Annotated in this window: 95 protein-coding genes, 3 tRNA genes and 1 pseudogene (2 of these 99 only partly in view); 59 read left to right on the forward strand and 40 right to left on the reverse strand. The window is 71.2% G+C overall.

The genetic code is table 11. The features are described from left to right. The 9 genes from dnaA to FDO69_RS08575 all read left to right on the forward strand — a co-directional run. Positions 1 to 1,970 carry the 3' portion of a chromosomal replication initiator protein DnaA gene (dnaA, locus tag FDO69_RS08530; RefSeq protein WP_104779127.1) on the forward strand. Its footprint begins 145 nt before the window's first position, so the window shows 1,970 of its 2,115 coding nt (coding positions 146-2,115); its start codon lies beyond the left edge, outside the window; its stop codon occupies positions 1,968 to 1,970. 936 nt (positions 1,971 to 2,906) lie between these two features. Further along, entirely contained in the window at positions 2,907 to 4,037 is a 1,131-nt protein-coding gene (gene dnaN / locus FDO69_RS08540) for a DNA polymerase III subunit beta (RefSeq protein WP_104779129.1), read from the forward strand. Between the two features lie 207 nt (positions 4,038 to 4,244). Next, complete coding sequence (gnd, locus tag FDO69_RS08545) at positions 4,245 to 5,120, forward strand: phosphogluconate dehydrogenase (NAD(+)-dependent, decarboxylating) (protein ID WP_104779130.1); 876 nt, start codon at positions 4,245 to 4,247, stop codon at positions 5,118 to 5,120. Between the two features lie 73 nt (positions 5,121 to 5,193). Beyond that, the gene (gene recF / locus FDO69_RS08550; RefSeq protein WP_104779131.1) at positions 5,194 to 6,315 is read left to right on the forward strand and encodes a DNA replication/repair protein RecF; all 1,122 of its coding nucleotides are present in this window, start codon (positions 5,194 to 5,196) and stop codon (positions 6,313 to 6,315) included. Then, positions 6,312 to 6,878 (forward strand): DciA family protein, encoded by a 567-nt coding sequence (locus FDO69_RS08555; RefSeq protein WP_104779132.1) that lies wholly within the window; start codon positions 6,312 to 6,314, stop codon positions 6,876 to 6,878. Before recF ends, FDO69_RS08555 begins: the two co-directional genes overlap by 4 nt. A 432-nt stretch (positions 6,879 to 7,310) precedes the next feature. Beyond that, positions 7,311 to 9,371, forward strand: a complete 2,061-nt coding sequence (gene gyrB, locus FDO69_RS08560) for a DNA topoisomerase (ATP-hydrolyzing) subunit B (protein WP_170320855.1) — start codon at positions 7,311 to 7,313, stop codon at positions 9,369 to 9,371. Positions 9,372 to 9,413: 42 nt separating this feature from the next. Next, a complete protein-coding gene (gyrA, locus tag FDO69_RS08565) occupies positions 9,414 to 12,008 on the forward strand; it encodes a DNA gyrase subunit A (protein WP_104779134.1) in 2,595 nt (864 codons plus the stop codon). 19 nt (positions 12,009 to 12,027) lie between these two features. Further along, positions 12,028 to 12,822: a DUF3566 domain-containing protein gene (locus FDO69_RS08570; protein WP_104779135.1), complete on the forward strand. Its 795-nt coding sequence runs from the start codon at positions 12,028 to 12,030 to the stop codon at positions 12,820 to 12,822. 112 nt (positions 12,823 to 12,934) lie between these two features. Further along, a tRNA-Ile gene (locus FDO69_RS08575) sits at positions 12,935 to 13,011 on the forward strand. Positions 13,012 to 13,165: 154 nt separating this feature from the next. Here FDO69_RS08575 and FDO69_RS08580 read toward each other — a convergent pair. Next, entirely contained in the window at positions 13,166 to 13,636 is a 471-nt protein-coding gene (locus FDO69_RS08580) for an SPW repeat protein (protein WP_234387876.1), read from the reverse strand. Positions 13,637 to 14,106: 470 nt separating this feature from the next. After that, the gene (locus tag FDO69_RS08585; RefSeq protein WP_104779136.1) at positions 14,107 to 14,469 is read right to left on the reverse strand and encodes a DUF6344 domain-containing protein; all 363 of its coding nucleotides are present in this window, start codon (positions 14,467 to 14,469) and stop codon (positions 14,107 to 14,109) included. A gap of 337 nt (positions 14,470 to 14,806) precedes the next feature. Here FDO69_RS08585 and FDO69_RS41830 point away from each other — a divergent pair, with 337 nt between their 5' ends. Together FDO69_RS41830 and FDO69_RS08595 are read left to right on the forward strand one after the other, a co-directional pair. Continuing rightward, complete coding sequence (locus tag FDO69_RS41830) at positions 14,807 to 14,935, forward strand: DLW-39 family protein (RefSeq protein WP_003999697.1); 129 nt, start codon at positions 14,807 to 14,809, stop codon at positions 14,933 to 14,935. A gap of 243 nt (positions 14,936 to 15,178) precedes the next feature. Next, positions 15,179 to 16,486, forward strand: a complete 1,308-nt coding sequence (locus FDO69_RS08595) for a hypothetical protein (protein ID WP_104779137.1) — start codon at positions 15,179 to 15,181, stop codon at positions 16,484 to 16,486. A 44-nt stretch (positions 16,487 to 16,530) separates the two neighbouring features. Here FDO69_RS08595 and FDO69_RS08600 read toward each other — a convergent pair whose 3' ends face one another. After that, positions 16,531 to 18,000, reverse strand: coding sequence for a protein kinase domain-containing protein (locus FDO69_RS08600; RefSeq protein WP_104779138.1), 1,470 nt, complete (start codon positions 17,998 to 18,000; stop codon positions 16,531 to 16,533). Positions 18,001 to 18,309: 309 nt separating this feature from the next. After that, positions 18,310 to 18,858 (reverse strand): helix-turn-helix domain-containing protein, encoded by a 549-nt coding sequence (locus FDO69_RS08605; RefSeq protein ID WP_104779139.1) that lies wholly within the window; start codon positions 18,856 to 18,858, stop codon positions 18,310 to 18,312. 181 nt (positions 18,859 to 19,039) lie between these two features. Between FDO69_RS08605 and FDO69_RS08610 the strand changes: the two genes are divergently transcribed. Continuing rightward, positions 19,040 to 19,112: transfer RNA gene (locus FDO69_RS08610), tRNA-Ala, on the forward strand. A gap of 156 nt (positions 19,113 to 19,268) precedes the next feature. On the opposite strand, the gene FDO69_RS08615 is transcribed toward FDO69_RS08610, so the two are convergent. Beyond that, positions 19,269 to 19,970: a DUF5324 family protein gene (locus FDO69_RS08615; RefSeq protein WP_104779140.1), complete on the reverse strand. Its 702-nt coding sequence runs from the start codon at positions 19,968 to 19,970 to the stop codon at positions 19,269 to 19,271. Positions 19,971 to 20,308: 338 nt separating this feature from the next. On the opposite strand from FDO69_RS08615, the gene FDO69_RS08620 reads away from it, so the two are divergent. After that, the gene (locus FDO69_RS08620; RefSeq protein WP_104779141.1) at positions 20,309 to 20,836 is read left to right on the forward strand and encodes a peptidylprolyl isomerase; all 528 of its coding nucleotides are present in this window, start codon (positions 20,309 to 20,311) and stop codon (positions 20,834 to 20,836) included. Positions 20,837 to 20,948: 112 nt separating this feature from the next. Then, a complete protein-coding gene (locus tag FDO69_RS08625; protein WP_104779142.1) occupies positions 20,949 to 21,839 on the forward strand; it encodes a rhomboid family intramembrane serine protease in 891 nt (296 codons plus the stop codon). Positions 21,840 to 22,093: 254 nt separating this feature from the next. On the opposite strand, the gene crgA is transcribed toward FDO69_RS08625, so the two are convergent. Further along, on the reverse strand, positions 22,094 to 22,348 hold the full coding sequence (gene crgA / locus FDO69_RS08630; RefSeq protein ID WP_104779143.1) for a cell division protein CrgA: 255 nt from the start codon (positions 22,346 to 22,348) through the stop codon (positions 22,094 to 22,096). 139 nt (positions 22,349 to 22,487) lie between these two features. On the opposite strand from crgA, the gene FDO69_RS08635 reads away from it, so the two are divergent. The 5 genes from FDO69_RS08635 (at position 22,488) to FDO69_RS08660 (ending at position 26,750) form a co-directional block, all read left to right on the forward strand. Continuing rightward, complete coding sequence (locus FDO69_RS08635) at positions 22,488 to 23,267, forward strand: DUF881 domain-containing protein (protein WP_104779144.1); 780 nt, start codon at positions 22,488 to 22,490, stop codon at positions 23,265 to 23,267. A 23-nt stretch (positions 23,268 to 23,290) separates the two neighbouring features. Further along, the gene (locus FDO69_RS08640; RefSeq protein WP_104779145.1) at positions 23,291 to 23,968 is read left to right on the forward strand and encodes a class E sortase; all 678 of its coding nucleotides are present in this window, start codon (positions 23,291 to 23,293) and stop codon (positions 23,966 to 23,968) included. A 211-nt stretch (positions 23,969 to 24,179) separates the two neighbouring features. After that, positions 24,180 to 24,818, forward strand: coding sequence for an aminodeoxychorismate/anthranilate synthase component II (locus tag FDO69_RS08650; protein ID WP_104779146.1), 639 nt, complete (start codon positions 24,180 to 24,182; stop codon positions 24,816 to 24,818). Then, the gene (locus tag FDO69_RS08655; protein WP_104779147.1) at positions 24,815 to 25,987 is read left to right on the forward strand and encodes a class E sortase; all 1,173 of its coding nucleotides are present in this window, start codon (positions 24,815 to 24,817) and stop codon (positions 25,985 to 25,987) included. The genes FDO69_RS08650 and FDO69_RS08655 overlap by 4 nt, the downstream gene beginning before the upstream one ends. Positions 25,988 to 26,000: 13 nt before the next feature. Next, positions 26,001 to 26,750 carry a class E sortase gene (locus tag FDO69_RS08660; protein ID WP_104779148.1) on the forward strand — a complete coding sequence of 250 codons (750 nt, stop codon included), beginning with the start codon at positions 26,001 to 26,003 and terminating at the stop codon, positions 26,748 to 26,750. Between the two features lie 94 nt (positions 26,751 to 26,844). On the opposite strand, the gene FDO69_RS08665 is transcribed toward FDO69_RS08660, so the two are convergent. From FDO69_RS08665 to FDO69_RS08700, 7 genes are all read right to left on the reverse strand, one after another. Then, positions 26,845 to 27,876, reverse strand: coding sequence for a restriction endonuclease (locus tag FDO69_RS08665; protein WP_104779149.1), 1,032 nt, complete (start codon positions 27,874 to 27,876; stop codon positions 26,845 to 26,847). A gap of 191 nt (positions 27,877 to 28,067) precedes the next feature. Next, positions 28,068 to 30,101 carry a Stk1 family PASTA domain-containing Ser/Thr kinase gene (gene pknB / locus FDO69_RS08670; RefSeq protein WP_104779150.1) on the reverse strand — a complete coding sequence of 678 codons (2,034 nt, stop codon included), beginning with the start codon at positions 30,099 to 30,101 and terminating at the stop codon, positions 28,068 to 28,070. Positions 30,102 to 30,270: 169 nt separating this feature from the next. Beyond that, a complete protein-coding gene (locus FDO69_RS08680) occupies positions 30,271 to 31,749 on the reverse strand; it encodes a peptidoglycan D,D-transpeptidase FtsI family protein (RefSeq protein ID WP_104779151.1) in 1,479 nt (492 codons plus the stop codon). Continuing rightward, positions 31,746 to 33,203, reverse strand: a complete 1,458-nt coding sequence (locus FDO69_RS08685) for an FtsW/RodA/SpoVE family cell cycle protein (protein ID WP_104779152.1) — start codon at positions 33,201 to 33,203, stop codon at positions 31,746 to 31,748. The genes FDO69_RS08680 and FDO69_RS08685 overlap by 4 nt, the downstream gene beginning before the upstream one ends. A 22-nt stretch (positions 33,204 to 33,225) precedes the next feature. After that, positions 33,226 to 34,779, reverse strand: a complete 1,554-nt coding sequence (locus FDO69_RS08690) for a Stp1/IreP family PP2C-type Ser/Thr phosphatase (RefSeq protein WP_104779283.1) — start codon at positions 34,777 to 34,779, stop codon at positions 33,226 to 33,228. A 140-nt stretch (positions 34,780 to 34,919) separates the two neighbouring features. Continuing rightward, a complete protein-coding gene (locus FDO69_RS08695) occupies positions 34,920 to 35,435 on the reverse strand; it encodes an FHA domain-containing protein FhaB/FipA (protein ID WP_104779153.1) in 516 nt (171 codons plus the stop codon). A gap of 10 nt (positions 35,436 to 35,445) precedes the next feature. Then, positions 35,446 to 36,315, reverse strand: coding sequence for an FhaA domain-containing protein (locus FDO69_RS08700; protein ID WP_104779154.1), 870 nt, complete (start codon positions 36,313 to 36,315; stop codon positions 35,446 to 35,448). Between the two features lie 471 nt (positions 36,316 to 36,786). Here FDO69_RS08700 and FDO69_RS08705 point away from each other — a divergent pair. After that, positions 36,787 to 36,870 (forward strand) — tRNA-Leu (locus FDO69_RS08705). A 409-nt stretch (positions 36,871 to 37,279) separates the two neighbouring features. Here the strand turns inward: FDO69_RS08705 and FDO69_RS08710 are convergent. Further along, a complete protein-coding gene (locus tag FDO69_RS08710; RefSeq protein WP_104779155.1) occupies positions 37,280 to 39,718 on the reverse strand; it encodes an ABC transporter permease in 2,439 nt (812 codons plus the stop codon). Continuing rightward, entirely contained in the window at positions 39,712 to 40,437 is a 726-nt protein-coding gene (locus FDO69_RS08715; RefSeq protein WP_104779156.1) for an ABC transporter ATP-binding protein, read from the reverse strand. Before FDO69_RS08715 ends, FDO69_RS08710 begins: the two co-directional genes overlap by 7 nt. A 157-nt stretch (positions 40,438 to 40,594) precedes the next feature. Between FDO69_RS08715 and FDO69_RS08720 the strand changes: the two genes are divergently transcribed. From FDO69_RS08720 to FDO69_RS08740, 5 genes and pseudogenes are all read left to right on the forward strand, one after another. Beyond that, positions 40,595 to 41,866 carry a sensor histidine kinase gene (locus FDO69_RS08720; RefSeq protein WP_234387877.1) on the forward strand — a complete coding sequence of 424 codons (1,272 nt, stop codon included), beginning with the start codon at positions 40,595 to 40,597 and terminating at the stop codon, positions 41,864 to 41,866. Continuing rightward, positions 41,856 to 42,515: a response regulator gene (locus tag FDO69_RS08725; protein WP_167526553.1), complete on the forward strand. Its 660-nt coding sequence runs from the start codon at positions 41,856 to 41,858 to the stop codon at positions 42,513 to 42,515. Before FDO69_RS08720 ends, FDO69_RS08725 begins: the two co-directional genes overlap by 11 nt. Before the next feature lie 97 nt (positions 42,516 to 42,612). Beyond that, positions 42,613 to 43,122 (forward strand): annotated as a pseudogene (locus tag FDO69_RS42995) (ScbR family autoregulator-binding transcription factor); the annotation flags it as partial. Positions 43,123 to 43,309: 187 nt separating this feature from the next. Beyond that, on the forward strand, positions 43,310 to 43,513 hold the full coding sequence (locus FDO69_RS43000) for a pentapeptide repeat-containing protein (RefSeq protein ID WP_420878495.1): 204 nt from the start codon (positions 43,310 to 43,312) through the stop codon (positions 43,511 to 43,513). 90 nt (positions 43,514 to 43,603) lie between these two features. Further along, positions 43,604 to 44,896, forward strand: a complete 1,293-nt coding sequence (locus tag FDO69_RS08740; protein ID WP_167526547.1) for a cytochrome P450 family protein — start codon at positions 43,604 to 43,606, stop codon at positions 44,894 to 44,896. Here the strand turns inward: FDO69_RS08740 and FDO69_RS08745 are convergent, their stop codons facing one another. Both FDO69_RS08745 and FDO69_RS08750 read right to left on the reverse strand, forming a co-directional pair. Beyond that, a complete protein-coding gene (locus FDO69_RS08745; protein ID WP_104779157.1) occupies positions 44,897 to 45,820 on the reverse strand; it encodes an NAD-dependent epimerase/dehydratase family protein in 924 nt (307 codons plus the stop codon). It lies immediately after the preceding gene. Further along, complete coding sequence (locus FDO69_RS08750) at positions 45,817 to 46,965, reverse strand: ScbA/BarX family gamma-butyrolactone biosynthesis protein (protein WP_234387878.1); 1,149 nt, start codon at positions 46,963 to 46,965, stop codon at positions 45,817 to 45,819. Before FDO69_RS08750 ends, FDO69_RS08745 begins: the two co-directional genes overlap by 4 nt. A 302-nt stretch (positions 46,966 to 47,267) precedes the next feature. Here FDO69_RS08750 and FDO69_RS08755 point away from each other — a divergent pair, with 302 nt between their 5' ends. The 4 genes from FDO69_RS08755 (at position 47,268) to FDO69_RS08770 (ending at position 50,882) form a co-directional block, all read left to right on the forward strand. After that, positions 47,268 to 47,966, forward strand: coding sequence for a ScbR family autoregulator-binding transcription factor (locus FDO69_RS08755; protein WP_104779158.1), 699 nt, complete (start codon positions 47,268 to 47,270; stop codon positions 47,964 to 47,966). A gap of 129 nt (positions 47,967 to 48,095) precedes the next feature. Further along, complete coding sequence (locus FDO69_RS08760; protein ID WP_104779159.1) at positions 48,096 to 49,535, forward strand: DUF2252 domain-containing protein; 1,440 nt, start codon at positions 48,096 to 48,098, stop codon at positions 49,533 to 49,535. Between the two features lie 112 nt (positions 49,536 to 49,647). Then, positions 49,648 to 50,487 carry a hypothetical protein gene (locus tag FDO69_RS08765; protein ID WP_104779160.1) on the forward strand — a complete coding sequence of 280 codons (840 nt, stop codon included), beginning with the start codon at positions 49,648 to 49,650 and terminating at the stop codon, positions 50,485 to 50,487. A 65-nt stretch (positions 50,488 to 50,552) separates the two neighbouring features. Beyond that, positions 50,553 to 50,882: a rhodanese-like domain-containing protein gene (locus FDO69_RS08770; protein WP_053670196.1), complete on the forward strand. Its 330-nt coding sequence runs from the start codon at positions 50,553 to 50,555 to the stop codon at positions 50,880 to 50,882. Between the two features lie 109 nt (positions 50,883 to 50,991). On the opposite strand, the gene FDO69_RS08775 is transcribed toward FDO69_RS08770, so the two are convergent. Then, positions 50,992 to 52,125 (reverse strand): acyl-CoA dehydrogenase family protein, encoded by a 1,134-nt coding sequence (locus FDO69_RS08775; protein WP_104779161.1) that lies wholly within the window; start codon positions 52,123 to 52,125, stop codon positions 50,992 to 50,994. A gap of 296 nt (positions 52,126 to 52,421) precedes the next feature. Between FDO69_RS08775 and FDO69_RS08780 the strand changes: the two genes are divergently transcribed. From FDO69_RS08780 to FDO69_RS08790, 3 genes are read left to right on the forward strand one after another with little or no spacing between them, the layout of a single operon-like run. Beyond that, entirely contained in the window at positions 52,422 to 53,189 is a 768-nt protein-coding gene (locus tag FDO69_RS08780; RefSeq protein WP_104779162.1) for a DUF5819 family protein, read from the forward strand. After that, on the forward strand, positions 53,186 to 54,382 hold the full coding sequence (locus FDO69_RS08785; protein ID WP_104779163.1) for an HTTM domain-containing protein: 1,197 nt from the start codon (positions 53,186 to 53,188) through the stop codon (positions 54,380 to 54,382). The genes FDO69_RS08780 and FDO69_RS08785 overlap by 4 nt, the downstream gene beginning before the upstream one ends. A gap of 10 nt (positions 54,383 to 54,392) precedes the next feature. Beyond that, positions 54,393 to 55,154, forward strand: a complete 762-nt coding sequence (locus FDO69_RS08790) for a TrmH family RNA methyltransferase (RefSeq protein ID WP_104779164.1) — start codon at positions 54,393 to 54,395, stop codon at positions 55,152 to 55,154. 78 nt (positions 55,155 to 55,232) lie between these two features. Here FDO69_RS08790 and paaN read toward each other — a convergent pair whose 3' ends face one another. Continuing rightward, positions 55,233 to 56,924 (reverse strand): phenylacetic acid degradation protein PaaN, encoded by a 1,692-nt coding sequence (gene paaN / locus FDO69_RS08795; RefSeq protein ID WP_104779165.1) that lies wholly within the window; start codon positions 56,922 to 56,924, stop codon positions 55,233 to 55,235. Between the two features lie 160 nt (positions 56,925 to 57,084). On the opposite strand from paaN, the gene FDO69_RS08800 reads away from it, so the two are divergent. Together FDO69_RS08800 and FDO69_RS08805 are read left to right on the forward strand one after the other, a co-directional pair. After that, on the forward strand, positions 57,085 to 58,602 hold the full coding sequence (locus FDO69_RS08800; RefSeq protein ID WP_104779166.1) for a 3-hydroxyacyl-CoA dehydrogenase: 1,518 nt from the start codon (positions 57,085 to 57,087) through the stop codon (positions 58,600 to 58,602). Further along, positions 58,599 to 59,189 carry a TetR/AcrR family transcriptional regulator gene (locus FDO69_RS08805; protein WP_104779167.1) on the forward strand — a complete coding sequence of 197 codons (591 nt, stop codon included), beginning with the start codon at positions 58,599 to 58,601 and terminating at the stop codon, positions 59,187 to 59,189. The genes FDO69_RS08800 and FDO69_RS08805 overlap by 4 nt, the downstream gene beginning before the upstream one ends. A gap of 78 nt (positions 59,190 to 59,267) precedes the next feature. Here the strand turns inward: FDO69_RS08805 and FDO69_RS08810 are convergent, their stop codons facing one another. Further along, complete coding sequence (locus FDO69_RS08810; protein WP_104779168.1) at positions 59,268 to 59,753, reverse strand: Lrp/AsnC family transcriptional regulator; 486 nt, start codon at positions 59,751 to 59,753, stop codon at positions 59,268 to 59,270. 190 nt (positions 59,754 to 59,943) lie between these two features. Here FDO69_RS08810 and pdhA (FDO69_RS08815) point away from each other — a divergent pair, with 190 nt between their 5' ends. From pdhA (FDO69_RS08815) to FDO69_RS08840, 6 genes are all read left to right on the forward strand, one after another. Beyond that, complete coding sequence (gene pdhA / locus FDO69_RS08815; protein ID WP_104779169.1) at positions 59,944 to 61,095, forward strand: pyruvate dehydrogenase (acetyl-transferring) E1 component subunit alpha; 1,152 nt, start codon at positions 59,944 to 59,946, stop codon at positions 61,093 to 61,095. After that, on the forward strand, positions 61,092 to 62,096 hold the full coding sequence (locus FDO69_RS08820; protein WP_104779170.1) for an alpha-ketoacid dehydrogenase subunit beta: 1,005 nt from the start codon (positions 61,092 to 61,094) through the stop codon (positions 62,094 to 62,096). Before pdhA (FDO69_RS08815) ends, FDO69_RS08820 begins: the two co-directional genes overlap by 4 nt. Continuing rightward, positions 62,096 to 63,535, forward strand: coding sequence for a dihydrolipoamide acetyltransferase family protein (locus FDO69_RS08825; RefSeq protein WP_104779171.1), 1,440 nt, complete (start codon positions 62,096 to 62,098; stop codon positions 63,533 to 63,535). The genes FDO69_RS08820 and FDO69_RS08825 overlap by 1 nt, the downstream gene beginning before the upstream one ends. Before the next feature lie 86 nt (positions 63,536 to 63,621). Next, positions 63,622 to 64,605 carry an NTP transferase domain-containing protein gene (locus FDO69_RS08830; protein WP_104779172.1) on the forward strand — a complete coding sequence of 328 codons (984 nt, stop codon included), beginning with the start codon at positions 63,622 to 63,624 and terminating at the stop codon, positions 64,603 to 64,605. Then, the gene (locus FDO69_RS08835; RefSeq protein ID WP_104779173.1) at positions 64,602 to 65,990 is read left to right on the forward strand and encodes a molybdopterin molybdotransferase MoeA; all 1,389 of its coding nucleotides are present in this window, start codon (positions 64,602 to 64,604) and stop codon (positions 65,988 to 65,990) included. Before FDO69_RS08830 ends, FDO69_RS08835 begins: the two co-directional genes overlap by 4 nt. Then, positions 65,987 to 67,096: a potassium channel family protein gene (locus FDO69_RS08840; protein WP_104779174.1), complete on the forward strand. Its 1,110-nt coding sequence runs from the start codon at positions 65,987 to 65,989 to the stop codon at positions 67,094 to 67,096. Before FDO69_RS08835 ends, FDO69_RS08840 begins: the two co-directional genes overlap by 4 nt. Positions 67,097 to 67,196: 100 nt before the next feature. On the opposite strand, the gene FDO69_RS08845 is transcribed toward FDO69_RS08840, so the two are convergent. Both FDO69_RS08845 and FDO69_RS08850 read right to left on the reverse strand, forming a co-directional pair. Further along, complete coding sequence (locus FDO69_RS08845) at positions 67,197 to 68,045, reverse strand: ABC transporter permease (RefSeq protein WP_104779175.1); 849 nt, start codon at positions 68,043 to 68,045, stop codon at positions 67,197 to 67,199. Then, on the reverse strand, positions 68,042 to 69,061 hold the full coding sequence (locus tag FDO69_RS08850) for an ATP-binding cassette domain-containing protein (protein WP_104779176.1): 1,020 nt from the start codon (positions 69,059 to 69,061) through the stop codon (positions 68,042 to 68,044). Before FDO69_RS08850 ends, FDO69_RS08845 begins: the two co-directional genes overlap by 4 nt. Positions 69,062 to 69,231: 170 nt before the next feature. Between FDO69_RS08850 and FDO69_RS08855 the strand changes: the two genes are divergently transcribed. Beyond that, positions 69,232 to 70,221: an NAD(P)H-quinone oxidoreductase gene (locus FDO69_RS08855; RefSeq protein ID WP_104779177.1), complete on the forward strand. Its 990-nt coding sequence runs from the start codon at positions 69,232 to 69,234 to the stop codon at positions 70,219 to 70,221. Positions 70,222 to 70,393: 172 nt separating this feature from the next. On the opposite strand, the gene FDO69_RS08860 is transcribed toward FDO69_RS08855, so the two are convergent. Next, complete coding sequence (locus tag FDO69_RS08860) at positions 70,394 to 71,074, reverse strand: hypothetical protein (RefSeq protein ID WP_104779178.1); 681 nt, start codon at positions 71,072 to 71,074, stop codon at positions 70,394 to 70,396. Positions 71,075 to 71,211: 137 nt separating this feature from the next. Here FDO69_RS08860 and FDO69_RS08865 point away from each other — a divergent pair, with 137 nt between their 5' ends. Continuing rightward, positions 71,212 to 71,781 (forward strand): PadR family transcriptional regulator, encoded by a 570-nt coding sequence (locus FDO69_RS08865; protein ID WP_104779179.1) that lies wholly within the window; start codon positions 71,212 to 71,214, stop codon positions 71,779 to 71,781. Between the two features lie 85 nt (positions 71,782 to 71,866). Next, entirely contained in the window at positions 71,867 to 72,406 is a 540-nt protein-coding gene (locus FDO69_RS08870) for a bacterial proteasome activator family protein (protein WP_104779180.1), read from the forward strand. A 74-nt stretch (positions 72,407 to 72,480) separates the two neighbouring features. Here FDO69_RS08870 and FDO69_RS08875 read toward each other — a convergent pair whose 3' ends face one another. After that, on the reverse strand, positions 72,481 to 74,121 hold the full coding sequence (locus tag FDO69_RS08875; RefSeq protein ID WP_104779181.1) for a protein kinase domain-containing protein: 1,641 nt from the start codon (positions 74,119 to 74,121) through the stop codon (positions 72,481 to 72,483). 357 nt (positions 74,122 to 74,478) lie between these two features. Between FDO69_RS08875 and FDO69_RS08880 the strand changes: the two genes are divergently transcribed. The 6 genes from FDO69_RS08880 (at position 74,479) to FDO69_RS08905 (ending at position 83,477) form a co-directional block, all read left to right on the forward strand. Continuing rightward, positions 74,479 to 76,074 (forward strand): protein kinase domain-containing protein, encoded by a 1,596-nt coding sequence (locus FDO69_RS08880; RefSeq protein WP_104779182.1) that lies wholly within the window; start codon positions 74,479 to 74,481, stop codon positions 76,072 to 76,074. A gap of 425 nt (positions 76,075 to 76,499) precedes the next feature. Further along, positions 76,500 to 77,696 carry a pyruvate dehydrogenase (acetyl-transferring) E1 component subunit alpha gene (gene pdhA, locus FDO69_RS08885; RefSeq protein WP_104779183.1) on the forward strand — a complete coding sequence of 399 codons (1,197 nt, stop codon included), beginning with the start codon at positions 76,500 to 76,502 and terminating at the stop codon, positions 77,694 to 77,696. 1 nt (position 77,697) lies between these two features. Next, complete coding sequence (locus tag FDO69_RS08890) at positions 77,698 to 78,675, forward strand: alpha-ketoacid dehydrogenase subunit beta (protein WP_104779184.1); 978 nt, start codon at positions 77,698 to 77,700, stop codon at positions 78,673 to 78,675. A gap of 10 nt (positions 78,676 to 78,685) precedes the next feature. After that, a complete protein-coding gene (locus FDO69_RS08895; protein ID WP_104779185.1) occupies positions 78,686 to 80,143 on the forward strand; it encodes a dihydrolipoamide acetyltransferase family protein in 1,458 nt (485 codons plus the stop codon). Between the two features lie 247 nt (positions 80,144 to 80,390). After that, entirely contained in the window at positions 80,391 to 82,625 is a 2,235-nt protein-coding gene (locus FDO69_RS08900) for a glycoside hydrolase domain-containing protein (RefSeq protein WP_104779186.1), read from the forward strand. Between the two features lie 57 nt (positions 82,626 to 82,682). Continuing rightward, complete coding sequence (locus tag FDO69_RS08905; RefSeq protein WP_104779287.1) at positions 82,683 to 83,477, forward strand: hypothetical protein; 795 nt, start codon at positions 82,683 to 82,685, stop codon at positions 83,475 to 83,477. A 185-nt stretch (positions 83,478 to 83,662) separates the two neighbouring features. On the opposite strand, the gene FDO69_RS08910 is transcribed toward FDO69_RS08905, so the two are convergent. After that, on the reverse strand, positions 83,663 to 84,562 hold the full coding sequence (locus tag FDO69_RS08910) for a D-alanyl-D-alanine carboxypeptidase family protein (protein ID WP_104779187.1): 900 nt from the start codon (positions 84,560 to 84,562) through the stop codon (positions 83,663 to 83,665). 208 nt (positions 84,563 to 84,770) lie between these two features. Here FDO69_RS08910 and FDO69_RS08915 point away from each other — a divergent pair, with 208 nt between their 5' ends. Then, the gene (locus tag FDO69_RS08915) at positions 84,771 to 85,421 is read left to right on the forward strand and encodes a GntR family transcriptional regulator (RefSeq protein ID WP_104779188.1); all 651 of its coding nucleotides are present in this window, start codon (positions 84,771 to 84,773) and stop codon (positions 85,419 to 85,421) included. Then, on the forward strand, positions 85,418 to 86,713 hold the full coding sequence (locus FDO69_RS08920) for an MFS transporter (protein ID WP_104779189.1): 1,296 nt from the start codon (positions 85,418 to 85,420) through the stop codon (positions 86,711 to 86,713). The genes FDO69_RS08915 and FDO69_RS08920 overlap by 4 nt, the downstream gene beginning before the upstream one ends. A 60-nt stretch (positions 86,714 to 86,773) precedes the next feature. Here the strand turns inward: FDO69_RS08920 and FDO69_RS08925 are convergent, their stop codons facing one another. Both FDO69_RS08925 and FDO69_RS08930 read right to left on the reverse strand, forming a co-directional pair. Beyond that, a complete protein-coding gene (locus tag FDO69_RS08925) occupies positions 86,774 to 87,508 on the reverse strand; it encodes an SAM-dependent methyltransferase (RefSeq protein ID WP_104779190.1) in 735 nt (244 codons plus the stop codon). Between the two features lie 334 nt (positions 87,509 to 87,842). Further along, complete coding sequence (locus FDO69_RS08930; RefSeq protein WP_104779191.1) at positions 87,843 to 88,667, reverse strand: maleylpyruvate isomerase family mycothiol-dependent enzyme; 825 nt, start codon at positions 88,665 to 88,667, stop codon at positions 87,843 to 87,845. A gap of 181 nt (positions 88,668 to 88,848) precedes the next feature. On the opposite strand from FDO69_RS08930, the gene FDO69_RS08935 reads away from it, so the two are divergent. Then, positions 88,849 to 89,646, forward strand: coding sequence for a carbon-nitrogen family hydrolase (locus FDO69_RS08935; protein WP_104779192.1), 798 nt, complete (start codon positions 88,849 to 88,851; stop codon positions 89,644 to 89,646). Positions 89,647 to 89,691: 45 nt separating this feature from the next. Here FDO69_RS08935 and FDO69_RS08940 read toward each other — a convergent pair whose 3' ends face one another. Then, positions 89,692 to 90,183, reverse strand: a complete 492-nt coding sequence (locus FDO69_RS08940) for an LURP-one-related/scramblase family protein (protein WP_104779193.1) — start codon at positions 90,181 to 90,183, stop codon at positions 89,692 to 89,694. Between the two features lie 156 nt (positions 90,184 to 90,339). On the opposite strand from FDO69_RS08940, the gene FDO69_RS08945 reads away from it, so the two are divergent. Next, complete coding sequence (locus FDO69_RS08945; RefSeq protein WP_104779194.1) at positions 90,340 to 90,807, forward strand: HIT family protein; 468 nt, start codon at positions 90,340 to 90,342, stop codon at positions 90,805 to 90,807. 105 nt (positions 90,808 to 90,912) lie between these two features. Here the strand turns inward: FDO69_RS08945 and FDO69_RS08955 are convergent, their stop codons facing one another. The 10 genes from FDO69_RS08955 to FDO69_RS09000 all read right to left on the reverse strand — a co-directional run bounded on the left by FDO69_RS08955 (position 90,913) and on the right by FDO69_RS09000 (position 103,622). Then, complete coding sequence (locus FDO69_RS08955) at positions 90,913 to 91,332, reverse strand: hypothetical protein (RefSeq protein ID WP_104779196.1); 420 nt, start codon at positions 91,330 to 91,332, stop codon at positions 90,913 to 90,915. Further along, positions 91,329 to 92,960 carry an ATP synthase subunit B family protein gene (locus FDO69_RS08960; RefSeq protein WP_138430076.1) on the reverse strand — a complete coding sequence of 544 codons (1,632 nt, stop codon included), beginning with the start codon at positions 92,958 to 92,960 and terminating at the stop codon, positions 91,329 to 91,331. Before FDO69_RS08960 ends, FDO69_RS08955 begins: the two co-directional genes overlap by 4 nt. Further along, a complete protein-coding gene (locus FDO69_RS08965) occupies positions 92,957 to 94,282 on the reverse strand; it encodes an OmpA family protein (protein ID WP_104779198.1) in 1,326 nt (441 codons plus the stop codon). The genes FDO69_RS08960 and FDO69_RS08965 overlap by 4 nt, the downstream gene beginning before the upstream one ends. After that, a complete protein-coding gene (locus FDO69_RS08970; RefSeq protein WP_104779199.1) occupies positions 94,279 to 95,184 on the reverse strand; it encodes a hypothetical protein in 906 nt (301 codons plus the stop codon). Before FDO69_RS08970 ends, FDO69_RS08965 begins: the two co-directional genes overlap by 4 nt. 92 nt (positions 95,185 to 95,276) lie before the next feature. After that, a complete protein-coding gene (locus FDO69_RS08975) occupies positions 95,277 to 97,571 on the reverse strand; it encodes a hypothetical protein (RefSeq protein WP_104779200.1) in 2,295 nt (764 codons plus the stop codon). Further along, positions 97,558 to 98,187, reverse strand: a complete 630-nt coding sequence (locus FDO69_RS08980) for a toll/interleukin-1 receptor domain-containing protein (protein WP_104779201.1) — start codon at positions 98,185 to 98,187, stop codon at positions 97,558 to 97,560. The genes FDO69_RS08975 and FDO69_RS08980 overlap by 14 nt, the downstream gene beginning before the upstream one ends. 265 nt (positions 98,188 to 98,452) lie before the next feature. Next, positions 98,453 to 99,751 (reverse strand): helix-turn-helix domain-containing protein, encoded by a 1,299-nt coding sequence (locus FDO69_RS08985; RefSeq protein ID WP_104779202.1) that lies wholly within the window; start codon positions 99,749 to 99,751, stop codon positions 98,453 to 98,455. A gap of 278 nt (positions 99,752 to 100,029) precedes the next feature. Beyond that, positions 100,030 to 100,284, reverse strand: a complete 255-nt coding sequence (locus tag FDO69_RS08990) for a DUF6458 family protein (protein ID WP_031118113.1) — start codon at positions 100,282 to 100,284, stop codon at positions 100,030 to 100,032. A gap of 88 nt (positions 100,285 to 100,372) precedes the next feature. Continuing rightward, complete coding sequence (locus FDO69_RS08995) at positions 100,373 to 101,719, reverse strand: M18 family aminopeptidase (protein ID WP_104779203.1); 1,347 nt, start codon at positions 101,717 to 101,719, stop codon at positions 100,373 to 100,375. A 76-nt stretch (positions 101,720 to 101,795) separates the two neighbouring features. Continuing rightward, positions 101,796 to 103,622 carry an acyl-CoA dehydrogenase gene (locus FDO69_RS09000; protein WP_104779204.1) on the reverse strand — a complete coding sequence of 609 codons (1,827 nt, stop codon included), beginning with the start codon at positions 103,620 to 103,622 and terminating at the stop codon, positions 101,796 to 101,798. Between the two features lie 237 nt (positions 103,623 to 103,859). On the opposite strand from FDO69_RS09000, the gene FDO69_RS09005 reads away from it, so the two are divergent. After that, a complete protein-coding gene (locus FDO69_RS09005) occupies positions 103,860 to 104,324 on the forward strand; it encodes an SseB family protein (protein WP_031137485.1) in 465 nt (154 codons plus the stop codon). Between the two features lie 162 nt (positions 104,325 to 104,486). Here FDO69_RS09005 and FDO69_RS09010 read toward each other — a convergent pair whose 3' ends face one another. Further along, positions 104,487 to 105,218, reverse strand: coding sequence for a TetR/AcrR family transcriptional regulator C-terminal domain-containing protein (locus FDO69_RS09010; RefSeq protein ID WP_104779205.1), 732 nt, complete (start codon positions 105,216 to 105,218; stop codon positions 104,487 to 104,489). Between the two features lie 139 nt (positions 105,219 to 105,357). Here FDO69_RS09010 and FDO69_RS09015 point away from each other — a divergent pair, with 139 nt between their 5' ends. The 3 genes from FDO69_RS09015 (at position 105,358) to FDO69_RS09025 (ending at position 109,211) form a co-directional block, all read left to right on the forward strand. Continuing rightward, on the forward strand, positions 105,358 to 106,896 hold the full coding sequence (locus FDO69_RS09015; protein ID WP_104779206.1) for an MFS transporter: 1,539 nt from the start codon (positions 105,358 to 105,360) through the stop codon (positions 106,894 to 106,896). Between the two features lie 175 nt (positions 106,897 to 107,071). After that, positions 107,072 to 108,049: a pirin family protein gene (locus FDO69_RS09020; protein ID WP_104779207.1), complete on the forward strand. Its 978-nt coding sequence runs from the start codon at positions 107,072 to 107,074 to the stop codon at positions 108,047 to 108,049. Between the two features lie 85 nt (positions 108,050 to 108,134). Then, positions 108,135 to 109,211 (forward strand): AI-2E family transporter, encoded by a 1,077-nt coding sequence (locus FDO69_RS09025; RefSeq protein ID WP_167526548.1) that lies wholly within the window; start codon positions 108,135 to 108,137, stop codon positions 109,209 to 109,211. Between the two features lie 887 nt (positions 109,212 to 110,098). Here FDO69_RS09025 and FDO69_RS09030 read toward each other — a convergent pair. Then, on the reverse strand, positions 110,099 to 112,237 hold the full coding sequence (locus tag FDO69_RS09030; protein ID WP_104779208.1) for an ATP-binding SpoIIE family protein phosphatase: 2,139 nt from the start codon (positions 112,235 to 112,237) through the stop codon (positions 110,099 to 110,101). A gap of 178 nt (positions 112,238 to 112,415) precedes the next feature. On the opposite strand from FDO69_RS09030, the gene aspS reads away from it, so the two are divergent. Both aspS and FDO69_RS09040 read left to right on the forward strand, forming a co-directional pair. After that, positions 112,416 to 114,179, forward strand: coding sequence for an aspartate--tRNA ligase (gene aspS / locus FDO69_RS09035; protein WP_104779209.1), 1,764 nt, complete (start codon positions 112,416 to 112,418; stop codon positions 114,177 to 114,179). Between the two features lie 117 nt (positions 114,180 to 114,296). Continuing rightward, positions 114,297 to 115,073, forward strand: the 5' portion of a protein-coding gene (locus tag FDO69_RS09040; protein ID WP_104779210.1) for an intradiol ring-cleavage dioxygenase. 195 nt of this gene lie beyond the right edge of the window; the window shows 777 of its 972 coding nt (coding positions 1-777); the start codon lies at positions 114,297 to 114,299; its stop codon lies off the right edge, out of view.

The following is a 115,073-nucleotide window of genomic DNA, read 5'->3' on the forward strand; positions in this document are numbered from 1 at the left end:
CGCTGCTCGCCGTACCGAACGAGTTCGCGAAGGGCGTACTGGAGGGCCGGCTGGCGCCGATCGTCAGCGAGACGCTGAGCCGCGAGTGCGGACGCCCGATCCGGATCGCGATCACCGTCGACGACTCCGCGGGCGAGCCCCCCGCCACGCCGGCGCCCCCGGCCCGCCCCCAGCAGCGCTATGAGGAACCCGAACTCCCCTCCGCACGCCAGGACCGCGACGGCTACGACCGTGCGGACCGTGACGGATACGACCGCCCCGACCGCGACGCGTACGAACGTCCGGAGCGCGACGGCTACGACCGTGCGGACCGTGACGGATACGACCGCCCCGACCGCGACGGGTACGAGGGGTACGGCCGTCACCGCGCCGACCAGGCACCCGGGCCGGCCGGCGATCAGCTTCCGCCTACGCGCGCAGACCAGCTTCCGACGGCCCGTCCCGCGTACCCGTCCGAGTACCAGCGCCCCGAGCCCGGCGCCTGGCCGCGGCCGCCACAGCAGGAGGAGTACGGCTGGCAGCAGCAGCGCCTCGGCTTCCCCGAGCGTGACCCGTACGCGTCACCCGGGCAGGACTCCTACGGCTCCCAGGACGCGTACAACCCACAGGATCCCTACGGCTCCGGCTCCCAGGACACGTACGGATCCAAGAACGCGTACGGATCCAAGGGGCCCAAGGACTCCTACGGCCCGCCCTCCCAGGACTACCGCCCGCAGCCGATGGAGCGCCCCTCCTACGAGCAGCAGCGCTCCGACTACGACACGTCACGCGGCGGCGACTACGACCAGCGCGACGCGGTGCGCCGGGAGCTTCCCGAGCCGCCGGCCGGCTCGGGTCACGTGCACCGCGGCGGCCCGGTCGGCCCGAACCTGCCGACGACCGGTGCGCCCGGCCCGCTGGCCGCGCAGCCCGCACCGGCGACCGGCCCGGGTGAGCCGACCGCCCGCCTGAATCCGAAGTACCTCTTCGACACCTTCGTCATCGGTGCCTCCAACCGCTTCGCGCACGCGGCCGCGGTCGCTGTGGCCGAGGCGCCGGCGAAGGCGTACAACCCCTTGTTCATCTACGGGGAGTCCGGACTCGGCAAGACCCACCTGCTGCACGCGATCGGGCATTACGCACGCAGCCTCTACCCGGGCACGCGCGTGCGGTACGTGAGCTCGGAGGAGTTCACCAACGAGTTCATCAACTCCATCCGCGACGGCAAGGGCGACAGCTTCCGCAAGCGGTACCGGGAGATGGACATCCTGCTCGTCGACGACATCCAGTTCCTCGCGGACAAGGAGTCGACGCAGGAGGAGTTCTTCCACACCTTCAACACCCTGCACAACGCCAACAAGCAGATCGTGCTGTCCTCCGACCGGCCGCCGAAGCAGCTGGTGACGCTGGAGGACCGGCTGCGGAACCGTTTCGAGTGGGGCCTGATCACGGACGTCCAGCCGCCCGAGCTGGAGACGCGGATCGCGATCCTCCGCAAGAAGGCCGTGCAGGAGCAGCTGAACGCGCCGCCGGAGGTGCTGGAGTTCATCGCGTCCCGGATCTCGCGGAACATCCGCGAGCTGGAGGGCGCGCTGATCCGGGTCACGGCGTTCGCCTCGCTCAACCGGCAGCCGGTGGACCTGGGGCTGACGGAGATCGTCCTGAAGGACCTCATCCCCGGTGGCGAGGACTCGGCCCCCGAGATCACCTCGACGGCCATCATGGGCGCGACGGCGGACTACTTCGGGCTGACCGTCGAGGACCTGTGCGGCACCTCGCGGGGCCGCGCCCTCGTCACCGCCCGGCAGATCGCCATGTATCTGTGCCGTGAGCTCACGGACCTGTCTCTGCCCAAGATCGGCGCGCTGTTCGGCGGGCGCGACCACACCACGGTCATGCACGCGGACCGCAAGATCCGCAACCTGATGGCCGAGCGTCGCTCCATCTACAACCAGGTCACGGAGCTGACCAACCGCATCAAGAACGGCTGACGGCGACGGCGGAACGCCGCTGAGGGCGCCCTCCTGTGGTTCCGGGGGCGCCCTTCTTCATGTCTCAGCAGGGGGCCGCGAAGCCTTCCGGGCCCCGCCCAAGGCAGATCCCGGGCCCCGCCCCACGCATCCCCAGGCACCCGCTCGCAACCCACTGTTCGATTACTCGCCGGGTTACGGCCTCTCTCCACAGATTCGGGGACTTTCTGCCGTCCACATCCTGGGGACCGGGGAGTTGTCCAGATCGTGTCCACAGCGTCCACGGTTGAAAGACCATCAGACCAGCTCAGGTGCTTGTGGATTGGTGGACGAAGGATCTCCACAGACTGTGGACGACGAGATGATCCACAGGCTGTGCATCGAGTTGTCCACCGGCCACCCACAGGCTGCGAGCAGTTGTCCCCAGCGATCGGTCGCTTCTCCACATGCCTGTCCACTGTTCGGCAACACGACGCGCCGCCTCACCGGGTCGAGTGAAAGGCGTCACACGAAGGTGCCGGGTTGGGCTGTGGGAAACGTGGGTAAAGCTGGGGACGGCGCTGGGGAGAACTCGCCTCCCCCTGTGCACGGCGTGTGCAGAACTTTCTGTTCTCCACAGATACGCCCGGTTGTCCACCGCCTCCACCCACAGGGCCAGTGGACAAAATTCCCGCCCTGAGCTGGGCAAACGAGGTTATCCACGGTATCCACAGGCCCTACTACTACTCCCGACTAGAGAGAGCTGGGAATCCGTTTCGAAGGGGGCCCTGTGCACAACTCGCTCTTCGGTGCCCGACCGCCCCTCGTCACGACTTGACCCCGAGAGGCACCTACTGTCAGTGCCGTGCGTCAGACTGGTCCCCGGTGTCCTCCCCGTCCCAGGGACCGACGACACCGAGACAGACGACGAGGGCCAGGCAGAGCGAGAAGCGCCGGCAACAGCAGGAGGCGGCAACAGTGAAGATCCGGGTGGAACGCGACGTACTCGCGGAGGCAGTGGCCTGGGCGGCACGCAGCCTCCCGGCCCGTCCGCCGGCGCCTGTCCTCGCCGGCCTCCTGCTGAAGGCCGAGGAAGGCCAGCTGAGCCTGTCCGGCTTCGACTACGAGGTCTCCGCGCGGGTCTCCGTGGAGGCCGAGGTCGAGGAGGAGGGCACAGTCCTGGTCTCCGGCCGCCTGCTCGCGGACATCTGCCGCGCGCTGCCCAACCGCCCGGTGGAGATCTCCACAGACGGTGTACGGGCGACCGTGGTCTGCGGCTCCTCCCGGTTCACACTCCACACCCTGCCTGTGGAGGAGTACCCGGCCCTGCCCCAGATGCCGAACGCGACGGGCACGGTCCCCGGCGAGGTCTTCGCCTCCGCCGCCGCCCAGGTCGCCATCGCGGCCGGCCGTGACGACACGCTGCCCGTCCTCACCGGTGTGCGCATCGAGATCGAGGGCGACACCGTCACGCTGGCGTCCACCGACCGCTACCGCTTCGCGGTCCGCGAGTTCATGTGGAAGCCGGAGAACCCGGAGGCCTCCGCGGTCGCCCTGGTGCCCGCCAAGACGCTCCTGGACACCGCCAAGGCCCTCACCAGCGGCGACCAGGTGATCCTGGCGCTGTCCGGCTCGGGCTCCGGCGAGGGCCTGATCGGCTTCGAGGGCGCCGGCCGCCGTACGACGACCCGCCTGCTCGAAGGCGACCTCCCGAAGTACCGCACGCTGTTCCCGACGGAGTTCAACAGCGTCGCCGTCATCGAGACCGCCCCCTTCGTGGAGGCCGTCAAGCGGGTGGCCCTGGTCGCCGAGCGCAACACCCCGGTGCGGCTCAGCTTCGAGCAGGGCGTGCTCATCCTGGAGGCCGGTTCCAGCGACGACGCACAGGCTGTGGAAAGGGTCGACGCCCACCTCGAGGGCGACGACATCTCGATCGCCTTCAACCCGACGTTCCTGCTGGACGGCCTGAGCGCCATCGACTCCCCGGTCGCCCAGCTGTCGTTCACGACGTCCACCAAGCCCGCGCTGCTCAGTGGCAAGCCGGCGCTGGACGCCGAGGCGGACGACGCCTACAAGTACCTGATCATGCCGGTCCGCCTCAGCGGCTGAGCCGGGCCCGCGGTTCGGAGTCAGGCTGGGGATCACCAGCGGTTGTCCACAGGCTGAGGACAAACCCGCAGGTGAGGGCGTACGACTGAGCGCGTATGCCCACAGATGTGCGCGAGCGTCCGGGTTTAGGGTCGGACGCGGTACGAAAGTGCCTCGCGGCACGCACGTGCCGCCACGCCACGTCGCAGAACCTAAGGAAAACAACTGATGGAGCTCGGTCTCGTCGGCCTCGGCAAGATGGGCGGCAACATGCGCGAGCGGATCCGCCGCGCAGGTCACACCGTCCTCGGATACGACCGCAACCCGGACCTCGCCGATGTCCACAGCCTGGAAGAGCTTGTGGGCAAGCTCAGCGGACCGCGCGTGATCTGGGTGATGGTCCCGGCGGGCGAGGCCACGCAGACCACGATCGACCGGCTCGCCGAGCTGCTGGAGCCGGGCGACGTGGTCGTGGACGGCGGCAACTCCCGCTGGACCGACGACGTCAAGCACGCCGAGGAGCTGGCGGCCAAGGGCATCGGTTTCGTCGACTGCGGTGTCTCCGGCGGCGTCTGGGGCCTGGAGAACGGCTACGCGCTGATGTACGGCGGCGACAAGGAGAACGTCGCCAAGGTGCAGCCGGTCTTCGACGCCCTCAAGCCGGAGGGCGACTCCGGCTCGGTGCACGCCGGAAAGGTCGGCGCGGGCCACTTCGCGAAGATGGTCCACAACGGCATCGAGTACGCGATGATGCAGGCTTACGCCGAGGGCTGGGAGCTCCTGGAGAAGGTCGACTCCGTGACCGACGTCCGGGAGGTCTTCCGCTCCTGGCAGGAAGGCACGGTCATCCGCTCCTGGCTGCTCGACCTCGCGGTCAACGCGCTCGACGAGGACGAGCACCTGGACGAGTTGCGGGGTTATGCGCAGGACTCCGGCGAGGGACGCTGGACTGTGGAGGCCGCCATCGACAACGCGGTGCCGCTGCCGGCGATCACCGCGTCGCTGTTCGCGCGGTTCGCCTCCCGCCAGGAGGATTCGCCCCAGATGAAGATGATCGCGGCGCTCCGGAACCAGTTCGGCGGCCACGCGGTCGAGAAGAAGTAGTCCAGACGAGAAGAAGTAGTCCACAGGGCTGCACGGCAGTCCACAACCGTCCGGGGAGGTCGGCGAAACGACCATGCACGTCACGCATCTGTCGCTGGCCGACTTCCGTTCGTACCCCCGGGTCGAGGTCCCGCTCGACCCCGGGGTGACGGCCTTCGTCGGGCCGAACGGGCAGGGCAAGACCAACCTGGTCGAGGCCGTCGGCTATCTCGCCACCCTCGGCAGCCACCGGGTCTCCTCGGACGCCCCCCTGGTCCGCATGGGAGCCGAGCGCGCGATCATCCGGGCCCAGGTCCGGCAGGGCGAGCGGCAGCAGCTGATCGAGCTGGAGCTGAACCCGGGGCGCGCCAACCGGGCCCGTATCAACAGGTCCTCGCAGGTCAGGCCGCGTGATGTGCTGGGGATCGTCCGGACGGTGCTGTTCGCGCCCGAGGATCTCGCGCTGGTCAAGGGCGACCCCGGTGAGCGGCGTCGTTTTCTCGACGAGCTGATCACCGCGCGTTCCCCGCGGATGGCCGGGGTCCGTTCCGACTACGACCGGGTCCTCAAGCAGCGCAACACCCTGCTGAAGTCGGCGGCGCTGGCCCGCAGGCACGGTGGTCGCACGATGGACATGTCCACTCTGGACGTGTGGGACCAGCATCTCGCGCGCGCGGGCGCCGAGTTGCTCGCTCAGCGGCTGGACCTGATCGCGACGATCCAGCCGCTGGCCGACAAGGCCTACGAGCAACTCGCGCCCTCAGGCGGGCCGGTCGCGCTGGAGTACAAGCCGTCCGCGCCGGGCGAGGCGCACACCCGCGAGGAGCTCTTCGAGCAGCTGATGGCGGCCCTCGCCGAGGCCCGCAAGCAGGAGATCGAGCGCGGCGTCACCCTGATCGGCCCGCACCGCGACGACCTGCAGCTCAAGCTCGGCCGGCTCCCCGCCAAGGGCTACGCCTCGCACGGCGAGTCCTGGTCCTACGCGCTGGCGCTGCGCCTGGCCTCGTACGACCTGCTCAGGGCGGAGGGCAACGAGCCGGTGCTGGTGCTCGACGATGTCTTCGCCGAGCTGGACACCCGTCGCCGTGAGCGCCTGGCCGAGTTGGTCGCGCCGGGCGAGCAGGTCCTGGTGACGGCCGCGGTCGACGACGACGTACCGCATGTGCTGTCCGGGACGCGGTTCGCCGTGTCCGAGGGGGCGGTGGAGCGCGTATGACGGAGAACACACCCGGCGGGGCCTCGAGTCCCTCGCAGGGCTCGGGCGGGGCCCCGAAGCCCCCCGAGCCGTCCGGCGTCGACCTGGCGCGTGTGGCGCTGCGCGCGGCCAAGGAAGCCGCACGCGCGCGGGGGGATGCGGCGCAGCAGAAGAAGCAGGCGCGCCGCGACGGTCTGCGCTCCGGCGCGCGCGCTGACAGGCGCGATCCCATGGCGTTCGGCGCCGCGATCAACCGGCTGATCACCGAGCGCGGCTGGGAGGCGCCGGCCGCGGTGGGCGGTGTGATGGGCCGCTGGCCGCAGATCGTCGGCGAGGACGTGGCCAAGCACTGTGTGCCGGAGAAGTACGACGAGGACGAGCGTGTGCTGACCGTGCGCTGCGACTCGACGGCCTGGGCGACGAACCTCCGGCTGCTCGCGCCCACGCTGGTCGCGCGCCTGAACGAGGATCTGGGCCACGGCCGGGTGAAGCTGATCAAGGTGCAGGGCCCCGGTGGCCCGGCCCGCCGCTACGGCCCGTTGCGCGCCCCCGGCAGCACCGGTCCGGGCGACACCTACGGCTGATCGGCACCGGTTTCCCACCTGTCGACAGCACGTGACTGACATCACATCAGGGGCTTCCGGCGGCTCTTTCGGAGCGTCCGCGGCATCCCTGTCGTGTGCCCGCACACGGTTGCGAATCACGACCTGACTCCGAAGTAGCCAAGGGTTGACGGCCGGAAGCGCTGAGTGCCTCCGTGAGCCTCTTGGAGCCCCCATCCGTATATCGGGAGTCGGACAAGACCCGTCGAGGGCGGCACATGCGGACTCAGGTACCGGCAAACCCCCATCAGTGTCAGTGCTACCGGTAGACTGGAAGCAATCCCGCCCCAATCGCTGGGGACCGTCCGGGAAAAGCTGAGCAACGCTGATCAAGGCTTACCAACGCAACATGCCGCAGCCGCTCCGGCAACCCGCCGACGAGCCTGGCTCGTGCTGTGCCAGAAAGGGCGCTTCGTGGCCGATTCCGGCAACCCCAACGAGAACATCCCGTCCACCGACGAAGGCGTGAGCAGCGAGGCGATCACCTCACACGGCGAGGTCACCGCCTCGTACGACGCCAGTGCCATCACCGTCCTCGAGGGTCTGGACGCGGTCCGTAAGCGACCCGGCATGTACATCGGCTCGACCGGTGAGCGCGGCCTGCACCACCTGGTGCAGGAGGTCGTCGACAACTCCGTCGACGAGGCCCTGGCCGGGCACGCGGACACGATCGACGTCACGATCCTCGCCGACGGCGGCGTGCGCGTCGTCGACAACGGCCGTGGCATCCCGGTCGGCATCGTCCCCTCCGAGGGCAAGCCGGCCGTCGAGGTCGTGCTGACGGTGCTGCACGCGGGCGGAAAGTTCGGCGGCGGCGGCTACGCGGTCTCCGGCGGTCTGCACGGTGTGGGTGTCTCCGTCGTGAACGCCCTGTCGACCAAGGTGTCCGTCGAGATCAAGACCGACGGCTACCGCTGGACCCAGGACTACAAGCTGGGCGTCCCGACGGCCCCCCTCGCCCAGCACGAGGCCACGGACGAGCACGGCACCACGGTCGTCTTCTGGGCCGACCCGGACATCTTCGAGACCACCGACTACTCCTTCGAGACGCTGTCGCGGCGTTTCCAGGAGATGGCGTTCCTCAACAAGGGTCTGCGGATCAACCTCACCGACGAGCGCGAGTCGGCGAAGGCCACGGCCGGCGCGGACGAGGCGGGCGAGGACGAGAAGCACGAGGTCAAGAGCGTCTCGTACTACTACGAGGGCGGCATCGTCGACTTCGTGAAGTACCTCAACTCCCGTAAGGGAGACCTGGTGCACCCCACCGTCATCGACCTGGAGGCGGAGGACAAGGACCGGAACCTGTCCCTCGAACTCGCGATGCAGTGGAACGGCGGCTACAGCGAGGGCGTGTACTCGTTCGCCAACATCATCCACACGCACGAGGGCGGTACGCACGAAGAGGGCTTCCGCGCCGCGCTGACCTCGCTGATCAACAAGTACGCGCGCGACAAGCGACTGCTGCGCGAGAAGGACGACAACCTCACGGGTGACGACATCCGCGAGGGTCTGACGGCGATCATCTCGGTCAAGCTGAGCGAGCCTCAGTTCGAGGGCCAGACCAAGACCAAGCTGGGCAACACCGAGGCCAAGACCTTCGTGCAGAAGGTCGTCTACGAGCACCTCGCGGACTGGCTGGACCGGAACCCCAACGAGGCCGCGGACATCATCCGCAAGGGCATCCAGGCGGCCACCGCGCGCGTGGCGGCCCGCAAGGCCCGTGACCTCACCCGCCGCAAGGGCCTGCTGGAGACCGCGTCCCTGCCCGGCAAGCTCTCCGACTGCCAGTCGAACGATCCCACCAAGTGCGAGATCTTCATCGTCGAGGGTGACTCCGCCGGCGGCTCGGCCAAGTCCGGCCGCAACCCGCAGTACCAGGCGATCCTCCCGATCCGCGGCAAGATCCTGAACGTCGAGAAGGCCCGGATCGACAAGATCCTGCAGAACCAGGAGATCCAGGCGCTGATCTCGGCCTTCGGCACCGGAGTCCACGAGGACTTCGACATCGAGAAGCTGCGCTATCACAAGATCATCCTGATGGCGGACGCCGACGTCGACGGCCAGCACATCAACACCCTGCTGCTGACCTTCCTGTTCCGCTTCATGCGGCCCCTGGTCGAGGCCGGGCACGTGTACCTCTCCCGCCCGCCGCTCTACAAGATCAAGTGGGGCAAGGACGACTTCGAGTACGCGTACTCCGACCGTGAGCGCGACGCCCTGATCGAGATGGGCCGCAACGCGGGCAAGCGCATCAAGGACGACTCCGTGCAGCGCTTCAAGGGTCTCGGTGAGATGAACGCCGAGGAGCTGCGCATCACGACCATGGACCAGGAGCACCGTGTCCTCGGCCAGGTCACCCTGGACGACGCCGCCCAGGCCGACGACCTGTTCTCGGTCCTCATGGGTGAGGACGTCGAGGCCCGCCGCGCGTTCATCCAGCGCAACGCCAAGGACGTCCGCTTCCTCGACATCTGAGTCGGTCTCAGCTGACCGCATCAGGAAGGATTTTCACCAGCAATGACCGACGAGAACACTCCTGTGACGACGCCCGAGGGTGACGCCCTGGCCATGCGCGTCGAGCCCGTCGGGCTCGAGACGGAGATGCAGCGCTCGTATCTCGACTACGCGATGTCCGTCATCGTCTCGCGTGCGCTGCCGGACGTCCGCGACGGCCTCAAGCCCGTCCACCGCCGTGTGCTGTACGCGATGTACGACGGCGGCTACCGCCCCGAGCGCGGGTTCTACAAGTGCGCCCGCGTCGTCGGCGACGTCATGGGCAACTACCACCCGCACGGCGACTCCTCCATCTACGACGCGCTGGTCCGCCTCGCGCAGTCGTGGTCGATGCGCATGCCGCTCGTCGACTCCAACGGCAACTTCGGCTCCCCGGGCAACGACCCGGCCGCGGCCATGCGGTACACCGAGTGCAAGATGGCGCCGCTGTCGATGGAGATGGTCCGCGACATCGACGAGGAGACCGTCGACTTCACGGACAACTACGACGGCCGCTCCCAGGAGCCGACCGTCCTGCCGGCCCGCTTCCCGAACCTGCTGATCAACGGTTCGGCCGGTATCGCGGTCGGTATGGCGACCAACATCCCGCCGCACAACCTGCGCGAGGTCGCCGCCGGCGCCCAGTGGTACCTGGAGAACCCCGAGGCCTCGCACGAGGAGCTGCTCGACGCGCTCATCGAGCGCATCAAGGGCCCGGACTTCCCGACCGGCGCGCTCGTCGTCGGCCGCCGGGGCATCGAGGAGGCCTACCGCACCGGCCGCGGCTCGATCACCATGCGCGCGGTCGTAGAGGTCGAGGAGATCCAGAACCGCCAGTGCCTGGTGGTCACGGAGCTGCCCTACCAGGTCAACCCGGACAACCTCGCCCAGAAGATCGCCGACCTGGTCAAGGACGGCAAGATCGGCGGCATCGCGGACGTCCGTGACGAGACCTCCTCGCGCACCGGCCAGCGCCTGGTCATCGTGCTGAAGCGGGACGCGGTCGCCAAGGTCGTGCTGAACAACCTCTACAAGCACACCGACCTGCAGACGAACTTCGGCGCCAACATGCTGGCGCTGGTGGACGGCGTGCCGCGCACGCTCTCGCTGGACGCGTTCATCCGCCACTGGGTGACCCACCAGATCGAGGTCATCGTCCGCCGTACGCGCTTCCGGCTGCGCAAGGCCGAGGAGCGGGCGCACATCCTGCGCGGTCTGCTGAAGGCCCTGGACGCCATCGACGAGGTCATCGCGCTGATCCGGCGCAGCGACACCGTCGAGATCGCCCGCGGCGGCCTGATGGACCTGCTGACGATCGACGAGATCCAGGCCAACGCCATCCTCGAGATGCAGCTGCGCCGACTGGCCGCCCTGGAGCGCCAGAAGATCGTCCAGGAGCACGACGAGCTCCAGGCGAAGATCAACGAGTACAACGAGATCCTGGCCTCCCCGGTCCGCCAGCGCGGCATCGTCAGCGCGGAGCTGGCCGCGATCGTCGAGAAGTTCGGCGACGACCGCAAGACGACGCTGATCCCCTACGAGGGCGACATGTCCATCGAGGACCTGATCGCCGAGGAGGACATCGTCGTCACGGTCACCCGGGGCGGCTACATCAAGCGCACCAAGACCGACGACTACCGCGCCCAGAAGCGCGGCGGCAAGGGCGTGCGCGGCACGAAGCTCAAGGAAGACGACATCGTCGACCACTTCTTCGTGTCCACCACGCACCACTGGCTGCTGTTCTTCACCAACAAGGGCCGCGTCTACCGGGTCAAGGGCTACGAGCTGCCGGACGCCGGCCGGGACGCGCGCGGTCAGCACGTCGCGAACCTGCTCGCCTTCCAGCCGGACGAGGCGATCGCCGAGATCCTGGCGATCCGCGACTACGAGGCGGTTCCCTACCTCGTGCTCGCCACCAAGGCCGGACTGGTGAAGAAGACGCCTCTGAAGGATTACGATTCGCCCCGTTCCGGCGGTGTGATCGCCATCAACCTTCGCGAGGGTCAGGACGGTTCGGACGACGAACTGATCGGAGCCGAACTGGTCTCGGCGGACGACGATCTGCTTCTGATCAGCAAGAAGGCCCAATCGATCAGGTTCACCGCCTCGGACGACACCCTGCGGCCTATGGGCCGTGCCACCTCGGGTGTCAAGGGCATGAGCTTCCGCGAGGGCGACGAGCTGCTCTCGATGAATGTTGTTCGACCCGGTACGTTCGTGTTCACTGCCACAGACGGCGGGTACGCGAAGCGGACCAACGTCGACGAGTACCGCGTCCAGGGTCGCGGCGGCCTCGGCATCAAGGCCGCCAAGATCGTCGAGGACCGTGGGTCCCTCGTCGGCGCGCTGGTGGTCGAGGAGACCGACGAGATCCTCGCCATCACGCTGTCGGGCGGTGTGATTCGTACGCGGGTCAACGAGATCAGGGAAACCGGCCGTGACACCATGGGCGTCCAACTGATCAATCTGGGCAAGCGCGATGCCGTCGTGGGCATCGCTCGCAACGCCGAGGCGGGGCGCGAGGCGGAGGAGGTCGACGGCGATGTGGTCGTCGACGAGACCGCCGAGGACGCCGTGACCACCGGCACGGACGAGGGTGAGGCGCCCTCGGCCGAGTAGGCACGAGGAGTGAGTCAGCGTGAGCGGAGCCACGGGCGCCGGACCGGCCGGAACCTCGAGGGGTACGGAAGCGGACGACGGCGGCCGTGGCTCCGCCGCACGTGCGGCGGACCCGCACACGACCAACCTGAAGGCGATCAAGTCCCCGACCAAGGACGAGCCGTCGCCCGACGAGCATGGATCACAGGGGGGAACTGTGACGGACACCCGAGGTCCGCAGACCAAGCAGGCCAAGGGCGGTGCGGGTTCGTCCGACTCCGGCGCGCAGCCGCAGCCGGCCGCCCAGGAGCCGGGCACGGCCTCGCCGCTGCCCGGGGAGCGGCAGACGAAGCAGCAGGCCGGGCCGTACCACCCGCCGCAGGCCTACCCGGCGCAGCAGGCGGCGGCCGGGGCCGGCCCCGATGCCGTACGGCGTCCCCGCACGGGGGTGCGTACCACTCCGCGCGTCCGCAAGGCGCGACTGCGGGTGGCGAAGGCCGACCCGTGGTCGGTGATGAAGGTCAGCTTCCTGCTCTCCATCGCCCTGGGCATCTGCACGATCGTCGCGGCCGCCGTGCTGTGGATGGTCATGGACGCGATGGGCGTGTTCTCGACGGTCGGCGGCACGATCTCCGAGGCCACCGGCTCGAACGAGTCCAACGGCTTTGACCTGCAGGCTTTCCTGTCGCTGCCCAACGTCCTGATGTTCACGTCGGTCATCGCGGTCATCGACGTGGTCCTGGCGACCGCCCTCGCGACACTCGGCGCGTTCATCTACAACCTGTCCGCGGGCTTCGTGGGCGGCGTGGAGCTGACGCTCGCCGAGGACGAGTGACATCACCTTCGTCGTTGCCCTGACGGTGCCCCGACAACCGATTTTGGGACTTCCCATGTCGTGCGCTAATCTTCAGGAGTCAGCGCGCGGGACACACACCGCAGAGCGCGGCGGGGCTATAGCTCAGTTGGTTAGAGCGCATCCCTGATAAGGATGAGGCCACAGGTTCAAATCCTGTTAGCCCCACCAGCGAAAAGACCCCCAGTCGATACGGCTGGGGGTCTTTTGACACCTACGGTTGACACGGGCAGGGCTCTTCCGCGATCACGAGGGGCGGATCGATTCGACAGGGCTTCGACTCCTTCGAATCGGACGAGGCCGCGCCCGCTGTCGACGAGTGTGATCACCTACGCGCAGAAGAGCGGTCGCCGGACGACTGATCCACCGGGCGGGCAGCTGCGGCGGCCATGAGGGCCAGCATCAGGGCGATCACGCCGACGATGATGTTGTTGACTATGGTCCTGGTGGTGCTGACGTCACCAGCCACAACCCACGGCGCAAAGATCGTCCACACGCTCAGCACGCAAGCGCCCCACGCCATGCTGTGCGAACGCTCGTATGCCCGGCCGAAGCCACCGCTCATGAGGAGGGCGTAGGCGATACCGGTGATCAGGTTGTTGACCGCCAGGGTGGAGAAGTTGTTGAATCCCGCGATCCACGGTGAGGCTGCGAGGTAGAGCCCTGTGATCAGGGCCATGGCCTCGACGGCTTGCCCCCTCGGGGTGGTCGCGAAGCGTTCGGCCATCTCGTGCCGATTGCGCATTGCGACGATGTCGGGATGGGTTTCCATGTCTGACCGGGGTTGCGTCGCCATTGCACTTCCTCCGAATTATCCGTATCTGTCCTATCTGGGAGTGAGTACCCCTTATGGGTGAGATAACCGTCCTGAGGTGCCAAGTCCGAGGGCACCGCTGCAAGAGGTGGCCTGTCCGGCCGGGCGAGCCGCCGAGCGCCGGCCTGAGTGCAGCAGCCGCGCACCGCAACCGCTGTCGAGTCCTGGCGCCCGGCAGCGCACCCACCAGGGTCCTGAGCGCCTCGTTGTGGTGCGGGCGCTGGTGAGAGGTTCACATCCTGTTGGCCCCACAGCGAAGAGACCCTCAGTCGAATGCGACTGGGGTCTTTGGCGTCTTGCGACCTGCCCGGCATCGGGGGCGTCGCTCGTGCCCATGTCACCGTCGGGCGCGCCCCCGAGTCGGGGCCTTTCGGGCCGGGCATGCGTAAGCCCGGCCGCTCCGCAGAGCTGCCGGGCTTTGTACGCAGATCGCTTGGTGTTGTTCCGGGGGTTCAGCGCTGGAGGGGCGTGAGATGGTCCGCCTCGGGGTCGGGGTCCTCGTCGGTGCAGTGGGTGCCGGGGGAGGACGCCGTGTCCGCGGGCGAGCGGTGCCGGCAGCGAGGGGTCTTGCCGTGGGCCTCGGCGCGGATGCGCTGCTTCATCGTGGGGGGCAGGGCTCTCGGAGCGGACCGGGAAAACGTCGTCGGTGCCGCCGTCCGCTGCTGCGGGATGCTCGCGCCGTTGCTGTTGCTCTTCTGCTCGGTCTGCGGTACGGCCGCGGCGGCGGTCGTGGTGACGAGTCCGAGCGCCGTGCACAGCGCGAGGAAGGCGGTGACGATGGTGGTCCACAGCTTCATGACCTTGTTCCGGGCCATGGCCCCTCACTTTCGGGTTGGGCGATTTGCGTACTTTCCTCATCATGTGTATGGGGGTCGAGAAGTGGTGGACCTCCGCCCGTGGCGCGTCGATGTTCCGATGAACACCACCCGAATGGGCGCAAGAGGCGCGAAAAAGTGAGGAAAGCGCCGAAGGGAGGTCAAAGTGACCGTCCGTCGGGATGTGATCACCCTCCGATCGGAGCGGTGCACTCCGCTTGTATCCCGTTTCGCGGGAGGGGAGTTGAGGGCCGACTCAGGTCACCGATCGGTATCGGCCGGTGTGTATAGTCGGGCGCCAGAGGTCCCCTACGTCAAGGAAAGACGAGGTCGCGCGGTGAAGAAGCTTCTCCTGGTCGCACTGGCCGCCATCGGCGGGCTCCTCGTGTACCGCCAGATCCAGGCGGATCGCGCCGAGCAGGATCTGTGGACGGAGGCGACTGACTCCGTTCCCACGGGTTCGTGAGTCACGACATCCCAGACCGAGCACACCCCGGCCGCCTCGCGGTCGGGGTTTTGTGTGCCGAGGGCCGGTCGTGAAGCCGGCCGGCGCGGCAGGATGGGCCACGGATCACGGCTTTGCGGTCCGGAGACGGTGAGCGGTCCGGCGACGGGCCTGCGGTCCGGCGACAGTGAGGGGTGGCGCGTGAGGGGACGGTGCCGTACGGCGTGGAGGATCCGCGCGAGGGCGTGGCGCGGCCGTCCGGCCGTGGCCGTGCGCGTCGGCGCCGCGGCCGTGGTCCTCGGGACGACAGCGGCCATGGTGCCGGGACAGGCCTCCGCCACCGCGGGACAGGCCTCCGCCACCGCGGGACAGGCCTCCGCCACGCCGAGTCCGTACGCCTTCGCGCCCGGTGCCCAGCGCGTCCAGGGAGCGAGGAGCACCGGGGACGCCGACCTCCTCAAGCCCGGCCAGGCCTACAAGAGCTCCGTGCCGGGCAACGGCAAGGTCAACTACCGCCTCGACCTCGACGCCACGTCCAACGCGTACGTCTCCGTCACCGCCGTCCCATCCCCCGACAGCACCGTCTCCGTCATCGACGGGGTCAAGGTGACCGTGCAGGACGCCGAGGGCAACACCTGCTCCGACGACAACACGAGCTTCGGGGCCGCCCGCAGCCCGCACCCCGTCGCGGCGTGGGGCATGCGCGAGATCTCGCCCAACCGGCCGCTGTGCAAGAAGGCCGGCGCGTACTACGTGTCCGTCGAGCGCATCGACCCCGAGGGCGAGGGCTCCTCACCGGACGCCTGGGACCTGGAACTCCTCGCCATGACGGAACCGCGGACGGTGCGGACCGGCGCGACCAGCGCACCCGAGGCGTGGAACTCCGCCACGCCCCAGCCGCTCCAGGGCGAGCCCGAGCACCGCAAGGGCGGCGCGGGGTTCACCGGGGCGACCCCCCTCGACCAGGGAGTCTGGCGGGACGACATCCGACCCGGCCAGACCCTCTTCTACGAGGTGCCGGTCGACTGGGGACAGCAGATCTCCGTCACCGCGGACCTCGGCAGCTCGGCCACCGGCGCCACCGGCTACACGTCCGACGCGCTGAACCTGGCCCTCTACAACCCCGCGCGCGGTGACGTCGCCGACGTGGGCGTCGGCTACGACGGCGGCCAGAAGTCCGGAAGCCTGCGTCCCCTGCCACCGGTCGACCACGCCAACCGCTACGCCGCCACCGCGCAGGTGAGCGCGATGCGCTTCGCAGGCTCCTACTACCTCGTCGCCCACCTCTCGGAGGGCGTCGCCGACACCTTCGGCGACGGGCCGTTCAAGATGACGCTGCGCGTGACGGTGAGCGGGGAGCCGCAGGGCGGGCCCGAGTACGCGGGGGAGTCCGTGCCGCAGGGTGTCTTCGAGGTGTCGGACGAGGACCGGGAGGCAGCCGCGGAGGGCGTGGCCGCAGGCGACGACACCGCCATGAGAATGCTTGCCGTCGGCGGCATCGGCACCGGGAGCGCACTGCTCGTGGGGCTCGGGGTGTGGAGCCTTGTGGCCCGGCGCAGGAGCGTCGCGTAAGGGAGCGCCGACGGGCCGTATCGGGCCGTCTGCTGTTCGATCGCTCAGATGCGGGTCAGCGCCCAGAACCCCACGGCGTAGCAGGCCAGCGCGAGGAACAGCACCGGTATCGCCACCTTGGCCGGAGGCCCCGGTCGGGACGGCCGGTGCGCCCGGTGCCGTGACGGGGTCTGGCCGCTCGGCGGGGACGTCGGTGTCCGGGCGGTGTACGAGGCCGTGGAGACGTCCGTGCGGAAGTGCTCCGCAGGGGGCAGGGGAGGGCCGGAGTACACCGGGGGAAGTGGCTGCGCGGAGGCCAGCCGGTGTGTGGGGTCGTAGGGGGAAACGGGCGCCTGCTGGTGCGGGGCCTGGACCGGGGAGGGCTGGGACGGTCCGGCCGCGGGGGACGAGGTGACCGTGGGCTGCGGCGGCGGCAGATGGAAGCTGCCGGTGTCCGACATGGAGGGCGGCCGCTCCGGGCCGGCGGTGTGGCGCGGGTCGGACGGCACCGACTGTGCGCGTTGCCGGTGGGGCTCGGAGTGCTGCCCGCCCGAGGCCGACAGCCCGCCCTCGTCCCACCCGTGCCGAGGCCGCTCCCCGCTCGTCCCCGAGTGGTCGGACGACTCCTCCCTCGGGCCCAGCCCCTTCGCTCTCTCCAGCGGCCCCTCGGGCGCGAACCCCCTGGGCAGCGGGCCCAGTTGGTCGAAGATCTCGATCAGCTCGTCGTCCGGGCCGGGCTCCACAAGCAGCTCCGCGGCGGCGGCGAGTGCCTTGCGCGCCCCCGTGGCCGTACGGAACCGCGCCTCCGGATCCGGCTGCAGCAGCATGGCCACCACCTGCCACAGCGGCTCAGGAATGCCCTTGGGCGCGCCGGGCGTCCCGTGCTCGGCGAAGTACTGGATGAGCGCCTTGCTGTCCGGCTTGGCACCCTCCAGCAGGTACAGCGCGACCAGTCCCACGGCGAACAGGTCGGCGGGAAAGTCCGGTTCGGCGCCCATCATCTGCTCGGGCGCGAGATAACCGGGCGTCCCCACCACGAGGTTGGTCTCGGTCAGGCGGGGCTCGCCCAGCCGCATCGCGATGCCGAAGTCGGACAGCCGCAGCCGCGGCCGACCCGTGCCGGTGGCCTCCAGCAGCACGTTGGCGGGCTTCACGTCACGGTGGACGACGCCCTCCGCGTGCACCGCCGACAGCCCCGACAACAGCTGGTCGAGCAGGGTGCACACGAAGGCCGGTGGAAGGGGGCCGTAGTCCCCGACGAGGTGCACGAGTGATCCGCCCGCGACCAGGTCCATGGTGAACAGGACCTTGTCGTCGTCGGCGGCCCAGCTGCTCGGGGCGAGAACATGCGGGTGGTCGATCCGCAGGGCCTGTTCCCGCACGAAGCGCAGCAGTGAGTGCGCGTCGCTCTGGAGCAGGACCTTGGCGGCCACATAGCGACGGCGGCGGTGGTCCCAGGCACGCCAGACGGCACCGACCCCTCCGCGTCCGATCGGGTCGACCAGTTCGTACCGGCCGGCGAAGACCTCACCCATGGCTGTACGTCGCTCCTCCCCCTGCGGCTTCCCCCCTTGCTTCCCCCTCGGCGAGCACTACGACTCCCCGACAGGCGAAACGGCTCCCCCGAAACCTGGCTCCCCCGAGCCCCCTGACTCCCCCGAGCCCCGTTGGCCCCCCTGGCTCCCCCGAGCCCCCCGGCTCCCCCGATGAGTAATACATCCCCCTCGCGTCGACCGGTCCCCCGTACGGGACACGCCCCCTCGTGCCCGTCCGTTCCGCGACGCGTCCCCCGTCACCTCACCCTCGCCCGCTGCCGAACCCCCTTCGGCGGCCGGGCGATGGGATCAGCTCTGGTGGGACTGGTAGTGCGAGACCGCGTCCGAGGTGCGGCCGGCCCCGTAGACCCGGAGGAACTCCGACAGCTCCGGATGGGTCGGGGCGAGGGTGTCGGCCGCGTCGATGATGTCACCCGCCGCCGAGACCGACCGCAGCAGCGACTGGATCTCGCGCACGACGCGCTTGACTGTGGGCGCCCCCGAACTGCTCGTCGTCGTTGTGGTGTTGCTCAGCACCGAGCCCCCCTGTGACTTCTTGATCTCCTCCATCCGCTCCGTGGCCTCGGCCGCACTCACGCTGCCGTCCGCGACCTGCCCCGCCAGGTCCTGCAGCAGCTGAACCCGCTGCACCACAGCGGGATTGCCGATCTTCGCGCGCTGACCGCTCATCAGCTGCGACAGCATCGGCGCGGACAGTCCCAGAACCCCCGCGAGACGAGCCTGGTTGAGACCAAGATCGTCGATGAGCCTACGGAAGAGCGCCCCCAGCGGCTCCCCGTACCAGTTCCGCTGCAGTTCCCGCGCTCTTGCGGTCGCTTCCTGCTGTGCGGCGTCCATTGCGTCTCCCCATCGCTTCCCCATGTACGGCGGTTCGCGGTAGCGAACCACGCCGAGCATCTTACGGAGAGTGGTCGACGACGGGGACCCCCAATCTTTTTGCGGAACCACGGGGGTGACCCGGTACTCTGGTCTCCGACGCCCACCGGGACACGGTTTCTCCGGTCGGACGTCCCCATCCGGGGCCTTAGCTCAGTTGGTAGAGCGCTGTCTTTGCATGGCAGATGTCAGGGGTTCGACTCCCCTAGGCTCCACTCTGAAAATGCCCTCCGAACTGCGGAAACGTGGTCTCGGAGGGCACTTTTGCGTGCCGGGGCGGATACCGGGAGCGCGTGTTTCACGTGAAACAGCCCGGCGGGGCGGGAGACTCGCAAGTCTCCCGCCCCGCCGGGCTGTTGGATCCGGCGCCCTCAGGAACGGTCGTCGCCGCGGGCGGCCTCGTCCTCGGCCTGCTTCGCTTCGACCTCCGGGTCCAGGACCGACGGGCCGGTGCCGTCCACGGACGACAGGCGCCCCGACTCGGGGACCTCCGTCGCGGCCGGCGGCTCCACCAGCCAGTCCGGATTGGCCTGCTTGTCCCACCACTTCCACGCGGCGAAAGCACCGCCCGCGACCGCACCCAGGATCACCAGCGTCTTCGCGGCCTTACCGGCCTTGGCCCGCCGTTCGTGCTTGCGGACCAGCTTCTGGATCTCCTTGGGCGAGACCTGTCCGCGCAACGCGGTCATGGCGGCCACGCTCCGGGCCGCGGCCTCGGTCGTGACAGGCACGGCCGCAGCCACCGCCTGCTCGATCCTCGGTCGCGAGTACTCCGCCGCCTGGCGGGCGGCCTTGCGGGTACGTTCGGCGGCTTCCTGGGCGGCCTGGTCGACCTTCGGCGGCACATGCGTGCGGGCCTGCTCCAGATACGGCTGCACATGGGTGCCGTACTGGACGCGCGCCTGCCCTGCGGCCTGCGTCACCTTGGGCGCTAGCCGTACGCGTGCCTCGTGTGCGTAGTGCGCGGCCCTGTCCTTGGCCGTGTCGGCGTAGGGCGCCACCACTTCCGCGGCGTGCAGCACGCTGTCCTTCGCCGAACCAGTCGCGGCGCGCACGCTGTCGATGCGGGTCACGGGTTCCTCCTCCTCGGTGGCGTACGGTATTTCGACTTTCCACCCTTTTACGGATCATGCATCCCGGCGCACGACCAGGCATGCGCGGAAGGGCATCCGGGTCACGGGAACCGGCATCCGGAGCCGATCACGTGCGATAGCGGATGAATAGGGAACAACAGGAGCTTGTCGTCGACAATGCCACGGATCGCTGCCGAGCGCCCCCGCCCCGGGGCTACTCGACTGGTTTTCTGTGAACGCCCGCCGAGGGTTTCCCCCCGCTGCACCGAGGCCGGGCGACGCGGCGGCCCGTCCATGCGAGGATCAGGGAGTCACGGAAAGACAACGGAAGGCAGATCGTGGCCGAGCAGCTTTACGCCACCCTGAAGACCAATCACGGCGACATCGAAGTCCGGCTCCTGCCGAACCACGCGCCCAAGACGGTCAAGAACTTCGTCGAGCTCGCCCAGGGCGAGCGGGAGTGGACGCACCCGGAGACGGGGGCCAAGTCCACGGACAAGCTCTACGACGGCACGGTCTTCCACCGGGTGATCAGTGGATTCATGATCCAGGGCGGTGACCCGCTGGGCAACGGCACCGGCGGTCCCGGCTACCAGTTCGAGGACGAGTTCCACCCGGACCTGCGCTTCGACAAGCCCTACCTGCTGGCGATGGCCAACGCCGGCCCGGGCACCAACGGCTCGCAGTTCTTCATCACCGTCTCCCCGACGGCGTGGCTGAACCGCAAGCACACCATCTTCGGTGAGGTCACCGACGCGGCGAGCCAGAAGGTCGTGGACACCATCGCCACCGCCCAGACGAACCCGCGCACCGACCGTCCGCTCAACGACGTGGTCATCGAGTCGGTCGTCATCGAAACCCGCTGAGCGCGAAGGCTCCCACCGGGAACCGCGCGAAGGCTCCCTCAGGGAACCAATCGCCCCGCTCATCCGTAAGGATGAGCGGGGCGGGCTTTTCTCACACGACCTAGGGGAGACCATGGACGACCAGGCTGCGAGCAGCCCGCAGGACGCCCACAGCGTCCCCATGTGCTACCGCCACCCGGACCGCGAGACCGGCATCCGCTGCACGCGCTGCGAGCGCCCGATCTGCCCCGAGTGCATGGTCAACGCCTCCGTCGGCTTCCACTGCCCCGAGTGCGTCCGCACCGGCTCCGGCACGGGCCACTCGCCCACGGCCGCGGTGCCCCGCACGATCGCGGGCGGCTCGATCGCCGCCGATCCCCGGCTGCTGACCAAGATCCTCATCGGCATCAACCTGGCCGTGTTCATCGCCGTCCAGGTCCACGAGTCGCTGCTGAACGACATCGTCCTGCTCGGCGCCTGGCCGCCGGCGCCCTTCACGCCCACACAGGGCGTGGCGGGAGGCGAGTGGTACCGCATGGTGACGTCGATGTTCACGCACCAGGAGATCTGGCACATCGCGTTCAACATGCTCAGCCTCTGGTGGCTCGGCGGCCCGCTCGAGGCGGCACTCGGCCGCGCCCGCTATCTGGCGCTCTACGTCATCTCCGGCCTCGCGGGCAGCGCGCTGGCGTACCTGCTGACGTCCCCGACCACGGCGACCCTGGGCGCCTCGGGCGCCATCTTCGGCCTCTTCGGCGCGACTGCCGTGCTGATGCGCCGGCTCAACTACGACATGCGGCCGATCATCGCGCTGCTGGTGATCAACCTGATCTTCACCTTCAGCCCCGGCTTCAACATCTCCTGGCAGGCTCACATCGGAGGCCTGGTCGCCGGCGTCGTCGTCGGATACGCCATGGTCCACGCTCCGCGTGAGCGCCGCGCGATCGTGCAGTACGGCACCTGCGCCCTGGTTCTGGGAGTGGTCGTGCTCATGACCGTTCTGAGGACGACACAGCTCGCCTGAGCAGGCGTTGTCCACAGCGGGTGTCGGATCTTGTGCATACGGTGCGGGAACACATGTGCCCCCTGTCACTGACCTGGGTATCTGCAGGTCAGGCAGGGGGCGAACAAGTTTTCGAGTACCGGTACTTCCGTCATACCGGCGTCAACGTCCAACGGGTTATCCACAGATCGTCTTCATTATCCCCATGTGGAAAACTGCTGTGGATAACTCAGCGAACACCCCTGGGCAGAGCTGCGTTCAGCGTGCGGTGACCGCTACTTCCACTGGGTGGAGACACCGAATCCGGCGGCGATGAAGCCGAAGCCCACCACGATGTTCCAGTTGCCGAGCGAGTCGAGGGGCAGGGATCCGTCGGTGACGTAGAAGACGACGATCCAGGCCAGGCCGATGAGGAACATGGCCAGCATGACGGGCGCGACCCAGGCACGGTTGCTGAGCTTGATGGCGGTCGTGTGCTTCGCAGGCGGCGGCGTGTAGTCGGCCTTCTTGCGGATACGTGACTTCGGCACGAGGGTCTCTCCTGTCGATGCGCTGCGTGGCCGCGCAGGTAACTGGGTCGGTCTCGGGGCAGCGTAAGGGGACTCCGATTGCTCCCCCGGGCGTCCGTTAGCGTAGTGCTTCCGCCGCGCCGAAGGAGATAAGGGTACGTTGAGCAATTCTGCCGACTCCCCCGGGACGGGATCCACCCCTGAGCGCGCGCGGCGTTTCCGGCCTGTGCGCGTCCTCACGGCGGCGGTGTTCGCTCTCGCGGGGCTTATTTTCTTCACCAGCTTCGACACGGCCAAGGGCACCAACATCCGCACGGACACCTCGCTGCTCAAGCTGTCCGACCTCATCCACGAGCGCAGTCGTGAGAACGGCGAGCTGGACGAGACCAACGGCACCCTGCGCCAGGAGATAGAGGCCCTCGCCGAGCGAGACGACGGCAGCACCAAGGCGGAGGACGACAAGCTCACCGCGCTGGAGAAGCGCGCGGGCACGCAGAAGCTCAGGGGCGACTCGGTCTCGGTCACGCTCAACGACGCTCCGCCGGACGCCACGGCCAAGCTCCCCGGCTATCCCGAGCCGCAGCCGGACTACCTGGTCATCCACCAGCAGGACCTCCAGGCCGTGGTGAACGCGCTGTGGCAGGGCGGGGCCAAGGGCATCAAGGTCATGGACCAGCGGCTGATCTCCACCAGCGCGGTGCGCTGCGTGGGCAACACCCTGATCCTTCAGGGCCGCGTCTACTCGCCGCCGTACAAGATCACGGCGGTCGGTGACCCGGGCAAGTTGCAGAAGGCGCTCGCGGCATCGCCGGCCATCCAGAACTACATGGTCTACGTCAATGTCTACGGGCTCGGATGGAAAGTCGAGGAGAACGGCCCGGTGACTCTGCCCGGCTACTCGGGCACAGTGGATCTGCACTACGCGAAGCCCGTGGAGTAGCGGCCAGGCCGGGGGAGCTGCCGGTGCGCGTGATCGTCAGGACCATCAGCGAACTCTGCATCACCGTCGGCAGCCTGATCGTGCTGTTCGTCGTCTACGTGCTCTTCTGGACCGGTGTGAGGGCCGATGGCGTCATGGACGACCAGATCGACCTGCTCCACGAGGAGTGGTCGAAGCCCCGCCCGCCGGCCGGCGGCCTGCCCGCGGGTCCTGTGAGACCCGCGCCCTACGTCGAGGGCAGGCCTTTCGCGATCATGTACATCCCGCGGCTCGGTTTCACGTGGAACAAGCCCGTGCTCGAAGGCACCGCCACCGGCATCCTGAAGAAGGGGCTGGGTCACTATGCCGACACCGCACAGCTCGGGCAGAAGGGGAACTTCGCGGTCGCCGGCCACCGCCGTACGCACGGTGACCCCTTCAAGGACTTCCCCCAGCTCAGGCGGGGCGACGCGGTGGTGCTGACCGACGGTACGACCTGGTTCACGTATCGGATCGACAAAGGCCCGTACAAAACAGTCCCGTCCGACGTCGAGGTGATCGACCCTGTCCCACGTACTTCCGGGTATACGCGTTCGGGCCGCTATCTGACGCTGACCACGTGCGAACCGGAATGGGGACACAGTCATCGGCTGATCGTCTGGGCGCACCTGGACTCCACTCAGCCCGTGGAGGCCGGGAAACCGGAGGCGCTGCGCCGTTAGTCTGGTGGCTGTACGGCGTGGGTCTGGTGCCGTGGTACGACGGAAGGGACGGCATGTACGGCTGGATCTGGCGGCATCTGCCGGGAAACACGTGGGCTAAGGCAGTGATCTCACTCGTCCTGGTCGTGGCCGTGGTCTACGTCCTCTTCCAGTACGTCTTCCCGTGGGCGGAACCGCTGCTGCCCTTCAACGATGTGACGGTGGACAACCAGTGAGCGCGCGCATTCTCGTCGTCGACAACTACGACAGCTTCGTCTTCAACCTGGTCCAGTACCTGTACCAGCTGGGCGCCGAGTGTGAGGTTCTGCGCAACGACGAGGTGTCGACCGCGCACGCCCAGGACGGTTTCGACGGGGTCCTGCTCTCTCCGGGGCCCGGCACGCCGGAGCAGGCCGGCGTCTGCGTCGACATGGTCCGGCACTGCGCCGACACGGGCGTCCCGGTCTTCGGCGTGTGCCTCGGCATGCAGTCGATGCAGGTGGCCTACGGCGGTGTGGTGGATCGCGCGCCCGAGTTGCTGCACGGCAAGACGTCGTTGGTCGAGCATGGCGGCGGCGGTGTGTTCGCGGGTCTGCCCTCCCCCTTCACGGCGACGCGCTACCACTCGCTGGCCGCCGAGCCGGCGACGGTTCCGGCCGAGCTGGAGGTCACGGCGCGCACGCACGACGGCATCGTGATGGGCCTCAGGCACCGCGAACTGCCGGTCGAGGGAGTGCAGTTCCATCCCGAGTCGGTGCTGACCGAGCACGGGCACCGGATGCTGGCGAACTGGCTGGTGGAGTGCGGCGACCAGGGTGCGGTGGCGAGGTCGGCCGGGCTCGCCCCGGTGGTGGGCAGGGCCACGGCGTGACCGCGCTGCGCCCCGAGCGCGAGTCCGACACCTCGTACGGGCAGCAGTCGTACGGGGTGTCGGGTGCGTTCGAGGACTGGTCGGGCGGGGGGTACGGGGCGTCCTCGCGGCAGGAGCCGTATCCGCCGGGACCGGGAGCGCGGCCGCAGTCCGGGGTGCGGCATCCGGGGCAGTACGCGTCGTACGAGCCCGTCCCGGACGAGCGGTATCTGCCGCCCGTGGACGAGGAGACGGTGGCGCTGCGGATTCCGGATCCTTCTGCGGAGGGCGGTGATCCCACAGCGGGTTCTGCGGCTTCTTCCGGCGCGCGGCAGGACGGATCCGCCCCCGGTGGCCGCGCGGCCCGCAGAAAGGCCGCCAAACGCCGTCACGGGCGCCATGGGGGTGCGGCGGACAGTCCGGCGGCCGCGCAGGAGGGCAGCGACTCCGATTCCGGCAGCCCGGTGCGGTCGCCGCTGTCGCGGGTCGAGGCGCGGCGGCAGGCGCGGGCGCGCAAGCCCGGGCCGGCGGTCGTCGTGAGCCGGGCCATCGGCGAGGTGTTCATCACCACGGGCGTGCTGATGCTGCTGTTCGTCACCTATCAGCTGTGGTGGACGAACGTCCGGGCGCATGCCCAGGCCGGCCAGGAGACCAGCAGCCTCCAGAACGACTGGGCGAGCGGCAAACGCAGTCCGGGGGCCTTCGAGCCGGGGCAGGGTTTCGCCATCCTGCACATCCCGAAGCTGGACGTGGTGGTGCCGATCGCCGAGGGCACCAGCAGCAAGGGCGTGCTGGACCGGGGGATGGTCGGCCACTACGCAGAGGGTGCGCTGAAGACGGCGATGCCCGGTGACAAGACCGGCAACTTCGGGCTCGCGGGCCATCGCAACACCCACGGAGAACCGTTCCGGTACATCAACAAGCTCGCTCCGGGTGATCCGATCGTCGTGGAGACGCAGGACGAGTACTTCGTCTACAAGATGGCGTCGATCCTTCCGGTGACGCCGCCGAGCAACACGAGCGTGCTGAATCCCGTGCCCACGGGGTCCGGATTCACCGAGCCCGGCCGTTACATCACGCTGACCACGTGCACGCCGGAGTTCACCAGCAAGTACCGGATGATCGTCTGGGGCAAGATGGTCGAGGAACGGCCGCGCAGCAAGGGCAAGCCGGATGCGCTCGTCAGTTAAGGGCAGATGACCAGTGGCAGCGACCACCGACACGGACCACGAGAAGCACACCGGCGGGGCGTCCCGGCCTCCTGCGGCACGTCGCAGGCCCGGCCCGGTCGCCATGGCGGTCAGTTTCTTCGGGGAACTCCTCATCACGGCGGGCCTGGTCCTCGGCCTGTTCGTCGTCTACTCGCTGTGGTGGACGAACGTGGTCGCCGATCGGGCGGCCGGCAAGCAGGCCGACAAGGTCCGTGAGGACTGGGCCCACGGCCGGGGTGGTCCCGGTGCGCTGGACACCAAGAACGGCATCGGGTTCCTGCATGTGCCGGCGATGCGCAACGGCGAGGTCCTGGTCGAGAAGGGCACGTCGAGCAAGATCCTCAACGACGGTGTCGCCGGCTACTACACCGATCCGGTGAAGGCGACCCTGCCGATGTCGGGCAAGGACGGCAACTTCTCGCTCGCCGCCCACCGTGACGGCCACGGCGCCAAGTTCCACAACATCGACAAGATCGAGAAGGGCGACCCGATCGTCTTCGAGACGAAGGACAAGTGGTACGTCTACAAGGTCTTCGACATCCTTCCTGAGACCTCGAAGTTCAACGTCAAGGTCCTCTCCCAGGTCCCGGAGGAGTCCGGTAAGAAGAAGCCGGGCCGCTACATCACGCTGACGACCTGCACTCCGGTGTACACGAGCACGTACCGGTACGTGGTGTGGGGGGAGCTGGAGCGCGTGGAGAAGGTGGACGCGGACCGGACACCGCCGAAGGAACTGGGCTGACTGCCTGCTTCGTGGGAGGTGGGCCGCTAGCATGACGGGGGCCCGAAGCCGCAACTATCATTTGCGGCTTCGGGCCTTTGTGGTGGTCGGGTCGTCACTCCAGGACGGTCAGGGCCGCCCCGGCGCTCCATTCCTCCACCAGTCCACGGTGTACGGCGGTGATGCCGCTCTCGGCCGCGATGTTGAGGGCGTCTCGGGTGAAGGGGCATGTCGCCACGAACAGGGCCACCTCGGAGTCGTGGAGGACCTTGGCCGCTCCGAGGAACTTCTGGATCTCGGGGCTGGTGATGGAGAGGTGGGGCGCGAACCTCTTGCACTGGACGACGATGCGCCTCCCGCCGGCGGTGAGCGCGGTGATGTCGATGCCCCGGTCCCTTCCGCCGCCTTGCACGACGACGTTGGTGCAGCCGTCGCGACGCAGCAGCTCGGCGACGTGTTCTTCGAACTCGCGCCCGTTCATGGCGTCCATGGCGGCCATGACTCCGGCCAGGGGGCGGTCCTCCCGGGGGGCTTCCAGCCGCTGCAGCCGGTTGTGGTGCTGCTTCAGTCGCTTCTCGATGCGCTGGACGCCTGCCCGGAGGGCGGTGAGCTCCCGCCGGTGCTCGCCCGAGGTTTCGATCAGGGCGTTGAACAGGGGGACGACGGTCCTCCCCAGGATGTGGGTGATGCGCTGGTCGATGCGGGCGTCGAGGGAGGCGGTGTCGGCCGGGGCAGGGTTTTCCACAGGGTGTGTGCGCGCCAGGTACTCCATGTCGAGGAGGTACACACGCACCTGACGTGCGACTTCGCTGTCTCGGAGCAGCATGGCGATGTTGAGGACGGCGCGTCGGGGGAAGAGTGCGAGGGATCGGGTGCGTGACTGGATGCCACTGAGGTTCTTGAAGGACCTCAGTTCTTCGCCGGTGAGCAGCCGGTAGCCGCTGGCTTCCAGCTCGGTTCGGTGGTCCTTGACGAGTGACTTGATGGCTTCGAGACCGACGTCGAAGTACGACGCCACCATCGCTGTCGTCACGTGCATCCCGTCGGGCAGCAGAGACAGCGCTTTGACCTTGTCGAGCACGTCCGTGCGGTCGAGCACGCTGCCGCGCAGGGTCTGTGATTCCAGCAAGGCCGTTTCGTTGATCACGTTCTGTCCTCCGGCTCGTGTGGCCGGGGTGGGTTCCGATGCCCCACCCCATCCGGTGAACGAGTCGGGACATATGAAGACACGATCGACGGACGCACACTCTTGCGGGGACGTCCTCGGCCGTGAAAGGCAGAGCCCCCGGCCTCTGTGGGCCGGGGGCTCTGTGGGGTGCTGTGCGGTGAGGGGGGGGGTCAGTCGTCCTCGTTGCTGCCGTTGAGGCCGCCGAAGATGCCGCCGTTTCCGCCGCCGCCGCCGTTGTTGTTGTTGCCGCCGTTGTTCCCGAAGCCGACCGTCTGGAGGGTGATCGTCGTCCCCGCGGGGTCGTCGACCTCCTGGTCGGCGCCGGGGTTCTGGCCGGCGACGAGGGCGTTGTCGCTCTGGTCGCTGCCGCCCGCGAACTGGATGTTGGTGAAGCCGGCCTGCGCGAGGGTCTGCTTGGCCTGGCCGACCGTCTGGCCGACGACCTGCGGGACCTTGACCTTCTGCTGCTGCTTCTTCTTGCCGATCTGGATGTTCACCGACGAGTTCGGCTCGACCGATGTGCCGGCCTGGGGCGTGGTCGCGATGACCTTGCCGACCTGGCTGTCGTCGTCGGTTTCCACCTCGGTGCAGTTGCCGACCAGGTTGCTGGCCTGCATCTGCTGCTTGGCCTCATCACAGGTCCTGCCGAGCACGTCCGGGACGGTGGACTTCTGTGCCTCCTTGGCGATGATCAGGGTGATCGTGGAGCCCTTCTCCACCTCTTCGCCCGTGGTGGGATTCTGCTCCAGGACGGTGCCAGGTTTCTCGGGGGACGTCCGGGTCTTCGTTTCGACCTCGAACTTGTACTTGTCGCCCGCCAGCTTGTCCTTCGCCTCGTCGAGACTCAGGCCGGTGACGCTGGGCACCGTCACCTTGGGTGCCCCCGTCGACACGACCAGGGAGATGGTGTCGCCCTTGTTGACCTTCGTCTCGGCGACAGGGTCCTGGGAGCAGATGCTGCCCTTGGCCTCGCTGTCGCAGGGCTTGCTGGAGAAGGTCAGTTTGAGGTCGGAGTTCTCGGCCAGCTTCTGGGCGCTCTTCTTCGTCTCGCCGACGAAGTTGGGTGCCGGGAGCGTGTCGTTGCTCACGTCGCCGCTGACCGCCCACCGGCCGATCAGGATCGCCCCGACCAGGACGAGGATGCCCGCCACCACCAGCAGGATCGTGGAGGTGTTGGACTTGCGCTGCTGCCCGCGGCGTCGGTCCGGGCGGTCGTCGTAGCCGTAGCCGCCGTCGTCCGGGTTCATCGGCGGAAGCATGGACGTGGCGCCCGCGCCGGAGTCCGCGCGCAAAGCCGTCGTCGGCTGGTCGTCGGGGTAGCCGCCGTAGCCCACCGCGCCCATCGCGGCCGTCGCGGCGACCGGCTGGCCGTCGAGGCAGGCCTCGATGTCGGCACGCATCTCGTCGGCGGACTGGTAGCGGTAGTCCGGGTCCTTGACGAGCGCCTTCAGCACGATCGCGTCCATCTCGGGCGTGATCTCGGGGTCGAAGACGCTCGGGGACTGCGGCTCCTCGCGGACGTGCTGGTAGGCCACGGCCACCGGGGAGTCGCCGACGAACGGCGGACGGACGGTCAGCAGCTCGTAGAGCAGACAGCCGGTGGAGTACAGGTCGGAGCGGGCGTCGACCTGCTCGCCCTTGGCCTGCTCCGGCGAGAGGTACTGGGCGGTGCCGATGACCGCGGAGGTCTGCGTCATCGTCATGCCGGAGTCGCCCATGGCGCGGGCGATGCCGAAGTCCATGACCTTGACCTGGCCGTTGCGCGTCAGCATGACGTTCGCCGGCTTGATGTCGCGGTGGACGATGCCGGCGCGGTGGGAGTACTCCAGGGCCTGGAGGATGCCGATGGTCATCTCCATGGACCGCTCCGGCAGCAGTTTGCGGCCGGAGTGCAGCAGCTCACGCAGGGTCGAGCCGTCCACGTACTCCATGACGATGTACGGGATCGACACGTTGTCGATGTAGTCCTCGCCCGTGTCGTAGACCGCGACGATCGCGGGATGGTTGAGCGAGGCGGCCGACTGGGCCTCCCGGCGGAACCGGGCCTGGAAGGAAGGGTCACGCGCGAGATCCGCGCGCAGCGTCTTCACCGCCACGGTGCGGCCGAGGCGGGTGTCATGCGCGAGGTAGACCTCCGCCATGCCACCACGCCCGAGCACCTGGCCCAGTTCGTACCGGCCGCCGAGGCGACGCGGCTCTTCCATAGCTACCTACCAGCCCTCTCCGTCGGTCCCGACCGGCATGCTTGTACGGTCGGAGGCTGCCGTCCGGGCCTACCGTACCCGGCTCGCTTTGTGTGACCTGGCCAAGCCCGTCAGCCGATACAGGACCGGTATCGCAACGTGCACCGATGTGAAGCAGGCGTGAGCGGGGTCACTTCTTGCTGTTGATGACCGCCTCCATCACGTTCCTCGCGATCGGGGCCGCGAGGCCGCCACCGGAGATGTCGTCACGGACGGCGTTGTCGTCCTCGACGACGACCGCCACGGCGACCGGCGAGCTGCCGTCGTCGCCCTTGGCGTAGGAGATGAACCACGCGTAGGGGTTCTCGCTGTTGTCGACGCCGTGCTGGGCGGTACCGGTCTTGCCGCCCACCTTGACGCCGTCGATCTTCGCGTTCGAGCCGGTGCCCTTGTCGACGACCGTCTCCATCATCGACTGCAGGATCTGGGCGTTCTCCGGCGACAGCGGCTGGCTCAGCTCCTCGGGGTCGGTCTTCGCGATCGGGTCGACGCCGGGCGACTGGAGCTCGTCCACCATGTAGGGCTTCATCAGCTTGCCGTCGTTGGCGACCGCCGAGGCGACCATGGCCATCTGCAGCGGGGTCGCGGCGGTGTTGAACTGACCGATCGAGGACAGCGCGGTCTGCGAGGGGTTCATGTCGTCGGAGAAGACCGAGGCGTTGGCGCGGACCGGCGTGAAGTGCTCCTCGTCGAAGCCGAACTTCTTGGCCATGTCCAGCATCTTGTCGTTGCCGAGGTCGGCGCCGATCTTGCCGAAGACGGTGTTGCAGGAGTACTGGAGGGCGACCCGCAGCGTCGCGTTCTTGCAGGGGATGTTGCCCTCGTTGGGCAGCTCGGTGTTGGTACCCGTCATGGTCCACGGGTCCGGCGAGTCCGTCTTGGCGTCGGCACTCGTGTACTTGCCGTCCTCCAGCGCCGCGGCCGCGGTGACCACCTTGAAGGTGGAGCCGGGCGGGTAGGTCTCGCGCAGCGCCCGGTTGAGCATCGGGTCGTTCGGGTTGTTCTTCTTCTGCAGCTTCGACCAGGCCCCGCCGTCCTTCGACGTGGAGTTGCCCGCGAAGGACGAGGGGTCGTAGGACGGGTAGGAGGCGAGCGCCAGGATCTTGCCGGTCGACGGGTCGAGCGCCGCGACGGCGCCCTTGCCGCCCTGCCTCTTCAGGCCGTTGTACGCGGCCTTCTGGGCGGCGGCGTTCAGCGTCGTGACGACGTTGCCGCCCTGCTGCTTCTTGCCCGTGAGCATGTCGAGCGTGTTGCGGAAGAACAGCCGGTCGTCGTTGCCGGTGAGGATGCCGTCCTCGATGTTCTCGATCTGGCTGGCGCCGAAGGCCTGCGAGGCGTAGCCGGTGACGGGCGCCCACATGGCGCCGTCCTTGTAGGTGCGCTTGAACTTGAAGTCGCTGCCCGGCGTCTCGGCGGAACCGGTGATCGGCTTCCCGTCGACGATGATGTCGCCGCGGGGGGAGGCGTAGCGCTCGATGATGACGCGGCGGTTGTTCTTGTCGGTCCTGAGCTCGTCGGCCTGGACGTACTGGATCCAGTTGTCACGGATCAGCAGGGCCAGGACGAGCAGGCCGCAGAAGATCGCGATCCGGCGCAGGGGCTTGTTCATGACGGGCGGACCACCTGGGTCATCTCGGCGTCGGGGTTGGCGGCGGGAGCGGGGGCCGGGCGGCGGGCCGTGTCGCTGATCCTCAGCAGGATGCCGATCAGCGCCCAGTTGGCGATCACGGAGGAACCGCCGTACGCCACGAACGGCAGTGTCATACCGGTCAGCGGGATGAGGCCCATCACACCGCCGGCCACGACGAAGACCTGGAGGGCGAAGGCGCCGGACAGGCCGATGGCGAGCAGCTTGCCGAACGGGTCGCGGGCCGCGAGGGCGGTGCGCACACCGCGCTCGACGATCAGACCGTAGAGCAGCATGATCGCCATGACGCCGGCCAGGCCCAGCTCCTCGCCGAAGGTGGCGAGGATGAAGTCGGAGTTGGCGGCGAAGCCGATGAGGTCGGAGTTGCCCTGCCCGAGGCCGGTGCCGAGCGTGCCGCCGGAGCCGAAGGCCCACAGGGCCTGCATGGCCTGCTCGGAGTGGACGACGCCGTCCTGGACTCCGGCGCGGGAGAGCGCGAACTCGCGCGCCGGGTCGAGCCAGGCCTGCACACGCGTCTGGATGTGCGGCTCGAAGCTCGCCACGCCGACGGCGCCGACCGCGGACATCAGCAGACCGAAGACGATCCAGCTGGTCCGCTCGGTGGCGACGTACAGCATGATGATGAACATCCCGAAGAACAGCAGGGATGTACCGAGGTCGGTCTCGAAGACCAGGATGAGGATCGAGATCGCCCAGACCACGAGGATCGGACCGAGGTCGCGGCCGCGCGGCAGGTACAGGCCCATGAAGCGGCGGCTGGCCAGGGCCAGGGCGTCTCTCTTGACCATGAGGTAGCCGGCGAAGAACACCGCGAGGACGATCTTCGCGAACTCGCCGGGCTGGAGCGTGCCGAGGCCGGGGATCTTGATCCAGATCTTGGCGCCGTAGATGTTCGCGCCCAGTCCGGGCACGAGCGGCAGGATCAGCAGGAACAGCGCACCGGCCATCGAGATGTATGTGTAGCGCTGCAGGACGCGGTGGTCCTTCAGGAAGATCAGCACGACGACCAGCAGGGCGACGCCCATCGCGGAGTACAGCAGCTGCCGGGGAGCCGCCTCGACGAACTGCTTGCTCGCCTGCAGCTTCTCCGACTGGTCCAGGCGCCAGATGATGACCAGTCCGAGCCCGTTGAGCAGGGTCGCCAGCGGCAGCATCAGCGGGTCGGCGTACGGCGCGAACTTCCGTACGGCGAGATGGCCGACGCCCGCGAGCAGTCCGAGCCCGAGCCCGTAGCTCAGCAGGCCCGGCGGCACCGAGTCGTGGAGGGCCAGGCCGACGTTGGCGTAGGCGAACACCGGGATGACGACGGCGAACACCAGCAGCGCGAGCTCGGTGTTGCGCCGGCTCGGCGCGCCGATGGCGCCGATCGTGGACGTGTGGTGCGTCGGCGAGTGCGACGTATTCGTACCGCTCATCGTGTGACAGGGCCTCTCACGGCTACTGCTTACCGCACAGCGAGACGACCTTCTGCTCTTCCTCCGAGAGGCTGGGGCCGGGGCTGGGGGTGGGTGCGGTCGTGGTCGGGGGCGTGGACTTCTCCGGGGCCGACGGTGAGCCCGACGGGCTGGACGGGTTCGGCGTCGGTGTGGCCTTGGACGTGAAGGAGGCGGGAGTGGTTCCCGTGGTGCCCCCGGCCTCGCCTTCGCCGGTCTTGGAGTTGTTCTTGCTCTCGGCGTCGCGCCGCTGCGCCTCCTTCTTGCACGCGGAGGCCTGCACCGACAGTTCCTGGATCTTCGCCTGGGCGTTCTTGAGTCCGCCCTCGGGGATGGTCGCCTCGACCAGCTTCTGCTGGTAGGGCGGCAGGTACTTGAGTTCGATCTCGGGGTGGTCCTTCTCGACGTCCGAGAGTGAGACCCAGGCCAGGTCCTGGCTGATGCCCCGGTACAGCGCGACGTGCTCGTCCTCGGTGCCGACGTAGTACTGCGTCTGCGTCCAGCGGTATCCGCCGTAGAGTCCGCCGCCGACGACGGCCAGCGCGAGGGCGGCGTAGAGGGATCTCTTCAGCCAGCTGCCCTTCCTGCGGCGGGGCTTGGTGAAGTCGTCGTCGCCGTAGTCGAAGCCGGCCGCGGGGATGTAGCCGGTGGTGTCGCCGGAGCCGGGCGGGCCGAACTCGCCGCCTCCGCCGCCGCGGCCGTGGCGGCCGAGCCCGGAGGCGCGGCCCGCGGGGGTCTGCATGATGCCGTTGTCGTGCAGCTGGTGCTGGTTCTCGGCGACGGCGCCGACCACGACGGGGGTGTCGGACAGCTGCCCCGCGAGGGTGTCGCCGGTGTCGAGGTCGAGGACGTCGGCGATGATGACCGTGATGTTGTCCGGGCCGCCGCCGCGCAGGGCCAGCTCGATCAGGTTCTGGACGGTCTCCTGGGGGCCCTGGTAGCTGGCGAGGGTGTCCTCGAGGGTCTGGTGGGACACCACGCCGGACAGGCCGTCGGAGCAGATCAGGTAGCGGTCGCCGGCGCGGACCTCGCGGATGGACAGGTCCGGCTCGACGTGGTCGCCGGACCCGAGGGCGCGCATCAGCAGCGAGCGCTGCGGGTGCGTGGTCGCCTCCTCCTCGGTGATACGGCCCTCGTCGACCAGGCGCTGCACCCAGGTGTGGTCCTGGGTGATCTGGGTGAGGACGCCGTCGCGGAGCAGGTAGGCGCGCGAGTCGCCGACGTGGACCAGGCCGAGGCGCTGGCCCGTCCACAGCAGGGCGGTCAGGGTCGTCCCCATGCCCTCCAGCTGGGGGTCGTCCTCGACCATGGAGCGCAGCTGGTCGTTGGCGCGCTGGACCGCGGTGCCGAGCGAGGTGAGGATGTCGGAGCCGGGGACGTCGTCGTCGAGGGCGACGATGGTGGAGATGGCTTCTGAGGAGGCGACCTCACCGGCCGCCGCGCCGCCCATGCCGTCGGCGATGGCGAGCAGGCGCGGGCCGGCGTATCCGGAGTCCTCGTTGCCCTCCCGGATCATGCCCTTGTGCGATCCGGCCGCGAAGCGCAGTGACAGACTCATGCGCACCTCGCCTGTCGGCTCCGGGTACAGCCGGTCGTGTCGAGCCACACTGCCCACCCTCCGGTCGGGAGCGCGCGGGGGGCCGGGGTGGGGCCCGCCACTGCGTGCTCGCTCCGCTCGCGCCTATCCATGATGTAGCACTACTTCCGCAGCTCGATGACGGTCTTGCCGATGCGGATCGGCGCGCCCGGTGCAATCGGTGTGGGAGTCGTCAGCCGGGACCGGTCCAGGTATGTGCCGTTGGTGGAGCCGAGGTCCTCGACGATCCACTGGCCGTCGCGGTCCGGGTAGATCCTGGCATGGCGGCTGGAGGCGTAGTCGTCGTCCAGCACGATCGTCGAGTCGTGCGCCCGGCCCAGGGTGATGGTCTGGCCCTGGAGCGCGACCGTGGTGCCGGTGAGGGTGCCTTCGGTCACGACCAGCTTGGTGGGGGCGTTGCGGCCCCGGCGACCGCCGGCGGGCTGCTGGCGCTGCTGCGGCGGTGCCTGGCGGGCGGCGGCCTGCTGCTGCTGGCGTCCCGCCTCGCGGCGCGAACCGCGCTGGGTGACACGCGTACCGAAAAGGTCGCTGCGGATGACCTGCACGGCCACGATCACGAACAGCCACAGTACGGCCAGGAAACCCAGCCGCATGACCGTGAGGGTCAGCTCTGACATTGCCCCCGCTTCACCCTTCGGCTTGCCGGTAAATGATGGTGGTGCTGCCCACGACGATCCGCGAGCCGTCGCGGAGCGTAGCGCGGGTGGTGTGCTGCCCGTCCACCACGATGCCGTTGGTGGATCCGAGATCCTGGATCGTCGAGGGCGTTCCGGTCCGGATCTCGCAGTGCCGGCGGGAGACGCCGGGGTCGTCGATCCGCACGTCGGCGTCGGTGCTGCGGCCCAGTACGAGCGTGGCGCGGGAGATCTGGTGGCGGGTGCCGTTGATCTCGATCCAGTGGCGGGTGCGTCCGCCGGCGGCCGGGGCGGCCGGGGGCCGCTGGCCGCTCGCGGCGGGTGGGTAGCCGTAGCCGCCGGGGCGGCCGCCGGGTGGCGGTGAGGCCGGCATGGGCGGGGCGCCGGAGGGCGCCGCGGACGGCGGGTAGCCGTAGCCACCGGGGCGTCCGCCCTGCGGGGCGGCGGGTGCGGCGCCGCCGCCTCCCGGGCCGCCCTGCTGGCTGCTGGAGGAGGCGAGCGTTCGGCTGCGCACCCGGTACAGGCCGGTGTCGAGGTCGTCCGCCTTCTCCAGGTGCACCTTGATCGGGCCCATGAAGGTGTAGCGCTGCTGCTTGGCGTAGTCGCGCACCATGCCGGCGAGCTCGTCGCCGAGCTGGCCGGAGTAGGGGCTGAGCCGCTCGAAGTCGGGCGTGCTCAGTTCGACGATGAAGTCGTTGGGTACGACCGTCCGGTCGCGGTTCCAGATCGTGGCGTTGTTGTCGCACTCGCGCTGGAGCGCTCCGGCGATCTCCACGGGCTGGACCTCGGACTTGAACACCTTGGCGAAGGTGCCGTTGACCAGACCTTCGAGACGCTGCTCGAACTTCTTCAGGACTCCCATGAGGCACCTCCTCCGTAGCTGCCGTCCTGTGTACTGCCCAGCGGGCCGCTTGGCTGGTACTGCTTACTGATCGTATCCACGCGCCGCTCGATCGGCTGGTTCCCCCTGTCAGCCCCGCCGACGGGTGTCGACGCATGACGAAGTTCCCTGTGGAGCTCTTCTTCGAACTCCTCCGGTGCTACTGCTGCGCGTATCCGCCTCCGGTATGCCTGACAAGGATCGTAGAGGCGGCTGAAGACCAGTGTCCCGCACCTGACTGTGGACCCCGACCCCTCCTGCGGAGACGGCGGGTACCGGTACGAGGTTGATACGTGAACCGGTACGCGTTGATACGTGGCAGGGACATCGAAGGTTCGGCAGGGGGTCTGCCTGCGGGGATAAGGGATGTGAACCCACCCCTTCCAGCGTGCTAATGTTCTGGGTGTCGGAAGGCGCCCGCCCCAAGGGGCAGACGCCCAGGACACACCCAATGCGCGGGTGGCGGAATAGGCAGACGCGCTGGATTCAGGTTCCAGTGCCCGCAAGGGCGTGGGGGTTCAACTCCCCCCTCGCGCACCGTCGAGAACGGGCGGCATCGATCAGATGCCGCCCGTTCTTCGTGTTTGCGGATGTGACGGTTGTCTCGCGTGGGTCCGGGGTTCCGGTCGTGTGAGGAAGCTCTCAGGCCTGCTCGGCCCGGCCGTCCCCCGCCCGGTGTCCGCCCCGGGGCGAAGCGTTCCCGCCCGACCGGCTCGTCGAGGAGGCGGTGCGGGGAGCCGGGGCCGGTGCGGGCGTTCATGTCCCGCTGGTGCAGGGGCTCGCCGCAGGCGGAGCGGATGAGCCGGGCCTCGGTGTCGTGGGCGCAGGGCCGGTGGTGCAGGACGACCGGGGCGCCCTCGTCGCCGGCCGTCCGGCGGTCGCCCCAGGCGTTGATCGCGGCGAGGACGCCGAAGAAGTCGGGGCCCTTGTCCGTCGGCGGGGTGGGCTATTGGCGCATCCCCGCCAGGTCCGCCGGGCGGCGGCGCAGGGCCAGGGCGGCGGGGACGGTCGCGCAGACCACGGCCAGCAGGGCGCAGGCTGTCGCCGTCGTGCCGAGCGCCTGCCACGGCAGGGTGACGGTGGGCTGCACCGACAGCAGGCCGAGGGCGCCCCACATGCCGGCCAGGTTGAGGCCCGTGACCAGCACGCCCAGGAGCGCACCGGCCGCGGTGGCCGTCAGGGCCTCGGCCGCGGTCAGCCGCAGCACCTGCCGGCGGGTGGCTCCGGTCAGCCGCAGCACGGCCAGGTCGCGGACCCGGTCGGAGGCCGCCATGACCGTGGTGTTGGCCACGGAGATGCCCGTGTAGAGCAGAGCGATGCCGAGGACCAGGAAGACGCCGAGACGGGTGGTGCGGTTGGTTTCCGGCTGGGTGGCGTCGATCCACGCATCCCGGGTGAGGACCCGGCCGCCTCCCGCACCGGCCGCCTCACGCAGGGCGGCGGCCACGGTGCCGGGGGCGGCACCCTCCTCGAGCGCCACGTCCACGCGGTCGACCGTGGCGCCCGGGGCGTTGCGCGGGGTGACGTAGACGCCGTTGCCGCCCGTGCCGGTGGGCATCACCGCGGCGACGCGGAGGGTGCGGGGTGTTCCGTCGCCGAGCCATACCCGGACCCGGTCGCCCACCCGGTGCCGTTGCCACTCCTCGTTGACGATGATCGACTCGTCGTCGAGGTCGCTCGTCCTGCCCGCGCCGATCGGCAGGCGGCTGGTGGCCGCCAGGCCGGCGGGGGTCGCGGCGCGGGCCTCGGAACGGATCAGCGCCACACCGTCCTCCAGGACGGTGACGGCCGTCGACGACGTCGCTGAGATCCGCGCGCCCGGTACGGCACGCAGCCTGCTCAGGGTGGCGGCGTCGAAGCCCCGCCCGGCGGCCGGGGTGACGACGAAGGCGGCGGTGGTGCGCTCGCTCGTCTCGGTCGACTTCGCGTGGTTCAGCGTCGCGGTGGCGCCGAGGAGGGAACCGGCGAGCGCGACCGTGACGAGGACGGGGGCCGCGAGGGCGGCGGTGCGGCGTGCTCCGGTGGCCGTGTTCGCGCGGACCAGCATGCCCACGGCCGAGGGGAGGCAGGCCAGCAGGCGGGTCAGGGGCCGCAGCACCACGGGCGCGAGCAGGGCGGCCGCGGTGATCAGCAGCATCGGGCGGCTGATGTACGTCTTGCGGTGGAGCAGATCGGACGGGTCGCCGGCGAGGGACAGGGCCAGGGTCACGGCGGCCGCGAGCAGGAGGACCGTGCCGCAGAGCAGGCGTCCCCGGGTCAGCGGGCCGCTGTCCGCCGCCGCCTCGCGCAAAGCCTCGGTGGGGGCGGTACGGCCGGCCCGCCAGGAGGCCGCGGTGGCTCCGCCCAGGGCGACGAGCAGGCCCGTCCAGAAGGCCGCGTGGTAGGGCCACGCATGCTCGCCGATGGTGAACCAGGCCGGGGCGAGGCCCTCCTCGACGACCCGGGCCGCCAGCAGCGGCGCCCCGTAGGAGCCCAGCGCGCAACCGGCCACCGAGGCGAGGACGCCGACGGCGAGGGCCTCGGCGAGGACGGCCCGGCGGAGCTGGGCCGGACTCGCCCCGGCGGTGCGCAGCAGGGCGAACTCCCTGCGGCGCTGGGCGACCGCGAAGGCGAAGGTCGACGCCACGACGAAGACGGACACGAAGGCGGTGACGCCGCCGGCGGTGCCGAACAGGGCGTTCATCGCGGTGAGCGCCTCACGGTCGCGGCCCGGGTCGGCGTCGGCGAGGCGGCGTGCCGTGCCGGTGAGCACCTGGGCGCTGTCGCCCACCGCCGCGCGTACGGACGCCGGGTCGGCCTGCACGACCGACTGTGTGGAGGACGGGTGCAGTTGTGCGGCGCGGGTGTCCGTGAAGAGCACGGCGTTCTCGAAGCCGCGGGAGGTCAGCGTGCCGACGACGCGTACGGTGCCCGCATCGGTGCGGATGCGCCGGCCCGGGCGTGCCCAGTCGCCGGTGACGGTGACCTCGCCGGCCGTGCGGGGTGCCCGGCCGGAGGCGAGGTCGTACGGGGCGAACGCGGCGGTGGACCAGGGGTGGCCCACCAGGTCGGCGGGGGCGCCCTTTGCCCGGACGGGAAACGAGCGGTCCTCGACGACCGTGCCCAGCGTCCGCAGCCGCGCGACGGTCGTGGCCGGTACGGGACGCGGGTGCGCGAGCCGGGACTCCCGGATGCCGATCGGGGTCGGCACGCGCAGGGTGTCCTGTCCCTTGACCACGACCGGCGCGGCGGCGAAGCGTTCGGGACCGCGCTCCGGGGCGCCGGCCGTCGAGGCCAGGGCCAGGCCCATCACGGTGAGCAGCGCCACGCCCAGCGAGAGTGCGACGAAGCTGCCGGTGAAGGTGGTCCAGCGGGTGCGCAGGGTGCGCAGGGTGACGCTCAGCACGGCACGGCCTCCAGGTGGGTCATGCGGAGGGCGATGGCGTCGGCGTCGGCGCCCGTCAACTCCCCGCTCACGCGGCCGTCGACGAGGAAGATCACACGGTCGGCGTACGCGGCGGCCACCGGGTCGTGCGTGACCATGACGACCGTCTGGCCCTCGCGGTCGACCATGTCCCGCAGCAGGCCGAGCACCTCGCGGCCGGTACGGGTGTCCAGGGCGCCGGTCGGCTCGTCGCCGAACAGCACGTCGGGCCGGGTGATCAGCGCGCGGGCCAGGGCGACGCGTTGCTGCTGGCCGCCGGAGAGCTGGGCAGGCCGGTGCCGGGCCCGGTCGGCGAGATGGACCTGTCCGAGCGCCTGGCGCACCCGGGATGCGGGGACGCGGCGGCCGGCCAGGCGCAGGGGCAGGGCCACGTTCTGCTCGGCGGTCAGCGAGGGCAGCAGGTTGAACGCCTGGAAGACGAACCCGACGCGCTCGCGCCGCAGCAGGGTCAGCCGCCGTTCGCTGAGCCCGGTGAGTTCGGTGCCGGCCACGGTGACCGACCCGGAGGTGGGCCGGTCCAGCCCGGCCGCGCACTGGAGCAGCGTGGACTTGCCGGAGCCGGATGGGCCCATGACGGCGGTGAAGGTCCCGGCGGGGAACGACAGGGAGACCCCGTCGAGTGCGGTCAGGGATCCGTATCTCCTGGTGACCGAGTCCAGCCGGACGGCGTCGTGTGTCATGGGTTCCCCCTGGTGTCGGTGTCGATCTCCACGAAACCGCGCGGGGAGGGGCCGACGCAGTGCGGCAGGGCCTAGACCTGGGGTAGGGCCAGGCATACCCCAAGGCCTCGGTCCGGCCCCATGGTCGTCGTCCGGAGCGGCTTCTACGGTGATCCCCATGCACCCTCGGAACGTGTGGCAGGCCATGTCCCGCCCCGGATATCTGCTGTCGGCGTGGCCGTGGCGGTCGGCCGCCTACCTGTTCACCGGCGCGCTCGTCGGTGTGGTCGTGCTGGTGGGGATCGTGCTCTCGGCGGCGGTCGGCGGGGTGCTCGCACTCGCGCTGGTGGGGCTGCCGTTGCTGCTCGGGACGGCCCTGGCGGGCGTTCCGGTGGCGGCCCTCGAGCGGTACCGGCTGCGGCTGGTCGACGCGGAGCCGGCGCCCGACCCGCACGAGGCGCCCCGGGAGCCGGGGCTGCGGGCCTGGCTGTCGACGCGGTTGCGGGAGCGGGCCACCTGGCGGGAGCTGGGCCACGCCCTGCTGTTCGCGGTGCTGTTGTGGCCGGTCGACGCCCTCGCGTTCGCCGTCTTCCTGCTGGGCCCGCTCTCCGTGGCGGCGACTCCGTTGCTTCTGGCCGTCCTCGGTGAGGCGAAGGTCCTCAAGGTGTGGCTGGTCACCACCTGGCCCACTGCTGTGGGATGCGCCGCCCTCGGACTGGTCCTGCTCGCGGTGGGCGCCTGGCTGCTGGGCGTCGTGGCCGGGGCCCGGGCCGGGCTGACCCGGCTGCTGATCGCGCCGCGGGAGGCCGACCTGGGAGCCCGCGTGGTCGAACTGGCCCGCTCCAGGGTGCGGTTGGTGGACGCCTTCGAGGCGGAGCGGCGGCGGATCGAGCGCGATCTGCACGACGGGGCGCAGCAGCGGCTCGTCGCCCTGACGATGACGCTCGGGCTGGCGCGCCTCGACGCCCCGCCCGGCCCGCTCGCCGACCAGCTCGCCAAGGCGCACCAGGAAGCGGGCACGGCTCTCGCGGAGCTGCGCGAGCTCATCCACGGCATTCACCCCAAGGTCCTCGCCGACTTCGGGCTCGAAGCGGCCGTCGCCGACGCGGCCGACCGTTCGGCCGTGCCCGTGGACGTCGACCTGGAGCTGCCCGGGCGGCTCTCCCCGGCGGTCGAGGCCGCCGCCTACTTCGTGGTGTGCGAGGCGCTCGCCAACGTCGGCCGGCACAGCGGGGCGAGCCGGGCCGAGGTGAGCGGCGGTCACCGCGACGGGCGGTTGCTGCTGCGCATACGCGACGACGGGCGCGGTGGGGCGCGGGCCGGGGACGGCAGCGGGCTGACCGGTCTCGCCGACCGGGTGTCGGTGCTCGATGGCAGACTCTCCCTGTCCAGTCCGCCCGGCGGACCGACCCTGCTGCGTGTGGAGATCCCTTGTGACCCTGCGAGTTGAGCGGCCGCTGCGTGTCGTCCTGGCGGAGGACAGCGTGCTGCTGCGGGACGGGCTCGTCGGACTGCTGGAGCGCTGCGGGCACCAGGTCGTGGCGGCCGTGGGGGACGCCGAGGCACTCGTCGTGGCCGTCGGGGAGCACGAGCCGGACGTGGTCGTGACGGATGTGCGGATGCCGCCCGGCTTCCAGGACGAGGGCCTGCACGCGGCCGTACGCCTGCGCCAGGAGCGGCCCACGCTGCCCGTGCTGGTCCTCAGCCAGTACGTGCAGCGCCGGTATGCCGCCGAGCTGCTGGACTCCGGCGACGGCACGGGCGTCGGCTATCTGCTCAAGGACCGCGTCGGCCAGGTCGAGGAGTTTGTCGAGGCGCTCGGCGAGGTCGCGGACGGCGGCACGGTCGTCGACCCCGAGGTCGTACGGCAGTTGCTGCGCCGTCGCCGCGATCCGCTGGAGCGGCTCACCCCGCGCGAGCGGGAGGTGCTGGCGCTGATCGCGGAGGGCCGGTCCAACAGCGCGATCGCCCGTGAACTGGTGGTCTCCGAGGCGGCCGTGGGCAAGCACGTCTCCGGCATCCTCACCAAGTTGGACCTGCCGCCGGCCGGCGCCACCCACCGCCGGGTGCTGGCCGTGCTGGCGTATCTGCGGGGCTAGGGGCGGGCCCAAAGTTCCTGCGGTGTGGGCACGTTGTGCAAAAACCAGCGAGTTGGTTTCATTGCGTCGCCATCAGAGCCCTGCAGGGGAGCCGCGGGTGACCAAACAGGACAGGGCCGTCCGGACCCGTCTCGCGCTGATCCGGTCTGCTGCCGAACAGTTCGAGGACCGGGGGTACGTCCGGGCCGGCCTGGCTCAGATCAGCGCGGGGGCCGGCGTCAGCTCCGGTGCGCTGCACTTCCACTTCGCCAACAAGGCCGCCGTCGCCGAGGCCGTCGAGCACGCGGCCGCGGACGCCCTGTGCGAGACCGCGGAGCGCGGCCGGGACGGCGACGGGCACACCCTGCAACGCCTCGTGGACGTCACTCACCACGTCGCCCGGCTGTTGTGCGCCGACGTGGTGGTGCGGGCCGGGCTGCGGCTGAACGCCGAGGCAGGCGCCGGGCGGGCGCGGGACCTGCGCCGGGAATGGCGGGAGTGTGTGCACGGGCTGCTGGCCGAGGCGGAGCGCCGGGGCGAACTCGCTGCCGGTGTCACGCCGAAGCGCACCTGCGCCGTCGTCCTCGCGGCCACGACCGGCATCGAGGTGCTGGCCCGGGAGGACCAGGGCTGGCTCGCCCGCCCCTCGCTGACCGACCTGTGGCAGCTGCTGCTGCCGTGCGTGGCGGCACCGGGGCTGGTGGGGGTGCTGGATCCGGCGGGGAGCGGACCGGAGGGGGCCGAATCGGCGGGGAGTGGCCCGGAGAGGGGCGAATCGGCGGGGAGTGGGGCGGCGGAAGGCAGGTCGGAGGGGAGTGGGTCGGCGGAAGGCGGACCTGCGGGGAGCGGACCTGCGGGGAGCGGACCTGCGGGGAGCGGACCCGCCGGGAGCGGATCCGCGGGGAGTGGGGCGCCGGCTGATCCGGGGCTTCGGGCGGAAGCGTGCCGGGTGGGGCTCGCGCTGCGGTGATCGGGGCTCGCGCTGCCGTGGTGACGTGCCCCTGGCCGACCACAGGTGAAGCCATGGCCAAAACAAACCGGTTGCCAAGTTTTTCCGGCCCGCTGATCGCACGATGGTCCCCAGCCCCTGGACCGAGGAGTGATGAGTCATGGCAGAACAGCAGGCCTGCCCCTTCCTGTCGATCGCCCCGTCCGGTCAGGACCTCTACGGCGAGATAGCCCGGATCCGTGCCCGGGGCCCGGCCGTGGAGGTCGAACTCCCCGGCGGCGTACGGGCGTGGTGGATCACCGGCCTGGAACTGAACAAGCGGCTCCTGGCCGGGCCCGAGACGAGCAAGGACGCCTTCCGGCACTGGCCGGCCTGGATCAACGGGGACATCTCCCGTACCTGGCCGCTCGCCATCTGGGTCTCGGTGCGCAACATGGTCACCGCCTACGGTTCCGACCACAGCCGGCTGCGCAAGCCGATGGCCGCCGCGTTCACCAAGCGCCGCGTCGACGCGCTCATGCCGCGCGTCCAGGAGATCGTCGACCGGGCGCTGGACGCGCTGGAGCGCGTCCCGGAGGGCGAAGTCGTCGACCTGCGGGCTGTGTTCGCGGCGCCGATCCCGCACGAGGTGGTGTGCGAGCTCTTCGGCGTACCGCCCGGCGAGGACGGCCCCCGCGCGGATCTCCACCGCATCATCAACCGGTTCTTCGACACCGCCATCTCCCTGGAGGACGCCCAGGCCAACGCCGTCGACCTCTACGGCACGCTGACCGCGTTCCTCCAGCACAAACGCGAGCACCCGGCCGACGACCTGACGACGGCGCTCATCGCCGCGCGCGACGAAGGAAGCCTCAGCGAACAGGAGTTGATGGACAACCTGATCCTGCTGCTCACGGCCGGTTTCGAGACGACCGTCAACCTCATCGACAACACCGTGCACAGCCTGCTGGCCCACCCCGACCAGCTCGGCCTCGTCCGCTCCGGTCGGGCCACCTGGGAGGACGCACTGGAGGAGTCGCTGCGCTTCGAGGCGCCGGGTGCCATGTCGGGTCTGCGCTACGCCGTGCAGGACATCGAGATCGAGCCGGGCCTGACCATCCCCGAGGGCGACCCGCTCGTGGTCTCCTTCGCCGGTGCCGGGCGCGACCCCGAGCGGCACGGGCCCGACGCCGACCGCTTCGACATCACCCGCGGCACCAGCCGAGACCACGTGTCGTTCGGCCACGGCGTGCACCACTGTCTGGGCCGGCCCCTGGCCATGGCCGAGGCAACCGTGGCCCTCAGGTCGTTGTTCGCGCGCTTCCCGCGGCTGGCCCTGGCCGATCCGTCGCATCCGCCGAAGCGGCTGCGGTCCATCATCTCCACCGGCCACGAGGAGCTGCCGGTGCTGTTGCACGGTCCGGTCCCCGGCCCGTGCCCTAAGGAGCCGGCGGCGGAGGTGCGGCCGGAGTGATCAGGAGACCTTCCGGCCCTGGAGGAACGCGCGGTACCAGGGCGCCGCGCGGATGAACCCGGCCGCGAACCCCTCGCCGGGCGAGCAGTCGAAGGCCTTCCAGAACGTGTCGTCCACGAACCAGTGGTCGACCGTGAGCATGCCGAGGTGGTGAAGGGCGAGGGGTGACCCGGCGGCCCGGTCGAGGGCGGTGGCGACGTCCACGGCCGCACCGCCGCCGGGCGCCCCCAGTTCCCGGGCCACGGCAGCCAGCAGGTCCGCGACCACCACCGGCTCGGGGTGGTTCACGTGGTGCACGCCACCGCCGGGCGCCGGGGAGAGCGCGGCGGCCACCACCGCACGGCCCAGGGTGTCGACGTCGATCATCGACTGGAGCGCCGCGCAGCCGGTCAGGGTGGCCGACAGCTCGTCCATCAGCCGCACCAGGCCGGGGATCACCCAGCGGTCGCCCTCGCCGTACACGAGATGCGGGCGCAGCACCAGGCCGCCCGCGTCGACGACGTACCGTTCGGCGGCGGCCCGGGTGCGGCTGGTGGGTGACGCGGGCGCGATCGGGGCCTGCCCGGGGCGTACGCCGCGGAAGGGGCCCCGGCCGTGCACGGCGGCGGTACTGACGTACACGATCCGGCGCACCCCGGCGCGTACGGCCTCCTCGACCAGGGCCCGGGTGCCGTGGTCGTTGACCGCCTCGACGGTTTCGGCGTCGCCGCCGACCTGCGTGGCGCAGTGCACCAGGACGTCGGTGTCGGCGCAGACGCCGCGCAGGGAGGGCGGGGCGCACAGGTCGCCCTGCACGTACTCGGGCCCCTGCGGTGCGTGCCGGGACAACAGGCGTACGTGGACGTCCGGTTGCCGCTGCGCCGTGGCCGCGACCCGGCTGCCGACGAAGCCGCTCGCGCCCGTGATCAGGATCTTGAGCGTCACGACGGGGACCGTACCGGCGTGCGTGTGGCGGAGGTCAGGGTGGCGGTGAAGACGGGCTCGCCGTCCTGTCGCCCCGACACCCGTACGGTCGCCTCCCCGGATCCTTCGGCGAGCACCTCGGTCTCGATGCGGCAGGGGCTGTGCAGTTCGGCGTACCGGGTGAAGTCGGCCGTCATCCTGCTCGGCAGGAAGGGGTGCAGGCCGGACGCGGCGGTCGCGGCCTGGCGGGCCGCCTCGAACAGGACCATGCCGGGGACGTGGTCGTTGGGCCGCGGGAAGAGGACCGGATGGCCGGTGTCGACGCGCAGGTTCCAGACGCCGGGGCGGTCGCCGGGAGCGAGGACGACATCCTCGGCGCGGGCCCGGCCCGCGGTGGGCGGCGCTATGCCCCCCAGGAGGGGAACCGGCCGGTCCATGGCGTCCAACCGGTCCGCCCGCAGGCGCCGGTAGGCGCGCGGTGAGGTGCAGCCGGTGCTTCCGGTGCCGCGGGCGACGAGCCGTCCCGCGCGGCGGAACTCCATCGTGGTCCGCATGCTGTGCAGCCCGCGGCCGCGGCGGCGGACCTCGGAGCACACGACGTCGAACTCGACCGGCTCGGTGGCGTCCGCCAGCAGCAGCGCGGCCGGGTCGACGCGGACCGCCATGTCCCACATGACGAAGTGCGTGTCGGCGGGGGCACCGAACTCGGCGTGCGCCAGCACCATCGAGGCCTGCCGCAACGTTTCGCCTACGACCATCGGGTCCTGGTGGCGGTCGTCCACGGGGCCGAAGAAGGGGTGGGCGGCCGGCCAGTGCGCGGTGAAGCGGAAGCGGTGGTCGGAGATTCGGGTCCACCGGGTGGGGAAGACGTCCGTCTCAGTGGTGCGATGGGCGAGTTCCTTGGTGACGACGGCGGCGGTGTGGGAGTGGGGGGCGGAGCGTTTCGTGACGGGGGAGGACGGCGCGGGTTCCTGGACGACTTCGGCCGATGCCAGGGGGTGTGCGGCGGCGGTGGTGGCCGGGGGTGCGGGTGTTTCGTCCCGGCCGGCGGGGGCCGGTGCCGACGGTGCCTCGATGGCCGTGCTCGTGTTCGTGTTCGTGTCCGCGTCCGTGGCCGTGGCCGTGTCCGTTGGTGCGGGTGCTGCGGCGGTGGCGGTCGGGGCCACTGCGGCGGGGCGCGGTGGGGTGGTCCCCCGGGGGGCGGTGGTCTGTGGCGGGTTCTCGACGGTCGTAGCGCTTCCGTTTGCCGGGCGGCCCTCGCGTCCGGTCTGATCCTCCGTGAGTGCGCTCAAAGGCCCTGTCTGCAACATGAGAACCCCCGGATCGGCTGCCTGGCCGCGGTCGACGCTTGACTAAGATACGGACGAGCCGGTTTTTTTCAAAGGGTGAGCCAAGCCCCCGGAAAAGGCTCTCGCGCCCTCGCCACACAGCGACTTCACAGGGATCGACGGAGATCAGGAGGCATCCGATGGCGCGACAGGAGCGCGCGATCCGCACCCGGCGGACCATTCTGGAGGCGGCGGCGGCCGTCTTCGACGAACGCGGCTACACCTCGGCGACCATCGGCGAGATCCTGGACCGGGCCGGCGTCACCAAGGGCGCGCTGTACTTCCACTTCGGCTCCAAGGAAGAGCTGGCGGTGGGGGTGTTCGAGGAGCAGCTCGCGATCACGCTCCCGGCACAGTCCAGCAAGCTCCAGGAACTCGTCGACTCCGGCCTGGTGATGGCCCGTCGGCTGCGGTCCGAACCGCTGGTGCGGGCCAGTGTGGGGCTCGCCCTCGACCAGGGGGCCATGGACCTCGACCGCACCCCGGCCTTCCGGATGTGGATCGACCAGAACACGCAGATGCTGACCGAGGCGAAGGCGCGGGGCGAGCTGCTCCAGCACGTCGACGTGGCGGAGACCGCGGAGCTGCTGGTCGGCAGCTTCTCCGGGGTGCAGCTGCTGTCCCAGCTGCGCTGCCAGCGGCAGGATCTGGAGCGCCGTGTCGTCGTGCTGTTCGAGCACTTCCTGCCCAGTATCACCGTGCCGGCGGTGCTGGCCCGGCTCGACATCTCGGTGGAGAGGGCCGAGCGGGTGCTGGCACAGGTCCTGACGGGTGAGGACGCGGCCGTGCCGACGCAGGCCTCCGTACCCGCTCAGGCCCCCGTGTCCTCTGGGGCGTAGCCACTGCCGTACGGCCCGGCGTGGGTGTCCACAGCGGTGGAGTTGTCCACAGGGTCTGACGCGTTTCGGCCACCGGTTGTACGGTCGGCACGAGTTGATGTTCGTGCGCGCGCGGGGGAGGCGGTCGGGATGACCAGCACCGGAGATCGGGACGAGAGCGGGACGGCGCCGAGGGCCGGGGCGCCGCGCAGGCTGCCGCGGGTGCGTGGCTTCGCCGAGTGGCCGGCCGCCGGGTCGCCCAAGGACGAGGGCAAGGCCCTCCGCAAGCAGATCCCGCGCAGCTCGCACGCCTCGCTCGACCTGGACCCGTCCCGGCCCGACGCGGTGAGCGCCGTCGAGGAGTCGGGCCGTGGGCGGCTGCCCGAGCTGACCCCGATCCGCGTCGGCCGCATGGCCGCCACCCCCTTCGCGTTCCTGCGCGGCTCGGCGGGACTCATGGCGTACGACCTCGCGCGCACGCCCATGACCAGAATCCGGGCGCAGCTCTGCGGCGACGCCCACGCGGCCAATTTCGGCCTGTACGGCGACGCGCGCGGCGGCCTGGTCATCGACCTGAACGACTTCGACGAGACGGTGCCCGGCCCCTGGGAATGGGACCTCAAACGACTCGCGGCGTCCCTGGTGCTCGCGGGCCGGGTGGCCGGAGCGGACGAGGACCAGTGCCGCAAGGCGGCCTACGACGCGGCCGGCGCCTACCGCAGGACCATGCGGCTGCTGGCCAGGCTCCCGGTGCTGGACGCGTGGAACGCCATCGCGGACGAGGAGCTCGTCTCCCACACCGACGCCCATGATCTGCTCGGCACGCTGGAGCGGGTCTCCGAGAAGGCCCGGCACAACACCAGCGGCCGCTTCGCGGCCAAGTCGACCGAGGCCACGCAGGACGGCGGACGCCGGTTCGTGGACGCGCCACCGGTGCTGCGGCGCGTCCCGAACGCCCAGGCCGCGGCCGTGGCCGCGTCTCTGGAGGAGTACGTCGGCACCCTCCAGGAGGACCGCCTTCCGCTCCTCGCCCGGCACGCGGTGCACGACGTCGCCTTCCGCGTCGTCGGCACGGGCAGTGTCGGCACCCGGTCCTACGTCGTGCTGCTTCTGGACCACCGGGGCGAGCCGCTGGTGCTTCAGGTCAAGGAGGCGCGGGCGTCGGCGCTGGTTCCGCATCTGGCGACGGCCGGTTTCGAGACGCCGGAGGCCGGCCATGAGGGGCGGCGGGTCGTGCTGGGCCAGAAGCGGATGCAGGTCGTGAGCGACAACCTGCTGGGCTGGACGACGGTGGACGGGTTGCCCTTCCAGGTCCGTCAGTTCCGCAACCGCAAGGGCAGCGTCGATCCGGCCGCGCTGGCCACCGACCAGCTGGACGACTACGGGCGCATGACCGGTGCCCTCCTGGCGCGTGCGCACGCGCACAGCGCCGATCCGCGGCTCATCGCCGGGTACTGCGGGAAGAACGAGGAGCTGGACGAGGCGATGGCGTCCTTCGCCGTGGCCTACGCGGACCGGACCGAGGCGGATCACACGGAGCTGCTGGCGGGGGTGCGGGCGGGGAAGGTCGCGGCGGAGATGGGGGTGTAGGGGGTGGGGGGCGGGCCGTCCCGTCCGGGGCGCCGGCAGCGGTCGGTGTGCCACCCCGGGTCTGTTCTCCTCCGGGGCCGGGTCCGGCCGGTGCGTCGCCTAGGCTGGTCGGGTGACGACCCCGGAAGCTGAGCAGGATGGTGGCGACGCCGCACGGCCCGAGGCCCGGCTGGAGCGGGCCGTGCGGGCCGCCGAGCAGGCGTTGATCGAGTACGAGATCGCGGTGGAGACCTTCCGCGTCGAGGTCGAGAACTTCTCCCGGCTGCACGAACAGAAGCTCGGACCGCTGTACGCCCGGCTCGAGGAGCTGGACGCCCGGATCCTGGAGGCCAGAGCCGCCCGCAGCGGCGACCCCGCGGACCGGCAGCGGGCGGAGGAGGCCAGAGCGCGGCTCGCCCCCATCCCCGGTGTCGAGGAACTGCTGCACGGCTGGATGGACGGCAGCGGTCTGTTCCCCGAGGCCACGGCGATGCTCACGGACCAGCCGGTCCGGCCCCCGCAGCGGGTCCGCCCCAGCGAGGAGGCCCGCAAGCTCTACCGCGACCTCGCCCGCAAGGCCCACCCGGACCTGGCGCAGGAGGAGAAGGAGCGCGCGCGGCGCGAGGAGTTCATCACGCGGGTCAACGCCGCCTACGCCCGGGGCGACGAGGCTGAGCTGCGCGAGCTCGCCGCGGAGTGGGCCGAGGGACCCGAGCTGAAGCGGGGCCCCAGCCGCGCCGAGGAGCTCTACGCCCGCCTGGAGTGGCTCGCCCAGCGCAAGGAGCTGCTCGGGCTGCTGGCCAGGGAGCTGGAGGACAGTGCCATCGGCCACATGCTCCAGCTGGCCCCGGACGACCCGGACCGGCTCCTGGACGAGATCGGGCAGGGCCTGCGCACCCAGGTCGCCGAGAGGGAGACGGAGCTTGCCGCGTTGCTCGACGGCGGAGAAGGACAGGGCCGGGGCCAGGGCTGAGCCGTGCCCCGGTCGGCGTGGCGGCCGGTTCCGGTAGCGTCGGACGCATGAGTTTTGGAGCTGGTGTGCCCACGGTCGCGGTCGCGGACCTCAAGGACGGTGACTTCCTGCTGGACGTCCGGGAGGACGACGAGTGGAAGGCCGGCCACGCCGCAGGGGCGCTGCACATCCCGATCAGCGAGTTCGTCGCCCGGTACGGCGAGCTGACCGAGGCCGCCCCGCAGGACGGCCGGGTCCATGTGATCTGCCGTTCGGGCGGCCGGTCCGCCCAGGTCACGATGTACCTGGCCCAGCAGGGCGTCGACGCCGTGAACGTCGACGGCGGCATGCAGGTGTGGGAGGCGGCGGGCCGTCCCGTCGTGACGGACGACGGGCAGCAGGGGTTCGTCCTCTAGAGCACCTCTAGAGCACCTCTAGTGCACCTCTAGTGCACCTCTAGAGCCTGTCCGACCCTTCCCGTCGTCGCCCGGCCGTAGGGGCATCCCCACGGCCCCGTGCCGTGGGTCAGGCCGGTGGGTGGGCAGCCAGGAGGTCGCCCAGGGCCTCCTCGTGTGCCGCGGCCGGGCCGAGTGAGAGTTCCAGGTGCTTGGCCCAGGCGTGGTAGCGGTGCAGGGGATAGTCCACGTCGGCGCCGAACCCGCCGTGCAGATGCTGCGCGGTCTGCACGACCCGGCGGACGCCCTCCGCCGCCCAGATCTTGGCGACGGCCACGTCACCGGCGGCGGGCAGCGGGCCCGGGGCCCCGGAGGTGATCCGCCAGGCGGCCTGCCACAGCGTGGCCTCCATCGCGCGCAGGTCGATGTAGCGGTCGGCGGCCTGCACGGCGACGGCCTGGAAGGTCGCGATCGGGAACCCGAACTGCTCCCGCTTGCCCGTGTACTCCCCGGTCATCCGCAGCACGCGCTCCCCGAGCCCGAGCGCCAGCGCACACGTCCCGGTGGCCAGCAGATCCCGCAGCCACTCCCACGCCCCGTCGGTGTCGATCACGTCGCGGGCCGCGAGCCGTGCGGACGCCAGGCGCAGCTCACCGAGCCGCTCGCCGCTGGTGGAGAACTGCTCGGCGAGGTGGGTCCCCTCGTGCCCGCGAGGCACCAGCGCCAGCACGGTCCGGCCGGTCCCGGTGTGCGCGGGGACGAGCGTGACGTCCGCGTCGTAGGCCCACGGCACCGCCGTCTGCACGCCGTCCAGTACCCAGGTCGCGCCGTCCTGCCGGGCTGTCACGGACTGTTCGGCCGGGTCGTGGCCGGTGCGGCCGTGCGCGGCGACGGTCAGGACGGTCTCGCCCCGGCCGGCCCGGGCGAGCAGGTCCGCCTTCGCCTCCTCGCCGCCGTAGGCCTGGACGGCCGCGGCTGCCGCGCTGCTCTCCAGCAGGGGGACCCTGGCCAGTACCTGTGCCGACTCCCGCAGCACCAGGCAGAGCGCGATGGCGTCCAGGCCGGCCCCGCCGTACCGCGCGTCGAGCAGCAGGCTCAGCAGGTCGGCGTCGGCGAGCCGGGCCCACAGGGCGCGGTCGTACGTCTCGGCGACGGCGCCGGGGGTGAGGGCCGGGCTGGGCACGGCGTCGGGGGCGACCCCGGCGAACACGCCCTTCGCCGCCTCGGCCGCCGCCTGCTGCTCCTCGGTGAAGGTGAAGTCCACGGTGCCTGTCCTTCCGGCGATCCCGTTGAGCTGACGGGGCGTCAAGATAGAACAGGTTATAGAAGAAGGGAATGGGTGTACGGGCGGGCGCCGTAGGGTGTCACTCGCCGTACCGTCGGCCTCCCCGGTGTGGCGATGGCCACGGTGGGAGGGGTGGCCAGGGGCTGTGCGCGGGTGGGTCCGCTGAGTACCGTGCCCGTGCCGAGGCCGTGCGCAGTGCCGTGCGGGCGGTGCGACGCCCTCGCGGCCGGCCGGGCGGACGGAAACGACGGACCGGGATCGTGGAACGGGGCGGAATGGACGCGTACGACGAGGGCTCGAACGCCCGGCACGGTCCTGACGCGCCGAGCCGTCCGACCCCGCCCACGCGGCAGGACGTGCCGGTGGACCGGCCCGGTGAACCTCGTACCGGCATCGCCGCGCTCTCCCTCCGCTACCAGGTCGGTGTCGCCCTGGCGCTGGCGGTCGTGGCCATCGGGGTGTGTGTGCACCTCGGGATGACGTTCCTGCACGTCGCGCCGGCGAACACGGTCACCAGGGCGCACGGCGACGCCGTCGACGACTGGATCTATCCGGAGTTCGAGCAGAACTGGAAGCTCTTCGCGCCGAACCCGCTCCAGCAGAACATCTCGATCCAGGTCCGCGCCGGGGTCCGCGGGCCGGACGGCATGACGTCGGTCACCGGCTGGTACGACCTGTCCGCCGAGGACGGCCGGGCCATCGACGGCAACCTGCTGCCCAGCCACACGCAGCAGAACGAGCTGCGCCGGGCCTGGGACTTCTACGTCGCCACGCACGACGGCGAGAACCGCCCGGTGGGCCTGCGCGGAGCGCTCTCGGAGTCGTATCTGCGCCGGATCATGGTGCTGCGCCTGCACGACGACGACGCGGTGCGGGCCGCGACCGGGGGCGCCGGCGTCATCGAACGGGTGCAGGTGCGCTCCCGCACCAGCAATGTGCCGCCGCCCGAGTGGAGCCGGGAGAAGGTCTCCATGACACCGTCCTACCGGGAGCTGCCGTGGTGGAGGGTGCCGCAGGACGAGGCCGAGGGAGGGATGCGGTGAACCGCCTCTCGCTGGCCGTCTCGGGCGCCATAGCCCGCGTCACCGAGGCCGCCCTGGGCCCCTACCAGACGGCCGTCGTCCGCATCGGCTTCAGCGCCACCTGGCTGCTGTTCCTGCTCCGCGAACTCCCCCACCGGCACGAGCTGTACGGTCCCGACGGCCCCTGGAGCTTCGATCTCGCCCAGCAGCTGGTCGGGTCCAACGGCTCCTTCACCGTCCTGATGTGGTCGGACGGCCGGGTCTGGTTCGAGATCGTCTACGCGCTCGCGGTCCTCTCCAGCGCCCTGCTGATGCTGGGCTGGCGCACCCGCACCATGTCGGTGCTGTTCATGGTCGGTGTGCTGTCGCTGCAGAACCGCAGCGTCTTCATGGGTGACGGCGGCGACAACGTGCTGCACCTGATGTCGATCTACCTGGTGTTCACGCGGTGCGCCCAGGTGTGGTCGCTGGACGCCGGGCGGGCCGCGCGGGAGCGGGCGGTCCGCGCGCGGGGCGAGCGGGTCACGGACCGGACCGGACCGGTGCTGTGGGGCGTGCTCGGGCTGGTGCTGGTCGCGGTGACCCTGGCCGGCCGGATGCAGGGCGACGGGCTGATACCGGCGCTGCTGTGGACGGTGTGGGTAGTGCTGGGCGTGTGGTGGCTGGTCGGGCGCCGGGCCCGGACCCGCGAGCCGCGGATCATGCTGGACGTCGTCGCGAACATCGTGCACAACGGCGCGCTGCTCGTGATCATGGCGGAGGCGTGCCTGATCTACGCGACAGCGGGTTGGTACAAGATCCAGGGCTCCCGCTGGCAGGACGGCACCGCGGTCTACTACCCGCTCCACCTGGAGTGCTTCTCGCCCTGGCCGGGGCTCGCGGACCTGCTGTCCGCCAGCGGCACGATGGTGATGCTGGTGACCTACGGGACGGTCCTGGTGCAGGTCGCCTTCCCGTTCACGCTGTTCAACCGGCGGGTGAAGAACGTCCTGCTGGCGGTCATGATGACCGAGCACGCCGTGATCGCCGTGGTCCTCGGTCTGCCGTTCTTCTCGCTGGCGATGATCGCGGCGGACGCGGTGTTCCTGCCGACGGGCTTCCTGCGCCGCCTGGGCGACCGGGCGGCACGCGCGCGTGACCGGCTGCCGCGCCGGGGCGGCCGGGCGCCGGTCCCCGGGCAGCGTGCGCACGAGAGCCCCGAGACCACGCCGTAGGCTTCGGGGCATGACCGACCCCGTGACCGCCTGGCACCGGCTCGCCGGCAGCACCGTCCTGCTCGACGGCTTCCACGCCCTCAAGCACGCGGTGCGGTTCGGCGCCGAGGTGCCGGTGGCGGTCACCGCCGACCGGGCGGCCGCCCTCGCCCTCGCCGACGAGCTGGCCCCGGACGTACGGGACGCGCTGGGCGCGCTGCTCACGGAGGTCTCGTACGAGACGTACGCGTCGTTCGTGCCGCGTCCGCACCCCACTGCCGTGGCCGCGCTCGCCGTGCGCCCCTCCCGCGAGTCCCACCTCGCGCGGCTGGCGCGCACGCCCCGCACCACCCCGGTCGTGGTCCTCGACAACCCGCGCAACCTGGGCAACACGGGCGCGGTGATCCGCCTGGCTGCAGGCTTCGGCGCGACCGGTGTGGTGACGACCGGGACGGTCGACCCCTGGCATCCCACGGTCGTGCGCGGCGGGGCGGGCCTGCACTTCGCGACGGCGGTGGAGCGGCTGGAGGTCCCCGATCTGCCGGCCGGCCCGCTGTTCGCCCTCGACCCGGAGGGCGACGACATCCGGGGCATCAAGCTCCCGGACGACGCCGTCCTCGCGTTCGGCTCGGAACGCACGGGCCTGTCGACGGAACTCCGCGCCCGCGCGGACCACTTGCTGTCCCTGCCGATGCGCCCCCAGGTCAGCAGCTACAACCTGGCGACGAGCGTGGCGATGACGCTGTACCACTGGAGCCTCGGAGCGCCCGCGTCCCTCTGGGAACGCCCCTGAAGGGGCGCGGGGAACTGCGCGAACAGCCACGGACGACCCGCACTCGCGCGATCACCGCACACCGCACGCCCCGAACTCCTAGGCGTCCCGCCGCACCTCGACCACCCGGAACCGGTTGGCCACGAACGCCCCGTCACACAGCGCCGCACTGGCCGCCGGATTGCCACCCGACCCGTGAAAGTCGGAGAACGCGGCCGTCTGGTTCACATACACCCCACCCGTGAGGTTCAGCGACAGCTGCGCCGCCTCCTCCAGGCAGACCTCCTGCACGGCCTGTTCGACCTCGGGGTCGGTCGTGTACGCCCCGACGGTCATCGCGCCCTTCTCGCGGACGGTCCGCCGCAGCAGCTCCGCGGCGTCCTCGGCGGAGTCGACGGCGACGGCGAAGGACACCGGCCCGAAGCACTCGCTCATGTACGCGGCCTCGTCGTCCGGCTTGGCCCCGTCCAGCTTGACGATCACCGGCGTGCGGACGACGGCCCCCGGGAAGTCCGGGTTGGTGATCTCACGGGAGGCCAGGGCGACCTCGCCCAGCCCGGAGGCGGCCTCCAGGCGGGCCTTCACGTCCGGGTTGACGATCGCGCCGAGCAGCGCGTTCGCGCGGGCGTCGTCGCCGAGCAGCCCGTCGACGGACTTGGCGAGGTCCGCGACGACCTCGTCGTAGGACTTGGGGCCCTGCTCGGTGGAGATGCCCTCGCGGGGGACGAGCAGGTTCTGCGGGGTCGTGCACATCTGGCCGCTGTACAGGGAGAGCGAGAAGGCCAGGTTGGAGAGCATGCCCTTGTAGTCGGACGTGGAGTGGACGACGACGGTGTTGACGCCGGCCTTCTCCGTGTAGACCTGGGCCTGGCGGGCGTTGGCCTCCAGCCAGTCGCCGAACTCGGTCGAGCCCGTGTAGTCGATGATGCGGATCTCGGGGCGCAGCGCGAGGGTCTTGGCGATGCCCTCGCCGGGGCGTTCGGCGGCCAGGGCGACCAGGTTCGGGTCGAAGCCGGCCTCGGCGAGCACCTCGCGGGCGACCTGCACGGTGAGGGCGAGCGGCAGCACCGCGCGCGGGTGGGGCTTGACCAGGACCGCGTTGCCGGTGGCGAGGGAGGCGAACAGGCCCGGGTAGCCGTTCCACGTCGGGAAGGTGTTGCAGCCGATCATCAGGGCGATGCCGCGCGGGACCGGTGTGAACTGCTTGTTCATGGCCAGCGGGTCGCGCTTGCCCTGCGGCTTGGTCCACTCGGCGTTGTCCGGCGTGCGCACCTGCTCCACGTACGCGTAGGCCACCGCCTCCAGGCCGCGGTCCTGCGCGTGCGGGCCGCCCGCCTGGAACGCCATCATGAACGCCTGGCCGGAGGTGTGCATGACCGCGTGCGCGAACTCGTGCGTCCGGTCGCTGATGCGCCCCAGGATCTCCAGGCAGACCACCGCGCGCTGCTCCGCGCCCGCGTCCCGCCAGGCCCGCTGTCCGGCCTTCATGGCGGGCAGCAGCACGTCGAGGTCCGCGTGCGGGTACGTCACGCCCAGGTCGACGCCGTACGGGGAGGTCTCACCGCCCACCCAGTCGTCCGTGCCCGGCTGGCCGAGGTCGAGGCGGGAGCCGAGCAGGGCGTCGAAGGCGGCCTTGCCCGCGGCCGCGTCCAGGCTGCCGTTCTCCCCGTAGGCCTTGGGGTGCTCGGGGTGCGGGGACCAGTAGGCGCGGGTGCGGATCGCTTCCAGCGCCTGGTCGAGGGTGGACCGGTGCCGGGCGATCAGCTCGTGCGCCGAGAGTGCGGCGGTCATGGGTGACCAACTCCTCGTCTCAAGAACTCCTCGTCGAGTTCATGACCTGGGCAGAAACCTGGGCAGGAACACTCGGACAGAGCTAGAGTAACCGAACGATCGGTCGGTTCAAGGGGGTCCGCCGCATCTGTGGAAAACCCCGTGCGGGAGGATCGCGCACATGACAGCACTCGACCTCAGCAGCCCCGTGGCCGTCGTCGGCACCGGCACCATGGGCCAGGGAATCGCCCAGGTCGCGCTGGTCGCGGGCCATCCCGTACGGCTGTACGACACCGTCCCCGGGCGGGCCCGGGAGGCGGCCGACGCGATCGGCGCCCGCCTGGACCGGCTCGTCGAGAAGGAACGGCTGACCGGCGCCGACCGGGACGCCGCCCGGGCCCGGCTGCTGCCCGCCGAGGACCTCGCCGAGCTCGCGGACTGCGCCCTGGTCGTCGAGGCCGTCCTGGAGCGGCTGGACGCCAAACAGGCGCTGTTCGGCGAGCTGGAGGGCATCGTCTCCGAGGACTGCCTGCTCGCCACCAACACCTCGTCGCTGTCCGTCACCGCCATCGGCGGCGCCCTGCGGGTTCCCGGCCGCTTCGTCGGACTGCACTTCTTCAACCCCGCCCCGCTGCTGCCGCTGGTCGAGGTCGTCTCCGGCTTCGCCACCGACGTCACCTACGCAACGCGCGCGTACGAGACCGCCCGCGCCTGGGGCAAGACGCCCGTGGCCTGCGCGGACACCCCCGGCTTCATCGTCAACCGCATCGCCCGGCCCTTCTACGCCGAGGCCTTCGCGGTGTACGAGTCGCAGGGCGCCGACCCGGCCACCATCGATGCCGTGCTGCGCGAGTCGGGCGGCTTCCGGATGGGCGCGTTCGAGCTGACCGACCTGATCGGCCAGGACGTCAACGAGTCGGTCACGCGGTCGGTCTGGCAGTCCTTCTTCCAGGACGTGCGCTTCACCCCGTCCCTCGCCCAGCGGCGCCTGGTCGAGTCCGGCCGGCTCGGCCGCAAGACCGGCCACGGCTGGTACGACCACGGTGACGGCGCCGAGCGCCCCGAACCGGACACCGCCGACGAGCGGCAGCCGCCCGCGTACGTCGTCGCCGAGGGCGACCTGGGCCCGGCCGCCGAACTGCTCGCGATGATCCGCGAGGCGGGCATCCCGGTCCGCGAAGAGGACGAGGACGGCGGGAGTCGCCTGGTGCTGCCGAGCGGCGGGCAGCTCGCCCTCGCCGACGGGCAGACCTCCGTGGAGTTCCGCGACGTCGTCTACTTCGACCTCGCGCTCGACTACCGCAAGGCCGGCCGGATCGCCCTTTCCGCCTCCCAGGACACCTCCCCGCAGACCCTCGCCGAGGCCATCGGTCTCTTCCAGGCGCTCGGCAAGCAGGTCAGCGTCATCGGCGACGTACCCGGCATGATCGTCGCCCGCACGGTGGCGCGGATCATCGACCTGGCGCACGACGCCGTCGCCAAGGGCGTCGCCACCGAGGAGGACATCGACACCGCGATGCGCCTCGGGGTCAACTACCCGCTCGGCCCCTTCGAGTGGAGCCGCCGGCTCGGCCGCTCCTGGGCCTACGCGCTCCTGGACGACCTCCACCTGCGCGACCCCTCGGGGCGCTACGCGCCCTCCCTGGCGCTGTACCGCCACGCCCACGCCTCCGACAAGCGGGAGGGCACCGCCTCATGACCACCGCCAAGCGCGACACCTACACCCCGGACACGCTGCTGTCCGTCGCCGTCCAGGTGTTCAACGAGCGTGGCTACGACGGCACCTCCATGGAGCACCTCTCCAAGGCGGCCGGCATCTCCAAGTCGTCGATCTACCACCACGTGACCGGCAAGGAGGAACTGCTGCACCGGGCCGTGGACCGGGCCCTGGACGGGCTCTTCGGGATCCTCGACGAGGAGCACGCGCGCGTGGGGCGGGCCTCGGACCGTCTGGAGTACGTCGTCCGGCGCATGGTCGAGGTGCTGATCACCGAGCTGCCCTACGTGACCCTGCTGCTGCGGGTGCGCGGCAACACCGACACCGAGCGGCGGGCCCTGGAGCGGCGCCGCGACTTCGACCACCGGGTCGCCGACCTGCTCAAGGCGGCCGCCGCGGACGGGGACGTGCGCGCCGACATAGAGGTCCGGCTGGTGACCAGGCTGGTCTTCGGCATGATCAACTCGATCGTCGAGTGGTACCGGCCGGACGGGCGCGGCATGAGCGAGCGCGAGGTGGCCGAAGCGGTGGTGCAGGTGGCCTTCGGAGGCCTGCGCAAGGCCGGGTGATCCGGGCCTGTCAGCCCTGCGGGCTCCGGGCCTTCCTCCTCGCGCTCCTCGCGAGGCCGCGCGAGGAGGGGAGCGCCCCTACCCCTGCGGCTCCAGGTCCTCCTCCTCGAAGACCAGCAGCGTGCGCGTGCTGAGCACCTGCGGGATCGCCTGGAGCCGGGTCAGCACCAGCTCGCGCAGGGACCGGTTGTCGGAGACGTGGACCAGCAGCAGCACGTCGAAGTCGCCGCCCACCAGGGCGATGTGGGAGGCGCCGGGCAGCTGTCTGAGCTCCTCGCGGACCGTGCGCCAGGAGTTCTGGACGATCTTCAGCGTGATGTACGCGGAGGTGCCCTGACCTGCCCGCTGGTGATCGACCCGGGCGCCGAAGCCCCGGATGACACCGTCCTCGACGAGCCGGTTGATGCGGGCGTAGGCGTTCGCCCGGGAGACGTGGACCCGATCGGCGACCGACCGTATCGAGGCCCGGCCGTCCGCCTGGAGCATGCGCAGGATGTCCTGGTCTATGGCGTCCAGGGGCCGTGGCGGCGGCAGCACGCCGCTGTCGCCCTGGCTTTCGGCCATTTGTTCAGATGCCACCTGCGCCGACCTCCCCGCCATGGACGTACTGCGTCCATCTCAGGCTGTGGAGAACCGTTTGTCCACAGCCTGGGGCCACCCATAGCCAAATTGTGCCGTCGACCGAACAATCGGTAGGTGAGGCGGGTCACAGCCGACGCGTCTCTTCGAGCCGCTCCCACGAGGAGGTGCCGTCATGACGGTCATGGAGCAGCGGGGCGCTTACCGGCCGACCCCGCCGCCCGCCTGGCAGCCGCGCATGGACCCCGCGCCGCTGCTGCCCGACGCGGAGCCGTACCGCGTCCTCGGCACCGAGGCGGCCGCCAAGGCCGACCCCGAACTGCTGAGGACGCTGTACGCGCAGCTGGTGAAGGGCCGCCGCTACAACGCGCAGGCCACCGCCCTCACCAAGCAGGGTCGTCTCGCGGTCTACCCCTCCACCACGGGCCAGGAGGCCTGTGAGGTCGCCGCCGCCATGGTTCTGCAGGAGCGCGACTGGCTCTTCCCGAGCTACCGCGACACGCTCGCCGTGGTGGCCCGGGGCGTGGACCCCGTCGAGGCGCTCACCCTGCTGCGCGGCGACTGGCACACCGGCTACGACCCCTACGAGCACCGGGTCGCCCCCCTGTGCACCCCGCTCGCCACCCAGCTGCCGCACGCCGTCGGCCTCGCGCACGCCGCCCGCCTCAAGGGCGACGACGTGGTCGCGCTGGCCATGGTCGGCGACGGTGGCACCAGCGAGGGTGACTTCCACGAGGCGCTGAACTTCGCCGCCGTCTGGCAGGCCCCGGTCGTCTTCTTCGTGCAGAACAACGGCTTCGCGATCTCCGTCCCGCTCGCCAAGCAGACCGCGGCCCCGTCGCTGGCCCACAAGGCCGTCGGTTACGGCATGCCCGGCCGCCTGGTCGACGGCAACGACGCCGCGGCCGTGCACGAGGTGCTCTCCGACGCCGTGCGCCACGCCCGCGCCGGCGGCGGACCGACGCTCGTCGAGGCGATCACCTACCGCGTCGACGCCCACACCAACGCCGACGACGCGACCCGCTACCGCGGTGACGCCGAGGTCGAGACCTGGCGCGAGCACGACCCGATCCGGCTGCTGGAGCGCGAGCTGACCGGGCGCGGCCTGCTCGACGAGGCCGGCATCGAGGCCGCCCGCCAGGACGCCGAGACCATGGCCGCGGCCCTGCGCGAGCACATGAACCAGGACCCGGCGCTCGACCCGATGGACCTGTTCACCCACGTCTACGCCGAGCCCACCGGGCAACTGCGCGAGCAGCAGGACCAGCTGCGGGCCGAGCTGGAGGCTGAGGCCGACACCGCTCCGGAGGGGGGCACGCACCGATGACCACCGTCGCCGTCAAGCCGGCCACCATGGCGCAGGCCCTCACGCGCGCGCTGCGCGACGCCATGGCCGCCGACCCCGCCGTGCACGTCATGGGCGAGGACGTCGGCACCCTCGGCGGCGTCTTCCGCGTCACCGACGGCCTCGCGAAGGAGTTCGGCGAGGACCGCTGCACGGACACCCCGCTCGCCGAGGCCGGCATCCTCGGCACCGCGGTCGGCATGGCCATGTACGGGCTCCGGCCGGTCGTGGAGATGCAGTTCGACGCGTTCGCCTACCCGGCGTTCGAGCAGCTCATCTCGCACGTGGCCCGGATGCGTAACCGCACCCGCGGCAGGATGCCCCTGCCGATCACCATCCGCGTCCCCTACGGCGGCGGCATCGGTGGCGTCGAGCACCACAGCGACTCCTCCGAGGCGTACTACATGGCGACTCCGGGGCTCCATGTCGTCACGCCCGCCACCGTCGCCGACGCCTACGGGTTGCTGCGCGCCGCCATCGCCTCCGACGACCCGGTCGTCTTCCTGGAGCCGAAGCGGCTGTACTGGTCGAAGGACTCCTGGAACCCCGAGGAGCCGGCGCCCGTCGAGCCGATCGGCCGCGCCGTGGTGCGGCGCCCGGGCCGCAGCGCCACGCTCCTCACGTACGGACCGTCCGTACCGGTCTGCATGGAGGCCGCCGAGGCCGCCCGGACCGAGGGCTGGGACCTCGAAGTCGTCGACCTGCGCTCCCTGGTGCCGTTCGACGACGAGACGGTGTGCGCCTCGGTGCGGCGGACGGGACGCGCGGTCGTCGTCCACGAGTCGGGTTCCTTCGGCGGCCCGGGCGGGGAGATCGCGGCCCGGGTCACCGAGCGCTGCTTCCACCACCTGGAGGCGCCGGTGCTGCGGGTGGCCGGGTTCGACCTCCCGTATCCGCCGCCGATGCTGGAGCGCCACCACCTGCCCGGTGTGGACCGGATCCTGGACGCCGTGGGGCGTCTGCAGTGGGAGGCGGAGAGCTGATGGCGCAGGTGCTGGAGTTCAAGCTGCCCGACCTCGGTGAGGGGCTCACCGAGGCGGAGATCGTGCGCTGGCTGGTCGAGGTCGGCGACGTCGTCGCGATCGACCAGCCGGTCGTCGAGGTCGAGACGGCCAAGGCGATGGTCGAGGTGCCCTGCCCCTACGGCGGTGTCGTCACGGCCCGCTTCGGCGAGGAGGGCACGGAGCTGCCCGTCGGGGCACCGCTGATCACGGTGGCCGTGGGGGAGCGGCCCACTTCCGGCGCCGCTGACACCGGCTCCGAGGGGTCGGGCAACGTCCTGGTCGGCTACGGCACCTCCGAGGCGCCCGCGCGGCGCCGCCGGGTACGGCAGGAGCGGCCGGGGCCGGGCGGGTTCGCGCAGGCCGGTCAGGCCGGTGCCTCCGGGCCGCTGAACGGGCGGGCCGACGCCGCCGCGCCGCCGCTCGGCGCGCAGACCCAGGCCGGTGGCCCCGTGACGACCGTGGACGGGCAGGCCGGCGGCCCCGGCCCGCAGGACGGTCCGGTCCCCGTGATCTCGCCCCTGGTGCGCCGGCTGGCGCGGCAGAACGGCCTGGACCTGCGGGAGCTGACCGGGTCCGGCCCCGACGGGCTGATCCTGCGGGCGGACGTCGAGTACGCCCTGCGTGCCGCGGGCCAGGGCGCCACGGCACCGGTGGCCGCGCAGCACCCTGGCGTGCCGCAGGCACCGAGCCCGGCCCTCGCGTCCCGGTCCTCGGCGCCGGCGGCCCCCGGCGAGACCCGCACCCCGCTCAAGGGCATCCGGGGCGCCGTCGCCGACAAGCTGGCGCGCAGTCGCCGGGAGATCCCGGACGCCACCTGCTGGGTGGACGCGGACGCCACGGAGCTCATGCGGGCGCGCGCGGCCATGAACGCGGCCGGCGGACCGAAGATCTCCCTTTTGGCCCTGCTGGCCCGGATCTGCACCGCGGCCCTCGCCCGCTTCCCCGAGCTCAACTCCACGGTCGACGCGGAGGCCAGGGAGGTCGTCCGGTTCGACCACGTGCACCTGGGGTTCGCGGCGCAGACCGACCGGGGCCTGGTCGTCCCGGTCGTACGGGACGCGCACGCGCGCGACGCCGAGTCGCTGACCGCCGAGTTCGCCCGGCTGACCGAGGCGGGCCGGACGGGGACGCTGACACCGGGCGAACTCACCGGCGGGACCTTCACGCTGAACAACTACGGCGTCTTCGGCGTCGACGGCTCCACCCCGATCATCAACCACCCCGAGGCCGCCATGCTGGGCGTCGGCCGCATCGTCCCCAAGCCGTGGGTCCACGAGGGCGAGCTGGCGGTGCGGCAGGTCGTCCAGCTCTCGCTCACCTTCGACCACCGGGTCTGCGACGGCGGCGTGGCGGGCGGCTTCCTGCGGTACGTCGCGGACTGCGTGGAACAGCCGGCGGTGCTGCTGCGGACGCTGTGATTCCTGTTCCTCGTCCGAGCTGGTGTTCGTGATCGCGTCGCTTCCCCCGCGTTCCGTGTGATCGCGGGGGCACGCATACTCGGGGGGTGACCGCCTACGAGTCCCCCGGTGAACCGGGCGCCGCCACCGGCCCCGCGCACGGAGCCGGTCCCGCCCGGTTTGACGCCGTCGTACTCGCCGGCGGTGCCGCCCGGCGCCTGGGCGGCACGGACAAACCCGGTGTGCGGGTGGGCGGACGGCCCCTGCTCGACCGGGTGCTCGCGGCCTGCGCCACCGCCCGCACCACCGTCGTCGTCGCCGTGCCCCGCCCGACCGCACGGCCCGTGACCTGGGCCCGCGAGGACCCGCCCGGCGGCGGACCGCTCGCCGCGCTCGACGCCGGGCTCCGCCACACCGCCGCCGAGCACGTCGCCGTGCTCTCCGCCGATCTGCCGTTCCTTCAGGAGCCGACCGTGGCCCGTCTGCTGGGCGCACTGCGGGCGAGCGGCTCCGACGGTGTGCTGCTGACCGACCCCCAAGGCCGTGACCAGCCGCTCGTGGCCGCCTACCGCGCGCCGCGGCTGCGCGAGGAGCTCGGGCGCCTCACCGACCGGCACGGCGCGCTCGCCGGTCTCCCCCTGCGGCGTCTCACCGCCGAGCTGAGTCTCACCCGTATCTCCGACCCCGTCGCGTCCTTCGACTGCGACACCTGGGACGACATCGCCACCGCCAGGGCACGTATCAGGGAGCATGGGCACGTGTTGGATGAATGGATTTCCGCCGTCAAGGACGAACTGGGGCTCGACCTCGATGTCGACACCCGCGGCCTGCTCGACCTCGCCCGCGACGCCGCCCACGGGGTGGCCCGGCCCGCGGCGCCGCTGACCACCTTCCTCGTCGGCTACGCGGCCGCGCAGGCGGGCGGAGGCCCCGAGGCGGTCGCCGAGGCAGCCCGCAAGGCCGCGGCCCTGGCCGAGCGCTGGGCGCAGGAGAGCACCTCCGAGGACGGGCCCTCCGCCGACGGCTCGCACCCCCCTCAGGGCGACCTGGCCCCCGACGCCACGCCCGACAGCCGCCCGGACGCCGGATGACCCCGCACGGCGCCCGTGCCGGTGAGGACGCCGAGGACCTCGACGTCGAGGAGGTGCTCGCCCTCGTGAGGAACAGCAACGGCGACCACCTGCCCGACCCCGCCGAGCGAGGCGGGACGGAGAGTGCCCACACCTCCCACCAGCCGGATCCTCCCCCGGGGCCCGACACCCACCACCGCGCCACCCCCTGGCCCGAGGCCCGGGCCCTGGCGGAGCGCGCCGGCCGCGACGCCGCCCGGGCCGCCCGTCGCGCCCCCGTCTCCGCGCCTCTCGACACCGCCCTCGGCCTGACCCTCGCCGTCCCGCTGGACGCCCTCACCGACCTCCCCTCCTTCGACACCTCCGCGATGGACGGCTGGGCGGTGTGCGGGCCCGCCCCCTGGCACGTACGGGACGAGGGCGTCCTCGCCGGGCACGCCGCGCCCGCGCCCCTCACCGACGGCGAGGCCGTGCGGATCGCCACCGGCGCCCGCATTCCCCCGGACGCCAGCGCCGTCCTGCGCAGCGAGCACGGCCGCACCGACGACAAGGGCCGCCTGTACGCGACCCGGGACGTCGTCCCGGGCCAGGACATCCGCCCGCGCGGCCAGGAGTGCCGCACCGGGGACCAGCTCCTCGCCGTCGGCACCCTCGTCACCCCGGCCGTCCTCGGGCTCGCGGCGGCGGCCGGCTACGACGCCGTCACCGCGGTCCCCCGCGCCCGAGTCGAAGTCCTGGTCCTCGGCGACGAGTTGCTCACCCAGGGCCTGCCGCACGACGGCCTCATCCGGGACGCGCTCGGCCCCATGCTGCCGCCCTGGCTGCGGGCGCTCGGCGCCGAGGTCATCGCCGTCCGGCGCATCCGTGACGACGCCGACGCCCTGCACGAGGCCGTCACCGCGTCCGGGGCCGATGTCATCCTCACCACCGGCGGTACCGCGGCGGGCCCCGTCGACCATGTGCACCCCACGCTGCGCCGGCTGGGCGCCGAACTCCTCGTGGACGGCGTCAAGGTGCGCCCGGGGCACCCCATGCTGCTGGCCCGCATCACACAGACCCAGCACCTCGTGGGCCTCCCGGGCAACCCGCTCGCCGCGGTCTCCGGCCTGCTGACGCTCGCCGAGCCCCTGTTGCGGATCCTCGCAGCGCGCCCGGCGCCCGAGCCGTACACGATGCCGCTCCGGGACGCCGTGCACGGGCACCCGCACGACACCCGGCTCGTCCCGGTCGTCCTGCGCGGCGACGAGGCCCTGCCGCTGCACTACAACGGCCCCGCCATGCTGCGCGGTATCGCGGCGGCCGACGCGCTGGCCGTGGTCCCGCCGGGCGGCGCCCGTCCGGGGCAGGAGACGGAACTGCTCGACGTGCCCTGGGCGTCCGGAGGAATCGGGGTGTGTTTCACGTGAAACTTCCGGGCCAGGACGCGATCGCCCGCCAGGCCGACGAACATCTGGTGACCTATCGGGTGAAACTCCCGAGGAAAGTGGTGGAGCACCCGATCCGCCAGGTCGCCAAGCGGCTCTCCATGGCGCTGTTCGTCCTCGTCCTGACCGCGCTGATCGTCTACGCCGACCGCGACGGCTACAACGACAACGCGGGTGGCGGCATCAGCCTCCTCGACGCGTTCTACTACGCGACCGTCACGCTCTCGACCACCGGCTACGGTGACATCACCCCGGCGAGCGAAAGCGCCCGGCTCACCAACATCCTCGTCATCACGCCCCTGCGTGTGCTGTTCCTGATCATCCTGGTCGGCACCACCCTCGAAGCCCTCACCGAACGCACCCGGGAGGAGTGGCGACTGACCCGCTGGAGGTCCACGTTGCGCGATCACACCGTCGTCATCGGCTTTGGCACGAAGGGCAGGTCGGCGATCCGGACCGTCTGCGCGACGGGTCTGAGGAAGGAGCAGGTCGTCGTGGTCGACCCCAGTTCCAAGGTGATCGACGCCGCGACCGCCGAGGGCTACGCGGGCATCGTCGGGGACGCGACCCGCAGCGAGGTACTGAAGCAGGCCGAGGTGCACAAGGCGCGCCAGATCATCATCGCGACCCAGCGCGACGACACCGCCGTCCTGGTGACGCTGACGGCACGCCAGCTCAACCGCGGGGCGAAGATCGTGGCCACCGTGCGGGAAGAGGAGAACGCCCCGCTGCTCAAGCAGTCGGGCGCGGACGCGGTCGTCACCAGCGCCAGTGCCGCCGGCCGGCTGCTCGGCCTGTCGGTGCTCAGCCCCTCCGCCGGCATGGTGATGGAGGACCTCATCCAGCAGGGCAGCGGCCTCGACATCGTGGAACGACCGGTGGTGAAGGGCGAGGTGGGCAAGACGCCGCGGGAGGTCGCCGACCTGGTGGTGAGCGTCATACGCGGTCACCGGGTCCTCGGCTACGACGATCCGTCCGTCGGACGGCTGGAGCTGACCGACCGCCTCATCACGATCGTGCGGAAGACCCCGGCCACCCAGATCGCGCCGGACATCCGCCCCATGCCCCCGATGCCCCGCAACAACTGACGGGCAGAGTGGCGGCCGCCCCGCACCTGTCCGGTGCGCGACGGCCGGCCGCCCCGCATCCGGTGCGCGACGGCCGGCCGGAAGCCCGGGTCGCGAAGTGCTACTTGCGGTTGTACAGCCGCATCGTGACCGGCCCGAAGACCAGCACGAACAGGGCCGCCCAGCCCAGCGACCAGGCGACCTCGTCGGCCGGCCAGTCGCCGCCCATCAGACCGCGCACCGCCGACGCCAGATGCGTGATGGGGCTGTTGTTCACGAACGCCTGCAGCCAGCCCGGCATGGTCTTCGGGTCCACGAACACGTTGGACAGGAAGGTGAGCGGGAAGATCACCATCATGCTGACGCCCATCACCGACTTCTCGGTGCGCAGCATCAGCCCGAACATCGTCCAGATCCACGAGAAGGCGAACGAGAAGGCCACCAGCAGGGCGATCCCGGCGAGCACACCGGCGACCCCGCCGTCCGGCCGGTAGCCGAGGATGATGCCGACGGTGAGCATCACGACCGACGCGATCGTGTACCGCAGGGCGTCACCGAGCAGATAGCCGACCATCGTGGACGGCCGCCAGATCGGCAGGCTGCGGAACCGGTCGAAGACGCCCTTCTCGATGTCGGTGTTCACGGAGACACCCGTGTACATCGTGATCATCACGACCGACATCACGAGGATGCCCGGCAGCAGGAACTGGATGTACTCCTCCGGCGAGCCGGCCAGCGCCCCGCCGAAGAGGTACGTGTACATCAGCACCATCATGATCGGGAACGCCGTGACGTCGAAGAGCTGCTCCGGCACGTGCTTGATCTTGAGGACCGCCCGCCAGCCGAAGGTCATCGAAGCCGACCACGCGCTGGGCCGCGGCGGCCGCTGCTCGGAGACGAGCAGCGCGGCGAGGGACTCGGCGCTGACCGGGGCGAGCTCTTTGCTCTCGGTGGTCGTCGCGGTGCTCATGCCGCCACCTCGTCCTTCGGGTCCTCGGAGGGCTGGGCGGTGTCGTGCGTGTCGTGCCCGGTGAGGGCGAGGAACACCTCGTCCAGGCTGGGCTGGCCCAGCGAGAAGTTGTCGACGGTGATCCCGGCGCGGGCCAGTTCGCCCAGGGCGCGGGCGGACTGCTCGGCCGCGGAGTCCTCGCCCGCCGCCGTACCGAGGCGGGCGGTGAGGGCGACCGGGTCGGGCTCCGGCTGCACCTGCGCGTCGAGGGCGCGGCGCAGCAGCTCGGCCGCGAGATCGCGCTGGTCGGGATCTCGGAGGCGCAGATGGACGGACCCGGCGCCGACGGACGACTTCAGCTCGCCCTTGGTGCCCTCGGCGATCACCTTGCCCCGGTCGATGACGGCGATCCGGGACGCCAGCTGGTCGGCCTCGTCCAGATACTGCGTGGTCAGCAGCACCGTGGTGCCCTGGGCGACGACGGCCCGCACGATGTCCCAGACCTGGTTGCGGCTGCGGGGGTCCAGGCCGGTGGTCGGCTCGTCGAGGAACAGCAGGTCGGGGGTGTTGAGGATGGACGCGGCGATGTCGATGCGGCGCCGCATGCCGCCCGAGTAGTGCTTGACCTGCTTCGCGGCCGCGTCGCTGAGCCCGAAGGCCTCCAGGAGCTGGGCGGCGCGCTCACGGGCGGCCTTCTTGTGGTGGCCGAGCAGCCGGCCCAGCAGGACCAGGTTCTCGGTGCCGGTGAGGTCCTCGTCGACCGAGGCGTACTGACCGGTGAGGCTCACCCGGCCGCGCACCTCGTCCGCCTCGCGGACGATGTCGTGACCGAAGACATGCGCTTCGCCGCCGTCCGGCCGCAGGAGTGTGGCGAGCATCTTCACGGTGGTGGTCTTGCCGGCGCCGTTCGGGCCGAGGACGCCGTAGACCGTGCCCGCGGGCACGGACAGGTCGACGCCGTCGACGGCCCTCGTCTCGCCGAACGTCTTCACCAGGCCCGCGGTCTCGATCGCCAGGCCGGACATCTGCGTGCTCATGCTTCGGGTCCTTCCGCGTGCTTGGGCTACGCACGGGAAGACCTTTACCGTCGCGCAAACTCATCGGTCGCGCCCATGGGTTTTCGCCGGGACCGGACCAATGGCGTACGGGCCGGGGGGCCGGGGACGGAGGGGACTCCGTCCGGGGACCGAGGGGTACCGTCCCTTGCATGCATGCGATCACGATTCCCGAACCTGGTGGGCCCGAGGCGCTGGTCTGGGACGAGGTCCCGGACCCCGTGCCCGGCGAGGGCGAGGTCCTGGTCGAGGTGGCGGCCGGTGCCGTCAACCGGGCCGACATCCTGCAGCGGCAGGGCTTCTACGAACCGCCGCCCGGCGCGTCCCCCTACCCCGGCCTGGAGTGCTCCGGGCGGATCGCCGCGATCGGCACCGGCGTCTCCGGCTGGAACGTCGGCGACGAGGTCTGCGCCCTGCTCTCCGGCGGCGGCTACGCCGAGAAGGTGGCCGTCCCGGCCGGGCAGTTGCTGCCCGTGCCCGAGGGCGTCGGCCTGACGCAGGCCGCGGCACTTCCCGAGGTGGCCTGCACCGTCTGGTCGAACGTCTTCATGATCGCCCATCTGCGGCCCGGCGAGACGCTCCTCGTGCACGGCGGCTCCAGCGGTATCGGCACGATGGCCATCCAGCTGGCCAAGGCCGTCGGCGCGCGGGTGGCCGTGACGGCCGGTACGAAGGAGAAGCTTCAGCGGTGCGCCGAGCTGGGCGCCGACATCCTGGTCAACTACCGCGAGCAGGACTTCGTGGAGGAGGTCAGGAAGGCGACGGACGGCGCCGGTGCCGACGTCATCCTGGACAACATGGGCGCCAAGTACCTGGAGCGCAACGTCAAGGCCCTCGCCGTCAACGGCCGGCTCGCGATCATCGGCATGCAGGGCGGTGTGAAGGGCGAGCTGAACATCGGTGCCCTGCTGGCCAAGCGGGCCGCCATCAGCGCGACGTCCCTGCGGGCCCGGCCCCGGGAGGAGAAGGCCGCCATCGTCGCGGCCGTACGCGAACACGTCTGGCCCCTGCTCGCGGGCGGCCACCTGCGCCCGGTCGTCGACCGTGAACTCCCGATGCGGGACGCCGCCGCCGCGCACCGGGTGGTGGAGGAGAGCGGCCACATCGGAAAGGTGCTGCTGATCGCACCCCAGGGAGCCTGACACCCGCCAGGCTCGCCCCCAGGAGCTTGTGACGGATCTCCGCGGCGTCACGGCGCACGCCCACCGCACGCACCGAACGCCGATCCTTCTTCCACGGGGATCCGTCAGAAGCCCCGCCGATCGCCCGCACCGAACGCCGATCCTTCTTCCACGGAGATCCGTCAGAAGCCCCCTAGACCCGCCGCAGCCGCAGCGCCACGAATGCCAGGGCCAGTCCGAGGCCGATCAGGACCAGGCCGCTGCCCAGGGGCAGGATGCGCAGGACCTGGCCGACGGGGCGTTCTGCGGTCGCGGCCTCCCGTACGGACTGTTCCGACGGAGCAGCGGACACCGGGTCGGTCTCCCGCGGCTCCTCGGGGAGGGCCGTGGCGTCGGAGAGGCCCTGCTCCTGCTCTGCCTCCTCCGGCCGTCCCGGCCGCACCCGGCCCTCTCCTGCCCTGCTCCCGGCCCGCGAGGGCTCACCGGCGTCGGAAGGGGTCGCCCTGGCTGCCGCGGCCGACGAAGCCGCCCGGGCCGACGGAGCGGCCAGGGGTGACAGGGCGGACCGGGCCGAGGAAGCCGCCCGGGCCGAGGGGGTGGGCCGGGCCGACGAAGCCGTCCCGGACGACGCCGTCGGGCGGGAGGACGGAGTGGGCGGCGCGGACGGGGCCGATGAGGCGGGCCCGGGCGACGGGATGGCGAGGGTCCCGGCCCCCGCCTCCTCCGGCTCCGCCGAGGCCGCCGTGTCCGCCTCCTCGTCGTATGTGTGGACAGCCCCGTAGGACGGGACGGATCCGAAGGGTGAGACGGCCGCGCCGGCCCCCAGGGCGAGGACCAGTCCCGTCGCCCGCAGCGCGCGTAGCCATGGAGTCACGGGGGTGACCCCCTCCCGCCGCGCCCGGTAGGGCAGAAACGGCAAGTTCGGTCATATCGTGGCAAAAGCCTCACACCGCCTCGCGCTCCGGGCACTCCGGGTTCGGCCGACGGACGGAATCGCTGCACAATCCGGTTATGTCGATACGTCACGGGCTGCTGGCCCTGCTGGCGGCCGGCCCCCGCTACGGCTCCCGCCTGCGCACCGATTTCGAGGCCCGCACCGGCGGGACCTGGCCGCTGAACATCGGGCAGGTCTACACGACGCTCGGCCGCCTGCAACGGGACGGAATGGTCGCCCAGGACGACGTCGACACGGCCGGACGGACGCTGTACGCGCTCACCGAGGCCGGCCGCGCCGAACTGCGCTCCTGGTACGACCGCCCCGTGGAACGGGCCGGCCCGCCGCGCGACGAGCTGGCGATCAAGCTGGTGATGGCGCTCGGCGCGGACGGCGTCGACGTGCGGGAGGTCGTCGAGGCCCAGCGGCGGCATGTGGCGCGGGCACTGCACGACCATGTGCGCCTGCGGGCCGAGGCCCTGGCCCGGGCGCCGGAACACCCAGGGGAGCCGGCCCGGCTGCTGGTCCTGGAGCAGCTCGTCTTCCAGGACGAGGCCGAGGTCCGTTGGCTGGACCACTGCGAGGCCCGCCTGCTCCGGTTCACCCGCGAGGAGCAACCGCATCCGCCGGAGCAACCCGAAGCGTGACCGACTCGTCTCCTCCAGCGCGGTGGATCAGCCTCCTGTGGGGGCACCACGGAGGTGAGGTGCAGGCGTGCGACAGAATGGCGACATGGAGATGCCGAGGAACGAACGGTCGTCGGAGAACCCGCAGATCCTGGTCGTGGGCCAGGACGGCATGGCGCTCGGTGGCGGCGGCGCAGACGATGACTCCCGCGAGACCCCGGTCACGGAACAGGTGGAGCAGCCCGCGAAGGTCATGCGGATCGGCAGCATGATCAAGCAGCTGCTGGAGGAAGTGCGCGCGGCTCCCCTCGACGAGGCCAGCCGGGTCCGGCTCAAGGACATCCACGCCAGCTCGGTGAAGGAGCTGGAGGACGGTCTGGCGCCCGAGCTGGTCGAGGAGCTGGAGCGGCTCTCCCTGCCCTTCACGGACGAGACGACCCCCAGCGACTCGGAGCTGCGCATCGCGCAGGCCCAGCTCGTGGGGTGGCTGGAGGGGCTCTTCCACGGGATCCAGACGACGTTGTTCGCCCAGCAGATGGCGGCGCGTGCCCAGCTGGAGCAGATGCGCCGCGCCCTCCCGCCGGGAGTCGGCGACGGCCTCGACGAGCAGCACCCGGGCGGCCGGTCCGGCGGCCCTTACCTGTAGGCGGCCACAGGCCACGGAATGGACGAAGGGCCCGGCGGCCGAAGCCGCCGGGCCCTTCCGCGCATCGGGGGACCTCAGGAGGGCGGGTTGCCCGTCGAGACGCTGAGTTCGATCTCGGGCATGTCCTGGGGGTCGACGTCGGTGTCGGCGGACGGGAACTGGTTCATGACCGTGCCGTCGCCGTAGGTGTTCTCGTCGACCTTCTTCTCGTTCAGTTCCCAGCCGGCCGCCTGGAGACAGGCCTTGACCGACTTGATGTCCTTGAACTTGAAGTCCGGGACCTGGATCTTGTCGGGGTCGTTGTACGACTCCCGCGGCTCCGTGCACTCCTCGGTGTCGATCGTCTTCGAGGTGTCCGGGCCGCGGTAGCCGGGCTTCTTCTCCGCGGAGGCCGAGGCGCTCGGGTTGCCGCCGCCCTTGTCGTCCTCGCCGCCGCCGTTCAGCAGCAGCGCCGTGACGAGACCGCCGACGGCGACGACGGACACGATGACCGAGCCGATGATCACCGGCTTGTTGTTCCGGCCGCCGCCGGAGGAGGTGGCCGCGGTCTGGGGCGACAGGTTGTACGGCGGCGGCGTCGACGGGCCGGGCTGCGGGGAGTACCCCGCCGGTGAGGGCGTCTGGTAACCGCCCTGCTGCGGATAGCCGTACGCCGGGTTCGGCCCCGTCGGGGCGGGCGTGCCGTACGGGTTCGGGGGCGGGGTCGGCTGGTACGGCGTCTGCACCTGGCCCGAGGGCGCCGGGGTCGCCTGGTCGACCGGCGGGAACACGGCCGAGCCGACGCCCGCGCCGCTGGGGGCCTGGGAGCCCGGGACGATGCTCGGCGGCGCGGCCTGGAAGGAGGCCGCCACCCGCAGGCACTCGTCGCGCATGGCCTCGGCGCTGGGGAAGCGCTCGTTCGGGTTCTTCTTCAGCGCGCGGGCGATCAGCGCGTCCACGGCCGGGGGCAGGGAGCGGTTGACCGAGGACGGAACCGGCGGTTCCTCCTGGACGTGCGCGTACGCGATGGCCAGCGGTGAGTCCGCCTCGAACGGCAACCGCCCGGTGACCAGTTGGAACAGCATGATGCCGACCGAGTACAGGTCGGAGCGGGCGTCCACACCGCGGCCGAGGGCCTGCTCCGGCGAGAGGTACTGCGGGGTTCCGACGACCATGCCGGTCTGCGTCATCGACGTCACACCGGACTGCATGGCGCGCGCGATGCCGAAGTCCATCACCTTGACCACGGCGCGCTTGGTCATCATCACGTTGCCCGGCTTGATGTCGCGGTGGACCAGGCCCATCTCGTGGCTGATCTCCAGCGCGGCCAGCACGTCCGCCGTGATCTTCAGCGCCTTGTCGGCGGGCATCGCGCCCTGCTGCCGCACGTCCTCGTCGAGGACCGAGCCGAGCGGGCGGCCCTCGACGTACTCCATGACGATGTACGGCGTCGTCATGCCGTCGAGGGTGTCCTCGCCGGTGTCGAAGACCGACACGATGTTGGTGTGCGTGAGCTTGGCCACGGCCTGGGCCTCACGGCGGAACCGCTCGCGGAAGGCCTGTTCCCGTCCGAGATCCGTGTGAAGTGTCTTGATCGCGACCTGCCGGTCGAGCACGCTGTCGTACGCGAGGTGCACCGAGGCCATGCCGCCCTGGCCGAGGAGGTCACGCAGCTGATAGCGGCCACCGGCGAGCGCCCGTCCCGCGTACTGGCCCTGTGCGCCGTCCTGGCTCATGTTCCGTTTCCCCCGTAGCCCTTGAGGCGCCGCCGACTTGCGCTGATCCGCCGCGGATCCGTCGTTGATCCAAACCGCCATTCCCGGCCAAGTCTGCCCCAGGGCACCGACACGTCAAGCTCGGTGCCCGTTCCGTGACCGTACGCGAAAGAAGCGTCGCGGAAGCGTTACCGGGGGCGTACGGGCGGGACACAGAATTTGCACGACGGTAAGGAGTGAAGGTTTCATGGCCGGTCCGTCTCGTGCCGGTCCCGGGGCCCCTTCTCGGGCCGGAGGCTTGCGCGGAGGCTGTAGCGTGGCCGACGGAGACCGTAACAACACCGCGCGCACCGCGGGCAGAAACGACGGCGAGGACTGATGGCACAGCAGCAGCGCGCTCAGGGCCCGTCCGACCCCGAGGGCACTGGCGGCGGCATGTCGGAGGCGCCGGAGTCCTGGGGGAACGGCGGACTGGTCGGGGACGGCCGGTACCGGCTGACCCGCAGACTCGGCCGGGGCGGCATGGCCGAGGTGTTCGCAGCCGAGGACGTCCGTCTCGGACGCACCGTCGCGGTCAAGCTGCTCCGCTCCGACCTCGCCGAGGACCCGGTCTCCAAGGCGCGCTTCACGCGCGAGGCCCAGTCGGTGGCCGGTCTCAACCACCACTCGATCGTCGCCGTGTACGACTCCGGCGAGGACTTCGTCGGCGGCCAGTCCGTGCCGTACATCGTCATGGAGATCGTCGAGGGCCGCACCATCCGCGACCTCCTGCTCAACGCGGAGGCGCCCGGTCCCGAGCAGGCGCTGATCATCGTCTCGGGCGTCCTGGAGGCGCTCGCCTACTCGCACCAGCACGGCATCGTGCACCGCGACATCAAGCCCGCCAACGTCATCATCACGCACAACGGTGCGGTGAAGGTGATGGACTTCGGCATCGCCCGCGCCCTGCACGGCGCGTCCACGACGATGACGCAGACCGGCATGGTCATGGGCACCCCGCAGTACCTCTCCCCCGAGCAGGCGCTCGGCAAGGCCGTCGACCACCGTTCCGACCTCTACGCCACGGGCTGCCTGCTCTACGAACTCCTCGCGCTGCGCCCGCCCTTCACCGGCGAGACCCCGCTGTCCGTGGTCTACCAGCACGTCCAGGACATCCCCACGCCGCCGTCCCAGACCTCCGACGCCTGCCCGCCGGAGCTGGACGGCCTGGTCATGCGCTCCCTGGCCAAGGAGCCCGACGACCGCTTCCAGACGGCGGAGGAGATGCGCGGGCTGGTCCAGTACGCGCTCCAGATGCTCTACGACCAGGGCGGCCACACCGGCACCTGGAACACCGGCCCGGTCGACACGCACGAGGGCCGGAACACCCCGGCGGGCGGCTTCGCCGGTGCGACGGCCGTGATGGGACACCCCGGGGACGTCTCCGGCACCGCGCAGATCCCCTCGCAGATCCTGCCCGGCGGTTACGGCGGCGGGGACGAAGGCGGCTTCGAGGGCCACGGCAACAAGGGCAGCGGCCGCGGCAAGCTCTGGATCCTCGCCGTGCTCGCGGTGATCGCCATCGCCGCGGGCGTCGCCCTGGCGCTGCAGAACACCGGCGGCGACAAGGACGGCCCGAGCAAGGAGCAGAAGCCGACCACCTCGCAGACCAAAGAGAAGGAAACGCCCAGCGAGACCCCGAGCGACGACGACACCGGCGAGCCGACCGACACGGAGACGGACACGGGAACCGGCACCGGCTCGGGCAACGGCAACTGGACGCCGACCTACAAGCCGTCCCCCACGCTGTCGCAGAGTGCTCCCGCATCGCCCACCGGCGAGCCGACGGACAACCCGACCAGCGCGGAGCCGACCGGCGAACCGACGGACGAGGAGCCCACGGACCCGGGCACCCCGACCGACGACACGGGCGGCGCCGACGGTGGCGGCACCACGGAGGGCATCGTGGGGGGCGCGGGCGGCGGCGAAGGCTGATCCCGCTGCTCAGCAGCACGATTCACGCGCGCGTGGGACCCGGGGACGGGGCCCACGCGCGCGGGCCGTTTCGGGCACGCCGAAAAGAGGACTCTTCCCGTGACCTGGGTCACCGGGTTAACGTGCGGTTGCTCCGGCCTCCTGCAAGGCTGTGACCAGGGCCCCTTCCCAGCCTTCCCGATTTACTTGGATATCCAAGCAAAATCGCAGGTCAGGTGGGGTTTCACAGAAATGTGGCGCACTGGGTAACGTGCTTTCTGCAGGGCGCTCGCCGGGGCACCTGTCACGCCTGTTCCCGGCCGAGCGGCACCCACCCCGTGCCCCGGTGTCGAGAACAGGTGAGCCGCTCCCCCAAGCTCAAAAGAGCAGGGGGGACCCCCAGGCCTACCGGCAACCCCGTGGCCCGGACCGACGGAGGAGCACACGTGACCGTGGAGAGCACTGCCGCGCGCACACCGCGACGCAGCGCCGGAAGCAAGGCCGGCACCACCGGCACCAAGCGCACCACCCGCACGCCTGCCAAGAAGGACGCCAAGAGCACCGAGCCCCAGCTCGTGCAGCTGCTGACGCCCGAGGGCAAGCGCGTCAAGAACGCCGAGTACGACAAGTACGTCGCCGGTATCACTCCGGAAGAGCTCCGCGGCCTCTACCGCGACATGGTGCTCACCCGCCGCTTCGACGCCGAGGCCACCTCCCTGCAGCGCCAGGGAGAGCTGGGCCTGTGGGCGTCGCTGCTCGGCCAGGAGGCCGCCCAGATCGGGTCCGGCCGGGCCACCCGGGACGACGACTACGTCTTCCCGACCTACCGCGAGCACGGCGTGGCCTGGTGCCGCGGCGTCGACCCGGCCAACCTGCTCGGGATGTTCCGCGGTGTGAACAACGGCGGCTGGGACCCCAACAGCAACAACTTCCAGCTGTACACGATCGTCATCGGCTCCCAGACGCTGCACGCCACCGGCTACGCGATGGGCGTCGCCAAGGACGGCGCCGACAGCGCGGTGATCGCCTACTTCGGCGACGGCGCCTCCAGCCAGGGCGACGTGGCCGAGTCCTTCACCTTCTCCGCGGTGTACAACGCCCCGGTCGTGTTCTTCTGCCAGAACAACCAGTGGGCCATCTCCGAGCCGACCGAGAAGCAGTCCCGCGTGCCGATCTACCAGCGCGCCCAGGGCTTCGGCTTCCCGGGCGTCCGGGTGGACGGCAACGACGTGCTCGGTGTCCTCGCGGTCACCCGGTGGGCCCTGGAGCGGGCCCGCACCGGCGAGGGCCCGACCCTCGTCGAGGCGTTCACCTACCGCATGGGCGCCCACACCACCTCCGACGACCCGACCCGCTACCGGGGCGACGAGGAGCGCCAGGCCTGGGAGGCCAAGGACCCGATCCTGCGCCTTCGCCGGTACCTGGAGGCCTCAAACCACGCGGACGAGGGTTTCTTCGCGGAACTGGAGACCGAGTCCGAGGCGTTGGGCAAACGAGTGCGCGAGGCGGTCCGTTCCATGCCGGACCCGGACCACTTCGCGATCTTCGAGAACGCCTATGCGGACGGACACGCGCTCGTCGACGAGGAGCGCGCCCAGTTCGCCGCGTACCAGGCGTCGTTCGCCGACGAGGGGGGTAACTGAGATGGCCGACAAGATGGCACTGGCCAAGGCGATCAACGAGTCGCTGCGCCACGCCCTGGAGTCCGACCCCAAGGTCCTGATCATGGGCGAGGACGTCGGCAAGCTCGGCGGCGTCTTCCGGGTGACGGACGGCCTGCAGAAGGACTTCGGCGAGAGCCGCGTCATCGACACCCCGCTCGCCGAGTCGGGCATCGTCGGCACGGCGATCGGCCTGGCCCTGCGCGGCTACCGCCCGGTGGTGGAGATCCAGTTCGACGGCTTCGTCTTCCCGGCGTACGACCAGATCGTCACGCAGCTCGCGAAGATGCACGCCCGCTCGCTGGGCAAGGTCAAGCTCCCGGTCGTCGTGCGCATCCCCTACGGCGGCGGCATCGGCGCGGTCGAGCACCACTCGGAGTCCCCCGAGTCGCTCTTCGCGCACGTGGCGGGCCTGAAGGTGGTCAGCCCGTCGAACGCGTCGGACGCGTACTGGATGATGCAGCAGGCCATCCAGAGTGACGACCCGGTGATCTTCTTCGAGCCCAAGCGCCGCTACTGGGACAAGGGCGAGGTCAACGCGGAGGCGATCCCTGGCCCGCTGCACAAGGCCCAGGTGGTCCGCGAGGGCACCGACCTGACCCTGGCCGCCTACGGCCCGATGGTGAAGCTCTGTCAGGAGGTGGCCGACGCCGCCGCCGAGGAGGGCAAGAACCTGGAGGTCCTGGACCTGCGCTCGGTCTCCCCGCTCGACTTCGACTCGATCCAGGCGTCGGTGGAGAAGACCCGCCGCCTGGTCGTCGTCCACGAGGCCCCGGTGTTCTTCGGGTCGGGCGCGGAGATCGCCGCGCGGATCACGGAGCGCTGCTTCTACCACCTGGAGGCCCCGGTGCTCCGGGTCGGCGGCTACCACGCGCCGTACCCGCCGGCCCGCCTGGAGGAGGAGTACCTGCCGAACCTGGACCGGGTACTGGACGCCGTCGACCGCTCGCTGGCGTACTGAGGAGAGGGTCGTGACGACGATGACGGAAGCGTCCGTGCGCGAGTTCAAGATGCCCGACGTGGGCGAGGGACTCACCGAGGCCGAGATCCTCAAGTGGTACGTCCAGCCCGGCGACACGGTCACCGACGGCCAGGTGGTCTGCGAGGTCGAGACGGCGAAGGCGGCCGTCGAGCTGCCCATCCCGTACGACGGCGTGGTCCGGGACCTGCACTTCCCCGAGGGCACCACGGTCGACGTGGGCACGGCGATCATCTCGGTGGACGTGGGCGGCGGCAGCGCCGCACCCGCGCCCGCCGCCGAACAGCCGGCCGCCGCGCAGCCCGCGGCAGCGGCTCCCGCCGAGGAGCCGAAGGCGGCGGGCTCGGGCCGCCAGCCGGTCCTGGTGGGGTACGGGGTGGCGGCCTCGTCCACCCGCCGCCGCCCCCGCAAGGGCCCGGAGGTCCCGGTCCCGCAGGTCTCGACGGCGATCCAGACGGAGCTGAACGGCCACGCGCCTGCGGCACCCGCAGCGCCCGCTCCCGCAGCGCCCGCCCCGGCGGCTCCGGCCGCTCCGGCGGGCGGGGAGCGCCCGCTGGCCAAGCCGCCCGTCCGCAAACTCGCCAAGGACCTGGGCGTCGACCTGACGACGGTCGTCCCGACCGGCCCGGACGGCATCATCACCCGCGAGGACGTGCACGCGGCGGTCGCCGCCGCCGTACCGGCGGCCCCCGAGCCGCAGGTCGCGCCCGCCCCCGCCGTGGCCCAGGCTCCGGCGTCGTACGACACCACGCGGGAGACCCGTATCCCGGTCAAGGGTGTCCGCAAGGCGACGGCGGCGGCGATGGTCGGCTCGGCGTTCACCGCGCCGCACGTCACGGAGTTCGTGACGGTCGACGTGACGCGCACGATGAAGCTGGTCGAGGAGCTGAAGGCCGACAAGGAGTTCGCGGGTCTGCGGGTGAACCCGCTGCTGCTGATCTCCAAGGCGCTGCTGGTCGCGATCCGGCGCAACCCGGACGTCAACGCGTCCTGGGACGAGGCCGCCCAGGAGATCGTGGTCAAGCACTACGTGAACCTGGGCATCGCGGCCGCGACCCCGCGGGGCCTGATCGTGCCGAACATCAAGGACGCCCACGCCCAGACGCTGCCGCAGCTGGCCCAGTCGCTGGGCGAGCTGGTGGCGACGGCCAGGGACGGAAAGACGTCCCCGGCGGCGATGCAGGGCGGCACGGTGACGATCACCAACGTCGGCGTCTTCGGCGTCGACACGGGCACGCCGATCCTCAACCCGGGCGAGTCCGCCATCCTCGCGGTCGGTGCGATCAAGCCGCAGCCGTGGGTCCACAAGGGCAAGGTGAAGCCCCGTCAGGTCACCACCCTGGCCCTGTCCTTCGACCACCGCCTGGTCGACGGCGAGCTGGGCTCGAAGGTCCTGGCCGACGTGGCGGCGATCCTGGAGCAGCCGAAGCGCCTGATCACCTGGGCGTGAGCCGACTGCGGCGGCCCCCTGCCCCTTTCGGGCGGGGGGCCGCCGGCGTCTGTACGGAGGTGAACCAGAGGTTCTCCGACGATCACAACAATCTCCTGGAACCCACCCGAGAACCGCACAGTAAGCGGTTTATCCGGACATACGATCAACCTCACCACGAGATCGACCACTCGCCCGGCGTCCCGGGGGAGTCCGGTTCCGGGCTGCGACGGGCGCGGTCACTCCCTCGAAAGCGAGTGAACCCCCCATGCGCGATGCGATGGTGCTCAAGGCCCAGAGATTCGTGAACTCCGTCTACGGCGGCCGTACCGGCACGACCGTGCAGGAGACCGGCGAGGCCGACTGGCCGACCCTGTACGCCCTGACCCGCGCCCTGCAGTACGAGTTGGGCATCACGGCGTTCTCCGACAACTTCGGCCCCACCACGCTCAGCACCCTGACCGCCAAGTACCCGAAGCTCGACGCCGACACCGCCCCCTCGCCCGACTTCTGCCGCATCATCCAGGCCGGCCTGTACTGCAAGGGCTACGACGGCGGCGACCTCGACGGCACGTACGGCACCCGGGTGCAGGAGGCCGTCACCCGGCTCAAGACCGACATGGGCGTGGCACAGGCCTACCCCGGGGCCGCCTTGACGCCCAAGGTCTTCAAGGCGCTGCTGACGATGGACTCCTACGTCCCCGGCGCCTCGGGCACCGGACAGGCGCGGGCCGTCCAGCAGTGGCTCAACGGCCGCTACGTGAACCGGCAGGACTTCTTCGTCATCGCCTGCGACGGGCTCGTGTCCCGGGACACCGCCAAGGCGCTGCTCTTCGGCGTGCAGTACGAGCTGGGCATGGCGGACGGCACCGCCAACGGCAACTTCGGGCCCGGCACCCAGTCGGGACTGAAGTCACATCCCGTGGCCCAGGGGGACAAGGGCGTCTTCGTCCAGCTCTTCTCCGCCGGGATGGTCCTGAACCGGCGTCCCGCCGCCCTCACCGACACCTTCGACTCCTCCCTCGCCGCTGCCGTCCGGGCCTTCCAGACCTTCGTGGCGCTCCCGGCCACGGGCGACGGCGACTTCGCCACCTTCGCCTCCCTGCTGGCCTCCTTCGGCGACCAGTCCCGCCCCGCCAAGGCCTGCGACACCGTCGCCCGGGTCACCCCGGCCCGGGCGGCGTCGCTCAAGGCGGCCGGGATCGCGTACGTCGGCCGCTACCTCACCAACCCGAGTGCCACCTCCCTTCCGGAGAAGGCCATCCAGCCGGGTGAGCTGGACACCTTCGCCCAGCAGGGCCTGCGCTGCTTCCCGATCTACCAGACCGTCAACAACGACGCCTCGGACTTCGACTACGTCGCCGGGCGGACCGCCGGGTACGCGGCGGTCAACGCCGCCCGCGACCACGGCTTCCGGCGGGGCACCAGGATCTTCTTCGCCGTCGACTTCGACGCGGTCGACGCCGAGATCACCGCGAACGTCCTGCCCCACTTCAAGGGCGTCAAGGAGGCGATGGCGGACTCCGGCCACCCGTACGAGATCGGGGTCTACGGCTCCCGCAACGTGTGCGCACGGGTCGGCGCGGCCGGCTACTCGACGGCGAGTTTCGTCGCCGGCATGTCCGCGGGCTTCGAAGGCAACGCCGGGCACCCGCTGCCCGGGGACTGGGCCTATGACCAGTTCGTCGTCCGCACCCTCGGCTCCGGGGACGGGCAGTTGGAGACCGACGCCGACATCGCCTCGGGGCGGGACACCGGGCAGGGCGCGTTCGACCGGCCGCGGCCCGCCGTCCCCGACGTCGCCTTCGACGCGCGTCAGGTGCCGGCGCTGCGGGCCGACCTCGCGCGCTACATGCGCTCGATCGGCCGGCCGGACACGGGCGGCGTCGGCGGCGACGCGCGGCTCTACACCAACGCGCAGGCGGTCGCGGCGATCCAGGACCAGGACGGGCTGATCACGGAGCTGTCGACGACGTACTCGATGCGCAAGGCGCTGATCCAGACGGCTCTCTACTGGTCCCTGCGCGACTACGACCTCGCCGCCCAGTCCGCCGACCAGCAGGTCGCCGACCACCACCTCACCGGCTCGGGCCCGGTCAGGGACTCGCACACGGGCATCGGCGAGATCAGCGCTGCCGACGCCATCCAGGCCTGGAACCACTGCATCGGCTGGGGTCTGGCCACCGGCGACCACCGCGACCCGGCCAAGGACGCCGACCTGTGGACCGTGTGGCAGCAGCTGAACAAGGACAACGCGTTCAGCGTGCGCACCGCGGCCCTGATCCACCTGTGGGGCACCCGCGGCAGGCCCGGCGGGCAACTGCCTCCGGGCGACCGCGTCACCACCCCGCGGTCCATGCGCCTCGACCTCGTCGAGTTCGAGATCACCGAACTCCTGCGCCGCTACCGGGCCTGGGACCCCGACGTGGACTCCCAGACGCACCAGAGCCTGGCCGTCTACCAGATCTTCGAGAAGTACAACAGCATCCTCCGCAACGCCTGAGCGCGTGTGCGCCGAGAACGTCAGGAAGAGACTCCGTTGAAGCTCAACCTCCCCCGCATGCCCCGCAGATCACCGGTGCCCGGCACCGGGCACCGCCGTGTCCTGTCCCGCCGTGCGTTGCTCGGCCGGATCGCCGCCGTCGGCGGTGCCGTGGGCGTCGCCGCCCTGCCCCTGTCCCAGTTCCTGTCCCAGGCGTACGCGGACGCGCACAACCCCATCCCGGCCCGCGTACGGGACGCCCTGCGCAGCGCGCAGGACCGGACCCGGCGCGTGCTGGCCGGCTCGCGCTCCCACAACGGCTGGGAGATGGAGAACGTCGCCGACGACGGCGGCACCGTCTACACCCGCCCCGTTCCCGGCACCCCGCTCACGGGCGTCGCCGTGCGCATGGGCGACGTGGAGACCGTCCTCGTCCACCTGGTGCGCCGGTTCCACTACGAGGTCGACCCGTTGCGCCGGGGTGACGTCGTCGGATGGCACGACCCGGCCGGCCTCGCCAGGAGCCGGCCCGAGTCCAACCTGGCGTCCGGCACGGCCGTGCGGATCCGGCCCGGCTTCTACCCGCGCGGCGCCCGGGGCGGCTTCTTCCCGCAGCAGGAGGTCGTGATCCGCGACATTCTCGCCGAGCTCGACGGCGTGGTCCGCTGGGGCGGCGACGACCGTACGCCCGACGAGTCGCTGTTCGGCATCGACGTACGCCCGGACGACCAGCGGCTGGTCCGGGTCGCGGCGCGGATCCGCGGCTGGCAGCTGGAGCCGGGGGCCGGTGCGGGAACCCCGGTGAACGTGCTGTCGGGCGTCCGGCGCAAGGCGGCCCGGGCGCTGGAGCGCCGACAGCGCACCGCGGCATGACCTCCGTATGACGGGGATTGCCGTAGGACGGGGACAGCCGTATGACGGGGGCTGCCTTGACGGGGACTGCCGTATGACGAAGACGGCGTATGACGAAGACGGCGTATGACGAAGACGGCGTATGACGAAGGGGGCTCCGCCGCGGTGTGCGGCGGAGCCCCCTGCGTTGTCTTGCTCGTGCCGTCCTACCTGGTGAAGCCGTAGTTGAGCAGCTTCGTCGCGTCCGCCTTGCGGGCGTCCAGGCCGGTCGAGGCGAGGACCGTGCCGATGACCGTCTTGCCGCTGCGGGTGGCGGCGAAGACCAGGCAGTACTTCGCCTCCGGGCCGGAGCCGGTCTTCACGCCGATCGCACCGCTGTAGCTGCCGAGCAGCGGGTTGGTGTTCTCCCACGGCGCCATCGTCCGCGTACCGCCGGACCTGGTGGTCGTCTTCGCCGTGTACTTCTTGGTCTTGACGACCGTGCGGAACGAGGAGTTCTTCATCGCCGCGCTGGCGAGCTTGGTGAGGTCGCGCGGCGTGGAGTAGTTGGCGCCGTGGCCGATGCCGTCGAACGAGTCGAAGTGGGTGTTCTTCAGACCCAGGTTCTGGGCGGTGGTGTTCATCTTGCCGATGAACGACTTCACGCGCGCCGCGCGGGTCGAGCCCGCGCCGAACTTGTCGGCGAGCGCGTACGCCGCGTCGCAGCCGGACGGGAGCATCAGCCCGTACAGCAGCTGGCGGACGGTGACCTTGTCACCGACGATCAGCTTCGCGTTGGACGCGTAGTTGTTGTCGACGATGTAGTCGCTGTACGCCTTCTGGATCGTGACCTTGCTGTCCAGGTTCAGGTTCGACTGCTTCAGCACCACCAGCGCGGTCATGATCTTGGTGGTCGAGCCGGTCGAGCGGCGCGTGTCGGCCGCCTTGGTGTACAGGGACTTGCCGGTCGCGTTGTTCATCACATAGCCGCCCTTGGCGGCGATGGAGGGCGCCGAGGCGGCCTGCGCCGGCGCGACGGTGAGGGCACCGGTCGCGAGCATGGCGCCGGTGGTGACGGCGACGGCCGCGGCTCTGCGGAGACGAGTGCCCTTAATGCCGGTTATCAAGTGAAGTACCCCAATTGCGTCGAATGCCTCAACGGTGCGGCCGAGTTGAGGACGAGGGGAAAGGGGCCGCACGTGTCTGACTCGTAACTAGCACACGTGGTTGTGCTGTTGCCGAGGGGGATCCCCCCTTTGCCACGGATGTGTGACATTCAAGTCCGCATACTGGACGTATCCCTCCATGCGTACCTGTTGTATCTATGCTGTCCGCATGACCCTGGCCGTGAAGCAACCGCCCGCCGCCGACCGCGTCTACGCCCATGTCAAACAGGGCGTCCTGGAGCGCCGGTACGAGGGCGGGGCCCTCCTCACCGAGGGCGAGCTCGCCGAAGCCGTCGGAGTGTCGCGCACGCCGGTCCGCGAGGCGCTGCTCCGGCTGGAGGCCGAGGGACTCATCCGGCTCTACCCGAAGAAGGGCGCACTCGTCCTGCCCGTCTCGGCACAGGAGATCGCCGACGTCATCGAGACCCGGCTGCTCGTCGAGGAGCACGCGGCGCGCAAGGCCGTGCCCGCGCCCGCCGGGCTCATCGAGCGTTTGGAGGAGCTGCTGGCCCGGCAGAAGCAGCAGGCCGCCGCCGGCGACTACGCCGGCGCCGCCGTCACCGACCGCTGCTTCCACGCCGAGATCGTCCGCAGCGGCGGCAACGAGATCCTCTCCCGCCTCTACGACCAGCTGCGCGACCGTCAGCTCCGGATGGGCGTCGCCATCATGCACTCCCACCCCGACCGCCTCGCGAAGACGCTCGCCGAGCACGGGGAGATCCTCGACGCGCTGCGCTCCGACGACGCGGAGACGGCCGTCGGTCTCGTCCGGCGGCACATCGGCTGGTTCTCGCACCTGGCCCGGGGAGAGGTCCGATGAGCACCACCGCGATACCCGGTGAGCCGCCGGGTGGGCGCAGGGCGCTGGCCGTGTGGGGCACGGGCGTCTCGGTCTACTTCGTCGCGGTCATCTTCCGCACGTCCCTGGGCGTGGCCGGCCTCGACGCCGCCGACCGCTTCCACGTCAACGCCTCGGCCCTCTCCACCTTCTCCATCCTCCAGCTGCTGGTCTACGCGGGCATGCAGATCCCCGTCGGCCTGCTGGTCGACCGGCTCGGCACCAAGAAGGTGCTGGCGCTCGGCGCGGTGCTGTTCACCGCCGGGCAACTGGGCTTCGCCTTCTCCCCGTCGTACGGCACGGCGCTCGCCTCCCGGGCGCTGCTCGGCTGCGGTGACGCGCTGACGTTCATCAGCGTGCTGCGCCTGGGCAGCCGCTGGTTCCCGGCCCGGCGCGGGCCGCTGGTCGCCCAGTTCGCGGGACTGGTCGGCATGGCCGGCAACCTCGTCTCCACGCTCGTGCTGGCCCGGCTGCTGCACGGCATCGGCTGGACGGCGGCGTTCGCGGGCAGCGCGGCCGCCGGGGCCGTGGTGCTCGTCCTGGTGCTGCTGTTCCTCAAGGACCACCCGGAGGGCCAGGAGCCCGAGCCGCTTCCGCACCAGGGCGCGGCCTACGTGCGGCGTCAGATCGCCGCCTCCTGGCGGGAGCCCGGGACGCGGCTCGGCCTCTGGGTGCACTTCACCACCCAGTTCCCGGCGATGGTGTTCCTGCTGCTGTGGGGGCTGCCGTTCCTGGTCGAGGCGCAGGGGCTGTCCCGGGCGGTGGCCGGTGAACTGCTCACCCTCGTCGTGCTGTCGAACATGGTGGTGGGCCTGGTCTACGGCCAGATCGTCGCGCGGCACCACGAGGCCCGGCTGCCGCTCGCGCTCGGCACGGTCGGTGCGACGGCGGCCCTGTGGGCGGCCACCCTCGCCTACCCCGGCCCGCACGCCCCGATGTGGCTGCTGATCGTGCTGTGCACGGTGCTCGGGGCGTGCGGACCGGCGTCGATGATCGGCTTCGACTTCGCCCGCCCGGCCAACCCGCCCGAACGGCAGGGCACCGCCTCCGGCATCACCAACATGGGCGGCTTCGTGGCCTCCATGACCACGCTGCTCGCGATCGGCGTCCTCCTGGACGCCACCGGCGACGACTACTCCCTGGCCTTTTCGGTGGTGTTCGTGCTCCAGGCGCTCGGCGTCTCCCAGATCCTGCGGCTGCGCGGGCGGGCGCAACGTCGGGAGCGGGAGCGGCTGGTGGCGAGCCGGGTGGAGACGGTGCACGTGCCGGCGTGAGGTTCGGCAGGTGATCGGCCGGCGGGAGGTTCGTCAGGTGGTTGGCCGGCGGGAGGTTCGTCAGGCGGTTGGCACGAGGGTGAGGTAGGCGAGGCCGAGGACGCCGCGGTAGGCGAGCCACCGGGCGCGGTGCCGGTCAAGGCGCTGCCGTGTCTCGTCCGCCAGGGGATGACGGGGGTGCTCGGCGAGCCACACCTCGGTGTCCGCTAGGTATCCCGACTCGAACTCCTCCCATTCGTCGAGGCTCGCGGTCTCCGTCCACTCGGGCCTGAACCCCGCCTCGACCGCCAGGCCGATGAGCGTCGCGAGGTCGGGGTGGTCGGTGGCCGCGGCGTCCGGCCACATCCGCGACAGCTCGTCGGGGGTGGGGGTGCGCTCCCAGAAGCCCTCGCCGAGCAGGACGCGGCCGCGGTCGGTGACCAGGCGGCGGAGTTCCCCGAGCACCTCGGGGAGCCGGTCGCCGAGGGCCTGGCTCGACCCCACGCACAGCACGAGGTCGGCGGGGCCCCGGGTGGTGCCGGTGGCGGACTCCTCCAGGAATCGGACCCGGGGCGCGAGGCCGCGCTCTTCGGCGGCCCTCCGCCCGCGCGCCAGGTCGTCGGCGTCGAGGTCGACGCCGGTGCCGGTCGCCTCCGGCGCGGTGGCCAGGACGCGGAGCATCAGTTCGCCCGAGCCGCAGCCGATGTCCAGGACCGTGGTGGGGCGGTGGCGGGTGAGGCGTCGCACGAGGGCGTCCGCCCGGGTCTCGGACAGCGGGCCGTGGAAGGTGAGGCGGGTGCGGTGGGGTGAGGTCATGCCAGGGGACGCTACGGGCGGGGGTGGGGCCGGGTCATGGGGTTTTCGGGGCCCTGGGCTGTTGCTGCCGGGGCCGGGTGGGTCCGCAGCCCGGCGTACCGGGGTGCCGCTGCGCCCACCCGTGCCGCCCCTGGCGGCACGCATGCCCGCAGCTGGGGGGGGAGGTGCCCGCAGTTGGGCAGGGTGGAGTGCCCGCAGCGGGGCGGGGTGGGTGCCCGCAGTTGGGCGGGGTGGGGTGCCCGCAGCGGGTGCCCGCAGCGGGGCGGGGTGGGTGCTCGCAGTTGGGCGGGGTGGGGTGCTCGCAGTTGACGGGTGGGGTGCCCGTGGTCGGCTCTTACTGCGTCACCGCGAAGTGCCTCAGGATCGCCGCCGCCAGTTCCGGGTCGCCCTCCGTCTTCAGGCGGTCGGAGACCGACTCCGGGGTCACACGGCCGCAGGCCAGGCGGACGTACGTCTCCCAGTCGAGGGTGAGCGTGGCGGCGGGGCCGAGTGCCGGGGCCGTCTCCAGGGTGCCGCGGCCCTGGATGTCGACGCGGATCGTGCGCAGGAACTCGACGGGTCCGTGCACGTCGAAGACGATCGCCGAGCTGCGCGGGGCCTGAGCGCCCTCGGCCACCACGCGCGGGAGCTCCCCGAGAAGCACGTCACGGGCGACCAGCGCGCCGGGGGAGTCGAGGTCGCCGGGGCGGCCGAGCGCCGTGCGCAGATCCTGCTCGTGCACCCACACGTCGAACGCGTGCCGCCGCATCGACTCCTCCAGGGTGAGCTCGCTGCCGAGCGGCCCCCGCACCTTCGTACCCGGGTCACGCGACTCGTTCCGCAGCTGCCGGTTGCGGCGGATGATCACGTACTCCAGCTCGGAGGTCATCTCCGGTGCCGTGTGATGGCGGCGGACGTCGACCTGCATCTCCATGTAACGCTGGTGCTCGTTGGTGACGTGGAAGAGGTCGCGCGGCAGGCTGTGGATGGGCCGCGGGTCGCCGAGCATCTCGCAGTCCAGACCGATGACATGGGAGACCACGTCCCGCACCGACCACCCGGGGCACGGCGTCCGCCGGTTCCACTCGGCCTCCGGGAGCGGCTGCACCAACTCGGATATCGCGTCGATGGAGTGGGTCCAGGCGTCGGCGTAGGGCTGGAGGGCGGGATGCAGACTCACGGAACGGGACCCCTCGGCGGTTCGGTCACGGGCAGGTGGTGGCGGCGTTGCCAGTGGGAGGTGGCGGCTGTCGGCGGGCGTCTCGCGAGCTAAGTTACGCTGCTGTGAGGCACCCCGGCAGTGCTTTCGTGTGACGATCGTAGGCCCGTGTGGACGGCTCGAATGCCAGGACGGTGGTAGTGTGCGCGCCTCTGTGATCCAGATTGCCGTGAACGAGGACGAATCGGTCGAAGCGCGCCGCCGACGTGTGACGGCGCTGGTCCGGGAGCAGGCCGGAGCCGATCTCGTCGTCCTGCCGGAGCTGTGGACCACGGGTGCCTTCGCCTACGAGGAGTTCGGGCGCGAGGCCGAGCCGCTCGAGGGGCCGACGCACGAGGCGATGGCGAAGGCCGCGAGCGACGCGGGCGTGTGGCTGCACGCGGGTTCCATCCCGGAGCGGGATCCGGACGGGCCGCTCTACAACACCTCCCTCGTCTTCTCCCCCTCCGGCGATCTGGCCGCCGCCTACCGCAAGATCCACCGCTTCGGCTTCGACAAGGGCGAGGCCGTGCTGATGGGCGCGGGCACCGAGCTGGTGACGGTGCGTCTGCCCGAGACGACCCTGGGCCTGTCCACCTGCTACGACCTCCGCTTCCCCGAACTCTTCCGCGGTCTCGTGGACGCCGGTGCCGAGACGCTCGTGGTGTCGGCGGGCTGGCCGGAGCGCCGCCGCTCCCACTGGACGCTGCTCGCCCAGGCACGGGCCGTGGAGAACCAGTCGTTCCTGCTCGCCTGCGCAACGGCCGGGACGCATGCCGGAGTTCCCCAGGCCGGTCACTCGATCGTGGTGGACCCGTGGGGTGAGGTGCTGGCGCAGGCCGGTGCCGGCGAGGAGGTCCTCACGGTGGAGTTCGACCCGGGGAAGGTCGCCACCACCCGCGAGCAGTTCCCGGCGCTGAAGGACCGGTTGCTGGGGCTCCAGCCGCCGCGCAGGCCCTGACCGGCTGCTGGGCTTCAGCCGCTGCGCAGGCCCTGACCGGCGCTCTCAGTCCTCCCGTTCCTTCTCCGCCAGGTGGATCACACACACGGCCACCGCGATCAGCAGCGCCGGATCCGCGTCCTCGCGGACGACGTCCACGCCGTAGGTGTCCCGCAGGGTCAGCCATCGCCGGGAGATCACGGCCAGCAGTTCGCCGTCGTACTCGACGGCGAACTCCCGGTCCAGGATCTTTCCGCTGACGTCCAGCTCGTTGCCGTCGGCCAGGGACACCCGGTAGTGGTTGCGCAGCAGGGACAACCGTTTCCTGCGGATCGTCGCCAGCGGCTCCCCGCCGCGCTGGAGCACCATGGTGTCGCGCAGGGCGAGCATCTTCTGGTGGATGTCGACGAGGACGCGCCCGTGGGGGTCCTTCAACTCCCAGGTGTCCCGCAGCCGCAGGGCCTTGCCGTCGACGAGGAACACCTTGCTGCCGCGGTCGTCCTCGATCCAGTAGTCGTCACCGAAACCGAGGAGCCGGTCGTACACGAGGAATCTCATGAGACCAGGGCTTCCCCGCGGCCGGTGGTGAAACGCCGCCGATAGGCCGAAGGGCCGAGGCACGTCCGGCACCGTGGCCGACCCCCGGCCCGGCTTTGTCACGCCGACCGTACGGTGACGGGGAACAGCCGCCGCGTCCGCACTCTGGAGGGGACCATGCACCGGGCCGCAGAGGATCACGATCTTCCCGAGGAGCCGGACGCGGGCGGACCGCGCGTCGGGGGCTCGTGCCCGTTCTGCCGGATCGTGCGGGGGCTGGCACCCGCCGAGGTGCTGCGCGACTGGCCCGACGCGCTGGCGATCCTGCCCCAGGGCGGGGGCGTCACGGCGGGGCATGTGCTGGTCCTGCCCAAGACGCACGTCCCGGACGTGGCGGCGGACCCGCTGGTGTCCGCGGCGACGATGCGGCGCGTCGCGGAACTCGCCGGTGAGATGGGCGACTGCAACGTCATCACGTCGCGGGGCGCCGCCGCCACGCAGACGGTGCCGCACCTGCACGTCCACCTGGTGCCCAGACACCATGGCGACGGCCTTTCGCTGCCCTGGACGCCGCGGGCCGCGGGCGGCACCCGCCGACCGGGCCCGGACCGGCGGCCCTGGTCGGTCCGCCCGGCCGGCCGGTGAGCCGGCGGGGGCCGCGGTGTGCGTCAGCCGGGGAGGACGAACCGGCCGGAGGGGCCGCGGTGTGCGTCAGCGGTTGAGGGTGAGTCGGCCGGAGGGGCCGGTGTGTCAGTGCGTGAAGACGAGCAGCAGGCAGTTGGCGGCGGCCAGCACGCCGTAGCAGAACAGCGTCGGCCGGGACAGCAGCACGGCGAACCAGGACACCGGGCCGCCGTAGCGCTCGGCGTCCATGGTGAACGGGGGCGGCGGGTCGTCCCCGTCGCCGACGACCCTCTCGTAGAGGGCGCGGAAGAGGCGCTCCTGTCTGAGGTAGTAGCCGTCGAGCAGCCAGAAGCCGACGGCGAGGGCCAGGGCCACGGGGATCGTCTCGCGGCCCGGGCTCCGGTCCGCGACCGCGACGAGCACGCCGCTCAGCGTGATGCACCAGCCCTTGATCAGGAACGAGTTGTTGCCGAGCCGGGCGATCACGCTTTGGAGCAGCTCAAGGTGCTTGAGGCGCTGTTCGTCGAGGACCGGGCCGCCGCTCATGCGGAGGGCGCCTCGTCCGGCCCGGGCGGGTCTTCCCCTGTCGCCCCGGTTGCGGGTGGTGTCCGGTCCGGCTCGGGCGCGGCTTCGTCCGTCGCCCGGGTTGCGGGTGGTGTCCGGTCCGGCTCGGCCGCCGTGTCCCGCCGGAACCGCCCGCCGTCCGGCTCCGTCGCTGCTTCCTCTGTCGCCCGGGTTCCGGGCTGTGCCTGGTCCGGGCCGGGCGGGTTTCCCCCCGTCGCGTGGTCGCCGGGCGCTTCCTCGGGTGCCGGGGGCGCCGGAGGTTCGGTGTCCGGCTGCGCGAACTGCGCGTTCAGCTCGTCGACGGTGTCCTCCAGCCAGTTCTCCAGCAGATCCGGGGCGTACCGGTCCAGCAGTCCGTCGCCGTGTTCCAGGATCTCCAGCCGCAGGCGTGGCAGACCGGACCTGCCGTCGGCCCCCGCCGGGTCCCGGCCCGGGCCGACCGGCCACGCGTAGCCGCGCAACGGCAGCTCCAGGCTGCCGGCGACGCCGCTGTCGGCCCGCTCCTCGACGATCAGGACGCAGGCGTCGTCCACGGCGCGGTGCGCGTCGGCCTCCGCCTGTTCCAGAGCGGAGCGCAGCCGGTGCCAGGAGGTGCTGTGCGCGACGAGCCGCTGCCTCGCCTCGGACACCAGCCGGTCCGCGCTCTCCTCGGCGTCCGACGCCGTGGCCGCCGCCGACTTGTGGGCCTCGGCGTACGGGTTGTGCGCGAGGACGGCCGTCGCCGACGTGGCGAGGCCGAGCGAGACGATGAGGAACATCGCCATCACCGTGCCGGCCGTGTCGAACGCCAGCGGGTTGCTCTGGTCCGCCCGCGTGTAGGCGGTCGTGGCGACCAGCCCGAGGAGCAGCAGGTTGGCGAGGACCGGAAGCACCGGTGCCGACCAGGGCAGGTCGTCCGGTCGCCGGGTCTCGGTGCGGGGGCCGTCCAGCCGCAGCGCGTGCCGCAGGGCGGGCCACGGAGCCCGCCGCACCCGCTCGGTCCGGTGAGCGGCGCGGACCCGCAGCCGGAACAGCGATCTCGCCAGCCAGCAGCTCAGCGCGAACTGGAGGGTGGACACCCCGAGGGCGACGAGGAAGGAGAGGCCGTAGACCACGTTCTGCCACAGGTCACCCGGGCCGACGCTCAGGGCCTGTGCCGTGGCCTGGCCTACGAAGGGCAGGTCGAACAGGCCGCTCAGCCCCAGCATCACCCACTGGAGCCACGACCACGGCTTCCGGCTGCGGCGCAGGCCCTCCGGCCCGTCCGCGGAGTGCCGGGCCCGTACCACGCCGACCCGGCTCCGGGCCTCGTCCGCGGTCCGGCCGATGGTGAAGCGTTCCACGGCGTCGATCGCGGTCAGCGCCGACTGGAACGTCTCCACCATGACCGTGCCCAGGTCCCCGAGGTGCCTCTGGGCCTTGGCCAAGCCTGTGTTGGCCTGCGCGAAGGCCCTCATCAGCACGGCGCGCTCCCGGCTGTCCACCGGATCGGCCGGCCTCTCGGCGGGCCCCGGCACGCCGGGACCCACCAGGGGGAGGAACGACTTGGGGCAGGGTATCGGCGCCTCGCGGGCGCCCCCGTGCTGCGAACCGTTGCTGCCGTTCACTTTCATGGCGGTGCCTCGCCTCACTTCCGGATGATCTCGATGTCCACGCGGCGGTCGCACTGCAACCGCTGCTCCCGGGTCATGTCGTCGGCGGGCTTGTCCTCCGTCTCGGGACAGCCCGGTGACCGGCCTCGGCCCCGCGCGGTCACCCGGGAGGCGGGCACCCCGTGGTCGACGAGGACCTCCCGCACCGCGTCCGCACGGTCCTGGGACAGCTCGCGGTCGTTGCCGGTGCCGCCGCGCGGGTCGACGTAGCCGCTGACCACGACCCGGTCCAGGGCCGGGGTGGTGCGTGCGGTCGCGGCGACGTCGGCGAGCGTGCCGCCGGCCGCCTGCCGCAGCCGCGGCGAGTCGGTGTCGAACAGGGCGGCGCCCGGCAGCGTGATCGTGCGTGAGCGGCTGGTCCCGTAGCGCACCACCGGCTCGCCCGGGGAACCCGGCCGGGCCGGGGTGGGGGAGTCCGCCGTGACGGAGGCGTCCCGGGCGTCGCACGTGCCGCCGGCCCGCTCGCACAGCGTGGTCCACAGCTTTCGCAGCCAGCGGCGCTGCGTCGGGTCGGCCGAGGGCTGGCCGCCCGCGGAGTGCCCCAGGCCCACGAAGGTGACCTTCACCCCGGACAGCGGGGGAAGCTCGCTGAACTCCCCCTGCGCGGCGCACACCGAGACGATGGACTTGAGGTCCTGCGGCGAGCCGAACCGCGCTCCCCGCAGATCGGCGCAGCCCGCGGTGGACAGGCCGTCACTGAGCACGAGCAACCGCCGCTCTCCCTCGGCACCGCTGAGCAACTCGGCCCCCGCCGTCAGCGCGGCGAGGACGTCGGTGCCCCCGTCCACGGGCGGTGTCCGCTGGGCGGTGGCGAGGTCGTCGCGGAGACAGCCGTTCGCGGCCTGGCGGTTCAGCTCCTGGTTGCGCGGGTTGTCGTTGCTCTCCTTCCAGTCGCCGGGCCGGTCCTGCACCGTCCACACGACGTCACCCGCGGGTCCGCCGAAGGTGCCTATGGAGACGGTCTCCCCCTGCTCGTCCCCCTTGGCGAGCAGGTCCTTGATCGTCAGCCCGTAGTCGGGGCCCCGGGCACCGGCCTTCTTGACGTGCACGGACGCCGAACCGTCGACGAGGACGACGGTGCTGCCGGCGGCCGCGGTGGGCGCCTGGGTCTTCGTCCAGGCGCACCCGGCTCTCTCGTCCTCCTCCTCGCAGCCGGTCAGCGCGGCGGCGGCCGTCAGGACCCCCACCACCGCGACGGCGGCGGACAGCCGGCGGCCACGGCGGTACGGCGCCCGCGGCCGGGCGGGCAGGGCCGCGCAATCGTCGGGGTGCCGCTGCCGGGCACCGCGTGCGGCGCTCATCGGGCCGGTCCTTCGGGCGCAATGGCGTCCTCGATCAAGGAGGACTCGCTGAGCCCCATCTCCCGGCGGAACGCGCTGATCGCCTTGTCGTAGGCGTCCGCGAACTCGAACAGCCCGGCCTCCTGGTGGGCGCCGCGTGCCCCCTCCAGTGTCGTGATCAGCGCGTCGACGCTCGTACGGCGCTGCCTGCGCAGTCCCTCCATCACCTTGCGGAAGTCCTGGTCGGCCAGGGTGGCCGCGAACGGGACCAGCAGGCGCCTCTGATGGGCGTCGAGTTCGCCGATCAGCTCCAGCTCGCTGATCACCTCAAGCCAGGCCTCGGTGAGCTCCCGTGCCCGCTCCGCCCTGATCAGGCCCAGGCGCTGCGTCTCGCGGAGCGTCAGCTCGTGCAGGCGGTGCGGCAGCACGTGTTCGCGCAGGGCGGGGTCGACCCGGACCCGGACCGAGGGCGTGCAGCGGATGAGGCCCTCGGTGTCGTCGAAGCACCAGTTGCCGTCGATCGACAGTTTCTTGTTGATCGCGCTCTCGGCTGCGACCGGGTCGGCCGGGTCGCAGTCGCGGGCGGCCGACCAGCCGACCCGGAGCAGTTCCTCACGCGCGGTCGCCTCGTGGTGGACGACGCGTTCCTTCAGCGTCTCCCGGGACATCGCCGAGCTGTTCCACTGGAACGTCGGGAACACCTCGTAGGAGAAGACGTCGTCCCGCGCCGCCATGGCGAGCGGTGTCTCCGGGGGCGGGGACTGCACGAAAACCTTCCTGCGGCGGGGCTGGGAAGCGGCCCCCTCCCCGTCGTCGGAGCCGGTGGTCTCCGGTTCCTCGTCGAAGCCGTCGTCGTACCGGTTCCTGCGCCAGGTGCGCCACGCCTCGCGCAGCGTGGCGAACAGGCCTTTGCGCCGTGCCATGTCGATCCTCCTGAGGGGTTGTCCGTTTTCGGGTGTCGTGTGCCGAGGCCGGGTGGTGCGGGTGGGAGAAGAGGGGGCGAGGGGTGCCGGGCTCACCGGCCGCGCAGGGCGCGCAGGAGCTGGGCCACCAGCCGGGCGTCGGGCTGCTGACGCGCCCAGATGCTCAGGTGGAAGACCGCGCGGCGGCTGAGAACGCGCGGTTGCCAGGCCCTGAGGGCGAACTTCTCCAGGAACAGGGACAGTTCCGCGTCCTCGTCGGCCGCCACCAGCCAGTCGCGCAGCTGGTGCCACGCCTGACCCGAGTGGGCCGGGTCGATCAGCGCGCGCTGCCACAGCAGCAGGAGCGTCTCCTCACGCGCGGGCGACCCCATCGCCTGGTGGGCGAGCGTGGAGCGGAACAGCAGCTCGGGGCCCGCGGCCAAGGGGCCGAGGACGAGCAGCGTGCGGACCGCGTGGCGCGGCAGGTGGCCGTCGTCCGAACGGATCCACTGCCCGAGCGCCTCGGCGACGGGCTCCGCGCCGTCCTTCGCGAGGAACAGCGTCGCGGTCGAGTAGGCCACGGACGCGTAAGGGTCGAGCGCGGGCCTGCCGGCCAGGTCCCGCAGGGCCCGCAGGGTGCCCGGCACGTCTTGGGTCCCCACCTGCGTCCCGTAGGCCCGCGCGGCGCTGTCCTGGAGCTGCGGACGGGGACTGCCGGCCCAGTCCCGTACCTGACGGGCGACCTGGGCCGTGAGCCGCGGGTCACCGGCCGCCATCGCCACCGACAGCGCCGTGGCGGCGTAGCGGCGGTCCCGCACCGACGGGCTGCGCGCCCAGTCCTTCACCACATCCCGGTAGGCGCCGTCGAAGTCGTGCCGGAGCAGGTGGCCGACGATCACGGCGGCCCGGGCGCCGACCCGCTCCAGACGGTCGTCGGCCATGGCCCGCAGCCATGCCACCAGCGGATCGCGCAGCCAGCCGAACCCGTGCCAGATCACCTCGACGACCGCCGGCATCAGCTCCGGGTCCGTGAGCCGGGCGCGGCGCGGGTTGTCGGCCAGGTGGGCGCCGGGTTCGGCGGCGATGCCCATGCCCGGCGCGACCAGCCGGTCCAGGTCCAGCTCGAAGACGGGGCGGGCGGGCGCCGACTCCCGGTACTCGGCGCGCAGCATCTCGGCGCTCAGCCGGGTGCCCATCCGCAGGACGTCGGACAGCGGCAGGTCGTGGCCGAGAACGTACGAGATCCGCACGGCCTGGTGGTGGGTCTCGGCTTCCGAGGCGGAGGGTTCGTCGGCGTCCTGCGCCTCCGACAGCTTCAGGAACCGCCTGGCGAGGCTCCGCAGGTCCTCGTGCGGGGTGTCGAGAAGGACGTCCAGGGCGTCCTCGGGTCCGTGCAGGCACGCGGCGATGTTCCGGGCGAAGGAGGTGACCCAGTCGACGGTGCGGGCGGCGTCGAGTTTGCCGCTCACCCGGGCGTCGTCCAGCACCCCGTCGGCGAACCGGCGCAGTCCCGCACGGTCGCAGCGGTCGCGGTCCGCGCACCGGGCGCGGTGCGCGTCGAGCGCGGAGCGCAGGTGCGCCTCCAGCACCGGCCTCAGTTCGGCACGCTGGTGCCGGACGGAGTAAGGGGACGCGAGGTCGTCGTCGGTGCCGGTTTCCTTGACGACCAGGACCACGTACGCCCCGATCTCGCGGGCGAGCAGGCTGAGTGCCTTGAGCGTGCTCTGACCGGGGCTCCGGGCTCCCAGGCCGACCAGGACGCCCTCCCCGGGCTTCAGGAAGCGGCGGGCCTGCGCGACCAGGGCCTGCAGAACGTCGGCCTCCGCGCTGTGCAGGACGGCGACGTGGTCGCTGCCGCACCGGTCGGCCAGCAGGAAGGTGCCCGTGCCCTCACGCCCGCTGCCCCTCTGCCCGACCAGGACGACGAGGTGGTGGTCGTGCAGCGTTTCGGCCATCCGGTCCTGCTGCGGGGCGGGATGGTGCAGCTGGTGCTGCCGTGCCGCCTCCGTGGCGTCCAGGCGTATGAGCTGGAGTTCGGCGCCCTTGGCCGTGCCGACGTTCAGCGTGTAGGCGTTTCCGCCGAAGGCCATGGCGTTGTTGAACGTCTCGCTGAAGGCGGCGACGGACAGGGCCTCGGCCTTGTACTTGTCCTCGGCATCGCGTGCCCGAGGCTGGGCGGGCCGGGAGGTGTCGTCGCCCGGCGGGGAGTCGGCCGCCTCTCCGGGCTCCTCTTCGTGCCGGCCGTCGCCGTCCGGGCCGGGGCCCGCCTCCTCGCCGGGGTCGGCCGGGGTGGTGCCGTCCGGCGCGGGCGGCTCGTCGTGGCCTGCGGGCGGGGCCTCCTGTCTCGGCTCGGGGGCGGGTCCGGGTTCCGGGGCGCCGGGCGCGGGGAGGTCGTCAGTCGTGCTCATGGGCGTTCCTGTCGTAGTCCTCGGGGGCGTTGTACGTGTTCGCCGTGTTGTCGGTGCCGAAGAAGGTCGCCGAACCGTGGTGGAAGTTCTCGATGTGGTTCGTCGCTCCGCCGCTGTCGCCCCGGGGCCGGCGCGGGCGCCTGCGGCTCAGGTCGGGAACCGCCTTGTGGACCGCCTCGAAGAGTTGCGGGAAGTCGATGTGTTCCTGATGCGGCCGGAAGATCTCGCCCTGGTGACTGCTCAGCTTCCGGATGTCGTCCGGGAGTTCGGCCGCGTCGGGGAGATCGGCACCGTCGACCCGGACCGGGAGCACTTTGATGCCCCAGGCGAGGGCCAGGGCGATCTCCTTGCGGACCCAGTCCTCCGGGTCGTCGATGCAGCGGCTGCCCTCGTCGTCGGTCACCGATGCCCACCCCTGGCCCATCACCGCGAGCAGCAGGTCGCACTTGCGCAGGGCCCTCAGGATCTCGTCGGGGAAATGAGCACCTTTCCGGATCGACCGCTGGTCCCGGAACACCTCCTGCTCGCCGAACTCTCGCCGCAGCGCGGTGTCGAGATGCGGACCGGTCGGACCGGTGTCCGCGCGACGGAAGTTGACGAAGATACGGGGCGCCATAGTGGTCCTCGCTTCGAGAGGGCACGCACCCGGAAGGTCCGGGTGAGCGGGACGGAAAACCGGGAGCCCTGTGCTCCGCGGACGGTGGGAGACGACCGCCGGGCACTGCCGGCGGTGAGTGAAATCGACGTTTTCAGCCGCCGTAAGGGCGGTCAACGCGTTGCCTGTTGACACTTCCGGTGCCAACAGGACACAGGCGACCGGGAGCGGCCGTCGGTGTCGGCCCGGGCGGCCGACGCGGCCCGGGCGTGGTGGTACGGGGCCCTCAGGTCGTGCGGTCCCCGCGCAGGCTCGCTGCGATGACCGGCAGGATGTCGCGGACCGCGGGATGTTTCCGCCGGGTGGCCAGTGACGACCTCAGTTGCCGCAAGTCGGCCCGTACGGTGGCGGAGTCGGTGCTGCGGACGTCCTGGGCGACCGAGCGGGCGACCGCGCAGGCCCGGTCGACGTCGTCGGCGTCCGCCAGGGCGAGGGCCAGCCGGGCTCCGTGGCGGGCGCGGGCCCGCAGGGCGTGCGGAGCGATGCTGTCCCGGCCCGTGTCGAGCAGGGCGACGGCGACCTCGGACTCGCCGAGTTCCCGCAGGCACCAGGCCGCGACGAAGCCGGCGAGGTCGGGGAGGTGGGTGCTGCCCAGGGTGGGGGTGTGGTCCGTCCCGCTCCGGGCGGTGCCCACGAGTTCGGCGCCGCGGTCCAGGGCGCGCCGGCAGTGCGTCTCGCTGCCCATGAGCGCGTATCCCTGGGCCTCGCGCTGTGCGGCCAGTTGCCTGGTCCGCAGACCGCGGGCCTGTCGCCCGGCCGCCTCTGCGAGGTCCACGGTGGTCTGCGCGTCACCCTGGTAGAGAGCGAGCTCGGCCTGGCGCAGCAGCGTGTACGCGGCCATCTCGTGATCGCCGCACGAGGTGGCCAGCTGTGCCGCCTGCTCGGTCCACCAGCGGGCGGCCCGGTCGTCGCCGGCCTCCTGCCACATCCATCCCGTGTACTCGGCGAAGCGCGCGGCGAGCCGGAGCACGGCGGTGCGGCTCGCGGGGGCGGCGGCGTGGGCGAGGCCGCGCAGCGCCCCGGTGGCCGCGCTGCTCAGCGGGATCACGAGGGCGGGGCCGGAGCACTGGCCGAGCCGTCGGTACTCGTCGAACACGGCGTGGAACGCGGGGAGCGACGCCTCCGCGGAGACGGCGTCCGAGCGGCCCGGTGCGATGACCCAGTGCGCCGTGACCGCCGGTGTGTTGCCGTCCGCGGGGGTCGCGGCGGCACGGGTCGTGAAGCTGCTGCCGCCGTCGGCGGACAGACTCAGCGACCAGGGCACGTCGTCATCGCCGCGCGGGGCGGGGTGTTCCTCGGGTGTCCGTGCCGCGGCGGGGACCAGGGCGAGCAGCTCACCGTCCGCGCGCAGCTTGGCGTCGCAGGCGCGGGCGAGTTCGATGCTGGGGTTGCGGTGGCCTCGCTCGATCTTGCTCAGGTGCGACCTCGTCGCATGGACGAGCCGTCCCATGTCTGTCAGCGACTTGCCGGACTCGTTCCTCCGCCGGCGCAGTTCCTCACCGAACGTCGGGGCCTGTGCTGACATGGTGGCTCCCCCGCCTCGTGCCGATCGTGGCTTGATTTTGGCACACCTTGCAGCAAGATCATCTATTAAATGCAGATATGCAAAAAGTGGTAGCTCATACGTTCTATGTCTGAAATCTACGTTCGAATGTCAAGTGGTGAACGAGAGTTGAAGCGCACAGCGGCGAGGGCGCGGGGACTCGATCGCCCCGCGCCCTCGAACGCGACCCTTCCGTACCGGAGGGTGTGCCGCAGATCTCCGCTCTCCGTGCTGCGACGGACACCCGAGCGCCTCCGGGATCAGACCCCGTAGCCGTCGCTGTAACCGTCGCGGCGGTGGTGGTGTACCGCCGGGTCGTCCACGACCGGGGTCGTGGGGGGCACCACCACGCGTCGGCGCCTGGCGATGCTGCTGAACGTGGTGACGCCGATCAGTCCGACGATCATCAGGATGATGCCGACCAGGTCGAGGTTGACCCCCTGCATGTCCCAGTCGGTCGCGAACGTGAGGATGGCTCCCACGGCGATGAGGATGATGCATCCGCCGAGGCCCATGTGTGTCGCCTCCCTGTACGGTCCGGTCGTTCCGGTCCCGGAACACCGGGTACCCCCGAAGGGAACGCCCATGCGGTGACGGCCCGTTCTACCTCTCGAGGAACGCCGCCAGCGCGCCCGCGAGCAGGAACGGGTCGTCGGCGCCGCACAGTTCGCGGACGCTGTGCATGGACAGGATGGCCACGCCGATGTCGACGGTCCTGATGCCGTGCCGGGCGGCCGTGATCGGGCCGATCGTGGTGCCGCAGGGCATGGAGTTGTTGGAGACGAAGGACTGGAAGGGCACGCCGGCCGCCTCGCAGGCCGCCGTGAACTCCGCCCGTCCCGAACCGTCCGTGGCGTAGCGGTTGTTGACGTTGACCTTGAGGATCGGGCCGCCGTTGACGCGCGGGTGGTGCGTCGGGTCGTGCCGCTCCGCGTAGTTGGGGTGGACGGCGTGGCCCGTGTCGGAGGACAGGCACACGCTGCCGGCGAAGGCGCGGGCCCGGTCCTCGAAGGAACCGCCGCGGGCGAACACCGAGCGCTCCAGCACGTTGCCGAGCAGCGGCCCGTCCGCGCCGGTGTCCGACTGGGAGCCGTTCTCCTCGTGGTCGAAGGCGGCCAGGACGGGGATGGACGCCGGCTGCGACGACGACGAGGCGACGGCCGCCAGGGCCGCCGTGCCGGCGTGCACCGACAGGAGGTTGTCCATCCGAGGGCCGGCCAGCAGCTCGCCGTCGCGGCCCAGGTAGGCGGGCGGTTCCACGGAGTGCGTCATCAGGTCCCAGCCGGTGACCTCGCCCGCCGGGAGTCCGGCCGCCTCCTCCAGGAAGGCGATCAGATCGCCGTCGCGGACGTCGCCGCCGAGGCCCCACACCGGCTGCATGTGCCGCTGCTTGTCGAGCTTGAGGCCGTCGGCCGTCACCGAGCGGTCCAGGTGGATGGCGAGCTGCGGAACGCGCAGCAGCGGCCGGTCGACGTTGACCAGACGCGTCGAGCCGTCGCGCAGGGTCAGCCGGCCCGCGAGGCCGAGATCGCGGTCCAGCCAGGAGTTGAGCAGCGGTCCGCCGTAGATCTCCACGGCCACCTGGCGCCAGCCGTGCGTCCCGCTGTCGGGGAGCGGCTTGACGCGCAGGTTGGGGGAGTCGGTGTGGGCGCCGACGATCCGGAACGGCGTGTGGGGCGCTGCGCCCTCCGGCACGTACCAGGCGACGATCGCGCCGCCGCGCAGCACGTACTTGCCGCCGCTCCCCGCGGCGGAAGCCGCTGCGGTGACATCAGCGGCCGCCGCCGCGGGCACCGCGTCCCAGGCGTCCGTCTCGGCGACCTGCCTGAAGCCCGCCTTCTCCAGTCGCTCGGCGGCCGTGGCCACGGCGTGGTACGGCGAGGGGCTCGCCGCGAGGAAGGTCATGAGGTCGTCGGTGTGGCCGCGGTCGAAGCGGGCTCGTTCGGTCATGGGTTCACTTTAACGACGGACGAGGGCCCGTTCCCGGGGTAGGGGAACGGGCCCTCGAACAGAGGACGTGAAAGATCTAGAACGCGGCCTCGTCCAGCTCCATCAGGTCCAGCTCGACACCCTCGGCGACCTTGCGGGCCAGGGTGACGCCCGGCAGGACGTTGGCGGCGAAGAACTTCGCGGCGGCGATCTTGCCGGTGTAGAAGGCCTTGTCCTTGGCGGTGGCCGTCTCCAGCTTCGCGGCGGCGACCGCTGCGCCCTTGAGTAGCAGGTAGCCGACGACGACGTCACCGGAGGCCATCAGCAGGCGGGTGCTGTTGAGGCCCACCTTGTAGATGTTCTTGACGTCCTGCTCGGTGGCCGCCAGGTCGGTGAGCATCAGGCCGACGATGGCCTCCAGCTCGACGGCGGCCTTGGCGAGGTGCTCGCGGGCCGCGCCGAGCTCCTCGCCGCCCTCACCGAGCGCCAGGAACTTCTTGATGTCCTCGGCGAGGGAGTTCAGCGCGGCGCCCTGGTTGCGGACGATCTTCCGGAAGAAGAAGTCCTGGCCCTGGATGGCCGTGGTGCCCTCGTAGAGGGTGTCGATCTTGGAGTCCCGGATGTACTGCTCGATCGGGTACTCCTGGAGGAAACCGGAGCCACCGAAGGTCTGCAGCGACTGGGCGAGCTGCTCGTAACCCTTCTCGGAGCCGTAGCCCTTGACGATGGGCAGCAGCAGGTCGTTCAGGGCCTCCAGGGCGGAGATGTCCTCGCCGGCGGCCTCCTTGACCTGGATCTCGTCCTGGATGGAAGCCGTGTAGAGCACCAGGGCGCGCATGCCCTCGGCGTAGGCCTTCTGCGTCATGAGCGAGCGGCGCACGTCGGGGTGGTGGGTGACGGTGACCTTGGGCGCGGTCTTGTCCATGAAGTTCGCCAGGTCGGGGCCCTGGACGCGCTCCTTGGCGTACTCCAGGGCGTTGAGGTAGCCCGTGGAGAGCGTGGAGATCGCCTTCGTGCCGACCATCATGCGGGCGAACTCGATGATCCGGAACATCTGGCGGATGCCGTCGTGCTTGTCACCGATCAGCCAGCCCTTGGCGGGGTGCTGGTCGCCGAAGGTCATCTCGCAGGTGTTGGAGGCCTTCAGGCCCATCTTGTGCTCGACGTTCGTGGCGTAGACGCCGTTGCGCTCGCCCAGCTCGCCGGTCTCGAAGTCGAAGAGGTACTTCGGGACGAGGAAGAGGGACAGGCCCTTGGTGCCGGGGCCGGCGCCCTCGGGGCGGGCCAGCACGTAGTGGAGGATGTTCTCCGACATGTCGTGCTCACCGGAGGTGATGAAGCGCTTCACGCCCTCGATGTGCCAGGAGCCGTCCTCCTGCTGCACGGCCTTGGTGCGGCCGGCGCCCACGTCGGAGCCCGCGTCGGGCTCGGTGAGCACCATCGTGGAGCCCCACTGCTTGTCCACGGCGACCTTGGCTATGTGCTTTTGGACCTCGTTGCCCTCCTCGAAGAGGATGCCGGCGAAGGCCGGGCCCGAGGAGTACATCCACACGGCCGGGTTGGCGCCCAGGATCAGCTCGGCGTAGGCCCAGATCAGGGAGCGGGGCGAGGTGGTGCCGCCGATCTCCTCGGGCAGGCCCAGGCGCCAGTACTCGGAGTCCATGAAGGCCTGGTAGCTCTTCTTGAAGGACGCGGGGACCGGCGCGGTGTTGGTCTGCGGGTCGAAGACCGGCGGGTTGCGGTCGGCGTCGATGAAGGACTCGGCCAGCTCGTTCTCCGAGAGGCGGGTCATCTCCTCCAGGATGCTTTTCGCGGTCTCGACGTCCATCTCCTCGAAGGGACCGGTGCCGTACACCTTGTCTCGCCCGAGTACTTCGAAGAGGTTGAACTCGATGTCGCGGAGATTCGACTTGTAGTGCCCCATGGCGACGGCTCCCGGCTCCGTAGAGAGATCGGCGAGGCACTGGATCCTCGCGCTAGTTCACGTACCAACAAGTAGCTCCGATGATGCTACCCGTCGGTAATAAGAAGCAACCCCGATCCGTCATCTGTGACAGGTCACACCGGAACGGTCAATGCCCCGGTGCGGCCGTTCGCCCTCGGTTTGCCGGGAGCGCCGTACCGGCCCACCCGCCCGTCCGCTCTCGGTACGCTTGCGCTCATGTACGGCTACGACCAGACAGCGGGCCCCCAAGGGCAGTACGCCCCTCCGCAGCAGCCGATGTCCGGCGGATACGGGCAGCAGCAGCCGCTGTACCCCGAGCCGTCCCCGCCCTCCCTCACGGACGCGGTGCGTGCCTTCACCACCGGGCAGATGGCCGCCGAGGACTTCCAGCAGGTCTTCGCGACGTCGAAGGTGTACTGCCCGCGCGGCGACAACCCCGGGTTCCTCGCCCTGCACAACACCCAGCAGCCGGTGATCCCGATGTTCAGCACGCTCAAGGAGCTGCGCCGGTACGCGGGCAAGGAGTCCAAGTACTTCGTGATCACCGGTGCCGAAGTACTGGACCTCCTGCCGACCGGCTACGGCTTCGTCCTCGACATGGAGGGCGAGCACCGCATGGTGTTCGACGCGAAGGCCGTCGAGCAGATGGTCGAGTTCGCGATGCGCCGGATGTACGGCTAGGGCCTGTCGTTTGGATCGGGTCGGCCGAGAGTGACTGCGCCTCTCGGCCGACCCGAGCCCCGCGACGCCGGCATGATCAAGCCCGGCCAGTGTTAACAACGCTCGTGATCAATACACCTAGACGCCATTGCTGCGCAGAGGGCGGCTGAGGCCCGGCGGTGGTCACTTCGGCAGGCGCAGCGCCAGGCCGTCCAGGACGACCTCCAGGCCGTAGGCGAACTTGTCGTCGCGCAGCTTCGCTGGATCGGTGGCCTCGGCACTGGTCTCGGGGCCGGCCGCCGCCAGGTGGTCGTAGCCGGCCGAGACCTGCTGGGCCGTGGGCAGCAGGCGCGCGACGAATTCCGCCTCCGTCTCGCCCGAGCGCGCGACCGTGGTGAGCCAGGCGGCCTCGGTCGTGCTCATGCCGATGACGTACGAGAAGACGGCGTCGATCGCCCGGCTCGGCTCGGGGAATCCCGCCGCCGTGAACAGGGCCGCCAGCCGCTCCGAGAAGCTCATGTAGTTCGGTCCCAGGTAGGCGAGCCCGGCCTGGCCGAGGACCAGGGTCAGCCAGGGATGCCGTAGCGCCGTCGTACGGAAGGACCCGGCCGCCTCGGTCACCGCCGCGCGCCAGTCGGGGTCGCCGGCCGGCGGGACGTGGATCTCGGCGGCGACCTCGTCCACCGCGAGTTCCATCAGCTCGTCCTTCGTCGCCACGTGCCGGTACAGCGAGGTCGCTCCCGCGTTCAGGCGCGCGCCGAGCTTGCGCATGGAGAGCGCCTCGATGCCCTCGGCGTCGAGCATCGCGATCGCCTCGCGGACGATCGCGTCCCGACTGAGGGCGGGCTGGTCGGTCCGGCGCTGCTCGCGGGTCCAGACGGACGGGATGGGGTTCTTGTCCTTCGCCCTGCTCATCGGGGTCCCTCCTGTTTGAACCTCTGCGCGCGAACAGCGTGCGCAGTCAGCGTACAGAACTCAAGCGTTGCGAACACCGTTCCCCTGTGCGTACAGTGTTCGCATCGAAGGAACGATGTTCGCAGGAGGGGAAGAGGACATGGAAGCTCGCAATCCACGCCGCTGGTGGATCCTGATCGTGCTGTGCCTGAGCACGCTGGTCCTGGTCGTCGACAACATGGCGCTGACGGTCGCGGTGCCCACGCTGACCGAGGACCTCGGAGCGAGCGCCCAGGACATGCAATGGATCCTCGACTCCTACACCCTCGTCTTCGCCGGACTGCTGCTGACCACGGGAAGCCTCGGGGACCGGTTCGGGCGCCGGAGGGTGATGCTGATCGGGCTGCTGCTGTTCGGGGCGGCCTCGCTGGGGGCGGTGTTCTGCTCCAGCCCGGGTGAGCTGATCGCGGTTCGGATCGCGATGGGCGTCGGCGGCGCGCTGATCATGCCCTCGACCCTGTCGATCCTGATCACCGTCTTCGACGAGGACGAGCGGCCCAAGGCGATGGCGGCGTGGGGCTCGGTGTCGATGCTGGGGCTGGTCGGCAGCCCGGTGCTCGGCGGCGTGCTGATCGACCACTTCGCCTGGCAGGCGATCTTCCTGATCAACATCCCGATCGTCGGCCTCGCCCTGCTGGCCGGTGTGCTGCTGATGCCGGAGTCGAAGGCGCCGTGGCAGAAGCCGGACCCGCTGGGCGCGGTGCTGTCGGCGGTGGGTATGACGGCCCTGGTGTGGTGGATCATCGAGATCCCGCAGCACGGCGCGTTCGAGACCCGCTCCCTGATCGTCCTGGCCGTCGCGGTGCTCGCCCTGGCCGGCTTCGTGACCTGGCAGAACGTGACCCCCTCGCCGATGGTCCCGCTGGTCCTCTTCAAGCACCGCAACTTCAGCGGCGGATCGCTCTCCCTGGCGCTCGTCCAGATCGGCAACGCCGGTCTGCTGCTGGTGCTGACCCAGTACCTCCAGTTCGTCCTCGGCTGGTCCGCGGTCAAGGCGGGCCTGGCCTTCCTGCCGCTGGCCGTTGCCGCGCTGGCCGGCAACGCGGCCGGGGCGCAGCTCGCCGTCAAGGCGGGCAACCGGTTCGTCATCCTCGGCGGGATGCTGCTGATGGCCGCGTCCTTCGGACTGCTGACCACGCTCAGCGCCGACAGCGGCTTCACGGTCCCGGCCGTGGCGCTGGGGATCCTGGGCCTGGGCGCGGGCCTGGCGATGCCGGCCGCGGTGGCCGCGCTGATGGGCACCATCCCGGAGGACAAGGCCGGCGTCGGCTCGGCCCTCAACGACACCATCCAGCAGTCCGGCACCGCCCTCGGCATCGCGATCCTCGGCTCCCTGCTGTCCGGCGGCTACGCGGACGAGATGCCAGCCGGTGCCCCCGAGCAGGCCCGGGAGTCCATCGGTGGAGCGCTGGCCGTCGCCGGCGGTGACACGGGGCTGGTGCGGGCGGCCCGGGAGGCCTTCGCCGCCTCGATGTCGACGACCTTCACGATCAGCGCGCTCGGGGTCCTGGCCGCGGCGGTCGTCGCCACGCTGGTGATGCGGGACCGGAAGCCCGCGTCCGGCGACGTGTCCGAGGCTGCGTCCGCCCAGGCCGTGCCCGCGGGGGCGGTGAGCGAGGAGCACGAGCCGGCCGCCTGACCCCGGCGCCCGAGGGCCGTCACCCCGCAACGGGGTGACGGCCTTTCGCCATGCCGGTCTCCCGTGGTTCGCTGCGCCGTCCCCCGGGGCGGGAATGTCCTCCCGGTTTTCTCTGTTCAGGGTGGCAGAAAGTTCAACGCTCAACTAAACTGGGCGTACACGAGGAGGAACCGACATGCCTGCAGTGACCGTCGAGAACCCGTTGACGCTGCCCCGCGTGACCGCGCCGGCCGAAGCCGTGGCACGTCCCGTACTTGCCGTCACGACCGCTCCGAGCGGTTTCGAGGGCGAGGGCTTCCCGGTACGCCGGGCGTTCGCGGGGATCAACTACCGCCATCTCGACCCGTTCATCATGATGGACCAGATGGGCGAGGTGGAGTACGCGCCGGGCGAGCCCAAGGGCACGCCGTGGCACCCGCACCGCGGCTTCGAGACCGTCACCTACATCATCGACGGGATCTTCGACCACCAGGACTCCAACGGCGGTGGCGGCACCATCACCAACGGGGACACCCAGTGGATGACCGCGGGCTCGGGCCTGCTGCACATCGAGGCCCCACCCGAGCATCTCGTCGTCTCCGGCGGGCTCTTCCACGGTCTGCAGCTGTGGGTGAACCTCCCGGCCAAGGACAAGATGATGGCCCCGCGCTACCAGGACATCCGCAGTGGCTCGGTCCAGCTGCTCACCTCCCCCGACGGCGGCGCGCTGCTGCGCGTCATCGCCGGTGAGCTGGACGGCCACGAGGGGCCCGGCATCACGCACACGCCGATCACGATGGTCCACGCGACCCTCGCGCCGGGTGCGGAGCTGACCCTGCCGTGGCGCGAGGACTTCAACGGCCTCGCGTACGTCCTGGCGGGCAAGGGTGCGGTCGGTGCGGAGCGGCGCCCGGTCCACATGGGCCAGACCGCGGTCTTCGGCGCCGGCGGTTCGCTGACCGTCCGCGCGGACGAGAAGCAGGACGGACACACGCCGGACCTGGAGGTCGTCCTGCTCGGCGGACAGCCCATCCGCGAGCCGATGGCCCACTACGGCCCGTTCGTCATGAACACCAAGGACGAGCTCATGCAGGCCTTCGAGGACTTCCAGAAGGGCCGCCTGGGCACGGTCCCGGCGGTGCACGGGATGACCGCGAGCGGTCCGCAGGACTGACGCGGTACGGGGGCTGCTGACGCCCCGTCACCCTGGCGGGCCTCCCTGACGGGACGGCCCGCCCGGGGCGTGGTCGGGTGGGGATGTGCAGGCCTCCACCCCGGTGCTCCCCGAAGCCGCCCGGCGTCTCGCCGCCTGGTGTGCCGTCCTGCTGCTCCTCGCCGGAGTCGTCTACGTCGGGATCCGGCTCGTCGCGGAGTTCCGGACCGCCGTCGTGCCCGTGCTGCTCGCGCTGCTCGGGACGGCGCTGCTCGGGCCGCTGCACCGGCGGCTGGTGAAGGCCGGGGTGCACCGGTCGGTCGCGGCCGGGCTCACCTGTGTCGCGGTGGTCGCCGTGGTCGGCGGGGCCGTGTACATCGTGGTCGCCGCGCTCATCGACACCGGCGACGAGATCGTCGCCTCGCTCAAGGAGGCCGCGCGGGGCGTCTCCGCGCACTTCGGGGCGGCCGGCACCTCGCTGGACGACCTCGCCTCCAACGCCCGGGAACTGCTGGGGAAGTTCGGCGGTACGGCCGCCTCCGGCGTGATCAGCGGCGTGAGCGTGGTCGGCGAGTCCATCGCCATGGCCGTCCTCGCGCTGCTGCTCGTCTTCTTCTTCCTGCGCGACTCCGACAAGGCCGCCGGGACGCTGCGTTCGCTGGCGCCCCGAGGAGCGGCCGACACCCTGGAGGCCATGGCGCGGCGCGCCCTGAGGGCCGTCGAGGGGTTCATGCGCGGCACGACCCTCATCGCCCTCATCGACGCGCTCTGCATCACCGTCGGGCTGCTCGTCCTGGACGTGCCGGGTGCGGCCGGGCTGGGTGCGCTGGTCTTCGTCGGGGCCTACATCCCCTACCTCGGCGCGTTCATCTCGGGAGCCCTGGCCGTGCTGGTCGCGCTCGCCGACCGGGGGTTCGTCATCGCGCTGTGGGCGCTCGGGGTGGTCCTCGCCGTGCAGGTGCTGGAGGGGCACGTGCTCCAGCCGATGATCCAGAGCCGGACCGTGCAGATGCACCCGGCGGTGGTGATGGTGACGATCACGGCCGGGGCGTCCGTCGCCGGGATCCTCGGCATGCTGCTGGCCGTCCCGCTCACGGCGGCGGCCTTCGGCATCATCCAGGAACTGCGCACCCGCTACGCCGACGAGGAGCCGTCGCCCGGGCCGTCCTCGCAGGAGGCGTGACCGCTACGGCGACGAGGAGCCGTCGCCCGGGCCGTCCTCGCAGGAGGCGTGACCGCTACGGCGACGAGGAGCCGTCGCCCGGGCCGTCCTCGCAGGAGGCGTGACCGCTACGGCGACGAGGAGCCGTCGCCCGGGCCGTCCTCGCAGGAGGCGTGACCGCTACGGCGACGAGGAGCCGTCGCCCGGGCCGTCCTCGCAGGAGGCGTGACCGCTACGGCGACGAGGAGCCGTCGCCCGGGCCGTCCTCGCAGGAGGCGTGACCGCTACGGCGACGAGGAGCCGTCGCCCGGGCCGTCCTCGCAGGAGGCGTGACCGCTACGGCGACGAGGAGCCGTCGCCCGGGCCGTCCTCGCAGGAGGCGTGACCGCTACGGCGACGAGGAGCCGTCGCCCGGGCCGTCCTCGCAGGAGGCGTGACCGCTACGGCGACGAGGAGCCGTCGCCCGGGCCGTCCTCGCAGGAGGCGTGACCGCTACGGCGACGAGGAGCCGTCGCCCGGGCCGTCCTCGCAGGAGGCGTGACCGCTACGGCGACGAGGAGCCGTCGCCCGGGCCGTCCTCGCAGGAGGCGTGACCGCTACGGCGACGAGGAGCCGTCGCCCGGGCCGTCCTCGCAGGAGGCGTGACCGCTACGGCGACGAGGAGCCGTCGCCCGGGCCGTCCTCGCAGGAGGCGTGACCGCTACGGCGACGAGGAGCCGTCGCCCGGGCCGTCCTCGCAGGAGGCGTGACCGCTACGGCGACGAGGAGCCGTCGCCCGGGCCGTCCTCGCAGGAGGCGTGACCGCTACGGCGACCAGGAGCCGTCGCCCGGGCCGTCCTCGCAGGAGGCGTGACCGCTACGGCGACCAGGAGCCGTCGCCCGGGCCGTCCTCGCAGGGGGCGTGACCGCTACGGCGACCAGGAGCCGTCGCCCGAGCCGTCCGGGGACTCGTGGAGCTCGAACCAGATGCTCTTGCCCTCGCCGCGCGGCTCCACCCCCCAGGCGTGCGCGAGCAGTTCGATCAGCACCAGGCCGCGGCCGGACGACGCAAGCTCCCCGGGGCTGCGCCGGTGCGGCAGGTCGTCGCCGGCGTCCGTGACCTCGATCCGCAGCCGCCGCCCGCCCACCTCACCCGTCATCTCGGCGACCAGCAGCGCGTCGGAGTCGGTGTGCACGAGGACGTTCGTCAGCAGCTCGGACAGCAGCAGCACCGCCGAGTCGACCTGGTCCCGCGAGACCCAGTCGTGCAGCAGCTCGCGCAGCTGCCGGCGGGCGACCGCGACCCGCTCGGGCTCGGCCTGCGCCACGGTCAGCACCGAGCGCCGCACCGGAGGCCGTACGGTCATCGCGTCGCCGCAGCCGCAGCCCCCGCCCTCCCGGCTCAGCAGCAGCATCGCGATGTCGTCCTCGCGGCGGTCCGCCAGCGGGCCGGTGGTGTGGTGCGAGGACGGCCCGTGCACGGCCTGCACCAGGGCGTCGGCGAGTTCCTCCAGATCGCCCTTGTGCTCCTCCAGGATCACGCGCAGCCGCCGCCAGCCGGTGTCCAGGTCGTGGCCGCCGGTCTCGAGCAGGCCGTCCGTGCAGATCAGCATGGTCTCGCCGGGTTCCAGGGTGAGCCGGGTCGTGGGGTAGTCGGCGTCCGGGTCGATGCCCAGCGGCAGCCCGCCCGACGTCGGCCGGGTCAGCACCGTGCCGTCGGCCATCCGGATCGCCGGGTCCGGATGCCCGGCGCGGGCGATGTCCAGCACCCCCGTCGCCGGGTCGACCTCGACGTACACGCAGGTCGCGAATCGCGGGTCGGCCGGGTCCTCGTCGCTGATGCCGTGCAGGAAGCGGGAGGCGCGCGACAGCACCGCGTCCGGGCGGTGGCCCTCCGAGGCGTAGGCCCGCAGGGCGATCCGCAGCTGGCCCATGAGGCCCGCCGCCCGGACGTCATGGCCCTGCACGTCACCGATGACCAGCGCGAACCGTCCGCTGGGCAGCGGGATCACGTCGTACCAGTCGCCGCCGACCTGGAGCCCGCCGCCGGTGGGGACGTAGCGGGCGGCGACGCTCATGCCCGGGATGCGCTGCGGTCCGAGCCTCGGCAGCATCGTGCGCTGGAGGCCGTCGGTCAGGGCCCGCTCGCTCTCGGCCAGGCCCGCCCGGGCCAGGGCCTGCGCCAGCATCCGGGCCACCGTCGCCAGCACGGACCGCTCGTCCGGGGTGAACGCCACCGGGTAGGTGAACGCCGCCATCCACGCCCCCATCGTGCGCCCGGCCACGGTCAGCGGCAGGAACGCCCAGGAGCGGCGGCCGAAGCGCTCGGCGAGGGGCCAGGTCAGCGGGTAGCGAGCCTTGTACTGCTCGGCGGAGGACAGGTACACGGCCCGGCCGGTCCGCACCACCTCGGCGGCCGGGTAGTCGGTGTCCAGCGGCATGTCGGAGAAGGGGTTCTCGGTGCCCCGCTGCTGCCCGTGGTGGCCGATGATCGTCAGGCGATCGCTCGCGACGCCGAACACCGCGAGACCGTCCGGTGAGAAGCCGGGCATCGACAGGTTCGCCGTGACCCGCAGGACCTCCTGGGTGGAGCGCGCCTCGGCCAGCGCCCGGCCCGCGTCGAGCAGGAACGCCTCCCGGGAGCGCCGCCAGTCCCCGGTCACCGCACTGCGCCCGGCCGGTGTGCCCGGCGTCGGCTCGGTGACCTCCTGGAGCGTGCCGATCATCCGGTACGCCTTGCGGACCCGGTCGAAGGACGGCTTGGAGCGGCTGCGGACGACCCGGACGACCCGGCCCAGCTCGTCCATGATCCGGATCCGGACCTCGGCGAGGGTGCCCTCGGCCACGGCCAGCTGGATCACACCGGTGATCTCGTTCCAGTCAACGGGGTGCAGCCGGGCCCGGGCCTGAGCCTCGGTGAGGCTGGCCTGCTCGGCGGGCAGCCCGAGCAACCGGGCTGCCTCGGCATCGACCGTGACCAGCCCGGTGGCGGTGTCCCAGTGCCACAGGCCGGTCGCGAGGGCGGCAAGGGCCTCCCCCACGGCGGGCAGAGGCTCGCCAGTGCGCATTGCCCTACTTTAAGAAGACGTGCTCGAACGCTGCCACCGATGGGGACACGTACCCGAACGGCGGTGACTGCGTGCTCGATCGACAACTGGGGAGAGTCGATCTTCGCCTGCCCGGTACGCTGGGGAGGCGTTTCACGTGAAACACAGACCCCGATCAGCGAAGACTGGATGAACGACGATGCATCGGTACAGGTCCCACACCTGCGGCGAGCTCCGCTCCTCTGACGTCGGCACCGACGTCCGGCTGAGTGGCTGGCTGCACAATCGGCGCGACCTGGGCGGCATCCTCTTCATCGATCTGCGCGATCACTACGGCATCACGCAGCTCGTGGCCCGTCCCGGCACTCCCGCCTACGAGGCCCTGGACAAGCTGTCCAAGGAGTCGACCGTCCGCGTCGACGGCAAGGTCGTCTCCCGGGGTGCCGAGAACATCAACCCCGAGCTGCCGACCGGCGAGATCGAGGTCGAGGTCGGCGAGGTCGAGCTGCTCGGCGCGGCGGCCCCGCTGCCCTTCACGATCAACGCCGAGGACGGGGTCAACGAGGAGCGGCGCCTGGAGTACCGCTTCCTCGACCTGCGTCGCGAGCGCATGCACAAGAACATCATGCTGCGGTCGTCGGTGATCGCCTCGATCCGCTCGAAGATGGTCGCCCTCGGGTTCAACGAGATGGCGACGCCGATCCTGTCCGCGACCTCCCCCGAGGGCGCCCGCGACTTCGTCGTCCCCTCCCGCCTGAACCCGGGCAAGTTCTACGCCCTTCCCCAGGCGCCCCAGCAGTTCAAGCAGCTGCTGATGATCTCCGGCTTCGACCGGTACTTCCAGATCGCGCCCTGCTTCCGTGACGAGGACGCGCGCGCCGACCGCTCGCCGGGCGAGTTCTACCAGCTCGACATCGAGATGAGCTTCGTCGAGCAGGAGGACGTCTTCCGGCCCGTCGAGAAGCTCATGACCGAGCTGTTCGAGGAGTTCGGCGGCGGCCGCCACGTCACCTCGCCGTTCCCGCGGATCCCGTTCCGCGAGGCGATGCTGAAGTACGGCTCCGACAAGCCCGACCTGCGCGCCCAGCTCGAACTCGTCGACATCACCGACATCTTCGAGGGCTCGGAGTTCAAGGCGTTCGCCGGCAAGCACGTCCGCGCACTGCCCGTGCCGGACGTCTCCGGCCAGCCGCGCAAGTTCTTCGACCAGCTCGGCGACTACGCCGTCTCGCAGGGCGCCAAGGGCCTGGCCTGGGTCCGCGTCGCCGAGGACGGCTCGCTGACCGGCCCGATCGCGAAGTTCCTCACCGAGGAGAACGTCGCCGAACTGACCAAGCGCCTGTCGCTCGCGGCCGGTCACGCGGTCTTCTTCGGCGCGGGCGAGTTCGACGAGGTCTCCAAGATCATGGGCGCGGTGCGGGTCGAGGCCGCCAAGCGTGCCGGGCACTTCGAGGAGGGCGTGTTCCGGTTCTGCTGGATCGTCGACTTCCCGATGTACGAGAAGGACGAGGAGACCGGCGCGATCGACTTCTCGCACAACCCGTTCTCCATGCCGCAGGGCGGCCTGGAGGCCCTGGAAACCCAGGACCCGCTGGACATCCTCGGCTGGCAGTACGACATCGTCTGCAACGGCGTCGAGCTGTCCTCCGGCGCGATCCGGAACCACGAGCCGGAGATCATGCTTAAGGCCTTCGAGATCGCCGGGTACGACCGCGAGACCGTCGAGGAGAAGTTCGCCGGCATGCTGCGGGCCCTCCGCTTCGGCGCCCCGCCGCACGGCGGCATCGCCCCGGGCGTCGACCGCATCGTCATGCTGCTCGCCGACGAGCCCAACATCCGCGAGACCATCGCCTTCCCGCTCAACGGCAACGCCCAGGACCTGATGATGGGCGCGCCGACGGAGCTGGAGGAGGCACGGCTGAAGGAACTGCACCTGTCGGTGCGCAAGCCGCAGCCGAAGTAGGCGAACTCCCGTGAGTGGCTCGGAACCGGCGCCGGTTCCGAGCCACTTTCGCGTCCAGGGCTCCCACCCAGCTCTTACCCAGGCTCCTGACAGCCGTGCTCCCTAGCTTCCTTTCTCATGACGGGACAGGAGACGGCCCCAGGGCCGAAACACAAGAGGGATCTGACGCGCCGTAAGGTCATCGTCGCGGGTGCCGGTGCGGTGGTCGCGGCGGGGGTCGGCGGTTCGTTCGCGGCGGGCGCGTTCGCCGGCGAGGAGACCACGACAGCGCAGGGCAGGACGGCCGGGACCTCCGGCGAGGCCTGCTACCGGTTGACGTCCGAGACGACCGAAGGCCCCTACTACATCGACGCGGACAAGCTCCGCCGGGACATCACCGAGGACCAGGAGGGCATTCCGCTCACCCTGCGTCTGAAGGTGATCGACTCCGACACCTGCAAGCCCCTGGCGAACGCCGCCGTCGACATCTGGCACTGCAACGCGCTGGGCGTGTACTCCGGGTACGAGGCGATGGGCAGCGGGGGCGGTGGAGGGGGCGGTGGCGGCACGCCTCCCTCCGGTACGCCGACCGGGAGCCCCACGGGTGCGCCCCCTGGTGGCGGTGGCGGGGGCGGTGGGGGTCACGAGGAGCCCACCGACGACGAGCGCTACCTGCGCGGCACGTGGCGGACGGACAAGAGGGGCGAGGTCGTCTTCCGCACGGTCTTCCCCGGCTGGTACCAGGGCCGCTGCGTCCACATCCACACCAAGGTGCACGTGAACGGCACCTGGACCGCCGCCGGCTACGAGGGCGGCACGACCTGCCACACCGGCCAGCTCTTCTTCGACGAGGCGTCCGTGCTGGCCACGGCCGAGGTCGCCCCGTACTCCACCAACACCGCCACCCGCACGACC

The organism is Streptomyces tibetensis, assembly GCF_007655005.1.
GTDB lineage: Bacteria > Actinomycetota > Actinomycetes > Streptomycetales > Streptomycetaceae > Streptomyces > Streptomyces tibetensis.

What these genes read in the sequence shown, in the direction of transcription:
- gnd (WP_104779130.1), top strand. Translation starts at nt 4,245, where the DNA reads ATGGAGCTCGGTCTCGTCGGCCTCGGCAAGATGGGCGGCAACATGCGC.
- recF (WP_104779131.1), top strand. Translation starts at nt 5,194, where the DNA reads ATGCACGTCACGCATCTGTCGCTGGCCGACTTCCGTTCGTACCCCCGG.
- FDO69_RS08555 (WP_104779132.1), top strand. Translation starts at nt 6,312, where the DNA reads ATGACGGAGAACACACCCGGCGGGGCCTCGAGTCCCTCGCAGGGCTCG.
- gyrA (WP_104779134.1), top strand. Translation starts at nt 9,414, where the DNA reads ATGACCGACGAGAACACTCCTGTGACGACGCCCGAGGGTGACGCCCTG.
- FDO69_RS08580 (WP_234387876.1), bottom strand. Translation starts at nt 13,636, where the DNA reads ATGGCGACGCAACCCCGGTCAGACATGGAAACCCATCCCGACATCGTC.
- FDO69_RS08585 (WP_104779136.1), bottom strand. Translation starts at nt 14,469, where the DNA reads ATGGCCCGGAACAAGGTCATGAAGCTGTGGACCACCATCGTCACCGCC.
- FDO69_RS08600 (WP_104779138.1), bottom strand. Translation starts at nt 18,000, where the DNA reads ATGGGTGAGGTCTTCGCCGGCCGGTACGAACTGGTCGACCCGATCGGA.
- FDO69_RS08605 (WP_104779139.1), bottom strand. Translation starts at nt 18,858, where the DNA reads ATGGACGCCGCACAGCAGGAAGCGACCGCAAGAGCGCGGGAACTGCAG.
- FDO69_RS08625 (WP_104779142.1), top strand. Translation starts at nt 20,949, where the DNA reads ATGGACGACCAGGCTGCGAGCAGCCCGCAGGACGCCCACAGCGTCCCC.
- pknB (WP_104779150.1), bottom strand. Translation starts at nt 30,101, where the DNA reads ATGGAAGAGCCGCGTCGCCTCGGCGGCCGGTACGAACTGGGCCAGGTG.
- FDO69_RS08680 (WP_104779151.1), bottom strand. Translation starts at nt 31,749, where the DNA reads ATGAACAAGCCCCTGCGCCGGATCGCGATCTTCTGCGGCCTGCTCGTC.
- FDO69_RS08685 (WP_104779152.1), bottom strand. Translation starts at nt 33,203, where the DNA reads ATGAGCGGTACGAATACGTCGCACTCGCCGACGCACCACACGTCCACG.
- FDO69_RS08690 (WP_104779283.1), bottom strand. Translation starts at nt 34,779, where the DNA reads ATGAGTCTGTCACTGCGCTTCGCGGCCGGATCGCACAAGGGCATGATC.
- FDO69_RS08695 (WP_104779153.1), bottom strand. Translation starts at nt 35,435, where the DNA reads ATGTCAGAGCTGACCCTCACGGTCATGCGGCTGGGTTTCCTGGCCGTA.
- FDO69_RS08700 (WP_104779154.1), bottom strand. Translation starts at nt 36,315, where the DNA reads ATGGGAGTCCTGAAGAAGTTCGAGCAGCGTCTCGAAGGTCTGGTCAAC.
- FDO69_RS08715 (WP_104779156.1), bottom strand. Translation starts at nt 40,437, where the DNA reads ATGACACACGACGCCGTCCGGCTGGACTCGGTCACCAGGAGATACGGA.
- FDO69_RS08720 (WP_234387877.1), top strand. Translation starts at nt 40,595, where the DNA reads ATGCACCCTCGGAACGTGTGGCAGGCCATGTCCCGCCCCGGATATCTG.
- FDO69_RS08740 (WP_167526547.1), top strand. Translation starts at nt 43,604, where the DNA reads ATGGCAGAACAGCAGGCCTGCCCCTTCCTGTCGATCGCCCCGTCCGGT.
- FDO69_RS08755 (WP_104779158.1), top strand. Translation starts at nt 47,268, where the DNA reads ATGGCGCGACAGGAGCGCGCGATCCGCACCCGGCGGACCATTCTGGAG.
- FDO69_RS08760 (WP_104779159.1), top strand. Translation starts at nt 48,096, where the DNA reads ATGACCAGCACCGGAGATCGGGACGAGAGCGGGACGGCGCCGAGGGCC.
- FDO69_RS08780 (WP_104779162.1), top strand. Translation starts at nt 52,422, where the DNA reads ATGGACGCGTACGACGAGGGCTCGAACGCCCGGCACGGTCCTGACGCG.
- FDO69_RS08790 (WP_104779164.1), top strand. Translation starts at nt 54,393, where the DNA reads ATGACCGACCCCGTGACCGCCTGGCACCGGCTCGCCGGCAGCACCGTC.
- paaN (WP_104779165.1), bottom strand. Translation starts at nt 56,924, where the DNA reads ATGACCGCCGCACTCTCGGCGCACGAGCTGATCGCCCGGCACCGGTCC.
- FDO69_RS08800 (WP_104779166.1), top strand. Translation starts at nt 57,085, where the DNA reads ATGACAGCACTCGACCTCAGCAGCCCCGTGGCCGTCGTCGGCACCGGC.
- FDO69_RS08805 (WP_104779167.1), top strand. Translation starts at nt 58,599, where the DNA reads ATGACCACCGCCAAGCGCGACACCTACACCCCGGACACGCTGCTGTCC.
- FDO69_RS08810 (WP_104779168.1), bottom strand. Translation starts at nt 59,753, where the DNA reads ATGGCCGAAAGCCAGGGCGACAGCGGCGTGCTGCCGCCGCCACGGCCC.
- pdhA (WP_104779169.1), top strand. Translation starts at nt 59,944, where the DNA reads ATGACGGTCATGGAGCAGCGGGGCGCTTACCGGCCGACCCCGCCGCCC.
- FDO69_RS08820 (WP_104779170.1), top strand. Translation starts at nt 61,092, where the DNA reads ATGACCACCGTCGCCGTCAAGCCGGCCACCATGGCGCAGGCCCTCACG.
- FDO69_RS08825 (WP_104779171.1), top strand. Translation starts at nt 62,096, where the DNA reads ATGGCGCAGGTGCTGGAGTTCAAGCTGCCCGACCTCGGTGAGGGGCTC.
- FDO69_RS08835 (WP_104779173.1), top strand. Translation starts at nt 64,602, where the DNA reads ATGACCCCGCACGGCGCCCGTGCCGGTGAGGACGCCGAGGACCTCGAC.
- FDO69_RS08845 (WP_104779175.1), bottom strand. Translation starts at nt 68,045, where the DNA reads ATGAGCACCGCGACGACCACCGAGAGCAAAGAGCTCGCCCCGGTCAGC.
- FDO69_RS08850 (WP_104779176.1), bottom strand. Translation starts at nt 69,061, where the DNA reads ATGAGCACGCAGATGTCCGGCCTGGCGATCGAGACCGCGGGCCTGGTG.
- FDO69_RS08855 (WP_104779177.1), top strand. Translation starts at nt 69,232, where the DNA reads ATGCATGCGATCACGATTCCCGAACCTGGTGGGCCCGAGGCGCTGGTC.
- FDO69_RS08865 (WP_104779179.1), top strand. Translation starts at nt 71,212, where the DNA reads ATGTCGATACGTCACGGGCTGCTGGCCCTGCTGGCGGCCGGCCCCCGC.
- FDO69_RS08870 (WP_104779180.1), top strand. Translation starts at nt 71,867, where the DNA reads ATGGAGATGCCGAGGAACGAACGGTCGTCGGAGAACCCGCAGATCCTG.
- FDO69_RS08875 (WP_104779181.1), bottom strand. Translation starts at nt 74,121, where the DNA reads ATGAGCCAGGACGGCGCACAGGGCCAGTACGCGGGACGGGCGCTCGCC.
- FDO69_RS08880 (WP_104779182.1), top strand. Translation starts at nt 74,479, where the DNA reads ATGGCACAGCAGCAGCGCGCTCAGGGCCCGTCCGACCCCGAGGGCACT.
- FDO69_RS08890 (WP_104779184.1), top strand. Translation starts at nt 77,698, where the DNA reads ATGGCCGACAAGATGGCACTGGCCAAGGCGATCAACGAGTCGCTGCGC.
- FDO69_RS08900 (WP_104779186.1), top strand. Translation starts at nt 80,391, where the DNA reads ATGCGCGATGCGATGGTGCTCAAGGCCCAGAGATTCGTGAACTCCGTC.
- FDO69_RS08905 (WP_104779287.1), top strand. Translation starts at nt 82,683, where the DNA reads ATGCCCCGCAGATCACCGGTGCCCGGCACCGGGCACCGCCGTGTCCTG.
- FDO69_RS08915 (WP_104779188.1), top strand. Translation starts at nt 84,771, where the DNA reads ATGACCCTGGCCGTGAAGCAACCGCCCGCCGCCGACCGCGTCTACGCC.
- FDO69_RS08920 (WP_104779189.1), top strand. Translation starts at nt 85,418, where the DNA reads ATGAGCACCACCGCGATACCCGGTGAGCCGCCGGGTGGGCGCAGGGCG.
- FDO69_RS08925 (WP_104779190.1), bottom strand. Translation starts at nt 87,508, where the DNA reads ATGACCTCACCCCACCGCACCCGCCTCACCTTCCACGGCCCGCTGTCC.
- FDO69_RS08940 (WP_104779193.1), bottom strand. Translation starts at nt 90,183, where the DNA reads ATGAGATTCCTCGTGTACGACCGGCTCCTCGGTTTCGGTGACGACTAC.
- FDO69_RS08945 (WP_104779194.1), top strand. Translation starts at nt 90,340, where the DNA reads ATGCACCGGGCCGCAGAGGATCACGATCTTCCCGAGGAGCCGGACGCG.
- FDO69_RS08955 (WP_104779196.1), bottom strand. Translation starts at nt 91,332, where the DNA reads ATGAGCGGCGGCCCGGTCCTCGACGAACAGCGCCTCAAGCACCTTGAG.
- FDO69_RS08965 (WP_104779198.1), bottom strand. Translation starts at nt 94,282, where the DNA reads ATGAGCGCCGCACGCGGTGCCCGGCAGCGGCACCCCGACGATTGCGCG.
- FDO69_RS08970 (WP_104779199.1), bottom strand. Translation starts at nt 95,184, where the DNA reads ATGGCACGGCGCAAAGGCCTGTTCGCCACGCTGCGCGAGGCGTGGCGC.
- FDO69_RS08975 (WP_104779200.1), bottom strand. Translation starts at nt 97,571, where the DNA reads ATGAGCACGACTGACGACCTCCCCGCGCCCGGCGCCCCGGAACCCGGA.
- FDO69_RS08980 (WP_104779201.1), bottom strand. Translation starts at nt 98,187, where the DNA reads ATGGCGCCCCGTATCTTCGTCAACTTCCGTCGCGCGGACACCGGTCCG.
- FDO69_RS08985 (WP_104779202.1), bottom strand. Translation starts at nt 99,751, where the DNA reads ATGTCAGCACAGGCCCCGACGTTCGGTGAGGAACTGCGCCGGCGGAGG.
- FDO69_RS08990 (WP_031118113.1), bottom strand. Translation starts at nt 100,284, where the DNA reads ATGGGCCTCGGCGGATGCATCATCCTCATCGCCGTGGGAGCCATCCTC.
- FDO69_RS08995 (WP_104779203.1), bottom strand. Translation starts at nt 101,719, where the DNA reads ATGACCGAACGAGCCCGCTTCGACCGCGGCCACACCGACGACCTCATG.
- FDO69_RS09000 (WP_104779204.1), bottom strand. Translation starts at nt 103,622, where the DNA reads ATGGGGCACTACAAGTCGAATCTCCGCGACATCGAGTTCAACCTCTTC.
- FDO69_RS09005 (WP_031137485.1), top strand. Translation starts at nt 103,860, where the DNA reads ATGTACGGCTACGACCAGACAGCGGGCCCCCAAGGGCAGTACGCCCCT.
- FDO69_RS09010 (WP_104779205.1), bottom strand. Translation starts at nt 105,218, where the DNA reads ATGAGCAGGGCGAAGGACAAGAACCCCATCCCGTCCGTCTGGACCCGC.
- FDO69_RS09015 (WP_104779206.1), top strand. Translation starts at nt 105,358, where the DNA reads ATGGAAGCTCGCAATCCACGCCGCTGGTGGATCCTGATCGTGCTGTGC.
- FDO69_RS09020 (WP_104779207.1), top strand. Translation starts at nt 107,072, where the DNA reads ATGCCTGCAGTGACCGTCGAGAACCCGTTGACGCTGCCCCGCGTGACC.
- FDO69_RS09030 (WP_104779208.1), bottom strand. Translation starts at nt 112,237, where the DNA reads ATGCGCACTGGCGAGCCTCTGCCCGCCGTGGGGGAGGCCCTTGCCGCC.
- aspS (WP_104779209.1), top strand. Translation starts at nt 112,416, where the DNA reads ATGCATCGGTACAGGTCCCACACCTGCGGCGAGCTCCGCTCCTCTGAC.